The sequence below is a fragment of the Rhodococcus artemisiae genome (genome assembly GCF_036327795.1).
Classification (GTDB): Bacteria; Actinomycetota; Actinomycetes; order Mycobacteriales; family Mycobacteriaceae; genus Rhodococcus; species Rhodococcus artemisiae.
Map to the genome: position 1 here is coordinate 1 of NZ_JAUTXY010000004.1, position 115,343 is coordinate 115,343.

A 115,343-nucleotide genomic window follows, 5' to 3' on the forward strand; every position below is an offset into this window, starting at 1 on the left:
GGCCGCGGCCCACGCCTCTTCCGACGTGTCGCGACTGATCACATGGAGACGGATGCCGTAGTCGAGAGTGCGTCCCTGGACCTCGGCGAGGTCGCGGATCCAGGCGATCTTCGCGGCGACCGCGCTCGGCGGTTCACCCCACGTGAGGTAGGTATCGGCGAACTGCGAGGCGACGGTCCCCGCAGCCGGGGACGAGCCGCCGAAGAAGAGCGGGGGAACGGGGTCGGGGAGTCGCTGGAGCTGCGCATTCTCGACCTGCACGTATTCGCCGGAGAAGTCGACGGGTCCGTTGCCTGCCCACAGCCGGCGGAGAACATCGAGGTATTCGCCGCAGCGGGCGTAGCGCTGCTTCTTGTCGAGGACATCACCGTAGGTCCGCTGCTCGTGGTCCTCACCCCCGGTCACGACGTTGAGCAGCAGTCTGCCCTTCGACTGCCACTGGAAGGTCGCGGCCATCTGCGCTGCCAATGTGGGGCTGATCAGGCCGGGCCGGAGCGCCACGAGGAACTTCAGGGTCTCGGTGGTCTCGATCATCATCGCCGTGGTCAGCCACGCGTCCTCGCACCACGCACCGGTGGGCGTGAGCACGGATTCGAAACCGCCGGCCTCTGCCGCCGCGCCGATCTGGTTCAGGTAGCGCAGCGTCGCCGGCCGGTCTCCCGCCATGGAGGTTCCATGGCCCCCGGCCATGAGATTCCGGGAATCTCCGTAGGTGGGCAGGAACCAGTGCAGTTGCAGAGACACGCGCAAATCCTCGTATCGACGTCGTAGAACGAGCTTCCAGCTCACCTGCGTCGGGCCGTCGTCGCAAGGGTTCGGATCTACGTGATTCGAACCCGTGCCCACCGCGATGGTGGACGCTAGCTTCTCCGGGTTGCCACCAGTCACCCAACTTCGGATCGAGTCATGACCACCCTGCCGCACCCCAGCCCCGCGCCCCTCGGGCACTCGGCACAGCCCGAGTCCGATCTCGAACGGCGCAAGCGCCTGCGCACCGTCGTCGCGGCAAGCCTTCTGGGGACCACGGTCGAGTGGTACGACTTCTTCCTCTACGCAACCGCCGCATCGCTGGTTTTCAACCAGCTGTTCTTCCCCGATCAGAGTTCGTTCGTCGGCACCATGCTGGCGTTCGCCACCTTCGCGGTCGGGTTCCTGGTCCGTCCGATCGGCGGTGTCGTCTTCGGACATATCGGAGACCGCATCGGTCGCAAGAAGACGCTCGCACTCACGATGTTCATCATGGGCATCGCCACGGCCCTGATGGGTGTGCTCCCCACTCACGCGCAGATCGGCGTCGTCGCGCCCGTCCTTCTGCTTCTGCTTCGCATCCTGCAGGGTTTCGCGCTCGGTGGTGAGTGGGCCGGTGCTGTGCTGCTCGCCGTCGAGCACAGTCCGGAGAAGAAGCGGGGGCTGTTCGGAAGCATCCCCCAGATCGGGCTCGCGCTGGGACTCGCGCTCGGTACCGGCGTCTTCGCGGCATTGCAGTTGCTCTTCGACGACGCGCAGTTCCTGGCATACGGATGGCGGATCGCGTTCCTGCTGAGCCTGGTTCTCGTGGTGGTCGGCTTCGTCGTCCGTCTCAAAGTGGACGAAACACCCGCGTTCCAGGTGGTGCACGATCTCGAGACGAGGTCGTCGGCTCCGTTGAAGGACATTTTCCGTGGACGGGCAGCGCGCAGCACGGTGCTCGGCCTGTTGTCGAGGTGGGGCGAGGGCGCGGCGTTCAACACGTGGGGCGTGTTCGCGATCACGTACGCGACGAGCGAGCTCGCCTTCGAGAACGTGCCCGTGCTGCTGGTCGTGACGGTGTCCGCCCTCGTCATGGCCGCACTGCTCCCCGTCTCCGGGGTGCTTGCCGACCGATACGACCCGAAGACGATCTACACCGTGGGTATCGCCGCGTACGGGATCGCCGTGTTCCCCGCATTCGCTCTCTTCGGAACAAACCGGTTGATCTGGTTCGCCGTGGCGATGGTGGTGGTGTTCGGCATCATCCATGCGCTCTTCTACGGCGCGCAGGGCACGCTGTACGCGAGCCTGTACCCGACCGAGGTCCGCTACACCGGACTGTCGGTGGTCTACCAGTTCTCCGGCATCTACGCCTCCGGCATCACCCCGATGATCCTGACGGCACTCATCGCCGTCGGAGGGGGAAGTCCGTGGCTCGCATGCGGTTACCTCGTCGCGACAGCGGTCATCAGTGTGATCGCCACCTCCCTCGTCAAGAAGGACGACCTCTACCTCTGACAGGGCGCGCGCCTGAGCGGCACCGCGTCGGTACTAGGCTCCTCTCATGGGCAGACGCAGGACTGGCCGGGCCAAGCCGACTGTGTCGAGCCATGAACCGGTCGCAGGGTTGTACGACACCGATACGGGCACATGTGAACTGGTCAAGGACCCGTACCGCGACTCGGGATGGATTCTCGAGGTCAACGGAGTCCCGAGCTCCCACATCGATCCGGACGATCCGACGCTGCTCGAGTTCGAGTACATGCGCTGGATCACGATGCTGGTGCACAGCCACTTCTCCCGCGACACACGGCTGCGTGCCCTGCACCTCGGCGGCGGCGCGTGCACCATGGCGCGGTATCTCGCCGCGACCTATCCCGAAGCTCGGCAGGTCGTCGTCGAGATCGACGGTCGCCTCGCCGAACTGGTGCGCAAGTGGTTCGACCTACCGCGCGCACCGCTGCTGCGGATCCGGGTGGGTGAGGCGCGGTCGGTCCTCACTTCGCTCACCGACGCGACGCGGGACGTCATCATCCGCGACGTGTTCGCAATCGACAGGACACCGGTCGCGCTGACGACCGTCGAGTTCACGCGACATGCACGACGCGTCCTGGCGCCGGGTGGACTCTACGTCGTGAACTGCGGTGATACCCGCGATCTGACCACCGCCCGGCGTGAGGCCGCGACCATCGGCTCGGTGTTCGAGCACACCGCGATGGTCGCGGATCCGGCCATGCTCAAGGGTCGGCGCTACGGCAATCTCATCATCGCGGGCAGCGACCGGCCGCTCGGGGAATCCGACGCCCTGATCCGCGACCTGCTCGGTGGTGCGGTACCGGCGCAGATCAGGCACACCGGGGAAACCCGCACGTTCGCGGCAGGTGCGAAGGTTCTCGACGACAGCGAAGCGCCCCAGCGGAGCGCGGCACCGCAGCGGGGAACACCCGAACCCTCCTGATCGTTGAAGCTTGCATGACCTCGACATCATCGCCCGTCCTGCAGATCTTCGAGCTCGGCTCACCCTGGCAGACGATCGATCCGTTCCTCTTCGTCGCCCACCACGTCGACGCGTACCCCGCAGGCAATGCCGACCTCGGGCCGGACGCGTCACTCGACGGGCGTCCGCTGGGGCAGGACTTCGGCAATCCTTCGGGGTGGAACATGTACCACGGCACCACTGTCCCGGGATTCCCCGGCCATCCGCACCGCGGGTTCGAGACGGTGACGTTCGTGCGATCGGGCTTCATCGACCACTCCGATTCCGTCGGTGCGTCCGCCCGATTCGGCGGCGGCGACACGCAGTGGCTCACCGCCGGACACGGCGTCGTGCACAGCGAGATGTTTCCGTTGCTGAACCAAGAGGGCGACAATCCGCTCGAGCTGATCCAGATCTGGTTGAATCTGCCCGCCGAGTCGAAGACCGCCGATCCGCATTTCTCGATGCTGTGGAACGAGAACACACCGACGCTGACGTTCACCGACCACGCCGACCGGACCGTCTCCGTCCGGGTACTCGCCGGAATGCTGGACGACGCGACCGCACCGGCACCGCCGCCGCACTCGTGGGCGTCACGCTCCGACACCGACGTGGCGATCTGGAACATCGACCTGTCGGCCGGCGCACAGTGGACTCTACCCCCTGCTGCCGGATCCGAAACTCAGCGTGTTCTCTACGTCTACAACGGTTCTCCGGTGACAATCGGAGATCAGCAGGTGACTTCAGGGCACGGCGTCGTCGTCGATTCCTCCGCACCCATCACGCTCGGCGGAGGCAACGACACCACCCAGATCCTGATGCTGCAAGGACGCCCAATCGGCGAACCCGTCGCGCAGTACGGCCCGTTCGTACTCAACGACGAGGCCGGCATCCAGCAGGCGTTCGACGACTACCGCCGCACCGGTTTCGGTGGCTGGCCGTGGAAGAGCAACGACCCCGTCCACGCGGCCGATGCCGGGCGCTTCGCGAAATACCCCGACGGCAGCGTCGAGAAGCGGTAACACCGCCGGGTCGAGAAGCGGTAACACCGCCGGGTTCAGGCGAACTCCATCGATTCGTCGATCCGGCCCAATCGCATAGTGGGTAGATCGAGCAGATAGTTCTGTCGCATCAACCACGGGCTTCGTGAACCCTGTTTCGGAAGAATGCTTTCCGAACGGGCGACGTAGCCCGACGTCAAACCCAGCAGCGGCTGCGGTGAGGCATCGTGATGCGAGTCGGGACGGGCGACGCGATACCCGCCGGCACGCATGTGGTTGAGCAAACGGCACACGTACAGCGACGCCAGGTCGGCGCGCAGCGTCCACGACGCGTTCGTATAGCCGAGACACAGCGCGAGATTGGGTACGCCACTGAGCATCATCCCGCGGTAGGTGTAGTGCTCGGCGAGATCCACGGTCTCACCGTCGATCGTGAATTCGACGCCGCCCGCGGGTACGAGGCGCAGCCCGGTCGCGGTGACGAGAATGTCGGCATCGAGATGGTCGCCCGACTCCAGCTGCACACCCTTCTCGGTGACGGTGTCGATGTGGTCGGTCACGATATCCGCGGTACCCGCGTTGAGGGCCTTGAACAGGTCGGCGTCGGGCACCAGGCACATACGCTGATCCCAGGGCCGGTAACTCGGGGAGAAGTGCGGATCCACCGTCGATTCGTCGCGCAGGTGACGCTGCGCAAGCCGGCGCAGAACCGGTTTCGCCACCCCGGGAAGACGCTGACACAGTTGGTAGAAGCCGAGATTGGTCACCGTATTCTTCGCGCGGATCACCCGATGGGACACCTTGTCGGGCAGATACTTCCGGATGCGAGTCGCGATCGGATCGCGGGACGGCAACGACATCACATACGACGGTGAGCGCTGCAGCATCGTCACATGCTCGGCCTTCTCCGCAAGCGAGGGCACGAGGGTCACCGCGGTGGCGCCACTGCCGACCACCACGACCTTCCTGCCCTCGTAGTCGAGATCGTCGGGCCAGAACTGCGGATGCACGACGGTTCCGGCGAAATCGTCGAGGCCGGGAATGTCGGGCAGGTAACCGGATTCGTAGCTGTAGTACCCACTGCACAGATACAGGAAAGTGCAGCTGAGTTCGGTGTAATGCCCACCCGTGTCCTTCCCGCCCGAGTCCTTACCGCCCGAATCCACTCGGACAGTCCACCGCGCGTCGGCACTCGACCATGCCGCCGAGACGACGCGGTGCCCGAATCTGATCTTGGTATCGATACCGTACTCCGCGGCGGTGTCGCGCACATACTGCAGGATGCTCGCGCCGTCTGCGATCGACTTCTCCCCGCGCCACGGCCGGAACGGGAATCCGAGCGTGTACATGTCGCTGTCCGATCGAATTCCGGGGTAGCGGAACAGATCCCACGTACCGCCGATACTGTCGCGTGCCTCGAGTATCGCGTAGGTGCGGTCGGGACACTGAGTCTGCAGCCGGCATCCGGCACCGATGCCGGACAGTCCGGCACCGACGACCAGCACATCGAGATGTTCCACGCGCACTCCTACCGCCTCGTCCATGCCAACAGATCATCCATCGGCCAGGTATTGATCACCACGTCGGGTTCGACACCGCGCTCGGCCGCGCGTTCACACCCGAACCCGAGCCAATCGAGCTGCCCCGGGGCGTGGGCGTCGGTGTCGATAGAGAACAGGCACCCGATATCCAGTGCGAGATCGATCAGTCGCGACGGCGGATCGCGGCGCTCGGGGCGCGAGTTGATCTCGACCGCGGTGTCGTAGTCGCGGCACGCCGTGAACACCGCCTCGGCGTCGAACGTCGACTCGGGGCGCTGCCCGCGGCCGCCGGTGACGAGCCGCCCGGTGCAGTGCCCGAGGACGTCCACATTCGGATTCTCTACGGCCCGCAGCATCCGCTTCGTCATCGTCGACCGATCGTCCCGCAGTTTCGAGTGCACGCTCGCGACGACGATGTCGAGTTCGGCGAGGAGTCCGTCGTCCTGGTCCAGCGAGCCGTCGTCGAGGATGTCGACCTCGATACCAGTGAGGATCCTGGTGCCCTGCGCGCTCTCGTTGAGTTCGGCGACGACGGACAACTGCGTGTGCAGACGTTCGGCGCTGAGCCCGTTCGCGACCGTCAGACGGGGGGAGTGGTCGGTCAGGGCCAGGTACTCGTGGCCGATCATCGTCGTGGCGGTCCGTTGCATCTCGTCGATGGGGCTGCCGCCGTCCGACCAGTCGGAATGGGTATGCAGGTCGCCCTTCAGTGCCTCGAGGAGCTCTCGCCCGCCACGGCCGATCGGTTCGGCCTCCTCCCGCACACTCTGCAGGTACTCGGGAACTCCGTCGAAGGCCTCTCGGATCACCGTCGCGGTCTTGGGACCGACCCCGGTGAGTTCGGTCCAGTCGTCGGCGCGGCGGTGTTTCAGTCGAGCGATGTCGGACAGCCCCGCGACGACGTCGGCCGCGTTCCGGTACGCCTGCACGCGGTAGGTCGACGCGTGCTGACGCTCGAGCCAGAACGCGACCTCTCGAAGCGCAGACACCGGATCCATGCCCCCATTGTGGACGCGCCCGCATAGGTCGTGCTCCGTAATGTGGAATGCATGTCGAGACCTCGGATGGTGCTGCTCGCCGGATGCGTCGCGACCGGGTCGGCATTCGCATGGGTGTCTGCGCAGGTCGCGTCGTCTGCACAGGGCAGGATGTACAGTCTCGCCGACGCACCATCGGCTTCCGTAGTGATCGTGCCCGGGGCTCGGGTGCGAGGGGGAAAGCCCGGTGGATTCCTGCGTGGACGTCTCGACGTCGCGGTGTCGCTCTTTCAGGACGGACGTGCCCGGGCGGTCCTCGTCTCCGGTGACGCCGCAGGACGCTCCGGCAACGAGATCACCGCGATGATCGACTACCTCGTCGAGCACGGGGTGGATCGCGACCGTATCGTCGCCGACCCGTACGGTCTCGACACCTTCGACACCGCGCAGCGAGCGGTGCGCACATACGGGGTGCGAGAGGCCACTATCGCGACGCAGCGGTTCCATCTGGCGCGTGCGGTCGCGTTGTGCCTGCGCGCCGGGATCGATGCGACCGGTGTCGTGGCGGACGGACAGGCGCGACCCGTGTCGCAGGTCCGTAGCCACCTCCGCGAATGGGTGTTGTCGCGTCCGAAGGCGTTCCTGGAACTCCGCTTTCCCCGCGACCCGGCGGTGTCGACTCCTCCCGACGACACACTCGCCGAGATCCTCGCCGTCCGCTGACCACCGGGTCGGTTCGATCCCGCTGTGATCGTCCTAGTGTGATCGGATGCGACCTTCAGCTCTCATCACCGGAGCGAGCCGTGGCCTCGGCGCCGCGATCGCCCGCGAACTCGCCCCCACCCACGATCTCCTCCTCGGCGGCCGGCGATCCGACTCGCTCACCGCGATCACCGACGAACTCCCCGGCACCACCGGGTGGCCCGTCGACCTGCTCGATCACGACGCACTGAGCGCCGCGACGGCCGGCATCGAGCGGCTCGACGTCCTCGTTCACAACGCGGGCGCAGCCGAACTCGGCACCGTCGCCGACAGCGACGTCGAGCAGTGGCGACACATGATGGATGCGAATCTCCTGTCCGTCGTCGCGCTGACGCAGCTGCTGTTACCGGCATTGCGGTCCGCGAACGGACATGTCGTACTGATCAATTCCGGAGCCGGTATCCGCGCGAACCCCGGGTGGGGAGCCTATGCCGCGAGCAAGTTCGCGCTGCGCGCGTTCGGCGACGTCCTGCGTCTCGAAGAACCGGCGTTGCGGGTGACGTCGGTGCATCCCGGTCGGATCGACACCGACATGCAGCGCGCGATCGTCGAGACCGAGGGCGACGACTACGATCCCTCGCGGTTCCTGAAGGCGTCGACGGTGGCGCGTGCGGTCCGGAACGCCGTCGAGACACCCTCCGACGCGCATCCGGCCGAGATCATCCTGCGGCCGTGGTCGCCGCCCGGGTCCTGATCACGCACTCAGAACGGTAGGGGAATCACTACCGGAGGCCCACCCGGCACGTTGATCCGGATCTGCGGGGGCGGCGGTGGCGCCGGAGCAGGCGCGGGCGCGGGGGGAGGCGGCGGCGGTATCTGCGGTACCGGTTCGGGTTCCGGAGGTGGGGGAGGTGGCGGCTCAGGTGCCGGAGGGGGCGGAGGAGGCGGCTCGGGCGCCGGGGGCGGTGCCTGTACCTGGGGCTGCGGCGCTGGGGCAGGAGCGGGGGCCGGGTTCCGCTCGACCGCGTCGGGTGTCGCCGCGGACTCGGGGGGCTCGGACGGGCTCGGTGGCGGCGCAACCGGGGAGAGCGGGCCCGCACCGATCGGTACCGCGAGTAGGTCACCGGTCGTGATGTCGACGACCTTCAACTCGTTCACCGCATTGGCGGCAGCCTGCACGACGAACAGTCTTTCGGGATCGAATCCCGTCCATTCGGTGCCTTCGATGTCGGTGTCCCTCGCCAACACGGGTGGCGACAGGGGGTTGCCGCGCGCGCACCGCACACGCGGCATCCCGTGGTCGTCGACAAGCACCACGGTCCCCGCCTCGAGCACCGCCTGGACGGGTCGGGCCGCGCCGTCGATGTAGTCGTAGCGGGTGACGCGGGTATCCGCGCGGAGCAGAACCGGAGTGAGGGCATTCGTGTATTCGAGGATGTCGTCGGCGCCGACCTTGGCTTTCCAGGCCGCCGCCTTGGCTGCGTCGCTCGTGAGGGTCGCGACCAGTTCGTTCCGGTCGCACAGTTCCCGATCGAGGCTTCCCCCGTAGAGCGCGACACGGTCGCCCGTGACGGCGGGCGTCCCGTCCTGCGACAGCGGGTCTCCGGACTCTGCGAGGGCATCGCGGGGAGGCGGCGGGACCGCGACGGGAACCTGGGCCGGCAGCAGAAGTCCGGTCCAGGGGTGGTCGCTCTGCGCGGTCGCGATGTCCAGTCGCACGGGGTCCGGAGAACCGGAACCACCGGACGAACACGCACCTGCCACGAGCGCAGTCAGGGCGAGCACCATTCCGAATCCGCGTACTGCGGTGTCGGTGGCCACGATCGTCAGCCTAGGACGACAGGACCCGCCGCGACGGGTTATTCGGATCGTTTGCGGGGATTTACGTCCGCTACGAAGTCGAGAAGTAGGTCGTCGACCTCGCGTCGACGCTCCATTTGCACGAAATGCCCAGCTCCGTCGAGCAAATGGAGTCCCCGCAGATCGGGTACGGTCTGCCGCATCCGCTCGAGCGCATGCGGCCCGGACATCGTGATCACAGGGTCGGATGCGCCCGCGACGAACAATGTCGGCACTTCGACGGGCGCACCCTCGTAGCGCGCGGATGCCTCCCAGTTCGCGTCGTAGGCGCGGTACCACGAGAGGCCACCGCCGAATCCGGTGCGGGAGAATTCGTTCGCGTAGTGCTCGAGTTCCGCCGCGCTGAGCCAACCCCACGGAAGCTCCGGCGCTGCGGGCAGCACGTCGAGGTATCCGTGCCCCTCCGACGGATGGCTCCAGATGTCGAGGTATCGGTATTCGCCCGAAAGGGCGAAGAACACACGCGCAAGAAACTCTGCCGCGCGCGGATCGAGCTCGGCCTCGGCGACACCGGGCTGCTGGAAGTAGTGCAGGTGCAGGAAATGCTTGCGGGCCATCGCGGCGTACAACTCGGACGGTCGCGCAGGCAGCCGATCCGGCGCGTACGGCACCGCGAGAAGGACCAGGCCGGCCACTCGATCGGTATGCCGCAGGGCCATCGTCCACGCGACGGGGGCACCGAAGTCGTGTCCGACGAACACGGCCTGATGGATGCCGAGTGCGTCGAGAAGCCTCCTCAACCGATCCGCGACCGCGACATTGGTGTACTCCTCAACGGCCTTCGGACGATCGGTGCGTCCGTAGCCGGGCATGTCGGGAGCCACCGCGCGGTAGCCCGCCGCAGCGAGCGTCTCGACCTGGTGTCGGTAGCTGTAGCCGAGGCCGGGGAATCCGTGGCACATCACGACCGCGGGACCTACGCCCTCATCGTGAATGTTCCACGTGAAACCATCGACTTCGACCGACCGGACCGGCATCAGGTCGCGGGCACCGTCTGCATGTCGTCCTGACTCCAATACGCCCTCATGCTGGTGATCGTCGCGTCGTCATCGAAGGTCATGACATCGACGACCTCCATCACCATGTCCTGCTCGCCGAGGTGCGTGACCAGGCGGAACAGGAAGGCGGCATTGTTCTCGGCGATCTTGAGGGTGAGTACTTCGCCGACCTGGTCGAGCGGTTCGATCATGCTGTAGAACTCACGGATCTCGGCTTCCGTGGTGCGCGTGGGGGTGCCGACGGGATCTTCGACGGTCGCGCCCGGCGCGTAGAGCGCGAGGACGTCGTCGGTGGTGCCCTTCGCAACCGCGCGGACGTAGTTCTCGACGGTGTTGCGGATCGCGTCACGGGTCGGTGCCATGGTGCCCCCTTCAAGTCTTAGAACGTGTTCTATTTTGCAGAGTAGTGCACGATCCCGCCCTCGACCAGAGGGTGAACGTGCGATCCTGTGCGCACCATTCGTTCCCAGGACAGGAATGCAGTTGATGAGCGCTGACCCTGCTTTCACCGACAGTTCCGGCTCCACCGAGGACACCGCCTTCACCCTGGCCGGCCATTCGGTCATGCTCGCGGCACGGCGCTGGGAACCGGAGTCACCCCGCTATATCGCGCTGCTGTGCCACGGCTACGGGGAACACTCCGGGAGATACGGATACGTCGCGACCCGCCTGACCTCCGACGGCGCCGTCGTCTACGCGATCGACCACATCGGACACGGCCTCAGCGACGGGCAGCGGGTCCTCGTCGAGAACTTCGAGGACGTCGTCCACGACTTCCGGCTCCTCGACGTCACTGCGCGACGCGAACACCCCGGACTCCCCGTCGTGCTCATCGGCCATTCGATGGGCGGCATGATCGCGGCGCGCTATGCCCAGATCCACGGCGACGAACTCGCCGCCGTCGTCCTGTCCGGCCCGGTGCTCGGCAAGTGGGCCACCGTCGACGCACTCTTCGCCGCCGACGAGATCCCCGACACCCCGATCGATCCGTCGACGCTGTCGCGCGACCCGGAGGTGGGACGCGCCTACGTCGACGATCCGCTCGTGTGGCACGGACCGTTCAAGCGACCCACCGTCGAAGCACTGAAGGGCTGCCTCGACACCATCACCGCTGCCGGGACCGTCGACACCGTGCCCGCGCTCTGGCTGCACGGCAGCGACGACAGTCTCGTCCCCATCGACGGCACCACCACCGGCTGGGCGACATTCGCCGGTCGCGGTTCGTCGTCGAAGGTGTATCCCGGTGCGCGACACGAGATTTTCAACGAGACGAACCGCGATGAGGTGCTCGGCGACGTCCTCGACTTCGTGCACGAGCAGCTTCCGTAGCGGTATTCGCCGGACACCGCACACACTGTTACGATACGAAACGTGCCGTATCTTGATAAGGACCAGTTCGACGGGTGCCGGCCACGCACTCATCGCGTGGGCCGTCCGCGTGATGATCAACGAGAGAAGGAGATCCTCGCTGCCGTGCTCTTGCTCCTCTCCGAAGTCGGCTACGACAGAGTCACTTTCGAAGAGGTGGCCCGCCGGGCGAGCGCATCCAAAGCCACTCTCTACAGACGCTGGAAGTCCAAGAGAGACATGGTGGTTTCCGCTCTGAAAGCAGGTCCTTCACGCCGCGACGAGCCGGACGAAATCAACACCGGAAGTCTGCGCGGTGACCTGCTCGCCCTGTGTCGTCGCCTCGTGCAGTCCATGCGCTCTGCAGATGGCCAGACCGCGATGCTGCTGCTCCAAGCCGGCCTCGAAGATCCGGAACTCTGCGAGGAGATCGAACGATCCGTGGGGCCGACCGGGGCCCGGCTACCGAAGACCGTCGTTCAGGCGGCGGTCGGTCGTGGGGAGTTGCCGCACGAGGGCACCGACCCGTTCCCGTTCGAAGAGGTCGCCGGCGCCGTGATCCTGCTTCGGCGACTCAACGGATTGGAGATCGACGACCGCTACCTCGAAGCCCTCGTCGACACCGTTCTGATCCCTGCATTACGCGCCACACCCTCCGCGGAACATTCACTTCCCGCGGGCATCTTCTCGGGCCATCCGGCTGCCCAACCGGCCGACACCATTGCGAAGGACACCCTGTGAACCACTTGACCATCAATGGATTCCGCTACCGGACGCTACCCGGAGACGACGAAGTCGACCTCAACGTCGCCGTGGCCGGTACCGGACCTGCGATCGTCCTCCTCCATGGATTCCCGCAGACCCACTACATGTGGCGCCACGTCGCACACGACCTCGCTGAACAACACACGGTCATCATCCCCGACCTGCGAGGGTACGGCGAGAGCGCCAAACCGGCAGAACAGGGCCAGGAGACCTACTCGAAGAGGACGATGGCCCGAGACATCCTGCGCATAGCCGAAGCGCTCGGTCACGACCGTTTCGGCCTGGTCGGCCATGACCGAGGCGCTCTCGTCGGCGTCCGCGCCGGACTCGACCATCCGGAGTCGGTGCAGTTTCTCGGGATCCTCGACGTGCTGCCCACGTCGGACACCTGGGACGTCCTCCACGGCGTCGACGCCAAGGTCGCCTGGCACCTCTACCTCATGGCACAGCCCACAGGTCTCCCCGAGAAGATGATCCGCGCCGTCGGACCCGAGTTCTTCGGCTCATTCCTGGATGCCTGGGACGCCGATGGTTCGACGTTCCCGCCCGAAGCCCGCCGGCACTACATCGACAGCTCGGTGAATTCTGTGGACTCCATCGTCGCCGACTACCGCGCCACAGCGAGCATCGACCTCGACATGGACCGCGAGGACCGCGACGCAGGCAAGCAACTCACCATGCCCGTCGGAGTAATTTCCCAGGACTGGGGCTCCCAGCTGGGGTTCGACGCCGCGGCGCTCTGGCGGACATGGGCGCCCGACCTGACATATGAGCCCATCCAGGCCGGCCACTTCATGGCCGAAGAGAAGCCCGCCGCCATCGCCCGCTTCATCCGCGACCTCGCCGCCCGTTCCCACCCCGCCACTGTCGGATAGTCCGGGCCACCCATATCAGGCGGTCGGCTGTCCGCCCGAACCGTATGGCCGCGTGATGATTTCGAGGAAGTGACCGGACGGGTCGAGGAAGTAGGTTCCCCGCCCGCCGTCGTTTCGGTTGATCCCGTGCGCAGACTGCCGAGGGTCGGCCCAGTGCTCGAGCTTCTGCTCGAGGATGCGCCCGTAGATCGTGTCGAAGTCGTCCTCCGACACCAGGAACGCATAGTGCTGAGGTGAGACTTCGACGTGCGGCGGCGGCTCGGCGAAATCGAGGGTGACGCCGTTGGCGAGCTGGACGGCCAGGAAGTGCCCGGCCGGGACCGGATCGGGGAGGCCGAAGAGGGTTGTCAGGAAATACGCCGAATGCTGTTTGTCCTCGGCAGCGACGATGGTGTGGTTGAGCGAGATGGTCAAGAGGAATCCCTCAGGGTTCGACGCCTCCATGCCTGACGCAGTCCGTCATCGACACGCGACGCTGTTTCCAGAACTACCAGACTCGTGTGGAGTTGTCGAGACCCCTGCCCGTTCAGCGCTACTGCTCGTGCAGCACCACTCAGGCTCCTTCGATCTTACCGATCTGTTTTTCCGCCAGGTCGCTGACCAGCTGATCGTCGATCGGTCCCGTGGCGTTGATCTGGAAGTACACGCCGTCGACCGTTCCGGCGACAACCGTGGTGGACTCTGCTGCCCCGCCCTGGTCCGCCTCCGCGCGGGCAGCGATCAGACCGTCGGCTCCCTCCACGTCGAGGTCCAGTGGGGAGACCCGGTAGGTGACGGATGCTTCGGTGTCGCCGGACGAGCTCGTCCGGGTGAAACTCGTACACTCGTCGAGACTCTCGGGTACCCGCGGTCCGGTCTCGCTGGTGGTGGCCACGACGGTGATGGCACTGTCGGTTCCATCGGTGCCGTCGGAGGCGTACTCGGAGACGGCCGTGCCTGCCCGATCCTCGTTGAGTCGCAACACAGTGTCCACCGCGGTGGGTACGAGTGCGCCGCACACTTCGGGATCGGTGACGGTACTGTCGCTGATCTCGGTGAACATCGCGATCACCTCCTCGTTGCTCACCTCGCCGATATCCGAGTCGAGCGTGTCGGCCACATCGGCGTGGATGTAGCCCGCCGGGGCATCGACATCGGAAAGAACCACCTCCGACGGAACGACCGAAGCCGACGGCATAGGCGTCGCGTCGGTCTCGGCACTGTCGGAATCGGTGCCGCACGCGCTCAGCGCGCACACGGTGAGGCACGCAAGGCCGGCGACGAGTTGCTTGTTCACAGCGCGAAAGTCACTTCCTCCCAGTGGGGGATCGGGCGCTCGGCAGGAGCAGATCCATCGCCAAGCTATCAAACGCGAGAAGCAGCCCACCGCCAGACCGGCCCGATCGATCGAACAAATGTGTCAATATTCCTTGAATATCGGACACATGTTCTATGCAGTTCGATCATGGGTGGGGAACTCTGGAACTCAACGACACACAACTCATGGCCGAGACAGTCGCCGTCTCCGCCGAGATCCACACCGCGCAGGTACAGCGAGTGGATCTGATGATCGCGATGTTCGAACGCGACACCGCCGAAGAACACGGCTACCGCAGCCCCGCACACTGGCTCGCCGCCGCAACGAACCTGGAGATCGGTGGATGCCACCCACCGCATCGAGGCATTGGCTCGTCTGCTGCGGCTGGAACCGGAAGTCCGCAAAGCCTATTCATCCGGACTGTTGGATGTAGACAAAGCCCGCCAGATCGCGTACCTCTGCCAGCACTACCCCGCACTACGAATCCCTGCGAGTTCGAGAAAGCCCGCGACATCCTGATCGGGCATGCGTCCGACACCGTGTCGACGAAGGCCACCGTTACTGACCCACGCGTAGAGAGAACACAGTCATCGTTACCAGGGCACCCGTGTGCCCTGGTAACGGTGGCTGTGCGCGTTCCCCCGGGTACGTCCGAAAGCTACTTCACGATGTTGACCATCCTGCCAGGAACCACGATCACCTTGCGCGGCGAGGCACCGGCGAGCAGATCCAAGATCTTCGCATCGGCCAGCGCCGCGGCCTCGATCGCATCCGGCTTCGCGTCGGCCGGGACGGTGATGCGGCTACGGACCTTGCCGTTGACCTGGATCGGGTATTCGACGGTGTCCTCCACCAGCCACTTCTCGTCGGCGGTCGGGAAAGGCCCGTGCGCAAGCGGTTCGGAGTTCCCGAGCCGCGACCACAACTCCTCTGCGAGGTGCGGCGCGACCGGAGCCACCATGAGTACGAGCGGCTCGACCGCGGTACGCGGCGCACCCGACGGGTACCGCTTCGTCAGATGGTTCGTGTACTCGATCAGCTTCGCGATCGCGGTGTTGTCGCGCAGATGCGTGTAATCGTCGGTCACGCCGGCGACGGCCTTGTTCAGGGCGCGAAGGGTATCGTCGTCCGGCTCTGCGTCGGTGACGCGGACAGCACCGGTCTCCTCCTCGACCACCAGACGCCACGCGCGCTGCAGGAACCGCGACGCACCGACGACATCCTTGGTCGCCCACGGACGAGACTGATCGAGCGGGCCCATCGACATCTCGTAGACACGCAGGGTGTCGGCGCCGTAGTCGTTGCAGATCTCGTCGGGCGCAACGGAATTCTTGAGGGACTTACCCATCTTCCCGTATTCGCGGGCGACTTCCTGCTCACCGTCGGGACCCGTCCAGAAGAACTTGCCATCGCGTTCGACCACTTCGCCGGCGGGAACGTACACGCCACGCGAATCGGTGTACGCATAGGCCTGGATGTAGCCCTGGTTGAACAGGCGGCGGTACGGCTCGGACGACGTGACGTAGCCGAGGTCGAAGAGCACCTTGTGCCAGAAGCGAGCGTAGAGCAGGTGCAGCACCGCATGCTCGACACCGCCGACATACAGGTCGACGCCGCCCGGGTCGTTCGGGCCGTGGAGTTCGGGGCGCGGACCCGTCCAGTAGGCCTCGTTCTCCTTGGCACAGAACTCTTCCGAGTTCGTCGGGTCGATGTAGCGCAGCTGGTACCACGAACTGCCCGCCCACTGCGGCATCACATTGGTGTCGCGGGTGTAGTGCCGCAGCCCGTCGCCGAGATCGAGTTCGACGTTCACCCAGTCGGAGGCCTTCGCGAGCGGGGGCGACGGCTCGGAATCTGCATCGTCGGGGTCGAACGACACCGGCGCGTAGTCTTCGACCTCCGGAAGTTCCACCGGCAGCATCGAATCGGGCAGTGCGTGAGCTCCACCCTGCTCGTCGTACACGATCGGGAACGGCTCGCCCCAGTAACGCTGACGGGCGAACAGCCAGTCACGCAGCTTGTACTGGACGGTGCCGGTACCGGTGCCGTCTTCCTCGAGCTTCGCGATGACGGTCTTCTTCGCGTCGGCGATGTTCAGCCCGTCCAGCAGGCCGGAGTTCACGAGAGTGCCGTCGCCGGTGTACGCCTCGGTCGTGATGTCGCCACCGGAGATGACCTCGCGGATGGGCAGGCCGAACGCGGTCGCGAATTCCCAGTCGCGCTGGTCGTGGCCGGGAACGGCCATGATCGCGCCGGTGCCGTAGCCGGTGAGCACGTAGTCGGCGATGAAGATCGGGAGCTTCTCACCATTGACGGGGTTCACGGCGTACGCGCCGAGGAACACACCGGTCTTCTCCTTCGACTCCTGCCGCTCGAGGTCGGATTTTGCGCCGATCGCTGCGCGGTACGCGGCGACGGCCTCGGCGGGAGCAGCAGCGCCACCGGTCCACCGCGCGTCGACGTCGGCCGGCCACGCCGACGCGACGATCTCGTCGACGAGTTCATGCTCGGGAGCGAGGGTGACGTAGCTGGCACCGAAGAGAGTGTCGGGGCGGGTCGTGAAGACCTCGACCGCGGCATCCGCGCCGTCCACCGCGAACGCCACCTGAGCACCGTGCGAGCGGCCGATCCAGTTGCGCTGCATGGACTTGACCTTGTCGGGCCAGTCCAGGTATTCGAGGTCGTCGATGAGGCGATCGGAGTACGCGGTAATCCGCATCATCCACTGGCGCAGGTTCTTCCGGAACACCGGAAAGTTGCCGCGTTCGGAACGACCGTCGGCCGTGACCTCTTCGTTGGCCAGGACGGTGCCGAGCCCTGGGCACCAGTTGACGAGCGAATTCGACCGGTAGACGAGGCGGTACGAGTCGAGAACCGCGCCACGCTCGCTCGTCGACAGCGATGCCCAGTCGCGCCCGTCGTCGAGGGTGCGCGTGCCGTCGCCGAATTCGGCTTCGAGCTCGCTGATCCGACGAGCCTTACCGGCTGCGGTGTCGTACCACGCGTTGTAGATCGTGAGGAAGATCCACTGCGTCCAGTGATAGAAGTCGACATCGGTGGTCGCGACGGAGCGACGGTCGTCGTGGCCGAGCCCCAGACGTCCGAGTTGCCGCTTCATGTTCACGATGTTGGCTTCGGTGGTGGTGCGGGGGTGGGTGCCCGTCTGCACCGCGTACTGCTCTGCGGGCAGGCCGAACGCGTCGTAGCCGAGTGTGTGCAGCACGTTACGACCCTGCATCCGATGGAAGCGGGCGTAGACGTCGGTCGCGATGTATCCGAGGGGGTGCCCGACGTGCAGGCCGGAGCCCGACGGGTACGGGAACATGTCCTGCACGAACAACTTGTCGGCGGGTACCCCGCGTGCAGGATCACTGTCGGCGAGATCGCCCACCGGGTTGGGTGCGTGGAAGGTGCCGCGCTCGCGCCACAACTCCTGCCAGCGCTGCTCGATCTGCCCCGCGAGTTCCGCGGTGTAGCGGTGCTGCGGGGTTGCGTCGGACGACTGCTGCTGAGCAGCACCGTGCGGCTGTGTTGAGGGCTGAACGGGACGGGTCACGGTGATCGCTATCTACTCGGCCGGTGTTTGTGGGCTCCAACCAGGGTAGAACGTGCACATACCCGACGGGTGGGGCGGCCACACGCGGCGGTATCCTGATCGGGTGCTGATCGTCGCCATCCTGCTTTTCCTTATCGCCCTCGCCGTCGGCGCGGTCGGTGTCGCGGCGCTGACCGGCAAGCTCCCGCGCAACCGCTGGGCGGGTGTGCGCACGCCGGAGTCACTCCGCGACGACGCCACCTTCGCCATGTCCAACAAGATCGCTGCACCCAGCATGCTCGGCGCAGCTGCACTGTGCGTCTTCGGTGGCGTCGCAGCGCTGACCCTGCCGACGATCTGGGGTGTGGTCGCCGTGGTCGTCACCGTCGTGGCTGCTCTGCTCACCGCGGGCGCCGGTGGGTCCATCGCCGCGCGGGTCGCCGAAGCCACGAAGCCCGAGGAGGCCGGCTGCGGTACGTCGTGCGGGTCGTGCAGCCTGCGCGGAATGTGCGAACCGACCGCCTGAGCTTCGCTCCTGCGGCTGTCCCTACGATGTGGCCATGACCAGCCGCCGCACCATCGACCCCGCCGGCGCCGTGTTCGGTCTCGCGATCCCACTGCTGTGTGCACTCGCCGTTCTGATTCTCACCGCCGCATGGGAGCCGAGGCTGCCAGCTGAGGTGGCATCCCATTGGTCGGGCTCGACTCCCGACTCGTTCACGAACCCGATGACCGGCGCGTGGACGATGGCGTTACTGATAGCGCTGGTCGGGGGCGGATGCTGCGCGATCGCCGCACTCGCCCAGGCACAGCTGATGATGCGCCGGTACATGCTGGTGATCGGGCTTGCGGTGACCTTCCTGATGGCGACGCTGTACGTCGCGACACTGACCGTACAGCTCGACGTGTCCGACCCGTCGGACGCGCCGTTTCCCGCGTGGTCGCTCGGGCTGGGGATGTGTGTCGGCATCGCGGTCGGATGGCTCGGCGCGAGCCTGCTCCGTGATTACCGGGAGCGTCCGCCTGCGACGACCACGCCCGACCCGTCACTGCCACGCGGCTCCGTCGCGCTGCCCATCGTCGACCAGGTCGGTACCGGTCGGCCCACCACCGCGGTGCTCGCGCTTCTCGTGCTGGTCCCCGTGATCATCGTGTGTCTCTTGATGGGGAGCTGGTGGCCCATGGCCATCGCAATCCCGTCGTGTTTCCTGATCCTGAGCCTGCTCCGATTCACCGTGCGAGTGGACGAGCAGGGTGTGTCGGTGCGCAACCTCGGCGCATCCGCCCTCGACTACGACCTCGACGAGATCATCGGCGCGAAGGTCACCGAGACACGCCCGTTCCAGGACTGGGGCGGATGGGGTATGCGGATCAAGCGACCCAACCGGTACGGGCTTGTCACGAACACCGGTCCCGCGCTGGTGATCACCACCGAATCAGGTCACGAACTCACGATTACGACCGACCGTGCCGAGGAGATGGCAGGCGCCATCAACACCCTCGCCGATCGACGGGCATAATCCTTCTACTTCCACCCGGCCCCGCTACTTCCACCCGGCGTTTCCTCCTCGGATCTGGCAACATCGGGGCCATGGGCGGCAGGCGAGGTGAGAGCGGATCGTTTCGATCCGTCTCAGGGGAAACCCCTGGGTACAGTTCACAGTCGGTTCCTGCGTCCGACGCCGCACCGCACGCTGCGCGTGCCGAACGGCGCCGCGACCACGAGGTTCAGGTCACCTCGCGTGCCGTCCGTCCTGCGTGCCGTCCGGCCTGAACAGCACCGTTCCCCTCTCATGATCGAACCGTCACTTCCCGCCGACGAGGTTTCGGAGGCGGCAGCTGTGTTCTCACGGATCTACACCGCCTGGACATGGCCTGAAGTACTGCGGGCACTCGACTCCGTCCTGCCCGGGGAGATTGCCCCCGATGTCGCGCATCGCTTGTTCCATCTGGCACGGGCGGAGCCACGTCATCCCGCGGCCGCCCTGGCCGACGCACTCGCACCGTGGACGATTCCCAGGCCCGCAGTGCCTCGACGCATCGAATTGCATGAGCCGACGTCGACGGGGTCCGTGCTCGACGGTCTGCCCGATCTCTACTCCGTCGAGCAATGCGCGCACTGGCTCGGTCTCACCGTCCCCGAACTCGAGTGGTTCGCCGACCGCGGCAACTGGTTGCGCACCGCCGGACCACCGCTTCGGCATTACCGAATCTGGCACCGCACGAAACGCGATGGCGTCCGCGTCATCGAAGCGCCGAAACCCCGGATGCGCGAGACACAGCGACGTCTGCTCCACCGACTCGTCGGAAAGATTCCCGCGCATCCGGCCGCTCGCGGGTTCGTGCCGGGTTCGTCGCCTGCCGCGTTCGCCTGGCCGCACACCGACCGGTGCACGGTGCTGCGTATCGACCTGCGCCACTGCTTCGAGACGATCACCCTCCGTCGTGTCAGGGGAGTGTTCGACCGTGCCGGTTACCCACCGCGGATCGCTCGCCTGCTCGCCGAGTTGTGCACGACCACGACGCCGGTCGATGCGCTCGACGGTGTCGCCTCAGCGCACGCGGCTCTGCTGCGCGACAGGCATTTGCCGCAGGGCGCGCCGACATCACCTCACCTGGCGAACCTGGTGTTGCGGTCGCTGGACCGACGTCTCGACGGATATGCCCGGCGCAACGACCTGCGCTACACCCGATACGGCGACGACCTGGCATTGTCGGGGGACACGCTCGACGTCGACCGAACGCTGTGGATGGTGATTCGAGTGGTGTCCGCGGAAGGGTTCGTCGTACATCCCGACAAGCTTCGGATCATGCACCGGCATCAGCGGCAACGCCTCGCGGGCCTGGTGGTCAACGACCGGCCACAGGTCGCCCGCTCGGAGTACGACACTCTGCGCGCGCTGCTGCACAACGCGATCCGGGAGGGCGCAGCGTCTCAGAACCGGAGCGGCCATCGTGACTTCCGTGCCCACGTGTACGGGCTGGTCGCCTGGATCGGTGCCACCTCGCCGGCGCGCAGACAACGGCTGCTGCAGATGGCCGCGGCTGTCGACTGGGAATCCTGAGGGCCCCGCATGCGCCGGTGAGTCAGTTCCGTTCGACCTCGATCGGGTGGGTCGCCAGCAACGCGGTCGGGAGCGGCTGGCGGCGAAGCACAGCCGCCCACTGATCGATACCGGCCGGAGCCAGGATGTCGCGAGGTAGGGCGGAGACGACCATCCAATCGTCGTTGCCGAGTTCACCGTCGAGCTGACCGGCACTCCACCCCGCGTAGCCTGCGAAGATCCGCACTCCTTCGATGTGCTCGACGAGGGTCGCGGGGTCGGTGTCGAGGTCGATCAGCACGACCCGGCCCGCGATCCTGCGGACGCCCTTCATGTTGTCGACCTCGGCGCCCTGACGCGCGGTGCCGAGGCACAACGCAGAATTCCGGTGAACAGGCCCACCCACGTACAGCGCACCCGGCGACGCCGACAGCGGAGCCCAGCGGGGGAGCATCGCGCCGACGGCGGTGTCGCTGATCCGATTGAGTACGACGCCGAAGCTACCGGAATCGTTGTGTTCGATGACGTAGATCACGGTGCGGCGGAACGTGGCTTCGGAGAGGTCGGTGCCGGCGACGAGCAGATTCCCCGCACGGACCTTGGGGGTCGACGGTGCGGTGCGATCCTCGGGGTCGTCCTGGTGCTGCGCCACTCCGTCATTCTCTCACCGCGGCTGTGCGTTTGTGGTCACGAATCCTGCAGTGTCGGCGAGAACCGCAAGGTGATACTCGAACAGCGCCGACGCGTCGGTGAAGGTGTCGCGACCGTACTGACCGAAGACCTCGAAGCTCACCGCACCGAACAGCCCGGACCACACCAGGACCCCGCGGGCGAGGACCGTGTCGGGTAGCTCCCTGTCGAACTCACTCCTGATCCGCACGAGATCGTCCCCGAGCGAGTCGGGGACCTGAACGGTCTCGATCGACCGCAACGCACCGGAGGCATAGGCGTCCGCCAGGATCCCGACGAGACGAACGACGACCCGGGTTCCGGGTTCGGTCGTGCGTTCGGCGGGTGCCTGGTAGCCGGGGACGGGGCTTCCGAACAACAGCGCGTATCGCGCCGGCTCTCGCAGCCCCCATTCGCGGACTGCGCGGCCCAACGCACGGAACCGGTCGAAGGAGTCTTCCGCGTCGGCGATTGCGGCGTCGACAGCGTCTCCGAGTTCGTCGTACGCATCGATCACCAGAAGCGTGAGCAGCTCGTCGCGGCTCGCGACGTAGCGGTACACGGCGGACGACACCACTCCGAGGTCGCGAGCGACGGCTCGCAGCGACAGTGCGGCGGCGCCTTCGGTCGCCAGGTGGTCGCGGCCGATCCGGAGGATGTCGGCCATCGTGCGTGCGCGCGCCTTTGCGCGAGGTGTCGTCATGTCTTCAGCCTGACCATTACCGCGAGCACTGTCAACAAATGTGAGCACTGCTCTTGACATGCCTACGCTCAGCGGTGCAGTCTGAATCCAGAACAGAGAGCAGTGCTCACTTTTTACGAAAGGCGGACGCCATGTCGAAACTCCACGTAGTCGCGGGCGCCGGACCTGTCGGTACCACCGTCGCGGAACAACTCGCAGCACAGGGACACCGCGTCCGCGTCCTGACCCGTTCGGGGAGCGGACCCGACCACCCCCGCATCGAGCGCCTGCACATCGACGTCAACGATCCCCGCGCCCTCGACGACGCACTCACCGGGCCCGACGGAGACAGTGCCGTTGCGTTCTACATGTGCATCCACGGCTCGACCTACTCCGCCGAGGTGTGGGAGAAGGAACTGCCCGCCGCCGAGCAGGTCGTGCTCGATGCTGCGGGTCGCGTCGGCGCGGTCGTCGTGTTCCCCGAGAGCCTCTACTCCTACAGCTCCCCGCACGAGGTCATGACCGAGAACTCACCCCGAGGCGCGACCCGCGGCAAACTCGGTGTGCGCACTCGTCTGCTCGCAGCCCGCGACGCACACTCCACACCGACGGTCAGCGTCGTGGCATCGGATTTCTTCGGACCCCATGTCCTCAATGCCCATGCGGGCGAACGCATGGTCCCCGTTGTTCTCGCCGGGAAGACGTCACGAGTACTCGGATCGGCGGACACACCACATTCGTTCACCTACGTGCCCGATCTCGCAGCCGCGATGATCGCCGCCGCCGGCAACGACGAAGTATGGAACCGCGTCCTGCACGCACCCACCGCACCGGCGGTCACACAGCGCGAGATCGCAACCGCCTTCGCCACCGCCGCACGAATGCCCGCACCGAAGGTGGGGACCATCCCCACCTGGGTCCTGCGTGCCGGTGCGATCGTCAGCAGCGACATGCGTGAACTCGCGGAGACCGCCTACATGTTCACCGACCCGTTCGTCATGGACTCGAGCCGTACCGAGGCCGCCCTCGGGTTGTCGCCCACACCGATCTCGGAAGCCGCCGACACGACCGTCCGCTGGTGGCAGCACCGCGCCCGATAGGCCGCCTGCCACACCGCGCCCGATAGGCCGCCTGCCACACAGATAGTCTCGGAGATTGTGCAGGACTCGAAGCGGCAGGCGTGGCATTCGACGGTCTCCGCCCTCCGCGGATCACCGGGACTCGCTCGTCTGACGATCGTCCGCTTCGCGAGCCAGTTCGGCGACGGCATGTTCCAGGCCGCCCTCGGCGGAGCGATCCTGTTCAATCCCGAACGACACGCCGATCCCGTGGCCATCGCCGCGGGATTCGCCGTTCTCCTGCTCCCGTACTCGGTGATCGGCCCGTTCGCCGGTGCGCTCCTCGACCGCTGGGACCGCCGACTCGTTCTGGTATGGGCCAACGCGCTCCGCGGCGTGTTCATCCTTGCGGCCGCAACCGTGCTCGTCACCGGGGGGCCGCAGACCCCGTTGATGTTGCTCGCACTCGCCGCCGTCGGGGTGAGTCGCTTCGTTCTCGCCGGGGTGTCGGCATCGCTCCCACACGTCGTCGCCCAATCCTGGCTCGTCCCGGTCAATTCCGTTCTCGCGACGGTAGGTTCCGCCGTGTCGGCGGCGGGTGCCGGGGCCGCGGTCACGACGATCGCTTTCGTCGGTACCGGCGACCTCGGTTCAGGAATTGCCGTCGCGCTCGGAGCGTCCGGATCCGTGATCGGCGCAGTCGCGGCAGGAAGATTCGCACGCCAGGCGCTGGGGCCGGACGGCGCACGGCCCCGGGCGGTGGTGCGCACCATCGTCGCCGGGCTGCGCACCGGAGCAACAGCGGTCTGGGAAGCCCCCGGTGTCGCCGCCGCGATGATCGGCATCGGTGCACACCGCATCGTCTTCGGCATCGACACGCTGATCATGGTGCTCGTCCTCCGCGACACCGAACACGAGACGTCCTTGCCCGGCGGGTTCGCCGGATTCGGTGTGGCGGTCGCGGCCACCGCAATCGGCATGCTCATCGCAGCGATCGTCGCGCCGTTCCTCATCCCGCGACTCGGTCGGCCGCGCACCGTCACCGTCGGGTTGATCGGCGCGGCGGTGGTACAACTCCTGTTCGTCACAACCGTGACTCAGGGCCCGCTCCTCATCGCCGCGTTCCTGCTCGGCCTCGCGGGTCAGACGATCAAGCTCACCGGCGACGCCGCGATGCAGATAGACATCGACGACGCACGGCGCGGACAGGTCTTCGCACTGCAGGACACCGTCTTCAACATTGGGTTTCTCGCCGCACTCGCAGTCGCGGCATTCGTCGTCGCACCGGACGGCCGCTCGCCCGCGCTCGCTGTCGCCGGCGCAGCGGTCTACATCCTCGGTGTGATCGGGGTGCTCGCGATCAGACGTTACCGAATCGACCGTTACCGAATCGACCCCGGGCGCTGATCACGCAGCGCGGTGGATCCGGATCTCGGTCGCCTTGATCACGAACCACACCGTCGCACCCGGTTCGAGTGTCAGCTCGGCAGCCGCAGCCGTCGTGATCTCGGCTGTCAACCCGCCCGACGCACGCACCAGCACGGTCGCGCCTCGGGCCTCGAGCTCACCGATCTCGACACACAGCGCGTTCCGCGGACTTCCGTGTGGAGGCTCGGTGTAGACAGCCACCGCTGACGGCAGAAACACGGCGGCCGCTGCGGTACCGGCGGTGCAATCGTCGTCGACAAGTCCGTGCACGACACCGACTTCCGTAGCGAGACCATCGGCTTCGACGATCCCCCCGAGTAGGTTCGTTCCTGCGATCCGCGCGCCGAATGTACTGCGCGGGCGGGTCAGGACACGTCGCACGGGGCCGTCCTCGACAATCCGTCCGCCCTCGACGACGATCACACGATCGGCGAGCGCCAGAACATCGAGGGGGTCGTGGGTGACGATCAGCGCGGTACGACCGTCCTCACGAAGCACCCTGCGCAGCAGCGACCGTACGGCCGGTGCCGTGGCGACATCGAGTGCGGCCATCGGTTCGTCGAGCAGGAGTAGTTCCGGATCGGCCGCCAGTGCCCTCGCGACCGCGATGCGCTGAGCCTGCCCACCCGACAGTTGATGCGGTGTGCGGTCAGCGAATTCGACGGCGTCGACGGCCTTCAACCACCGCATCGCGGCCTCACGTGCAACACGACGCCGTTTCCCTGCGCTGCGGGGCGCGAACGCCACATTGTCCAGAGCGGTCAGGTGCGGAAACAGAAGCGCCTGCTGCGCAAGCAAGGCAACCGAGCGTTTGTGGGGTGGTACCGCGGCGCCCGATGCAGTGTCGGTGAGTACCCGGTCGCCCAATTCGACGCGGCCACGGTCGGGCCGGAGCAAGCCGGAGATCACACCGAGCAGCGTGGACTTTCCGGCTCCGTTCGGCCCCAGAACCGCGACGGTGCTGCCCTCGTCCACTTCGAGATCGACCATGAAGTCGCGCTCATCGACGCTCGCCTGCACCTGCAGCCGACTCACTGATCCGCTCCTTTCGGGCGTCGCGAGTGCACGGCGACGACGATCACCAGTGCAACAACGATGAGCAGCAGCGAGAGAGCCACCGCCGCATCGGGGTCGGTCTCGCGCCGCAGATAGATCTCGAGGGGGAGCGTGCGTGTGGTGCCCTGCAAGCTGCCCGCGAAGGTGAGAGTCGCGCCGAATTCTCCGAGCGCGCGGGCGAATGCGAGGACCGCGCCCGATGCGAGACCGGGCAGCACGAGCGGCAGGGTGACGCGACGGAATACGGTGGTGGGCCGGGCGCCGAGCGTCGCTGCGACGTTCTCATATCGGTGTCCCGCTGTGCGCAAGGCACCTTCGAGGCTCATCACGAGGAACGGCAATGCCACGAAGGTCTGCGCCACCACCACAGCGGTGGTGGAGAACGCGATGCTGATTCCGAGTACCTCGAGGTGCTCACCGAGCAGACCGCGTCGGCCGTAGGTGTAGAGCAGGGCGATACCCCCGACCACCGGCGGGAGGACGAGCGGAAGGAGCACCAGCGCGCGCACCACCTGCTGGCCTCGGAAACTACTGCGCGCCAGCACAAGAGCCATGGGTATCCCCAGAGTTGTGCACAGCAGTGTACTGAGGGACGCGGTCACCAGACTGAGTTCGAGTGCATCGAGCGAGGCTTCGGACGTGATCAGCTCTGGATAGTTCGCCCAGTCGACCGTGAGCAGCATCGCCACCAACGGGACTGCGATGAAGACGAATCCCACCGCGGCGGGCACGTACATCCACCGGGGAATCCGCGTCGATGTGCGCGCTACCCTCACGGTGCCACTATCGCCGCCGACGCAACCACGGCGGCCCGCATTCTCATGTGCGCTCCCCGGGGGTCTCGACGATGACATTGGTGGACTTGACGACGGCGACCGAGATGCTGCCCGGTACGAGGCCGAGTTCTTCGACGGCTTCGGTGCTCATCAGCGAGACGATCCGGTGGGGGCCGCACTGCATCTCCACCTGCGACATCACGGTGTCGGAGACGACCCGGGTGACCAGGCCGACGAGGCGATTTCGCGCCGAGCTGCCGACACCCAGAAGGTCGGGCGCCGCAGCGGCCTGCGCTCGGGCGAAGGCAGCAAGCTCGCTGCCTTCGATCACTTTGCGTCCCGCGTCGTCCTTGCCCGCCGACAGCGAACCCTGATCGACCCAGCGGCGGACCGTGTCATCGCTGACTCCTAGGAGCACTGCGGCGTCTTTGATCCGCACATTCGTCATGAAATGGACCATACTTCCGCATTTTCGGATGAACAAGATCCTACTGTCGGCCGTGACGCCTCAGGCCTGCCGCGCGACGTCGTTGCGGCCCCTCAGGAATGACCGTGACACGAACTGTCGTCCCGGACTCGCCCCGAGGTGCCGTATCCGGCGCGGCCGGTGGAGCCGGATCGGCGGGATTGCTGAGGTCCACCCACTGCGCGACCGCGGCTTCACGGCGAAGGTCCTCACGATTCGGGGCGAGCAGCAACGCGACGATGGGTAAGGCGATCACGAGGATGCCGAGAACGAAGGCCGGGAACAGCAGGGACAGAACGGTCAGTCCCTCGGGGTCGGCGGCGTTCGGATCGATCGTGGCCTTCACGCCCGCCATACCCGTGTAGTGCAGAGCAACCACAGCGCATCCCATGATCAGCGCCGCAGCAGCCCGGGCAGGAAGACGTTCCGCCACACCGGCCAGCCACAGCGCGGCTGTGGACGCGACGACGCCGATGACGATCGAGGCGATCACGAACGCCTGATCGTGCTCGATCGTGCCCTTGATCCTGATCGCGGCCATACCGCTGTAGTGCATGAGACTCACAGCCAGGCCCATCACCAGTCCACCGACGGCGAGCGGGACGCCACGAGGCACTCGCGTCTTCCACCCGGCACGCGAGTCCACGATCCAGAGACCGAACAGCGTCGCACCGATCGCAAGCACGACAGAGAAGAGCGTCGGCGCGAGGGCATACCTGATCGCCGAGCCGGGCACGGCAAATCCCATCATGCCGATGAAGTGCATCAACCAGATCCCGACCCCGCCGATGGCGAGCGACGCCGTGGCGAGCCATCGTATTCTGGCGTTCCGTCCGTCGTCCTTGAACGACTGCCGAACGCAGGACAGGCCCACATACGATCCGACGACCGAAGTCGCGTATGCCAGGAAGAAGACCCACAGACCCATCGTGAAATGGTGTAGTTCGTGCGACATCCATAACTCCGTACGGCACGCCTGGCTGTTGCCCCAGATCCGGATGGGACGTGCCGTACCGACCGATCGAGACCGCACCAAGTCCCCGACGCGGCGCAAGCGAGGTTACCTCATGTCACATTTCGATAACCCTCCGGAGTAGTCCCGGTCACAGAGGGGCTGGAGGCAACAGCCGCGCGGGTCGTCTATTCGGGGCTCGGGTCGGGAATCTCGTCCGGCTTGTAGGCAGGAAGCCGCGACGCCGGGAGGATCGCAACCGCACTGATCCCCGCGAGAATCAGCAATCCGGTCTTCAGGGCCCTCAATCGTGCATCGGTGTTGATCTGCACGGCCGCATCGACCACCGCCGGTGACGCACTCGTCGCGCTGAGCACCTCGCGGAGTTGATCGTTGCTCACGAAGTTGACGTCGTCGAGGTCGATCTCGGCGACGACGGACTCCGGAATCTCGACATCGTTGGCGACCGACTGAGCGACATTGAGCCCGAGGATCGTCACCAGCATCGCTCCCGCAACCGCGGTACCGACAGCAGAGGCCAAATTCTGGGTCGTGCCTCGAATCGAGCCCACATCCCCGGCCAGCTCCTTCGGCGCCGAGGTCACGAGCACGTTGAACACCAACGTGACCAATGCGCCCTGCCCCACCCCGAAGACGATCAGACCCGCGATCGTGGGGAGGGTCTCCCAGTCGTTCGTCACGACGAAGGCAAGCCAGACCAGGGCCGCCGTCGTCAGGACGAACGAGAACATCCCGATGACTCTGGGGCTGAACCGCTTGTAGAAACGAATGATCAGGGTGGCCGTGACGAACACCGTCAGATTGAACGGCATCATCGCCAGCGAGGTGTCGAACGGCGAGCGTCCCTGGACGATCTGGATGTACAGCGGCACGGTGAAGTTCAGCGCCGCTTCCAACGCGACCACCACGAACATTGCGTAGAGCGCTGCCCTCTCCCGGGACGAGCCGAGCACCGACAGACTGACCAGCGGAACCTTACCGACCTGCACCCTGCGCCTGGTCCAGACCAGGAAGGCCTGACCGAGAACGACACCGAGGACGATGAGGATCGGTGCCGGCGACAGGCCGACGACATCGAACGGCGCTCCGTCACGAGCGATGAGCAGACCCCACCCGTTGAGATTGTTGAAACCCAAGGTCAGCACCACGATCGCGACGCCGATCAGGGTCGCGGCAACCACATCGATCTCGACCGACGAGTTACCCCGGTCCGAGCGAAGAGTGAAACTGAAGACGAACACCGCAATTGCAACCACCAGCACGATCCCGAACACCGGACGCCACCCGACGGTCGAACCGAGCGCACCGCCGATGAGGAACGCGCTCATCCCGGAGAACGCGCGGGCCGACCCCAGCGAGCCGATGGCGGTCGCCTGCTGGGTTCCGTGATAGTTCTCCGCGATCAACGCCACCAGTGCCGGCACGATGATCGCCGCCGACACCCCGGCGAGAGTCTGAGCTGCAATGACGAACTCGACGGTGGGCGCGAAGATCATCATCAACGACGAACCCGCGAACACGACGACGACGATGCGGAACACGAGAACCCACCCGAACCGCTGGCCGAGTTTCGCACCGAGCATCACCAGCGCGGCCACGCCGATTCCGTACATGACGATGGCGGTGCTCACCGCGGTCGGCGGCGCACCGAAATCGTCGACCATGCCACCGATCGACACCGGCAATGCCGCCACGTTGAACGACATCAGAATCTGACCGAGGAACAACCCGATCATCGGAAGCCACGAGTTGCGCTGTTCGACCGTCGCGGTGTCTTTTCCTGTACTCATCAGAAGAGCCCCTTCTGTCGAGAATGCGCAGCGGAAGCGAAGATGTTCAGTCCGAGCACCCTCGACAGATAGGCTGTCGCAAGCTGTCCTCGAATGCTGTTTCCCGCGGAGTCCAGGAGCGGTGAGAACACCCCGATTCCGCACTTACCGGGCGCAATCGACACGATGCCACCCGAAACACCCGATTTGGCAGGCAATCCGATCTCGAACAGCCACTCACCGGAGCGTTCGTACAATCCCGTTGCAGACAGGACGGCCAGCGTGTCGCGGCATACTCCGGGTGGTACGACCCTCCGACCGGTCAGCGGGTTGATGCCCCCGTCCGCGAGAGTCGCACCCATGATCGCGAGGTCCCGTGCATCGACTTTCAGAGAACACTGCTTCGTGTACACATCGACGACCTCGTCGGGGTCGAGTTCGACGCGCCCATAGCTCGCGAGTAGCCGGGCGATGGCGCGGTTGCGCTGATTCGACTCGGATTCGGACCGGTATACGGCGTCGTCGAGTTCCAGCTGCCGCCCCGCGAACTCGGACAAACCCGCCAGGACGGCATCCCATCGCTCGTCTGCAGAGGCACCCGGCACGAGGGCCGTCGTCGCAATCGCCCCCGCATTGACCATGGGGTTCATCGGGTGTCCGTCGTTGAGTTCGATGGCAATGACCGAGTTGAAGGCAGCCCCGGAGTTGTTCACACCCACACGTTCACGGACCAGTTCGTGACCGAGTTCTTGGCATGCGAGGGCGTAGACGAATGCCTTGGAGATCGACTGGATCGAGAACTCGATCTGCGTGTCACCGGACGAATGAACACCGCCGTCCGTACCCACCACGCATACGCCGAACCGCTCCGGATCGGCCTCGGCAAGCGCCGGAATGTAATCGGCCACCGCGCCGTCGCCGACAGACCGATACCGTCGATACGCAGCCTCGACGAGCGCATCCACCTCGTTCCATTCGGGTAGGTCGCCGGTGGATACTTCCTGGGACACGTCCCCGAGCCGGAGCTCCACGACAAAACCTCCCCCCGACCATCCTGCGGCACAAGCGTTCCTGGGTGGACTGTAAACGAATCGAGTGCAACTCGGAGCAAATGCGTCGATCTTGGTCAGGAACTGGGGAGTTCAGTACACGTCACGTGCATAACGCTTCTGTGTGACCAGTTCGTCGACGTAGGCCGCGGCCTGATCCTGATCCAGTCGACCGTGGGCCTGCACGACTTCACGCAGGGCCAGGTCCACGTCCTTCGCCATCCTCGTTGCATCGCCGCACACGTAGAAGTGCGCCCCCTCCTCGAGCCAGCGCCACAGACGCGCGCCATGTTCGCGCATGCGGTCCTGCACGTAGATCTTCTGTCGCTGATCCCGGGAGAAGGCGAGGTCGAGTTCGGTGAGGAACCCGTCCGAGTGCATCGCCTCGATCTCGTCCCGGTACAGGTAATCGGTGTCGATTCGCTGATCGCCGAAGAACAACCAGTTGCGGCCCGTGTGTCCCGACTCCCGGCGATCGTGGAGGAACGCGCGGAACGGCGCGATTCCCGTACCCGGGCCCACCATGATCATCGGAGTGTCCGGCGACGACGGCGGCCGGAAATGGTTGCTGCGCTGCACGAAGATCGGAATGTCGGCGCCCTTGCTGTGGTCGGCGAGGAAACTCGAGCACACCCCGGCGCGGTCTCGACCGTCGTTGCTGTACCGCACCACCGACACAGTCAGCTGCACTTCCCGAGGATCGATCTTCGGGCTCGACGAAATCGAGTACATGCGCGGCTGGAGGCGTTCGAGCAGTGGCAACCATTCGTCCAGCGGTGCCTTGAACGGATATTCGGCAAGGATGTCCATGGCCTGCTTTCCCCACAGCCACCGCTGCAGCTCGAGCTTGTTGCCCGGCCGGAGGCGCTTTGCGAGCTCGGCACTGCCGGTCTGCTGCTGAACGAACTTCAGCAGGTCCGGTGTCACCCTGGTGATGTCGAGATGCCGTGTCGCGGCCTCGCGAAGCGGGATCGTCGGAAGACCCGGGATCTCGGTGGGTGCCTCCGCGTCGAGCACGGTCACCTGGAGCCACTCGTCCACGGTGTCCGGGCCGTTGGTGGGCACTACGCCGAGCGCATCACCTGCGCTGTATTCGAAGGACGGATCGAACAGCTCGAACCCGAACTGACGCACTTCCTTCGACGAACCCCCACCGCTGAGACACACGTTGCGGGTGAGCCGCGTGACCAGCGGGGACTTCCGCGAGTAGGACGGGACGACCGGCGCGGAGGCGACCGCGGGTCGCGCAGGTCCGGTGGCGCCACCGAAGTGCGACTCGATCTCGCCGAGCCACTGCCTCGACCGTTCCTCGAAGTCGGGTTCGCACTCCACGCGGGAGAACAGAGCGGTTGCGCCGAGCTCGGTCAGTCGCTCGTCGAGCTTTCTGCCGAAGCCGCAGAAGTCGTCGAAACTCGAATCACCCAATGCGAGAACCGCATATCGCAGCCCTGTGAGATCAGGAGCACTGTCTCCGGACAATGCAGTGAAGAAGGTGCCACCGTTGTCCGGGGCATCACCGTCGCCGAAGGTACTCGCAACGACAAGAAGATTCGTAGCAACGACCAGTCCCGCGACACCCAGCTCGTTCAACGACATCGACCGCACCGCACAGCCCACTGCTCGCAGCCGCTCGGCGCACTCTCCGGCAAGTTCCTCGGCGTTTCCGGTCTGGGACGCCCACGCGACGACCACCGGTGTGCCGTCGGATTCGACTGCAGAGTCCGCGGACTCGGGTCCTCGGGAGTAGACCCCCGCCAGCAGTCCCTCGATCCAGGCACGCTTCGGGGGCGAGAACGGTGCGGATGCCGGGAGCACCGGAACACCACCGAGATCGCTCGAACGGATCCCGGCGAGCATGCCGGACAGGTAGATTCGTTCGGTCTCGTCGAGCACAGGTGCCTCGATGTCGCCGAGACCGATCACCGACGCAACACGCCCGGCGGGGTCGTCGATCACCTGATCCGGTGTCTCCACCTTCATCAACGCGACCGCGCACACCTTGAACTCGGGTTGGTGCGACGCGGGATCGGTCGCGTCGTTGGTGACGGCGTTGATGGTGAGGTCTTCGCCGAACTTGTCGTTCCAGTGGAACGGCGCGAAGCAGTTGCCCGGGCTCACTCGGTCGGTGATCACCGCGGGGAGCACCGCACGACCGCGACGCGAGGTGATCTCGACGCGATCGCCGTCGGCGATCGCCAGTCGCTGTGCGTCGTCCGGGTTGACCTCGACGAACGGACCGGGCTCGAGCTTGTTGAGCTTGGCGACTCTACCGGTCTTGGTCAGGGTGTGCCATTGGTGCTGCACCCGTCCGGTGTTGAGGACCAGCGGGAAGTCGTCGTCGGGGAGTTCGGCGGCGGGCACGTGCGGGCGTGGGAAGAAACGGGCCCGTCCGTCGGGGGTTGCGAACACGAAACGCGGGGCAGTGCCGTCGTCACGGACCAGCCGTGGTCGGACAATGCCGTCGTTGAGATAACGGATGGGATTGCGGGCGCCCGATCCGGGCGGGCACGGCCATTGCACCGGCGTCTCACGCAACCGGTCGTAGGTCACTCCACGCAGGTCGTACCCGGTGTCCGGGTTCGCGAACCCGGTGATCTCCTCGAAGATCTCGTCGGCGCTCGAGTAGTCGAAGGCCCTGCCGAATCCCATCGCGGTGGCCACCCGGGCGATGATCTCCCAGTCTGGCATTGCGTCGCCGACCGGGTCGGCGGCCTGTCCGATGAGATTCAGGGTTCGATCGGAACCGATTGTCACGTACTCGGATTCGGACCACAATGCGCCGGGCAGGAGCACATCTGCGTGGTCGGCGGTCTCCGTCTCGGCGAAACTGTCCTGGACGATGACGAGTTCGGCCTTCCCGAGACCCTCGAGAACCGTCTTGCGGTTGGCGACGGTCGCGACGGGGTTGGTGCAGATGATCCAGCAGGCCTTGATCTCACCGGCGGCCATCTTCTCGAACATGTCGATCGTGCCGGTACCCACCTCGGTGCGCAGGGTGCCGCGCGGAACGCCCCACCGGTCTTCGACGAACACGCGATCCGCCTCCGACAACACACTGCGCTGCCCGGGCAGACCCGGTCCCATATAACCCATTTCGCGTCCGCCCATGGCATTGGGTTGGCCGGTGAGGGAGAACGGGCCGCTACCGGTCCGGCAGATCGCCCCGGTCGCGAGGTGGAGGTTGCAGATCGCGTTGGTGTTCCACGTGCCGTGGGTGCTCTGGTTGAGCCCCATGGTCCAGCAGCTCATCCAATTGCCGGCCTCGCCGATCCACTGCGCCGCGGTCCGGATGTCGCCTTCGTCGATTCCGGTGATCCGAGCGACCACGTCCGGTGGGTAGTCGGTGAGGAACTCCTCCATCGTCTCCCAGCCGTCCGTGTGCTCGTCGATGAAGTCGCGATCCACGTGACCGTTTTCGACGAGGAGATGCAGCAGACCGTTGAGGAGGGCGAGATCGGTTCCGGGGGAGATCCGCAGGAACAGGTCGGCCTTGTCGGCAGTCGCGGTGCGGCGGGGGTCGACGACGATCAGTTTCGCTCCGGCCTTGACTCGATCCATCATCCGCAGGAACAGGATCGGGTGGCAGTCTGCCATGTTGGAGCCGGTCACGAAGAACACGTCGGCGTGGTCGAAGTCCTCGTACGAGCCGGGCGGGCCGTCCGATCCCAACGACTGCTTGTATCCGGTGCCGGCGCCGGCCATGCACAACCGCGAGTTCGATTCGATCCCGTTGGTGCCGATGAACCCCTTCGCGAGTTTGTTGGCCAGGTACTGCGACTCGAGAGACATCTGGCCCGACACATAAAGTGCGACGGCGTCAGGACCGTGTTCGTCGATGATGGCGTTCAGGCGGCGCGCGGTGTCCGAGATCGCGGTCTCGAGAGCGACCGGGATCCGGTCGGCGCCGCGTTCGGTACGCACGCGCGCGGTCTCGAGTCGGCCACCCCCGGCGAGCATCGCGGCGCTCGTCGCGCCTTTCGTGCACAGACGCCCCCGGTTGGTGGGGTGCTCCTTGTCTCCGTATGCATCGAGGACACGGCGAGCTCCGGTGCTCGGGTCGACGCCGACCTCGAGGACCATCCCGCATCCCACGCCGCAATACGAGCAGGCGGTCCTCACCAACGCGCGCGAGTCCTGCATTCCCAGCTCCTGCCCGGGCCGTCTCGTGAATGGCCCGGCATCCATGCTGCGGACACGGTGTTGCGGCAGGATCAAACGCGGTGAGCAGCCTGTGACATCTGGCTCACGGAGCCTGGAGGACCGTGTGAGGAGACGGAAACACTCACTCCTTCGGCTGCTGATCCCACCATTTCAGGAGTTCGGCCTCGGCCTCGTCCCGCTCGAGCGGCCCGCGGTCGAGGCGTAGGTCCTTGAGGAACTTCCACGCCGTCCCGACCTGTGGGCCGGCGGGTATCCCGAGCAGTTCCATGATCGCGTTACCGTCGAGATCCGGACGAACCCGCGCGAGGTCTTCCTGTTCGGCGATCACGGCGATGCGATGCTCGAGATCGTCGTATGTGGCCTGCAACGCCGCAGCACGGCGCTTGTTGCGGGTGGTGCAGTCGGCGCGCACGAGCTTGTGGAGCTTGGGGAGGAGGTGTCCGGCGTCGTGAACGTAGCGCCGCACCGCCGAGTCCGTCCACTGTCCCTTGCCGTACCCGTGGAACCGCAGATGCAGGAATACCAGCTGACCAACGTCCTCGATCATCTGCTTGGAGTACTTCAATGCCCGCATCCGCTTGCGAACGAGCTTCGCACCGACCACCTCGTGGTGGTGGAAGCTCACGCCGCCTCCCGCCTCGTTGCGCTTGGTTCCCGGTTTGCCGATGTCGTGCAGGAGCGCTGCCCAGCGCAACACCGGATCGGGATCGCCGTCCTCGAGGTCGATCGCCTGTTTCAGGACGGTGAGCGAATGCCAGTACACGTCCTTGTGCTGGTGGTGTTCGTCGATCTCGAGCTTCATCGCCGGGATCTCGGGAAGCACTCGCTGCGCGAGTCCCGTTTCGACCATGACGTCGATGCCCTCGATGGGGTAGGTGCCGAGGATCAGTTTGTCGAGTTCGGCCTGGACGCGTTCGGCGCTGATCCGCAGGATTTCGTCGGCCATCTCGACGATCGCCGTGTGCACCCGCTCGGTGAGCGTGAACCCGAGCTGCGACACGAACCGCGCGCCGCGCAGCATCCGCAACGGGTCGTCGTGGAAGGAGTCCTCGGGCCGCGCCGGAGTGTCGAGAACTCCCGCGACCAGTGCGTCCATCCCACCGAGCGGGTCTACGAACTCACCGGCGCCGTCGGGGCCGATCCGGACGGCCATCGCGTTGACGGTGAAGTCACGGCGCACCAGGTCGTCCTCGAGCCGGGTGCCGTATTCGACGATGGGATGGCGGGTGACGCGGTCGTACGCGTCGCTGCGGAACGTGGTGATCTCGATCTGTTCGAGGCCCTTCGACGCGCTCACCGTGCCGAAGTCGATGCCGGTGTCCCACTGGTGGTCGACCCATCCGCGAAGAAGTTCCTGAACGAGCTCGGGGCGGGCGTCGGTCGTGAAGTCGAGGTCGGTGCCCAACCTCCCCAGCACGGCGTCGCGGACACTGCCACCCACCAGGTACAGCTCGTACCCCGCCTCGGCAAATCGCGCCCCGAGCGGGGCCAGGACATCCGAAAGTGCGCGCAGCGTCGAGTCGGCGCCGGCGAGCAATCGGGCGCGGCGATCGGCGTCCGTGGTGGGAGAGTTCACGCCTTCGAACTTTACCGAGCTGTCCGTGCTCGTGGTCGGACAGGCACCTACGTGTGGTTGAACCGGCACGGTGGCCGTTACAACTACTATCGATCAGGTGTCGCCCGCAGAACGTGCCAACCGCAACCGCCGCAATCCGCGGCGGCGCGGCTCGGGCGGCAAGTCACCCGTGCGCGGCGGGTCGGCCTCGTCGGCTGCGACCCCGCACGCCCGCATGCGCACCGTGCGCGAGACGTCCGCCGGCGGTCTCGTCGTCGACGGATTGGGCGGCCCACCCGACCAGCTGTGCGCCGCGCTGATCGGTCGCACCGACCGCCGCGGCCGACTGCTGTGGTCCCTCCCGAAGGGCCACATCGAAAAGGGTGAGACGGCAGAAGAGACCGCGATGCGCGAGGTCCACGAGGAAACCGGTGTGCGCAGCAGGGTGCTCGCCGAGCTCGGAAGCATCGACTACTGGTTCGTGACCGAGGGGCGCCGCGTCCACAAGACCGTCCACCACTATCTCCTCCGTTACCTCGGCGGTGAGCTCTCCGACGCCGACATCGAGGTCACCGAGGTGGCCTGGGTGCCGCTCACCGAGTTGCGGACACGTCTCGCCTACGCGGACGAACGCAAACTCGCCGACATCGCGGATCAGCTCATCGCCGACATCGACCCCGCTTGGCTGAAAGACGCCGACGATCCGGGGGCCGCGCTCGGATGACGGTGGTGCTCTCTCGGACCGGCGCCGCGGTCCTCGCTGTGTTCGCGCTGGTCCTCGTAGCTCTGGGCGGGCCGATTCCGGGTTCCGCAAGTGCACAGACGACCGACGAACCGCAGTTCCTCCAGCTCGACATCGACGAGGTCACCCCGTCGGCGGTGTCGCTGACCAGCGATCCGGTCGTCACTGTCACCGGCACTGTCACCAACATCGGCGATCGCGACGTCGAGGACGTGTGGGTGCGTCTGCAGCGTGCACAGGCCATCGCGGATTCTGCGACCCTCCGCAGTGCGTTGACCTTGGATCAGGCCGGATTCGACACGGTCGGGGAGTTCGAGGTGGTCAGCGATCGACTCGGCCAGGGGGAGAGGGAGAAATTCACTCTCGACCTGCCGCTGCGCTCCGATCTCGTCCCGTCGCTGAACATCACCGCGCCCGGTGTGTACCCGTTGCTCGTCAATGTCAACGGTGTCCCCGAGTACGGCGGACAGGCACGCCTCGACGACGCCCGGTTCCTCCTTCCCGTCCTCGGGGTGCCCGCCGCCGACGAGGTCAGCACCGACGAGAGCACCGACACGAGCGGACCGACCTCACTCGGGGAGACGTCCGCCGAGGCCGGGCGCAAGGATTTCCCCGCGGTACCGCCCGAAAGATCGACTCCCGTCCCGACGACCGTGCTGTGGCCGCTCGCCGATCGGCCGCGGATAGCTGCGGGAGTGCCCGGATCGGCGACCGAACCCGTCCGTCTCGTCGACGACGACCTTGCGACCTCCCTCGCCGAAGGTCGTCTCGACGGTCTGCTCCGTGTCGCGGAAGACGCGGTGGAGAACGAGGAGCAGGTCGCGAACGCGATGTGTCTCGCGATCGACCCGGATCTGCTGGTCACGGTCGCGAACATGACCCGCAACTATCTGGTGGTGGCCGATCCCGCCGATCCGACCGGCGACGCACACCCCGGCACGGGCACCGACGCGGCGATCGCGTGGCTCGAGCGGCTGCGGACCCTGTCCGCACAGATGTGCACGACCTCCGTTCCGTATGCGCAGGTAGATCTGACGGCGCTCGCCGAGACCGGCAGCGCATCACTGATCGAATCCGCACTCGACTCACCCACCGAGATCATCGATTCGACGCTGGGCATCTCCTCTGTGGCGTCGGTGATCTGGCCCGACTCCGGTGTGCTCACCGAGAAGGCCGGCGCGATGATCGCTGCGAACGGGCCGGCGACCGCGTTGCTCGCAGACGATGCCGTGCAGAAGGCGGATCCCAGCGCGGCGGTTGTCCGGATCAGCGGTGTGGACGGCCTGACAGCGGGCCTGTTCGACAGCGCCGCCGGTGCCGCGCTGGCCGCGATGGGGGACGAACCGCAGACCCCGTCGTACGTACCCGATTCGTCGCGCTACACCCTCACCGACGACTCGACGACCGCCCGGCTCCAGGACGCGCTCGGTGCCATCGCCTGGCCTGCCCTCAACTCGTCGTCGGAATCGGCGCCGTCCGCCGGACCGAATTCGGTGGTACTCGCGCCACCACAGGTGTGGTCGGCATCTGCCGACGATGCTGCTCGGACCCTGTCCATGGTGTCGACGCTGATGAGATCGGGACTCGCGACGGTGCAGCCGTTCCAGGAGATGGTCTCCGCCGCAGCGGCGACCGGCAGTGACCCGGTCGCGTCACTGCTGACGTATCCGGAGCAGGCGATCACCGACGGTGCGCCCGCGTCGGTGGTCCATGAGGCGTCGGCGCAGATGCCTCGTCTCGACGGACTCGAGGACGCCTTCGTCGAAGACCCGCAGGCCCAACTGACCCCGAGTGCGTACACCGCACCGCTGCGGAACGACATGCTGCGCTCGATGACGCTCGCCGGGCGACGCGGAACCGATCCGGACGCGGCGGCTGCAGAGGCCGAACAGCGAGCGACGCAAGCCCGTGAGGCCGTCGATCGGATGTTCGAGTCGGTCACGGTGCTCGCACCGGGCGGTGTCTTCACCCTCACGTCGGAACAGAGCCCGCTGCTGCTCGTGGCCCGCAACGATCTGCCCGTGGGTATCACCGTCCGGCTGCATGTCGACGTTCCCAGTGCAATGGACATCACCGACATCGGACCCACGCAGCTTCCGCCGAGGGGTAGCCGCACACTGACCGTGCCCGCCGAGATCAGCGACTCGAGGAAGATCGAGGTCGAGTTCGCGCTGACGACCGAGTCCGGTCTGCCACTCGGCAGCCCCACCCAGGTCACGGTACGTTCCAATGCATACGGCCAGGTTCTCGCCATCGTCACAGGCTGTGCGGGGGCACTTCTGTTGTTCCTGGCGGGGCGGCGACTTCTGCACCGTTTCCGGGGGGAGCCGGATCCGGCCGATGAAGGATATGGAGAGCAATGACCGGGAACCCCACCCGCACCGGTACCGGGGGCACCACCGGTCACAGTGAGTCTCAGGGACCGACGGGGCCTCAGGGTCCGACGACGTCGCCGGACATCACCGGATCGGCTCGGTCCGGCAAGGCCCAGAGCCTGCTCGCGGCGACCGGATCGATCGCGATCGCCACCTTGATCAGCCGCATCACGGGCTTCCTCAAGCAACTGCTCATCCTCACCCTGCTCGGCGCGGGGGTCGCGAGCTCGTTCACGGTTGCTCACCAGATCCCGAACATGATCTCCGAGCTCGTGCTCGGTGCCGTGCTCACCTCGATCGTGGTGCCGGTCCTCGTCCGCGCCGAACGGCAGGACCCCGACGGCGGTGAGGCCTTCATCCGGAGGCTGTTCACCGCGGCGCTCTTGCTTCTCGGCACCGCAACGGTGCTCGCCGTCGCAGCGGCCCCGCTCCTGACGACACACATCTTCCTCGACGACTCGGGTGAGGTCTCGACGTCGCTGACCACGGCGCTGTCGTATCTGCTGTTGCCTGCCATCGTCTTCTACGGCATGTCGGGCCTGTTCACGGGCATTCTCAACACCCGGCAGGTGTTCAAGCCCGGTGCGTGGGCGCCGGTGTGCAACAACGTTGTCGTGCTCTGTGTGCTGGTCCTGTACTACCTGATGCCCGGCGACATCACCCTCGACCCGGTGCGGATGAGCGACCCGAAACTGTTGGTCCTCGGCATCGGTGTGCTCCTCGGCGTGGTCACCCAGGCGCTGTGCCTCGTCCCCGCTCTACGGCGCGAAGGTATCAACCTCAAACCGCTGTGGGGACTCGACGACCGGCTCCGCCAATTCGGCGGTATGGCTGCGGCGATCATCATGTACGTGCTGATCAGCCAGGCCGGCATGGTCTTCGCGACCCGGGTGTCGTCGGGGGCCGACGAGGCCGGTCCGGCCATCTACAACAATGCGTGGCTGCTTCTGCAGCTGCCGTACGGCGTGCTGGGCGTCACCGTGCTCACCGCGATCATGCCGCGACTGAGCCGAAATGCCGCCGACGGCGACACGCCCGCCGTCGTCGACGATCTTTCCGTCGCGACCCGCCTGACGATGATCTCGCTGATCCCCATCGTCACCTTCCTCACGATCGCCGGTCCGCAGATCGGCGCCGCCCTGTACGGCTACGGCAACTTCGGCGGCGCGAACGCCGAGCTGCTCGGGCAGGCAGTGAGCTGGTCTGCGTTCACACTCATCCCCTATTCGCTCGTGCTGATCCACCTCCGGGTGTTCTACGCGAGAGAGCAGGCGTGGACGCCCACATGGATCATTCTGGGCATCACCGCTGTCAAGATCGGGTTGTCCGCGTTGGCGCCCCTCATCGCGAGCGACGGCAGCCAGGTCGTCGTGCTCCTCGGTGTCGCGACAGGTGTGGCGTTCACGGTCGGCGCGTTCATCGGTGGATTCCTGCTGCATCGCACCCTCGGCGACCTGCAGATGGCGAATGTCGGACGGACGGTCTGGCACGTGGTGTTCGCGTCGGCAACCGCCGCCGGAGTGGTGCTGATCGCCGACAGGTTGTTGCAGCTCGACGCGCTGAGTGAGCGATTCGGCGGTCTCGGTTCCTTCGTGCGGGTCGGGATCACCGGGGTCCTCATGATCCTGGTCGCCCTCGTCGGCATGTGGTTGCTGAAGGTTCCGGAGATCCTCTCGATCGAAGCCATGATCCGACGCAAGGTGAGTGCGCTGCGCGGTGTCGCACCGGACGACACGCCGGGATCCGCCGGTGCCGGCACCGATCCGAGGACACCGCCGCCGACCGGGCCGCTCCCCACCCCCCGACGCTACGACTACCCCGAAACCGACTTGGAGCGCACGGTTGTGCTCCCACGTATCGACTACGGGGAGTACGGAGTCGGGCCGTACGACGCCATCACAGAGGTCATTCCCGCAATTCGGGACTTGCCCCGTCCCGACGATCACCGGGCACAACTCCCGTACCCTGGTCAACAGATTCGACCCGGGCGGCGTGGACCGCGATACTTCGTGGCTCCCGGCGATCCCCGGCTCCGTACAGAGGGCGGACGAGTCGACAACGAAGGAGTAAGGGTGAGCGACGACCACGCTGCCGGCAAGTCCGCGCTCGATTCAGCGAATCGGAACAACGCCGGCCCCGCTGCCGAAGGCACGAAGGCCACCGCCGGCGAGGTGGGCGCAGCAAACCGTACCCCCGCACCCGGGGCAAAGAACCCCAATGCCGCTCCGCCGCCGCGCGATCCCCACACCGATACGGGCGTCATCCCGATCGGTTCGCCGCAGCTGCCGCCTGTTCGCGTGTCGGGCAGCGCTCCTCGTCGGCCGATGCGCGGACCCGACCTCATCGCGGGCGCGTCGGTCGCCGGAGGCCGCTATCGGCTGCTCGCGCCTCATGGAGGCGCGCGCGGACTGCGATTCTGGCAAGCGCTCGACGTCAAGCTCGACCGTGAAGTGGCTCTGACATTCGTCGACGCCGACCAGCGGGCCTCCGATGCCACCGGACCCGACTCTCCACAGGCCGTGCTGTCTCGCTCGCTGCGACTCGGACGCATCAACTCGCCGGGTCTCGCGCGTGTGCTCGACGTCGTGCGTGGAAGCTCGGGCGGCATCGTTGTCGCCGAGTGGACGCCGGGCCGGTCGCTCAAGGAGATGTCGACCACCGATCCATCACCGATCGGCGCGGCTCGTGCCGTGCGGGCGCTCGCCGCCGCCGCCGAGGCCACCCACCGAGGTGGAAGCGCGTTGTCGATCGACCACCCCGACCGGATCCGCATCAGTGTCGCGGGCGACGCAGTGCTCGCGTTCCCTGCCACCTTCTCGGACGCCGACGCCATCTCCGACGTCCACGGGCTCGGCGCAACACTGTACGGATTGATCACCGGTCGCTGGCCGCTCGACGAGCCCGGTATCCCGGGTGTCCCCAAGGCTCCGACCCGCGGTGGCGGCACTGTCGGTGGGATGCCGATCGCCGAGCGCGGTCCCGACGGTGTTCCCGTCGAGCCTCGTGCGATCCGTCCGGACGTTCCGTTCGAGATCTCTGCGGTCGCGGTACGTGCGTTGTCCACCGACGGCGGTATTCGGACGGCGGCGACGGTGCAGCACATCCTCGACCAGGCGTCGGTGGTCGATCAGAAGACCGACATGATGCCCGCGTTGCGGCTCGGACAGCGCACGGCAGCCTCCGAGACCCATGCGCTCGCAGACCCGGAAGCGCTCGCGCAGAAGAAGAAGCATTCCGAACGGATGCTCATGGCGCTCGTCGGCCTCGGCATCGTCACCGTGATCATCCTCGCGCTGATCGGCTGGTGGATCACCAATCTTCTTGCAGGAGATACCAGCGACGCGCCGTTGACCAGCCAGGATTTCGGGCTCACACCGACATCCGAAGCTCCGGTGACGCCGGGCGACGGCGAAGGGACCGACGGAGCCGGCGGGGCCGTGGCTCCAGTAGCGGCCGGACCCGTCGCCGCGACGGCGGTCGAGGTGTTCTCACCGCAGGGGACTCCCGATTCTCCTGCGACGGCGTCGCAGGCCATCGACGGCGATCCGAGCACCGAATGGAGCACGGACGCCTATTTCGATCCCTTCCCGTCGTTGAAGAACGGCGTGGGCCTGCTGGTCACGCTCGCCGACACATCCACGTTGTCGTCGGTGACCGTCACCACCGATTCGCCCGGCACGGTGCTCGAGGTGCGGAGTGCACCGTCGGCGCAGTCGTCTCTCGATCAGACCCAGGTGATCGGTTCTGCCACACTGGGTTCGGGGGAGACCGAGATTCCGGTCGAAGCGGATGGGGGCACGTCGCATGTGTTGCTGTGGATCACTGATCTGAGCACCAGCGGCGGCAGCCACAAGAGTTCGATCTCCGAGGTCACCTTCACCGCTGCGCAGTAGGACCCCGCACCGCGGGGAATCATCCGACAAATCGGATACCATCCGCGCGTGCGAATTTTCGGGGGGATCGCAAAAATCGCTGTGCCCGACATCGGAAAGATGTCGGACGCCGAGCTGCTGTCGGCGCATGTCGGAGGGGACCGGGATGCGTTCGGGACGCTGGTGTCGCGGCACCGTGACCATCTGTGGCAGGTGGCCAAGCGCACGAGCTATTCGGACGAGGACGCAGCCGACGCGTTGCAGGACGCAATGATCTCGGCCCACCGGAAGGCCTCCACGTATCGGAACGACGCCGCAGTGCTCAGCTGGCTGCACTCCATCGTCGTCAACGCGTGCCTGGATCGCATCCGCCGCAACCGAGTACGTCCGATCGCTGCCCGCTATCCCGATGACGTCGAACAGATCCGCGACGTTCGCGACCGGATTTCCGATCTCGAGTTCACCCTCGATGTCGAGGCTGCGTTGTTCGCGCTCCCACCCGATCAGCGCTCCGCCGTGGTGGCCGTCGATGTCGAAGGTTATTCGGTGAAGGAAGCGGCCCGCAGACTCGGCGTCCCCGAGGGCACGATCAAGAGCCGATGCGCACGCGGCCGTAAGAAACTTGCCTTCGTTCTCGCCGACCTTCGATTCAGGGGGAACCGATCGTGAGCCGCGTACGTCCTACTCTGGTGAGGGCACCCGAGTCGCCGAGGAGAACCGCGCATGAACGAGGACGAGTTTCCACGTCCGCCGTACTCCGACGATCTACTCGCTGATCTCCACGCAGGAGCGCTGGACGACGAGCTCGCCCAGCGCCTGTGGCCGCTGGTGCGGCAAGACCACCATGCCATGGCTGTGATAGACCGGCTCGACGCCGTGCAGGCACGACTACGCACGTGGGGTGAGGAGCCGGCTACCGAACCCATACCGCCCGATGTCGCAGCGCGTCTCGACGCGACGCTGCACGGTCTCGAGCACCACGGGGAATCACGCCGCAACAGACGACTCCTTGCGATCGCGGGTATCGGTGCCGCGGCGGCCCTCGCGGTCGTGTTCGCTCTCGTCCTCCGCGACATCGGTGTCGCCGACGACACCGTCGGACCGCCGCTCGCATCCGGCGTCCCACCCTCGCAGGATGGTTCCACTCCTGGACAGAACACGCTCACCCCAGCGTCCCTGCGAGAACTCGTCGGCTCCACCGGACTCGGCCCGCTGTCGGAAGAAGTGCGGTTGCGAGGGTGCCTGTCGGCGAACGGTTTCCACCCGGACAGCCCGGTTCTCGGGTCGCGGGAGATCCGGGTGGGCAACTCCGATGCCGTCGCGATCCTGCTCGGCGGGCCTCAGGCACCGCAGATCACGGCGCTCGTGGTGGGCACTCGGTGCGCAGCAGACGATCCAGCGACGATCCAGGTCGAGGTTCTGGGGTGATGCCGGTCGGTCAGGCTTCGGCCGCGGGGAGCAGCAACTCGAGGATTCTCGCGCGTAGCTCCGGGGTGTCGTCCTCTGCGGCGATCAGCCCCGCGAAGAGCGCCGAGCCGGCAGCCATCACCAGGATCGCGCGCGCATCGACTTCGGAATCGTGATCGGTCTCGCCGGCGAACAAGGCAGTGCTCGGTCCGCTGAACGTGCGCCACAGCGTGTTCCGGAGGTCGTCGTGGTCCCGCAGTGCGGTGAGCAGGCCCGGTAGGGCAGCACGCACCTCGGGGCGTGAGAAGAGTTCCACACTGCCGGTGACGACCCATTCGATCCAGCCGCGACGATCGATGCCCGTGTACGGCTCGAGATCGGGTGCGGATCCGAGCAACGCGTGGAGAACCAGGTGCGCCTTGGTAGGCCAGCGGCGCGTCAGGGTCGACCGGCCGACACCGGCACGCGCAGCGAGTGCACGCATACTCATTCCGTCCCAGCCGACCTCGATGAGCATCTCGCGGGCAGTGGCCAGCACTTCGGCATCGATTCGAGGGTCGCGGGGGCGCCCGGGAGCAGCATCGGACATACAGCCTGTATTTCTCTTCGGACGGATCATGGCGTCAGTGGTGCCACACACGCTATAGTCGGATCCTAATTATGGTACCGCTGGCATCGAAAGTAGGGGTATGACTTCGCCGCGACCCACAGTCTTCGAGCCTGCCCGGCTCGGACCGCTCACCCTTCGCAACCGAATCATCAAGGCCGCCACGTTCGAAGGCGTCATGCCTCGCGGAGCAGTCAGCAACGAACTCGTCGAATTCCACGCAGAAGTCGCGCGCGGCGGAACAGCGTTGACCACTGTCGCCTACTGCTCGGTGTCCGAAAGCGGTCGCGTCCACCGCGACACCCTCGTTCTCGACAGCGCATCCGTTCCCGGCCTGCGACGCCTCACCGATGCCGTGCACGCCGAAGGAGCACTCGCATCCGCGCAGATCGGCCACGCCGGCCTCGTCGCCAACCAGATCTCGAACGGCATGAGCACCATCGCTCCGTCGACACGCATCAGCGCACCCGCAATGGGCCTCGTTCGCGGCGCGTCGCTCCGACAACTCGACGACATCGTCGAGTCCTACGCATCCGCGGCCCGCAACGCGGTCGACGCCGGATTCGACGCCATCGAGGTCCACCTCGGACACAACTATCTCCTGAGCTCCTTCATGAGCCCGAACCTCAACAAGCGCAAGGACCATTACGGCGGCAGTATCACCAACCGCACCGCATATCCGCGCCGGGTGCTGGAGGCCGTGCGACGCGCAGTGGGGGACAAGACAGCCGTCATCGCGAAGTTCAACATGACCGACGGCGTCCCCCAGGGGTTGTGGCTCGACGAATCGCTGCCGATGGCACAGCTCATCGAAGCCGACGGCCACATCGACGCGATGCAGCTCACGGGCGGCAGCTCACTCCTGAACGGAATGTACTTCTTCCGCGGCGACGTTCCGATGAAGGAATTCGTCGCATCGCAGGCCAAGGTCGTCGGATGGGGACTGAAGTTCTACGGTCCGAGGATCTTTCCGAAGCTTCCATTCGAGGAGGCCTTCTTCCTGCCCATGGCCCGGCAATTCCGGACGGAACTGTCGCTGCCCCTGATCCTGCTCGGCGGGATCAACCGTCTCGACACGATGGAGACCGCGCTCGACGAAGGATTCGAGTTCGTCGCGATGGGCCGGGCACTGCTGCGCGACCCGGATGTCGTCAACAAGTTCCACAACGCCACCGCTCGCGAGGGTCTGTGCATCCACTGCAACAAGTGCATGCCGACCATCTACACCGGCACCCACTGCGTCATCCGCAGAACGTTGCAGGGCGTCCCGACAACCGTCTGACATCCAACCGATCCGCTCGAGCCTTCCAGGGGCACCTCGGGGGTCGTCCGCACCGACTGTGGCGTGAGGCACGGCGAGCAGGGAACAACACCGTTTACCCTGGTGTTGATACTTGAAGCTCGGCCGTGGCCTCACCTGCACGGACGACCGTGGGCGCTGACTGCGTCCCCACCCACAGCACACGACCCCGGAAGGCTCGCATGACGACTTCGCCCACGATCCACGACCTCATCATCGTCGGCTCGGGACCGGCCGGATACACCGCGTCGATCTACGCGGCGCGTGCCGAACTCTCCCCGCTCGTGTTCGAAGGAACCCAGTTCGGTGGCGAACTCATGACCACCACCGAGGTCGAGAACTTCCCGGGCTTCCGCGAGGGCATCATGGGCCCCGAGCTGATGGACCAGATGCGCGAACAGGCTCTGCGTTTCGGTGCCGACATCCGCACCGAGGACGTCGAGGAAATGAACCTGACGGACCCGATCAAGACCGTCGTCGCGAACGGCGAGACCTACAGCGCCCGCGCTGTCATCCTTGCGATGGGCGCCGAGCCGCGCTACCTCGGCGTGCCGGGGGAGGAGAAGCTCCTCGGCCGCGGTGTCTCCGCGTGTGCCACCTGCGACGGCTTCTTCTTCCGAGATCAGGACATCGCCGTCGTCGGTGGCGGCGACTCCGCGATGGAAGAGGCCACATTCCTCACCCGATTCGCGCGCAGCGTCACGCTCATCCACCGCCGCGAAGAATTCCGAGCTTCGAAGATCATGCTCGAGCGCGCACGCGCGAACGAGAAGATCCGATTCCTCACCAACGCGGCTGTCGCCGAGGTCAAAGGTGAGAACAGCGTCACCAACCTCGTCATCGAGGACACCGTGACGGGCGAGCGCAGCGATCTGGCCGTGACCGGTCTGTTCGTCGCCGTCGGTCACGATCCGCGGAGCTCGCTGGTCGCCGGTCAGGTCGATCTCGACGACGAGGGCTACGTGTCGGTCTCCGCACCCGGAACGGCGACATCCGTCCCCGGTGTCTTCGCTGCGGGAGACCTCGTCGACCACACCTACCGCCAGGCGATCACCGCCGCGGGTACGGGCTGCTCCGCCTCCATCGACGCTGAACGCTGGCTCGTCGCCAACCGCCAGATGTCCGAGCCGGTCGCTGTCGAAGCCTGATCGCCGCCGCCTGAGCGTCCCCCTCGATTCCCACCCCCATCACTGCGCAGGAGAACAACATGGCAAACACCGTCAACATCACCGACTCGTCGTTCGTCGAAGACGTACTGCAGGCAGACAGGCCTGTGCTCGTCGATTTCTGGGCGACGTGGTGCGGCCCCTGCAAGATGGTTGCCCCGGTTCTCGAGGAAATCGCGGGTGAGCACGGCGAGAAACTGACCATCGCCAAGCTCGATATCGACGCCAACCCGTCTGCGGCTCGCGACTACCAGGTGATGTCGATCCCCACCATGATCCTGTTCTCCGGTGGCAAGCCCGTGAAGACCATCGTCGGTGCGAAGGGAAAGGCGGCGTTGCTCCGGGAGCTCGACGAGGTCCTGTAGTAACGTCCCAGGATCGACCGTGCGCCCGTGAGCATCGATCTCGGGCGCATCTGAGACAATTCCGTTCGATGCTGCCCCGCGTGTGCTGGGCACTCCGGTCAGCACGGAAAGGCCCCCGACACATGCGCCCTCTTCGTCACGGCGACCACGGTCCTGCTGTCGCAGAGATCCGGAACACACTGGCCGGATTAGGGTTTCTCCACGGAGGATCAGAAGCCACCGACGAGTGGGTCGGCTCCGACGTCGTCTTCGACCACGAGCTCGACGGTGCCGTGCGCGCCTTCCAGCAACAGCGTGGTCTGCTCGTCGACGGCATCGTCGGTCCGGCAACGTATCGGTCGCTCAAGGAGGCGTCGTACCGTCTCGGTGCCCGCACCCTGATCTATCAGTTGTCCGCGCCCCTGTACGGGGACGATGTGGCGGCACTGCAGACCCGTCTGCAGGATCTCGGGTTCTATGTGGATCGGATCGACGGGTATTTCGGCCCCCGAACCCACGCCGGACTGAGCTCCTTCCAGAAGGAGATCGGCCTGGCCCCCGACGGAATCTGCGGACCAGAGACCCTGCGGGCACTCGAGCTGCTCGGCACTCGTGTCTCGGGTGGATCGCCGCATGCCATCAGTGAGGAAGAGATCGTCCGACGGTCAGGCCCTCAGCTCAGCGGCAAGCGGATCGTCATCGACCCGGGCCTCGGGGGCAATCACCACGGGATCGTTCTCCGCAGCCCGCACGGCACCATCTCCGAGGCCGACATCCTGTGGGATCTCGCCCGTCGGCTCGAGGGACGCATGGCGGCCACCGGAATGGAGACGTTCCTGTCGCGGCCGTACCACGCGAACCCCACCGACATCGAACGCGCCGGTACCTCCAACGCGTTCGGCGCCGACCTGATGATCTCGCTGCGCTGCGACGCGAGTTCGAATCCGGTGGCAAGCGGGATTGCCAGCTTCCACTACGGCAATTCGCACGGCTCGGAGTCGATGATCGGGCAGGTCCTCACCGGGTACATCCAGCGTGAGATCGTCGCGCGCACACCTCTCCAGGACTGCCGCAGTCACGGACGGACCTGGGATCTCCTGCGCCTGACGAACATGCCGACAATTCAGATCGATCTCGGCTACCTCACCAACGCACACGACGCCATGGTCCTTGCCGACCCGCGCCACCGCGATACGATCGCCGAGGCAGTACTCATTGCCGTCAAGCGTCTGTACCTGCTCGGACAGGACGACCAGCCGACCGGGACGTACACTTTCGCCGAGTTGCTCGCCGAAGAGCTGTCGATCACCGAGACGCGCTGAGACTCCGAGCTGAGTCTCACACCAATAGGAAGGGGCACCCTCGCCGAGGGTGCCCCTCCTTTCGATCCGGTGCGAAAAGCTACTGCACTCCCACTGTCGTCCGTCCGGCGAAATCCTCGACGGTGATGGACGCGGCCTCGATCAGTCGATCCAACGCGGCCTCGACCTCTTCCTTCCATCCGTGATCACGGTCGAGTTCGAGCCGCAGGCGCGGGAAGCGGTGGTGCGGCGCGACCACGTCGAACCCCATGTCCTCGAGGAAATCGGCGGAGATCATGCACTCGTGAGGGGAGCACGCGTTTGCCGCCGTCGCGGAGGGAGTATCACCGACTGCATCCGCCTCGGCATCCGCTCGGATCCCGAACGCTTCGAGCGCACGCACGTTCCGCCGGACGAGATCGTCCACGACGGCTCGAATGAGGTCGGTACCCACCTCGAACCCCTCGGCGTGCGGTTCGATCCGCATGGTCGTCAGGAGAATCGCGTCGGCACTCACCGGCGAGGTGGGGAACAGCAGCGCCCGGGGCACCATGTTGGGCGGGGCATAGAACGCGCATGCGGCAACCTTCTCGCCGACCGTCGCTATCTGCGCGCACGACCCCCACTGCAACATGACAGTCGACAACCACGCTTCCTTCTCGAACTCGGGGTCCGCGAACACACGCGCCTCGTCGACGGTGTCGGGGTCCATCTCCCAGAACACACACCGCCGGGAGTGCCGCGGCAACCGATCGATACCACTCAACAAGAGCGGCGTGACTCGTGTCGACACGAGATTCCTTCGCCTCCACCTCTGGTCTAGACAGTCGTCCTGCTCCGGTGGGGAGTCAAGAGGGGTTCTGCTGGGTGCCCGACTTCTGCGATTCCATGAGAGTCACGATGCGCTCGAGGTCGTCGACCGAGCCGAACTCCACCACGATCTTGCCTTTCCTCTTGCCGAGGCTGACGGTGACGCGGGTGTCGAACGACGACGACAGGCGTTCGGCGACGTCCTGCAAGCCCGGCATCCGAATCGGCTTCCGCCGCGCGGGAGCCGCTACATCGGGTGCGCCGGAACGATTCGCGAGGACGACGGCTTCTTCGGTGGCACGTACCGACATGCCTTCCGCCACGATTCGAGCCGCAAGCACCTCTTGGGCGTCCGCTCCGGCTTCGAGGGAGAGCAGCGCACGAGCATGGCCGGCGGAGAGCACACCCGCCGCGACACGACGCTGGACGGCGATCGGCAGTTTGAGGAGCCGGATCATGTTCGTGACCACCGGACGCGAGCGACCGATACGTGCGGCGAGTTCCTCGTGAGTGACTTCGAACTCCTCGAGCAACTGCTGATACGCGGCAGCTTCTTCGAGCGGGTTCAGTTGTACACGGTGAATGTTCTCGAGGAGCGCGTCGCGGAGGAGCGCGTGGTCCTCGGTGTCGCGGACGATCGCGGCGATTGTCGGCAGCTCGGCCTGCTGAGCGGCACGCCAACGCCGCTCGCCCATGATGAGCTGGAACCGATCGTCGTCGATCCGACGTACGACGATCGGCTGCATGAGCCCGAACTCGCGAATCGAGTGCACGAGCTCACCCAGTGCCTCTTCGTCGAAGACCTGCCTCGGCTGCTTCGGATTCCGCTCGATGCGGTCGATCGGGATCTCGAGGTACACCGCCCCGGTGGGGGAGGGGAGGGGTTCGGTCGTGTCCGACTCCTCCGACGGATTCGATTCCGGACCCGAGGTGGTCGATTCTGGGCCGGTCGAGCCAGGAGTGTCCGAGTCTGCACTTCCGTACGGGGCCGGCTTGCCGTCTCCGATGATCACATCGGCCGCTGCGGTCCCGAGACCCGACGGCGAGATCTTCATGCCGGAGGTTCCGCCCGGCCGCCGCGTGAGCGTCGTCTTGATCAGTGGCGGCTTCTTCGCGGCAGCGGGCGCAGCGCCCCCCTCGGCGTCGGGCTGCGTCGAAGTGTCCGTCTTGGTTGCAGCACCCGTAGCCGCTGCAGCGTCGTCGGGTGTCTCGACAGGCGGGCCCGTCGGGATCAATGCCGCCAAACCTCGCCCGAGTCCACCCTTACGTGTCGCACTCATCGGTTCCCCTGATTGTCCTGAAGCCCACGTGCCGCCAATTCACGCCCTGCGTCGAGATAACTCATTGCACCGCGCGAACCTGGATCGTAGTCGAGAACCGTCGTCCCGTACCCGGGAGCCTCGGAGACCTTCACGCTGCGTGGGATCACCGATCGAAGGACTGCGTCGCCGAAGTGCTGACGGACCTCTGCCGCGACCTGATCGGCGAGCTTGGTCCGTCCGTCGTACATCGTCAGTAGAACGGTCGACACATGCAGCGCAGGGTTGAGGTGCGACTGAACGAGCTCGATATTGCGGAGAAGCTGGCCGACACCCTCGAGTGCGTAGTACTCGCACTGGATGGGAATGAGGACTTCTTTCGCAGCTACGAGCGCGTTCACCGTGAGCAGTCCCAGCGACGGCGGGCAGTCGATGATGATGTAGTCGTACTCGCGGTCGCCCAGGGCTTCCTTGGTGACCGCATTTCGGAGCCTGTTCTCGCGGGCCACCATCGAGACGAGTTCGATCTCGGCACCTGCCAGATCGATCGTCGCCGGGATGCAGAAGAGTCGTTCACTGTGCGGGCTCTGCTGCACCGCCTCTGCGGCAGTCACCTCACCCAGCAGGATCTCGTAACTCGACGCGATTCCCGAGTGGTGCGGCACTCCCAATGCCGTACTCGCGTTGCCTTGGGGATCGAGATCGATGACGAGGACGGTGAGTCCTTGGACTGCGAGGGCAGCAGCGAGGTTGACGGCGGTAGTGGTCTTACCGACTCCGCCCTTCTGGTTCGCAATGGTGAGGACGCGACGTTCGCGTGGCTTGGGGAGCGCATTCGCCTCGCTGGGGTGCAGAACCTGACTCGCGCGATGAGCGGCCGCACCGATCGGAGTATCCATCGACGGGAAGCTGTCGACGGGGACCGGGAAGAAATCGTCGTCGTTGACGGCCTCGGTTTCACGTGAAACAGCGGATTCAGATCCACCCGACATAGAACGCTCCTTAAACGTAGACCCGCTCGGTTCGCACGCTACATCCTTCACGCGTCCGATACTCACTGTGCGCGGCGGTTTGCAGACGAAGACGTGGACTCGCAAGGGTGATGCTCGAGCTGGGATCCATGAACGTGCGTCCCTGACACGCTTCGCGTATCCACTTCTCCGCTCGCGATCAAGTATGTCAAAAGAATTCTCGGAGGTACCGTCGACACCTCATCGGGTCCACGTTTCACGTGAAACGTGGACCCGATTGTTTCACGTGAAACGTCGGGGAGGGCTACGGCGCACCCTTCGTTTCACGTGAAACATCACCCCGCGAGGCCCGGGTCGGGAGGAGGGTTCCAACCTTCGTTGCCATTCGACGGTCCCGCTGGATGAAACTTATTGCAATGCAATAAATTTGAGAATATCTTGTTCGAATTTGGCTACTCGGCAACGCATTTCATTGAATCACAGGAACTCGGCAAGAAGCGGGCGCAACAACTGTCACTGTGACGAAACTGCCTCGGGTATCTCATCACCCTCCCGCAAGGCCGATATTCTTCGAATTCGGACTCGAGTACCACCGAATTCGATATCCGGGATTCCTCTCCGACTCGAGAGCCAAGAAAACCCCTCCGCTCCAGCGGGGGAGGGGAGGGGCCCGGTCGCACGTTTCACGTGAAACGGCTCATCGCTTGCGGCGTCGCTGCGGCTTCGCAATCCGCTCTGCCTTCACCACGAGTGTTGCAACCTCGAGGAGATCGGCACCGCACTCGAGTACCTCGAGGTTTCCTGCGCCGAGCTTTGCAAGCTCGTCACGATCGCGATCGATTTCTTCGGCCGCGGAATTTCCCTTGAGTGCGAGCATTCTCCCACCCTCATGAATCAGCGGCAACGACCACTTGGCGAGTTTGGCGAGCGGAGCCACCGCCCGCGACGTCACTACGTCCGCGCCGCCCGCTTCCTGAACCACACCGGGCTGCTCGGCGCGGCCGCGCACCACGAGCACGTTCCCCAGTTCGTGTGTCTCGACGAACTCCGCGAGATACACCGAACGACGCAGCAACGGCTCGACAAGTGTCACTCGAAGATCGGGGCGGGCGATGGCAAGCGGGATCCCCGGAAGGCCTGCGCCACTTCCGACATCGACAACACTCTCGTCCTCTTCGATCAACTCACCGAGCACAGCGCAGTTGAGGATGTGTCGCTCCCACAACCGCGGTACCTCGCGCGGCCCGATGAGTCCGCGTTCGACGCCGTCCGTCGACAACGACTCATGGTAGCGCTGCGCGAGGTCGAATCGGTTGCCGAAGACACGGTGAGCAACTGCGAGAAGGTCGGACTCGTCGTGTTCCACGTGAAACATCCTCTCCCGTAGACGGGTAGTGCAACAAACGGTGGTCCAACCAACCCGTGGCGCCTACCGCTGAACAAGCCTATCGATGAAAAAGAGGAGCCCGGGCCGGCCCGGGCTCCTCTTCGATCAGCTGCTGATCAGTCTCGGATGATGACGACTCGCCGATTGGGCTCAGCGCCTTCACTCTCGCTGGACACGCCGTCGATCTGGGCAACGGCGTCGTGCACGATCTTGCGCTCGAACGGCGTCATGGGAGTCAGCTCCTCGCGCTCACCCGACTCGAGAACCCGCTTCGCTGCCGACGTTCCGAGAGCACTCAGTTCGGAGCGCTTACCCGCGCGCCAGCCGGCAACATCGAGCATCAGCTTGCTACGTTCACCGGTGGCCTGCTGGACTGCCAGTCGAGTGAGTTCCTGGAGCGCGTCCAGAACCTCGCCGCTCCGCCCAACCAGCTTGGACAAATCCTTGCCACCATCGATGCTGACCACCGCACGGTCACCCTCGACATCCAGGTCGATGTCGCCATCGAAGTCGAGTACGTCCAGCAACTGTTCGAGGTAGTCGCCGGCGATCTCGCCCTCTTCGATCAGATCATCGTCATCGTCCGCGTCGAGTTCTGCATCTCGCGGCTCGGTAATCACCTCGAGGTCCTCCTGTGCCTTGTCCAGGTCACTGGCCATATTCAGCTCTCTTCTACTTCGGTCAGCGCCGCTTGCGCTTGGAGTTCTTGGGACGACTGCCGGGCTTCGGTGTGCTCGGGCCGGAAGCCTTCCCGGTGCCCTGTGCATCCGGCTTCTTCAGCGACACGTCTCCGGCCTGTGCCGTGGTGTCATCATTCGAGGAATCCTCGGACGCAGGTTCGGCATCAGCGCCTGCAGCAGCTGCGGCGCCGCCCTTCTTCTTGTTCTTGGTCGGGCGTGCCCCCGGCTTGGGTGCGTTCTCGTTCCGGCGTGCGAGTGCCGCCTGACGCTTCTCTTCTTCCTCATGATCGATCTTGCGGAAGACGAGGTGCTGCTGACCATAGGTCCAGACGTTGTTGCTCACCCAGTAGAGGAGAATCGCGATGGGAAGGAACGGGCCGCCGACCATCACGCCGAGTGGGAACACATACAGCGCGAGTTTGTTCATGATTGCGGCCTGGGGAGCAGCCGCGGCCTGTGCGCTCTGCCGGGCCACCGATGCACGCGAGTTGAAGTGCGTGGCGATACCCGCGATCACCATGAGCGGGATGGCCACAACCGCGATATCCAACCGCGACGGCAGGGCACCACCGTCGACGGTGAAGGCCTGAAGCGATTCCATCGGCTGGGTGATCCACGACGAGATCGGCGCATTGAAGATACGGGCGCTGAGGAACGACTGGACGTCGTCCGGGCTGAAAGCGTAGTTGCCGAGCTGCGCGTTCTCTTCGGGTGTCAGGCCGAGCTGACCGAACCCTGTCCCCGTCCGGTTGAACGAGCGAAGCACGTGGAAGAGACCGATGAACACCGGTACCTGCAGCAACATCGGCAGGCAACCCATCAGCGGGTTGAAGCCGTGTTCCTTCTGCAGCTTCTGCATCTCGGTTGCTTGCCGCTGACGATCGTTCGAGTACTTCTTCTGCAGCGCCTTGATCTGCGGCTGCAGTTCCTGCATCTGACGCGTCGTGCGCACCTGCTTCACGAACGGCTTGTACAGGATGGCTCGGAGTGTGAAGACGAGGAACACCACGGACAGTGTCCACGTCAGACCACTGTCGGGCGCCAACACAAACGAGAAGGCTTTGTGCCAGACCCAGAGGATCCAGGACACGGGATAGTAGATGAAGTCGAGCACGGCTCTAGGTACTCCTCTGGTCGTCCATGATCGCCACGCAGCGGCGTCGGTCTCAGGTCTTGAAGTCGCCGCTCAGGTACCCGCTGGAGAATGTCGGTGTCGGCGCTCCGGCACCGGATCCCAACCACCAGGGTGCCAGGGTCCACATTTGAGCAGTCTCACAGCCGTCAGAACCGAACCCACGACGACACCCCGCGTCCGAAGCGCATCTACGGCATATTCGCTGCACGTCGGAAAGAATCGGCAGGTCGGCATCCGAGTAGGCGACACGTAGACGCGATAGAGCTCGATACAGAAGATCAATGCCCGAGCCGGCGCGGTGCGGACAGACCGCAGCGCAACACTCCACCCGGGTGAGTTCACTGCCGCTCCTCGCTCTCGAGAACCCCGAGCCGCGTCAATCCGGAGCGGACCTGCCGTTCGAGATCGCGGGATTCGGCGGTGGCTGCTCCCGGCAGCGCACGCAACACCACATCGGTGCCTTCAGGAATCGACTCGACGAGCTCGACGCAGATATGACGAAGCCGGCGCGCGACTCGATGTCGAATCACCGCCGGCCCGACAGCCTTGCTCACGACGAGTCCGAAACGAGGACCGTCGACACCACTCACCACGAAAACCGGCTGCTCCCGCTGCAAAGCGTGGACAACCAGATCTCGGCGCCCCTGACGACGACCACGACGCACGGCTTCGGAGAAGTCCGAACGGCGCCGCAATCGATACGGCTCAGGTAACACCCCGAGCTCCCGGTAACGGGATCAGGCGGTGAGGGAAGCGCGGCCCTTGCGGCGACGCGCTGTCACGATGGCGCGGCCCGCACGGGTCCGCATCCGGAGACGGAAGCCGTGAACGCGCGCGCGGCGTCGGTTGTTCGGCTGGAACGTCCGCTTGCCCTTGGCCACGGTCAACACTCCTCGATAATCTGCGGCACCAGGAGGCGCCATTGGTCCAACGTGTACGGAATTTCGCATGACCCGCGCGCTGTGACACAGCGCGGACCAGCCACTGCAGTACGAGTGACTGTTCGAGGCTACTCGGGTCCGGGCGCGAAATCAAACCGCGATGGCGTGGATCGCGCAACCCGACACGCCGATCCGAATTTCACCGATCCTCCCCGAGATTCCACGTGACTGCGGTCACTGTGCGGTACGCTTCCTCACATGGCGTCGAGGGGGTTCGCTGCCACCCGGCCATCGTGTGCCACGCTGGATACACGAGTGGCCACCGCAGCCGGTATTCGCCGATGACATATGCGGTTGCGCTCTGCACACAACTCGAGCATTCATCCCCAGCCCGACCGGGTGATTTCCCCTGGTTGTCCACACCTGTGGATAATCATGTGGAAATCCGGTCGACTCTGTGGGAGGAAGCTTCGTGAACGACGAGCCTAACGCGCTTGCCGATGTGTGGGCGGACGTCGTTTCCGAGCTCACCGTGGACAACGGTGGATTGTCGAAGAGCCAGAAAGCATGGCTCAACCTCGTCAAACCCATCACCTTGGCCCAGGGATTCGCACTGCTCTCGGTGCCGTCCACCCTGGCGCAGCAATCGATCGAGCGTGATCTGCGCGAGCCCATCCTTCGGGTACTCAACCGCAATCTCGGGCAGGGAGTGGAAGGGCTCGGCGTCCGCGTCGAACCCCGCGAACGAATCGACGACCCCGCCGAGGATCCCTACGCCGAACCCCGCGACACACTGCCTCTCGAGGGGCTTCCGACAGAACCCACCTCGCGTGAGGCCAAACACCGCGAAACCGCACGTCGCGAGACAGAACCGAGGGAACGGCGCACGCCCCGCGACGCAATGACTCCCGGAGACATCAGGGGTCCCTACCATCGCCGTTTCGGACCCGGATACGACCACGAGCCTCTCGAACCCGATCACGGGGATGTCGACGAGGTCGACGACGACCACGAGGCCCTCACCGCGGTGCGCGAGTCCTGGCCGTCGTACTTCACACAGCCGCCGCCGCCTGAAGCGCCGGCGATCGGTAGCAGCAGCCTCAACGCGAAGTACACGTTCGACACCTTCGTCATCGGTGCGTCGAACCGCTTTGCACACGCTGCCGCCGTGGCGATTGCAGAAGCGCCGGCCCGCGCCTACAACCCCCTCTTCATCTGGGGTGCGTCCGGCCTAGGCAAGACACATCTCCTGCACGCCGCGGGGCATTATGCACAGCGACTCTTCCCCGGGATGAGGGTGAAGTACGTCTCGACGGAAGAGTTCACGAACGATTTCATCAACAGCCTGCGCGACGACCGCAAGGTCGCGTTCAAACGTCGGTACCGCGAGACGGACATCCTCCTCGTCGACGACATCCAGTTCATCGAAGGCAAGGAAGGCATCCAGGAGGAGTTCTTCCACACCTTCAACACTCTCCACAATGCGAACAAGCAGATCGTCGTCTCCTCGGACCGTCCGCCCAAGCAGCTGGCCACGCTCGAGGAACGGCTGCGAACCCGGTTCGAGTGGGGCCTGATCACCGACGTCCAGCCGCCCGAACTCGAGACGCGCATCGCGATCCTCAGCAAGAAGGCGCGGATGGATGGGCTCAACGTGCCCCACGATGTGCTCGAGCTCATCGCCAGCCGGATCGAACGGAACATCCGCGAACTCGAGGGTGCACTCATCCGGGTCACGGCGTTCGCCTCCCTCAACAGGCAGCCCCTCGACCTGACCCTCGCCGAGGTGGTGCTGCGCGACCTGATGCCCGATTCGACGGCACTCGAGATCAACGCCTCGACGATCATGGCGGTGTGTGCCGAGTACTTCGGAATCTCGATCGACGACCTGTGCGGACCGGGCAAGGCACGCCCATTGGCCCAGGCCAGGCAGATCGCCATGTATCTGTGCCGTGAGCTCACCGACCTGTCGCTGCCGAAGATAGGCCAGACATTCGGACGCGACCACACAACAGTCATGTACGCGGACAAGAAGATTCGCAAGGAAATGGCCGAACGGCGCAAGATCTACGACCAGGTGCAGGAGCTCACGGCCCGCATCAAGCAGCGCTCGAAGCGGTAGCGAGGCACCCTGCAGGACCACTCACGAATCGGGAGCGTCGACACGACGCTCCCGATTTTTCTGTCCACAGACTGTGGGTAACCCATCGATTTCGTCCCGGATCTCGAGAAAGAAGGCACACTCACACTTGTGGACAACGGTGTGCAGAACGTGGAATCTCTGTGGACGAACGGTGGACAGAACTAGAACAGTCTCGAGGAGTCCACATTCATCCTCGAGAATTCCTCGAGTCCATCCTCGAGTCGGACCGCTCGAGAAGGCCGCGTCACCAGCCTAGACGGTTGTTCGTCCACAGATTCCACAGGACCTATTACTACTTCTGTGAATTCTTCTCAGAAATACTCTTTCAAAACAGGTGTGTGGATCCCTCGAGTCCACAGGCCCTCGAGAGTCGCGTCGTCACAACACGTCCGGCTTTCCAAGCAGGGCTCGAGCGCCTACCGTGGAGCCGCATCCCCGACGCCGAGCAGTGGAGTCGGGACCGTGTGTCAGACTCGTAAGACTTGTCGATGACCACGATCGAGAGAGGATCCCCCGGGGCGATGGAGCTTGGAACCATGAAGTTTCGTGTTGCTCGCGAGGACTTCGCCGACTCTGTCGCATGGGTGGCACGGAGCCTCCCGTCGCGCCCACCGGTTCCGGTGCTCGGTGGAGTCCTGCTCGGAGCCGATGAGCAAGGCCTGACCGTCTCGGGCTTCGACTACGAGGTCTCGGCGCAGGTGCACGTCCCGGCAGAAGTGATCACCCCGGGCAAGGTGCTCGTATCGGGCAAGCTGCTCGCCGACATCACCCGCTCACTCCCCAACAAGCCTGTGGATGTCGTCCTCGATGGCACCCGCGTACTCATCACCTGCGGAAGCGCGAAGTTCTCCCTGCCGACGATGCCGGTCGAGGACTACCCGCAGCTCCCCGAGCTTCCGCAGCAGACGGGTGCGCTGTCCGGCGATCTGTTCGCCGAGGCCATCGGCCAGGTTGCGGTCGCCGCCGGCAAGGACGACACCCTTCCGATGCTCACCGGCATCCGTGTCGAGATCGAGGGCACCGACATGGTGCTCGCCGCCACCGACCGTTTCCGGCTCGCAGTGCGCAAGCTCGAGTGGATGCCCACCGGCGACAGCACCAGCTCGGCTGTGCTGGTACCGGCCAAGACTCTCTCCGAAGCAGCGAAAACTGTTGGTGGAGCATCTAGTCCGGTGGTGCAGCTCGCACTCGGCAGTGGCTCGTCGGTCGGTGCCGACGGCCTGCTCGGCATCGTCGCGGACGGGCGTCGCACCACCACACGTCTCCTCGACGCCGAATTCCCCAAGTTCCGTCAGCTGCTCCCCAATGAGCACACCGCGATGGCCACGGTCGAGATCGCACCGCTGATCGAGGCGATCAAGCGTGTCGCTCTCGTCGCCGAACGCGGAGCTCAGGTCCGACTCGAGTTCAGCGAGGGCAGCGTGCTGCTCTCGGCCGGCGGCGACGACGCGGGACGCGCCGAAGAATCACATCCGGCCGAGTTCCACGGCGAACCGATGGTCATCGCCTTCAATCCGGGATACCTGCTCGACGGTCTGACGTCGCTGCACACCGACAAGGTGTCGTTCGGGTTCACCACCTCCAGCCGTCCGGCCGTGCTGCGGCCGGCTACCGACGAGGAGCCGGTGCCGGACGAGTCCGGCACGTTCGCTGCACCCGACAGCGCCTACACCTACCTCTTGATGCCGGTGCGCCTGCCGGGCTGACCGGCGAGCAGAAAGTGGACGGACCGTGTACGTTCGCACCTTCGCGCTGCGCGATTTCCGGTCATGGGAATCCGCGTCGGCCGATTTGACGCCGGGCCCAACGGTTTTCGTCGGGCCCAACGGACACGGCAAGACCAACCTCATCGAGGCGCTCGGATACCTGTCGGGTCTGTCGTCGCATCGCGTGTCGTCCGATTCTCCTCTCCTTCGCGCTGGGACCGCACGAGCGTTCGTCGGTGCGGTGGTCGTCAACGGCGGCCGTGAACTCGGAATCGACATCGAGATCAACGAGGGAAAGGTCAATCGGGCGCGGATCAACCAGTCGCCCGCCAGGCGACCGAGGGAGATCGCCGGGATCCTCCGGACGGTGTTGTTCGCGCCCGAGGATCTCTCGCTCGTCCGAGGCGACCCCGGGGATCGTCGGCGGTTCCTCGACGAACTGCTGACCACCCGTTTCCCCCGCCTCGGGGGTGTGCGCGCGGACTATGACAAGGTTCTGCGTCAGCGCTCGGCGTTGCTCAAAACGGCCGGCGGGGCATTGCGCCGGGGCGCACGCTCGAGTGATGGTGCGGGTGCGCTGGCGACACTCGAAGTGTGGGACGGACATCTCGCGGCACACGGATCGGAGTTGCTGGCCGCGCGGATCGCACTCCTGCACGACCTCGAGCCTCATGCGGTCGAGTCCTACCGGTCCATCGCACCGGAATCGCGCCCGGCGGTCCTGTGCTATCGGAGCAGTCTCGGCGATGCGCTTCCGGCAGAATTCGCCGATCCCTCGCGGGCACCACAACACGACGACCGCGAACTGATCGAGGCCGCGTTCCTGCAGAGGCTCTCGGAGATGCGTTCCAAGGAAATCGAACGGGGCGTGTGCCTGGTCGGGCCCCATCGCGACGACCTCGAATTGATCCTCGGTGATCAGCCCGCGAAAGGGTACGCGAGCCACGGGGAATCCTGGTCGTTTGCTCTGTCGCTGCGACTCGGTGCGTTCGCTCTGCTCCGGTCCGACGGTACGGATCCGGTGCTCATGCTCGACGACGTGTTCGCCGAGTTGGACCGTCGTCGCCGAGCGGCGCTCGCGTCGGTCGCGGCGACCGCGGAGCAGGTCCTCATCACCGCGGCGGTACCCGAGGACGTGCCTTCCGAGCTGACGGGTGCGCGGTTCCCGGTGCACGCCGAGGAGACCGAGCGTGGCCGTATCTCTGTGCTGGGCCCGGCAGTGCGAGGAGAATCGGTCGAGGAGGTATCCGATGACTGACGATGACACCGCCGGCTCGAAGGACAACGGAGCGGAACCGGAGCTTCGCGGAGTGGACCTGGCGCGTCGTGCGCTCGAGGAAGCTCGAGCTGCGGCGAAGGCCAGCGGTAAATCGGTCGGCCAGGGGCGCGCCTCGAGTGGCCGGGTGCGGCCACGTCGCCGGAGGAGGGGATGGTCGGGACCCGGACCCGACGACCGTGATCCTCAGCGGCTGGGCGCGTTGACCGGTGCGATCGCGAAGCAGCGTGGCTGGTCCGCACATGTGTCGGAAGGCACGGTACTGGGCAGTTGGGCGCGGGTCGTGGGCGAAGACATCGCTTCACATGCGCAGCCCACGACTCTTCGCGATGGGATCCTGCATGTCTCCGCGGAGTCCACCGCATGGGCAACACAGCTGCGGATGATCCAATCGCAGATTCTTGCGAAGGTCGCGGCGTCCGTGGGGCACGGTGTGGTCAAGGAACTGCGGATCACCGGTCCCACCGCGCCGAGCTGGCGTAAGGGTGAACGACACATCCGCGGTCGTGGCCCACGCGACACCTACGGCTAGACCCGGGCCCGATCCCCGTTCGAGCGTCGAAATCCGGCGATGTAGGAATTCACTTTCGCCGGTCCGCGCCGAGCCGACTGCGGGGACGTCAGCGGTGCGGCAACCGCGCTCTGTGTCGCCGGGGGCATATGGGCTCAGGCCAAGTAGAATGGACAGGAATGCGCCGCGCGCATGTGTGCGAGGCCGAGGCGGAAAAGGAGAGCTACCCACCCGTGGCTGCCGAGAAGTCGAACAAGAACAAAAGTGACTACGGTGCGTCTTCCATCACCGTCCTCGAGGGCCTCGAGGCGGTTCGTAAGCGTCCTGGTATGTACATCGGCTCTACGGGAGAGCGTGGTCTTCACCACCTCATCTGGGAGGTCGTCGACAACTCGGTCGACGAGGCGATGGCGGGGTACGCCACCAAGGTGGAGGTGACCCTGCTCGAGAACGGTGGGGTCGAGGTCGTCGACGACGGCCGTGGCATCCCGGTCGGTATGCACGCGTCGGGTGTTCCCACGGTCGAGGTCGTGCTCACTCAGCTCCACGCAGGCGGCAAGTTCGACTCCGACGCGTATGCGGTGTCCGGCGGCCTGCACGGTGTCGGTATTTCGGTCGTCAACGCCCTGTCCACCAAGCTCGAGGTGGAGATCGATGTCGACGGCCACCACTGGGAACAGACCTATACGAACTCAAAGCCAGGTGAGCTGGTCAAGGGCGAGGCAACCAAGCGCACCGGAACGACGGTGCGGTTCTTCGCCGACGACGACATCTTCGAAACCACGCAGTACAACTTCGAGACCGTAGCGCGGCGCCTGCAGGAGATGGCCTTCCTCAACAAGGGTCTGACCATCACCCTCACCGACGAGCGGGTTCTCCCCGAAGAGGTCACCGACGAGATCGTCGCGGATACTGCCGAAGCGCCGAAGACTGCCGAGGACGAGGCTGCCGAGGCCTCCGAACCGCCGGTGCACAAGATCAAGACTCGTGTCTACCACTACCCGGGTGGTCTCGAGGACTACGTCCGTCACATCAACCGCACCAAGACGCCGATCCACAACTCGGTGGTGGGGTTCACCGCCAAGGGCACCGGTCACGAGCTCGAGCTCGCGATGCAGTGGAACTCGGGTTACTCGGAGTCCGTCCACACCTTCGCCAACACCATCAACACCCACGAGGGCGGCACGCACGAGGAAGGTTTCCGTGCGGCGCTCACGAGCGTGGTCAACCGGTATGCGAAAGAGAAGAAGCTCCTCAAGGACAAGGATCCGAACCTCACCGGTGACGACATCCGCGAGGGTCTGGCCGCGATCATCTCGGTGAAGGTCGCCGAGCCGCAGTTCGAGGGGCAGACGAAGACGAAGCTCGGCAACACCGAGGTCAAGTCGTTCGTGCAGAAGGCGTGCAACGAGCACATCTCGCACTGGCTCGAGGCCAATCCGGCCGACGCGAAGACGATCGTGACCAAGGCCGTGTCGTCGGCGCAGGCCCGTGTCGCAGCGCGCAAGGCGCGCGAGTTGGTGCGCAGAAAGAGTGCTACCGACATCGGCGGCCTGCCGGGCAAGCTCGCGGACTGCCGGTCGAAGGACCCGAGCAAGTGCGAGATCTACATCGTGGAGGGCGACTCCGCCGGTGGTTCGGCGAAGTCGGGCCGCGACTCGATGTACCAGGCGATCCTCCCGCTGCGCGGAAAGATCATCAATGTCGAGAAGGCACGGATCGACCGCGTGCTGAAGAACGCCGAAGTCCAGTCGATCATCACGGCATTCGGCACAGGTATCCACGAAGAGTTCGACATCGCCAAGCTGCGCTACCACAAGATCGTGCTGATGGCCGACGCCGACGTCGACGGACAGCACATCGCGACGCTGCTGCTCACGCTGCTGTTCCGTTTCATGCGTCCACTCGTCGAGCACGGTCACGTGTACCTGGCACAGCCGCCGCTGTACAAGCTCAAGTGGCAGCGTGCAGAGGCCGAGTTCGCCTACTCGGACCGTGAGCGCGATGGGCTTCTCGAGGCCGGCCTTGCAGCAGGCAAGAAGATCAACAAGGACGACGGCATCCAGCGTTACAAGGGCCTCGGTGAGATGAACGCCAAGGAGTTGTGGGAGACCACGATGGATCCGAGCGTGCGCATCCTGCGTCAGGTCACCCTCGACGATGCCGCTGCGGCCGATGAGTTGTTCAGCGTGCTCATGGGTGAGGATGTCGAGGCTCGACGGAGCTTCATCACGCGCAATGCGAAGGATGTGCGCTTCCTCGACGTCTGATCTTCGAGATGTGTGACGGGGTGTCTTCTCCATCTCCGGCGTGTCGTCTCGGTAGGGCCTGCGATGTGTGATATGTCATGTCGCAGGCCCTATTGATACTCTCATTTTGGACAAATGCCGCTTACATTAGGCGGTTACTCGTGAGTACACTCCTTACGGCCATCCGTATGCGTGGCCGCCGAACAGGGCCATGAAGGGAATCATCGGGCGTATGTGGAAACCCGTCTTCCATATCCCCTGTATGTCCCGATATGGTGCCCTCACCCAGAAACGTCTCGTTCGACTGCATTCCAGCGAAAATCATGCTCACCGGTCGAGTGGGTTGGTCGTGAATGCTCGTCGCCCGGCGCGAACGGGTTGGAAGGAGAGCTGTAATCCATGAGTGACGAGTCACCGCGCCGGCAGCGGTGGTGGAACATCGAGGGGTGGGGTCTTCGCAGGAAGGTCACCGCTGTGCTCGCCGTTCCTGTAGTAGTGGCGATGGTCCTCGGCGGGCTTCGCGTCCAAGCGGAACTCAGCAACGCGATCCATTTTTCGTCCGCTGCAGATCAGGTCGTGGCTGTGCCCGACATCGTCGACTTCTCGACCGCATTCGCAACCTCGACCGCTATCAATGCGTCCGGCACGGCGACACCGGAAGACCTCGAGGTCCTCCGTGCATCGTTCGAGAAGATCAAGCCGCTCGCCGAGAACTCCGAGTTCGATCCCGCTATCACCTCCGACCTCACCCAGACGATCGCCGCCGCAGAGACCCTCTACGGGCAGATGCAGTCCGGGCCCGTGCCGGTTGCACAGATCGCCACGGTCTACAACGAGGTCCGCGACAGCCTCAACCGAATCGTCGAGGCGATTCTCGACCAGATCGACGACCCGGAGGTTCTCGACCACGGGACTCGCCTGATCAACGCGTGGTACTCGCAGCGTTACCTGTTCGGTCAGGTCCTCGGCATGATCGAGATCCTCGAGAACCCGGAGACTCCAGGCACGGCGCTCGTCACCGCGTCGGGTGGCGAGCTTGCGATGCTCGATCTCCTTGCTCGCTCGTACCCTCTTGCCGACTCGCAGATCGCCGACCTGCGCAGCGGTATCGAACAGCGCACCGCGATGGTGGAAGCTGCAGGCGAGGGTCCGCTCCCGCTGATGGACCTGCGCGCATCGATGCTCCACAGTGTCGACGTCTATTCCAATATCATCAACGAGGCTTCGCAGGCGATCAGTACGACGGTGATCGACCGCGCGTCGGAAACTCGTTCCGCTGCACTTCGAGACACCGCATTCGTGCTCGCGGCGCTGCTCGTCGCCCTCGTCCTCGCGTTGCTCGTGTCGCGGTCGCTTGTCGGCCCGATCCGTCGCCTGCGGTACGGCACTCTCAAGGTTGCGCGTCAGGAACTCCCCGAAGCCATCGACCGGATCAAGGTCGGCGACAGCATCGAGGACATCGAGTTCACCCGCGTTCCGGTGCACACGACCGAAGAGATCGGTCAGCTCGCCCGGGCCGTCGACGACATGCACGGACAGGCGCTGCGCCTCGCCGGCGAGCAGGCCCACCTCCGCTTGCAGATCAGCGACATGTTCGAGACGCTCGCACGTCGAAGCAAATCGCTCGTCGAGCAACAGCTCGGGCTCATCGAGCGACTCGAGTACGAAGAGAAGGATCCGTCCCGTCTCGAGAGCTTGTTCAAGCTCGATCACCTTGCAGCCCGTATGCGCCGTAACGGCGACAACCTCCTGATTCTCTCCGGTACGCGCATGCGCCGCGGCGAGTCTGCTCCGGTGCAGCTCGGCGACATCCTGCGTGCAGCGATGTCGGAGGTCGAGGATTACCAGCGAGTCGAAATCGGTTCCACTCCCGACGGTGCGCTCAGCGGTGCTGTCGCGACGGACATCGTCCACCTGCTCGCGGAGCTGGTCGACAACGCGCTGCGTGCTTCTCCACCGGACAGCACCGTCACGTTCAGTTTCGCGCGTGCCGTAGATGGTGGCCTGCTGGTCGAAATCGCCGACCGCGGGATCGGTATCCCGTCCGACGAACTCGAGTTGATCAACGACCGTCTCCGCCAGGGTGGCGAGGTGGGTCCGGACACGGCTCGTCATATGGGTCTGTTCGTGACCTCACGTCTTGCAGATCGGCATGGGCTCACCGTGCGTCTGCGGCCGACGTTCGACACTGCGCGTAATCCCGGTATCACCGCAAGCGTCCATATACCGGACGTTCTGCTCATGTCGCCGCTGGCGCTGTCCCAGCCGGGTCCCGTCGTCGTCGATGGTGAGGCGGAGGAGATTTCCGTCGCCCAGCAACAGGAACTTGCGCTGCCCGCGAGCGCGGGCAAGGAGACGGACCTCGAGCACTCGCAGCCGATTCCGGAGTACCTGCCGGTGCGGGCCGACTCGCGTCAGGAATCCCGCGTCGACGACCAGCTCACGGAGATCCGTCGTCCGGATACTGCCACTGCAGGGTTCCAGCAGTCGGAGCCGATCTATCGGGAACAGCAATCCGAGCCGGTGTACAGGGAACAGCCGCAGCTTCAGCCGCAGGCGTTCCATTCTGCTCCGGCCGCCCATTCTGCTCCGATCGCCCATTCTGCTCCGATCGCTCAGCCTCGACAGCAGCCGTCGCGCGAGCAGATGCCGACAGGTCTGCCTCAGCGTCAGCCGGGCTCTACGCCCGGTCTGCCCCAGCGTCAGCCGGGTTCGACCCCAGGATTGCCGCAGCGTAGCCCCGGCTCGACCGAGGGTCTGCCTCAGCCGGACGGACAGCAGGCTCCCCGCCGGATCCAGCCCGATGCCGCGGCAGCATTGGCCTCGGCACTTCCGTCGCGTGCCAACCGCACAGCTGTGGATCCGAATGCAGAGAACGGGCGTCGCGAGAACTTCGAGCGCGGGCACCAGGACCAGCCGGCGCAGGGCGCGTCGACGAAGTTCGGGGCACCGGAGCAGGAATCGCCGCGTCACGAGGCCCCGGTTCAGGAAGCTCAGAACCAGGATGAGCGGAACGGAGAATCGTCGCTCCACGCAGCTCACGCTCTGGCGACCCCACCGACTCGTCACTCGGGTCTGCCGCAGCGTCAGCCCATACAGGACCCCGCACCGGAGAACCGCCCTTCCGATCAGGGCCGGCCGGCCGCTTCGGGCCCCGGTCTGCCCCAGCGTCGTCCGGGTGCAACCCCTGGCGTTCCAGTGCGGGCAGTGAGGCCGCCTCAGGATGCGGATGCGCCCGAGTCGGGTCTGCCGCAGCGCAACCCCGGATCTACGCCGGGCCTGCCGCAGCGTCAGCCCGGTTCCACGCCGGGGCTGCCGCCGCAGAACCAGGGTGGGCAGGCAGAGCCGAGCGGTCGTGCTGCACAGCCGACCCGGAGCGAACCGCATGCGCAACCGGCACAGGCCACCTTGTCCGGTCTGCCGCAGCGTCAGCCCGGTGCAACACCGGGAGTGGCACCACTTCAGGCTGGTCCACCGCCCAGTAGCGAGAATCGCCGTGGTGGGGCCTTCGGTCTGCCGCGTCGGCAACCGGGTTCTTCGCCGCGGATCCCGCAATCCGCGGCCCGGCCGGCAAGTATCGCCGACGGTGGTTCGGTGTCGGAGAAATCCGATGCGCAGAATGCAGCGCGGCATCGCTACCGCACGAACTCCGCGAAGACCGCGTCGTTCTTCCAGCCCCGTCCTGATGTGGGTTCGCTGAAGCCGCACTCCGCAGCCGGCAACCCGATCTTCTCCGACATGATGTCGGACTGGCTCGTCGATCCGACGAACCTGCCCGAGGATCGGCGGAAGCGCGAGTGGCATTCGGCTGCCGACTCCGGATGGCAGGCCGCGCAGCGTGCAGCGGAAGTCCCGGTGGAGGAACACACCACCTCCGGTCTTCCCCGCCGGGCGCCGGGCGAACGTCTCGTCCCGGGTGCCGTGCGCCAACCTGTGACCGCAGAACAGCGCGCACTCCGACGTCGTGACCCGGAATCCATCCGGGCCAATCTCAGTCGCCACCAGCAGGGAGTCCGCAATGGGCGTGCTTCGGCGACGACAAGTAATCGCGAGAACAATGAACAGGGAGTTCGATGAACATTGATCATGGATCCGATGTAGCTCGTCCATTGGACTGGTTGGTTTCCAACTTTGCGCGCGAAGTCCCCGGTGTCTCGCATGCGGTGCTCGTGTCGGCCGACGGCCTCCTCATGGCTGCCAGCGCACATCTTCCGGTCGACCGTGCCGAGCAGCTCGCTGCGGTGACCTCCGGACTCGCGAGCCTCTCCAACGGGGTTTCGCAGTTGTTCGACGGTGGCGGAGTGTTGCAGTCCGTCGTCGAGATGCAGCATGGTTATCTGCTGCTCATGAGCGTCGGTGACGGTTCACATCTCGCTGCGCTCACTGCTTCGGAATGCGATATCGGACAGGTCGGCTACGAGATGGCACTCCTGGTCGACCGCGTGGGTGCGTCGGTCGAGGCGACGCCTCGGGTCGGCCAGAGGTCCTGACGTCGAGGTGGCCATGGAACCGCGCAAGCCTGAGTCGGTGCCGGACCAGCCGAGTCTGGTCCGGCCGTACTCGCTGACTTCGGGACGCACCAGTCCTGCGGTCGAATTGGCGTTGGAAGCATTGATCCAGGCAATTCCGGGGACCGACAGCCAGGCCCGGGATCTGGACAACATCAACGCCACGATCTTGGAACTGTGCAAGGAGTCCCCGTCGGTCGCCGAGATTGCGGCGAGGGTGGGTGTGCCGCTCGGAGTTGCACGCGTGCTCGTCGCCGACCTCGTCGAAGCCGGGCATGTACAGATCCTGGCCACGCTGAAAGACGATTCGAGCGACGCGGAGCGTCGTGAGCTGATTGAAAGGGTCCTCAGTGGACTTCGCGAACTCTAACGCTACGAAGCGCGTGACCTCGACCAAGATCGTGATCGCCGGCGGATTCGGTGTCGGCAAGACCACGCTGGTGGGGGCCGTGTCGGAGATCGTTCCCCTCCGCACGGAAGCGCTTGTCACGAACGCCAGCGATGGCGTCGACAACCTGGCGGCAACGCCGCAGAAGTCGACGACGACCGTGGCCATGGACTTCGGCCGAATCAGTTTGGCCGAGGATCTCGTGCTCTACCTCTTCGGCACGCCGGGGCAGCATCGGTTCTGGTTCATGTGGGACGACCTCATCCGAGGTGCCATCGGTGCGATCGTGCTGATCGATACCCGGCGACTGGACGAGAGCTTTGCCGCTGTCGATTTCTTCGAAGCGCGCAATCTTCCGTTCATCGTCGCGATCAACGAGTTCGACGATGCACCGCGGTACCCGCTCGAAGACATCCGGCAGGCCATGGCCATTTCTCCCGAGGTGCCGATCGTATCGATCGATGCTCGCTCGCGTGAATCGGCGAAACAGGCACTTGTCACCGTCACCGAATACGCACTTCGGAAGTTGCATCAGCCGGTGGCCCAGTAAGAGATCGGGCCCGTAGCCGTTCACCATGGGGAATCGGTGTCGGTCTGGGCTCCCATCACCTCGGCAAACGGGGCGTTCGTCGGAGTGGCGAGTGCGCGCACCGCGCGCACTGCGTCAACCGACGGAGTCCGTGTGTGATGGTCGATCACTGCCGCGCCGCGACCGCTGATCGGTAGGTCACACTGCCGGTAGCGGCGTCGGTTCGGTCTCTTGAAGGGGCTTCTCGTTCAGGAGATTTCGATGTTCGTGACATAGTGGTTCGTCGGCAACGGGGGTCTTGCCGACAATTCGATCCACGTCACACGATGGGGCGTGCTGGTGCTCCGGGGGGACCGTATGTCGCACGAACTTCACCACTTCTCCATGGGGATGTGGGTCTTCTTTCTGGCTTGGCTCACCTCGATCGTGGGGTGCTACATCGGCTTGACTTGCGCGCGCCGCGCGAGGCAGGCCACTGTGCGGCGGGAGAAGCGACGCTGGACCGCGCTGGGGAGCGTCGCAATCGGCGGGATCGGTGTCTGGCTGATGCACTTCATCGGCATGATCGGGTCCGATATTCCGGGTGCCATCGTCCGTTTCGACCTCTTGCCGACGTCCCTGTCGGTTGTGCTCGCGGTGGGTGCCACCTGGTTCGGCCTCTCCGTCGTCGATGCCGACGAACCCTGGATGCAGTGGGTGCCCGATGAGGTGAGGCTGCCTGTCGGCGGTGTGATCATGGGTCTCGGTGTGGGCGCGATGCATTACAGCGGGACTGCCGCGATTCGTGTCTCGGGAACGCTCGATCAGGCGCTGCCCCATGTACTCGCTTCGTTCGCGATCGGAATCGTGGCCGCCTTCACCGCTCTGTGGTTCAGCCTCGAGGTCGATCGGCGCGCGGTGCGCGTCCCCGCCGCTGCGCTGATGGGATGCGCGGTCGTCGCGCTGCATTACACGGGTATGGCGGGCATTTCCGTCGCCCTGGATCCGTTGGCGCAGTTGCCCGAGGGGATGACCGCGGTGGCGTTGCTGTTCCCGGGCTTCGTGGTCGGCGTCATCGCACTTGCGATCACGGTGGTGCTGTTGATGGCGGCGCCGAGCGACCAGGATCTCCAGCACGAGTACGAGATCGCAGACTGGATCGACGATGTTCGCTAGGACACCGGTTCGGGGAAAGTGCCTGTCCTTCGCGGCAGTAGCTGACCTGCACCTATAGACTCGGGTGGTTGCGAGACGTTCGTCGGGCCCCAGCTCGGATCGGACGTTCGAGCCGAGTAGAAGAAGGAGCTCATGACCGACACCACGTTGCCGCCGGAGGGTGCGGGGCACGACCGCATCGAGCCCGTCGACATCCAACAGGAGATGCAGAACAGTTACATCGATTACGCGATGAGCGTGATCGTGGGTCGAGCCCTCCCCGATGTGCGTGACGGTCTGAAGCCCGTGCACCGACGCGTGCTGTACGCGATGTTCGACAACGGTTTCCGCCCCGAGCGCGGCTATGTGAAGTCTGCGCGTGCGGTCGCAGAGACGATGGGCAACTACCACCCGCACGGCGACTCTTCGATCTACGACACACTGGTGCGTCTCGCCCAGCCGTGGTCGATGCGGTACCCGCTCGTCGACGGGCAGGGAAACTTCGGTTCCCGCGGAAACGACGGTGCTGCTGCCATGCGGTACACCGAGTGCCGGTTGACTCCGCTCGCCATGGAGATGCTGCGGGAAATCGACCACGAAACGGTCGATTTCCAGCCGAACTACGACGGTCGTACCCAGGAACCGACGGTTCTCCCCAGCCGTATCCCCAACCTGTTGATCAATGGTTCGGGCGGTATCGCGGTCGGTATGGCCACCAACATTCCGCCGCACAATCTCAATGAGGTTGCCGAGGCGGTCTACTGGGCGCTCGAGAACTTCGAGGCCGACGAGGAAGCCACGCTCGCGGCGGTCATGGAGCGCATCAAGGGCCCAGATTTCCCGACCTCAGGGCTGATCACCGGCTCGCAGGGCATCCACGATGCCTACACGACCGGGCGTGGTTCGGTGAAGATGCGCGGCGTCGTGGAGATCGAAGAGGACTCCAAGGGTCGGTCGTTCATCGTCATCACCGAGTTGCCGTACATGGTCAACCCGGACAACTTGATCACGTCGATCGCGGAGCAGGTGCGCGACGCGAAGATCGCGGGCATCTCCGATATCCACGACGAGTCGTCCGACCGCATCGGCATGCGCATCGTCGTCACGGTCCGTCGCGACGCTGTCGCCAAGGTCGTGCTGAACAACCTCTACAAGCACACGCAGCTGCAGACGAGCTTCGGGTGCAACATGCTGTCGATCGTCGACGGAGTGCCGCGCACGCTGCGCCTCGACCAGATGATCCGGCTGTACGTCACTCACCAGATCGAGGTCATCGTCCGCCGGACGCGGTACCTTCTGCGCAAGGCAGAAGAACGGGCCCATATCCTGCGCGGTCTGGTCAAGGCTCTCGACGCCCTCGACGAGGTCATCAGGTTGATCCGCGCGTCGCAGACCGTGGACATCGCCCGCGCAGGTCTCATGGAGTTGCTCGACGTCGACGAGATCCAGGCGGACGCCATCCTGGCGATGCAGTTGCGTCGGCTCGCGGCCCTGGAGCGCCAGAAGATCGTCGACGACCTCGCCGAGATCGAACGCGAGATCGAAGACTACAAGGACATCCTCGCCAAACCCGAGCGGCAGCGCATGATCGTCCGCGACGAACTGAAGGAGATCGTCGAGAAGTACGGCGATGAGCGTCGCACGCGCATCGTTCCCGCCGACGGCGACGTGACCGACGAGGATCTGATCGCCCGCGAGGATGTGGTGGTCACGATCACCGAGACCGGCTACGCCAAGCGGACCCGCACCGACCTGTACCGGTCGCAGAAGCGTGGTGGCAAGGGCGTCAAGGGTGCCGACCTCAAGCAGGACGACATCGTCAAGCACTTCTTCGTGACGTCGACGCACGACTGGCTGCTGTTCTTCACGACGAAGGGCCGCGTCTACCGCGCGAAGGCGTACGAGCTTCCCGAAGCGAACCGCACGGCTCGTGGCCAGCACGTCGCGAACCTGCTGGCGTTCCAGCCGGACGAGCGGATCCAGGGCGTCATCCGGCTCAAGACGTACGAGGACGCGCCCTACCTTGTGCTCGCCACCCGTAACGGCCTGGTGAAGAAGTCGCGTCTGTCGGACTTCGATTCCAACCGGTCGGGCGGCATCGTCGCGATCAACCTGCGTGACGAGGACGAGCTGGTCGGCGCCGTGCTGTGTTCCTCCGACGACGACCTGCTGCTCGTGTCGGAGCTGGGTCAGTCCATCCGTTTCTCGGCGACCGACGAGGCGTTGCGGCCGATGGGGCGCGCGACGTCCGGGGTCCAGGGCATGCGGTTCAACGGCGAGGACAAGTTGCTGTCGCTGAACGTGGTGAAGGAGGGTACGTACCTGCTGGTTGCGACGTCCGGTGGCTATGCGAAGCGCACGCCGATGGAGGACTATCCGGTTCAGGGTCGCGGCGGTAAGGGTGTTCTGACCATCCAGTACGACAAGCGACGTGGCACCCTGGTCGGTGCACTGATCGTCGAGGACGATGACGAGTTGTACGCGATCACGTCAGGCGGCGGTGTCATTCGTACTGCTGCCAAGCAGGTGCGCAAGGCAGGCCGACAGACCAAGGGTGTGCGTTTGATGAACCTGGGCGACGGCGACACGTTGCTTGCGATTGCACGCAACGCCGACGAGCCTGAGGAGATCGACGCATCCGAATCGAAGGAGTCGTAAGTGAGCACTCCCCAGGGGCCGAACGGATCCGACCAGGGAAAATCCGCCCGGAAGCCCGAGGATCGGAACGGACGCGAGGTGGAGACCGATCCGAGCGGCCCGGCCGCTGAGAAAAAGGCGCCCGAGCAGGAGAAACCTTCCGGTGATGCCACGAAGCCGGATGTTGCTCAGCCGGTGAAGCCTGCAGGGAAGCCTGCGGCAGATTCCAAGAACCAGCCGGCCCAGAGCGCGGCCGAGTCGACGGAGTCTGCTTCGAACCCGAGTAAGGGCGACCCCGCAGAGGGGCAGGCGACGCGGCCGGTGCAGCGTTCGAACCCGACGGCGCGCCCGTCGGGCCAGACACCGCCGTGGCAGCGTGGACAGCAACAACCGGCCGGCGACAAGCAGGGTGCTGCGCAGCAGAGCACCCCGCAGCAGAACACTCCGCAGACGAATCTCCCCGGAGTCGGACCTGGTCTGGGGAAGGCTGCGAATCGTCCGTCAGGAGCCGCTCAGCGTCCCGCAACGGGCCCCCAGCCTGCCGCGGGTAAACCTGCCGCGAAGAGCAGCTCCGCGCCGACACGCCCCGTCGTGACCGGTACAGCCGCCGCATCCATGACCGGAGGCGCGCAGGGATCCGACCGTGCCGCCGCGAAGTCGAAGTCTGCGGTCATCGACGGCCCGACCCGGCACATCGAGCGCAAGGACCTGGCGAAGGACCTGCCGGATCTGTCGACTGTCAAGCATCCGACTCCGGCGGCATCGGTCGCGGTGGAGACCCCGCATGCGAGCCCCGTGGCCGTGGCACCTACCGCAGGTGCCGCGCTCAGGGCGACTGTGCAGCTGCGCCGCATCGATCCGTGGTCGATGCTGAAGGTGTCCGCTCTGATTTCCCTGTCGCTGTTCTTCGTGTGGATGATCGCGGTGGGCCTGCTGTACGGCGTGCTCGCGGGCATGGGCGTGTGGGATCGGTTGAACAGCGCCTTCACCGACCTCGTCTCGGAGTCGGGTAGTGACGGACTCATCACTGTCGGTCAGGTGTTCGGCTACGCGACGGTGATCGGCCTCGCCAACATGGTGCTGATGACCGCCCTTGCGACGCTCGGTGCGTTCATCTACAACCTCTGCAGCGACCTCGTCGGCGGAGTCCAGGTCACCCTGGCGGATCCGGACTGATCTGCAGGAACGCTGCCCCATCGAGGCGATTTTGTTCTTCGAGTGTCGGTGGGGTAGTGTTCCATCTCGGTTCGAGGGCCTATAGCTCAGGCGGTTAGAGCGCTTCGCTGATAACGAAGAGGTCGGAGGTTCAAGTCCTCCTAGGCCCACTCCCCGTGCCGAAAGGGCAGCAGAATGAAGGTTCTCATTGCGGTGGGAACGGCAGTTCTGGTGGTCTTCGGACTCACCCGGATTCTCCGGAGTGAGGATGAGTGGCACGAGGTACCCAGCCGGTAATCCGGCAAACGGGGCCTTAGCTCAGTTGGTAGAGCGCTGCCTTTGCAAGGCAGATGTCAGGAGTTCGAATCTCCTAGGCTCCACAGTTGAAGGGCGCTTCCGATTCCTCGGAAGCGCCCTTCAGTCGTTCTGGGTTTCGGATCAGGAGCGCAGCAGCCGGGCGATGGCGTCCGTCGCTTCCTTGATCTTCGCGTCCGCTTCCGGTCCGCCGGCGACCGCGGCGTCGACCACACAGTGACTGATGTGGTCTTCGAGCAGACCCATCGCGACGGCCTGCAGAGCCTTGGTCATCGCCGAGACCTGCGTGAGGATGTCGATACAGTATTTCTCGTCTTCGACCATTCGCTGCAGCCCTCGGGCCTGGCCTTCGATGCGTTTGAGTCGCTTGAGATAGGCATCCTTCTCGGTGATGTATCCGTGTCCCGCGTGCTCATGGCAGTCGGCCGCGGGAACATCGGATGGTGTGGCCGCGGGGGTGGGGGTGGCCATGGTGTCCTCCTGGAATCCGGCTGTCATGTGGCGCATCGTCGATTATGCCTATCGTGCGGTGGAGCGGAATCGACGAAGCCGCAGACTGTTGCTGACCACGAACACCGACGAAAACGCCATCGCGGCGCCGGCGATCATGGGGTTGAGCAGACCCATCGCCGCGAGCGGCAGCGCGGCGACGTTGTAGGCGAAGGCCCAGAACAGGTTGCCCTTGATCGTGCCGAGGGTGCGACGGGAGAGTCTGATCGCATCCGCAGCGGCGCGCAGGTCACCTCGCACGAGTGTCAGATCGCTCGCTTCGATCGCGACATCGGTGCCGGTGCCCATCGCGAGCCCCAGGTCGGCCTGGGCGAGTGCGGCGGCGTCGTTGATCCCGTCACCGACCATGGCGACCACCTTGCCCTGGTCCTGCAGACGTTTGACCACGTCGACCTTCTCCGTGGGCAGAACCTCGGCGATCACCTCGTCGATCCCCACCTGACCTGCGATCGTCGTGGCGGCTGCGGTGTTGTCGCCGGTGAGCATGATCGGTGTCAGCCCGAGATCCCGTAGCTGGGTGATCGCCTCGGCTGAGGTGGATTTCACGGTGTCGGCAACCACCAGGACCGCACGTGCTGCACCGTCCCAGCCGACCGCGACAGCGGTCCTGCCCTCGGCTTCGGCGGCCTTCATGGCGTCGTCGAGTTCGGTGGGCAGGTGCTGGGAGAAGTCGGCGAGCAGCCGGGTGCGCCCTACGAGCACTGCATGATCGTCCACGGTGCCCTGCACGCCGAGTCCCGCGAGGTTCGCGAACTGTTCCACCGCAGGCAACTCGCCCACCTTGTCTCGTGCGCCCTTGGCGATCGCCTGTGCGATGGGGTGTTCGGACGAGTCCTCCAGAGCTCCTGCCAGACGCAGCACCTCGCCGGTGTCCTCGCCGTCGGCGACGATCACGTCGACCAGAGTCATCTTGCCGGCGGTGATGGTGCCGGTCTTGTCGAGGACGACGGCGTCGACGCGGCGGGTCGATTCGAGGACCTCGGGGCCCTTGATCAGGATGCCGAGCTGGGCCCCGCGACCGGTGCCGACCATCAGCGCGGTCGGTGTCGCCAGCCCGAGCGCACACGGGCAGGCGATGATGAGCACGGCGACGGCGGCGGTGAACGCGGCCGCGACCGAGCCGCCGGTACCGAGCCAGAATCCGAGGGTGCCGACCGACAGGGCGATCACGATCGGGACGAAGACTCCGGAGATCCTGTCGGCCAGACGTTGTGCCTGGGCCTTGCCGGTCTGGGCATCCTCGACGAGCTTGGCCATCTGCGCGAGCTGGGTGTCCGATCCGACGCGGTTGGCGCGCACGACGATGCGTCCTCCCACGTTGACGGTGGCGCCGATGACCTGGTCGTCCGGTCCGATCTCGACCGGCACCGATTCGCCGGTGACCATCGAGGCATCCACTGCGGAGGAGCCGTCGACGACGATGCCGTCGGTGGCGACCTTCTCGCCGGGGCGGACCACGAACTCGTCTCCGACAGCCAATTCCTCGACCGGTATCCGTTGCTCGGCTCCGTTGCGGAGCACCGAGACCTCCTTGGCGCCGAGCTCGAGCAGCGCACGCAGCGCGGCTCCGGCGCTGCGCTTGGATCGGGCCTCGAAGTATCGGCCCGCGAGGATGAAGGTCGTGACCCCGGCGGCGGCTTCGAGGTAGATGTTCCCCGAGCCGTCGGTGCGGGCGATGGTGAACTCGAACGGGTGCGTCATGCCGGTGATTCCGGCTGTGCCCCAGAACAGGGCGTAGATCGACCAGCCGAGTGCGGCAAGGGTGCCGACGGACACGAGGGTGTCCATGGTGGCGGCGCCGTGCCGGAGGTTTGTGAAGGCGGCCTTGTGGAACGGCCAGGCACCCCACACGACGACCGGAGCGGCGAGGGTCAGCGAGAGCCACTGCCAATTCGGGAACTGGAGGGCCGGAACCATGGCCATCGCGATCACCGGGATGCTGAGGACCAGTGAGATCAGCAGCCGCTGCCGCAAAGTGGCGGTCGGATCCGGTTCTGCGGCGGGCTCGGATCCGGCAGCAACGGGAGGCGCGGGAAGCGATGCGGTGTACCCGGCCTTCTCGACGGTGGCAACGAGCTCGGCAGGCGACACCTCGCCGACGTAGTCGACGCGTGCCTTCTCGGTGGCGTAGTTGACGGTCGCTGTGACACCGTCGAGTTTGTTGAGTTTGCGCTCGATCCGGTTGGCGCAGGACGCGCAGGTCATGCCACCGATGTCGAGTTCGATCCGACCGTCTGCCGGGTGGGTGATGGAGTTCATTCGGGTCCTCCCGTCGGGTGTGGTGGTCAGTGTCCGTGCCCGTCGGGCGCAGGAGTGGTGTCGGTACCGGTCGAGGGGGCAGGTCCGGCGGTCAGAGTGAATTCGGCGGTCCGCACTACTCCGTCGTGTCGGAAGTCCAGAAACAGCCGGTAGTCGTCGGCGCTGGGAGTTGTGACGGAGAAGTCGATTTCCGGTCCTGCGGGAGTGCCCCCGTCGCCGGGATGTCCGTTCGGGTGCACGTGAAGATAGCCCAGGTCGGTTGCTCTCAGCGCGACGAGATGTCCGTAGGCGCCGAGGTAGGGCTGCAGGTCGGTGACCGGGTGCTCGTCTCGCGATACCGTCGCGGTCATCGTCGAGGCCTGGCCGGGAACGAGAACTCCGTCGAGTGTGACCGTGTAGCCGTCGACCGTGGTGATCGCGGTCGGTGGGGGGAGTGGGCGGGGATCGAAGTGTCCGGCCACCTGAAGGTCGGCGCCCAGCGTCAGGGGCGTGCCGTCCTCGGGGGTGAAATCGGCGAAGAGTCGATACGTCCCTGCCTCGTCGAGGTCGAGCGGCACAGTCCAGGTTCCGGTGTCGTCGAGGATCGGGTGTACGTGCGCGTACTCGGTCAGGTCACGTCGTACCGCGATCAGGTGGAGTTGCTTGTCGTGACTTTCGATGTACCGGGTGACCGGCTGTCCGTCGGGGCCCTTGATGCGGAAGTGCAGCGGGACCTGTGTGCCCGCCTCGGTATCGGCCGTGTCGAGGGAGAAGGTGTAGCCGCCGTCGGTGGCTGTCAATCCTGCAGGGCTTCCTTCGACGACCGACGTCCCCACCTCGGGGGCGGCGTCGGCGCCGGGGGTATCGGTTGTGGTCTTCTCGGGGCCGACCAGAGCGCCGGCCCCGAGGGCCAGGGTGAAGACTGCGGCCAGGCCGAGAACGAATCCGGCGACCTTCGTCGATGTTTTCATCGGATGGGTCTCCTGTCCGAGTCCGAATGGGTGGATCAGTCGGCGATCTTGTAGCCGGCCTCGTCGACCGCTGTTGCTATCGCTGCACTGTCGATCTCGGTGTTCGACTCGATGTCGACGCGTCCGCTTTCGAGGTCGACGTTCACGCCGGTGACGCCGGGGATCTCGCTGATTTCTTCACGGACCGACGAGACGCAGTGCCCGCAGGTCATGCCGGTCACGGTGATGGTGGTGGTGCTCATGAGTTCCTCTTTCTCGATCGCTGCACGTCAGGTGTTCCGCCGATCAATATACCGATACCCCCCATAGGTATCAACCGTCTGTGAGGGAGTGGACCGGCCTGTGACCGCGTGGTATCTCGAGGGCGAAGATTTTCGAGAATTGTTGCCGGCGATGTCGAGACCGGCCGAACAGTTCCGTCCCAGGGGTGGATGCGGCCATACGGGCTGCACAGAACCGAGGAGATCACGATGGCGAAGTACCTGCTGCTCAAGCACTACCGAGGCGCACCCGAGTCCGTGAACAACGTCCCGATGGATCAGTGGACCCCACAAGAGGTGGACGACCACATGAAATACATGCAGGATTTCGCGGCAGAACTCGAGAAGACCGGCGAGTTCGTCGACGGCCAGGCGCTTGCCCCCGAGGGCACATTCGTCCGATACGACGGGGAAGGACGTCCACCGGTCACCGACGGGCCCTTCGCAGAGACGAAGGATCTCATCGCCGGGTGGATGGTGATCGACGTCGACTCCTACGAGCGCGCCGTCGCCCTCGCCGGTGAGTTGTCGGCGGCACCCGGCGCCGGAGGCAGGCCGATCCACGAGTGGCTCGAACTGCGCCCCTTCCTTACTGCGCCTCCGACGATCACCGAGTGACATGGACGAACTGCTGCTGAGGGAGCTGACTCCCGCGGTGATCGGCGTCCTCGTGCATCGCGGAGTCGACTTCGCGACAGCCGAGGACGCCGTGCAGGAGGCGCTCATCGAGGCGACCCGGACCTGGCCGGGACGCCCACCGGCGGACCCGAAAGCATGGCTGGTTGCGGTCTCGTGGCGCAAGTTCCTCGATGTATACCGCTCCGAGGTGGCGCGGAGGGATCGCGAGCAACGAGTTGTCGTCGAGCCGCCACCCGGTGAGACCGAGACCGCCGACGACACACTGCGCCTGTTCCTGCTGTGCGCTCATCCGTCTCTGACTCCGACGTCTGCGGTGGCGCTCACCCTGCGCGCCATCGGAGGTCTGACGACCAGGCAGATCGCGTCGGCCTATCTCGTCCCCGAGGCGACGATGGCGCAGCGGATCAGCCGCGCCAAGAAGACAGTCAGCGGTGTGCGGTTCGAGGAGCCGGGTGATCTCGCAACGGTGCGGCGCGTGCTCTACCTGGTCTTCAACGAGGGTTACACGGGAGACGTCGACCTCGCCGCCGAAGCGATCCGGCTCACCCGGCAGCTGGCGGGCATGAGCGATGAGGAGGAGACCGCCGGGCTACTGGCGTTGATGCTGCTGCACCACGCCCGGCGCTCCGCTCGCACGCGCGCCGATGGAACTCTGGTGCCGCTCGCGGAGCAGGACCGCTCCCGCTGGGATACTTCGCTCATCGCCGAAGGTGTGGGCATCCTTCAGGCCGCGTTGGCTCGGGACCGGCTGGGCGAGTTCCAGGCCCAGGCCGCCATCGCTGCCCTGCACGCCGACGCGGTGCGTGTCGAAGAAACCGATTGGGTGCAGATCGTCGGTTGGTACGACGAGCTCCTCCGGCTCACCGGAAGCCCGGTCGTGGCGCTCAACCGTGCCGTCGCAGTCGGTGAGGCCGACGGTCCGGCGGCAGGTCTCGCGGCCTTGGCTGCGGTGGATCCCGGCGTGCCACGCTACTGCGCGGCGGGAGCGCACCTCCACGAGAAGGCGGGTGATCTCGAGAATGCTGCACGGATGTATGCCGAAGCGGCTCGGTCGGCACCCAATCTGGCCGAGCGTCAGCATCTGGCGAGGCAGGCGGCAAGGGTGAGTCAACTGCTGCGGGGATGATGCATGTTTCACGTGAAACGGCGCCCCTGTACGACAATCCGTAGTACCGACGTACCCTGGGCCCATGTCCACCGAACGAAGGCTCGTGGCGCATCTGCGCGGCGGCTTCGTCGGGGGCACTTCCGGTGCGGTGAGCATCGCTGCACACGCGGCCGCCGGGGGAGCGATACCCGGTCAGAGTTCGGCGGTGCTTCTCTTTCTGGCGGCTGTCGCCGTCGGAGCGGTCGCGGCGGGAACTCGGCTTCCCGTGATCGCGGTCCTCGCCGCGGGTCAGATCCTCGGCCACATCGCACTCGCGCTCGAGTTCGAGCACATGCACGCGCCGACTCCCGCCATGGTCGCCGCGCACATTGCAGCGGTGGGCGTCGCCGCTCTGTTGATCACCGGCGCCGAGCGGGGCTGCCGCATCGCCGTGGCGGCGCTGCATCGCCTCGTCCCACGCGCTCACAACGCGCCGCCCGTACGTTCTCGCGTCACCCCGTGCGTCGCGCACCGTCCGCACGCACGTCGTGTGCTTCTCCCCGCTGCCGGGCTCGGCACGCGAGGTCCACCGGCCGTCGTGGCCTGATCTCGACCTCGTTACGAGTCCCCCCGGGATTGCCGCTGCGCGGCGATCGGCGCCGCCGCATGCCCGGAAACAGCATGGAGAACCACAGTGATCAAGACTTTCAGCGCACCGCTACTGCTCACCGCAGCCGCCGTTCTCGTCGCGGGATGCGGCACCGACAGCAACGACACCGCCGCCGCAGACTCGCTCGCCGTCTCGTCTTCCTGGGCGAAGGCAGCCGACTCCGGGATGACCGCCGCGTTCGCGGAACTCGAGAACACCGGCGACGAAGACCTGCGCATCGTGTCGGCGACCAGTCCCGGTGCGGGCAGCACCGAACTGCACGAGATGGTCGCCGGCGACGGCGGCACGATGGTGATGCGCGAATCCGAATCAGGGTTCGTCGTCGAGGCCGGCAGTGTGCACAGCCTCGCGCCCGGAGGTGACCACCTCATGCTCATGGACCTGACCGGACCGATCGTCCCCGGAGCAGATGTGAGCTTCACTCTCACCTTCGACGACGGTTCGACGAAGGACTTCACAGCGCAGGTCCGGGACTTCGCGGGTGCGCAGGAGGAATACGCCCCGGGGCACGGAGGTGAAGAAGGAGCCGACCATAGTGCCGGAGGCGGAGCCGACCATAGTGCCGGAGGCGGAGCCGACCATAATGGCTGACTTCAGTCGTCGGCGCCTGCTGGGCGGTGGTGCCGCGGTGCTCGGTGCGGTCGGTCTAGGTGCGGCGGGCGCGGGAGTTGCTGTTGCAACGCGGGTATCCGAGCGGATGGGCGCGAACACCGTCGAGCCCCACGGTGTGCACCAAGCGGGAATCGACACCGAGCCGCAGGCCTTCGCCACGTTCGTCGCACTCGACCTGAGACCGGATGTCGATCGAGCCGGTGTGATCGGTGTCATGAAGGTGTGGGCCGAGGACACGCGCCGACTCACCCAGGGAGTAGCTGCACTGGGCGACACCGAACCCGAGCTGGCGGTGGACCCCGCGCGGCTCACTGTCACGGTCGGCTACGGAAGTGCCGCGTTCGATGCCTCGGCCTCGGCAGCTGCGCGACCGACGTGGCTTCGGCCGCTGCCGTCGTTCGATATCGACAGGCTCGAGGACCGATGGTCAGGAGGTGATCTGCTGCTGCAGGTGTGCGCCGATGACCCGGTGACGGTGTCGCATGCGGTGCGCACGCTCACCAAGAGCGTGCGGTCGCGTGCGTCGGTGAGGTGGGTGCAGCGTGGCTTCCGGCACGCGGTGGGGACCCGGCCCGACGGACTGACGATGCGCAACCTCATGGGCCAGGTCGACGGCACTGTCAATCCGCAACCGGCGACCCCGGATTTCGATCGCCAGGTCTGGAATGCGGGCGAACCGGCGTGGCTGGCCGGCGGGACGTCGCTCGTACTGCGTCGCATCCGCATGGAGCTCGATACTTGGGATGAGCTCGACCGTCCCGCGAAGGATCTCGTGATGGGGCGCAGGCAATCGGATGGCGCACCGCTGACCGGCACCGCCGAGCACGACGACGCCGACTTCGAGATGGTCGACGACCACGGGATCCCGGTGATCCCACCGGAGTCGCATGTTGCTCGGGCCCGGCCGCGCAGCGCCGACGAACAGTTCCTCCGCCGCGCCTACAACTACGACGACGACGGCGCAGGTCTGTTGTTCGCCGCGTATCAGGGCGACGTGGATCGACAGTTCGTTCCCGTGCAGAAGCGGCTCGCGGAGCACGATGCACTCAACACCTGGACCACTCCGGTCGGATCGGCGGTCTTCCTCATACCGCCTGGATATGGGCCCGATGGGTATCCGGGGGATGCGCTCTTGGAGAACTGACCGAATGTGTGACTCCAGGCTTGCGCAGGGCTAGCCTGTTTGATGTGACGTGGATAACACAGGAACGTCAGGGGTTTGCGTCGCTGCGGGAAGGCGGCCTCAACTGGGACGCCTTCCCGCTTCGGCTCTTCTCGAAGGGCAACGCCAAGTTCTGGGATCCTCACGACCTCGACTTCTCCCGGGACGCCGTGGACTGGGCGGATCTGAACTCGGAGCAACAGCGCAGCTCGACTTTTCTCGTGGCGCAGTTCGTTGCCGGTGAGGAGGCCGTCACCCAGGACATCCAGCCGTTCCTGCGTGCGATGGCGGCCGAGGGCAGGATCGGCGACGAGATGTACCTGACGCAGTTCTGTTTCGAAGAAGCCAAACATATGCAGGTGTTCCGGCTGTGGATGGACGAAGTGGGCCTCACGTCGGATCTGCATCCGTATGTGGCGGACAACCCGTACTACCGCCAACTCTTCTACGAAGAACTACCGCACTCGCTCAAGGTGCTCGATTCCGATCCGTCGCCCGCGAACCAGGTGCGGGCGAGCGTCACCTACAACCATGTGATCGAAGGCAGTCTCGCCCTCACCGGTTATTACGCCTGGCAGAAGGTGTGCACGACACGGGGAATCCTGCCGGGCATGCAGGAATTGGTGCAGCGGATCGGGGACGACGAACGCCGTCACATGGCGTGGGGGACATTCACGTGCCGGCGACACGTCGCGGCCGACGATACGAACTGGAACGTCGTGCAGGAGCGGATGAACGAGCTGCTTCCCATGGCCCTCGGGATGATCGGGTGGGTCAACGACCAGTTCGACGAACAGCCCTACGGACTCGATCCCGAGGAGTTCGTCGCCTATGCGGCGGACAGGGCACAACGTCGTCTGGGGGCGATCGAATCCGCCCGGGGGCGGCCCGTCCAGGAGATCGATCTCGACTACACACCGGAGGTCCTCGAGGAGAAGTTCGGTGCCGAAGACGCAGCGGAACTCGCGTCGATCACCGGGCAGGACACGGCCGAGTAGTCGGAAACCAGGTGGTCAGAGCATGAATGCGAGCACGAGGATCACGACGATCAGCGCACCGATCCCGGCCAGCGCGTATGTGGCCGCCGAAACCTTCGGGCCGACGGGTGGCGCCGGGATGTTCGCGCCACTCAACGCTTCTTGAGCTTCGTCCACCATCTCGGGGACCGAGGAGCCTCCGGTCGAGGATTCTCCGTCCGGATGCGAATCGGTGGTGGCGGCAATTGCCACAGGTAGATCCTCCTCCGAATCGGACTCGCCTTCGCGCAGGCGCGCGAAGCCTCCGGTGAGGACGTCTGTTCTGTCGTACGACGGTGGTAGACCGATGCGTGCCTTCTTCTCTCGCGCGGGTGTGAAGCCGGTAGCCAGGATCGCGGCGCCGAGCGCAGCGGTCTGCTCGGGTCCGGGGCCGACCAGACTCCGAACCATCAGTTTGGTCGCGAGGCTGTTCGCGATGTCCTGAATGTGCGACCGGTCGCGCGCGATGAGCCCGTCGCCCATGACCACGACGGCATCGAGGTTGTGCGGCATCCACCCGAACGCCCCGAGCGCCGTCGCGAGTTGGGCCGCCGGGGAGGGCGCACCCTTGGCGGCGACACGGAAGGCTTTTCCTGCGGGCACACCGGAGCGAACCAGTGTGACGGTGGATCCGGCGTCGTCCACGTGATAGACACCGATGAGCAGACCTGGGGTTTCGGAGATTTCCGAGGCGTACCAGGTCGCGGCGCCCTGGGCGTCGGAGACGAGGTCGACGTGCCGCAATTCTGCGTAGTCGAGTGCGGCGCGGAGCACCGAAACCCTCGACGGATCCCAATGTGACGGGTAGGTGGCGGTGTAGCCGGGGTGGGTGTCGCGGTCCATGCCCCCGAAGGTGGGGAGTGGGTGACATTCGTTGAGGAGACAGTGAACCGCGGTCGCCATGGCGTCCTCGGCGCGGTAGACGCGGCCGTCGCTCGCGGCAATTCCTCCGGGATCTCCCACACGGGACAGGAACCCGGAAAGTGTGCGTGCTTCGTCGATCGTGCGTGTGGAACCGCCGAGTTGAGAGTTGCCGTCATGGTCGATGTGCAGGACCGTGTCGCGGGCGATGACAACGGGATCCGGGGTGCCGGGCTCGTTGGACGCCACCACGGCTGTGGAGACAATCCTGCCTATCCGAAGCCCTACCCCGATTGCCATTCGAACCCTCCCTGTAACGATTCGCTTACATCATGCCCCCAAACACTTCCGGGAGGGCGTGGCACGCCGTAGTGGGGATTACCGTAACCCGCGCCTGCTTCCTGTATCCGCTTACACTCCAGCAATGAGATCGCGCGATGGGGTATCTGCTGTCGGATCGTTCGGGGAGATGGTTCTTCGCCGCGCACCTCACCCCGTCGGACTTGCGGTCGCGCTGTTCTTCTTCGCCCAGTCGATGACGCCGTCGCTGCTGCCACGTGTGTGGTACCTGCAGGGCGTTGCCACGGGTATCTCGGTGGCCACAGGTTATGGGCTCGGATGCCTTGTTGCCTGGATTCTGCGTAGGTGCGGTGTGCAGCCACAGTGGTCCGCGACAACACGCCGATACGGATGGTGGGTGCTGGCTGCCGTCGCGGTCGTCGTGATTCCGACCTTCCTCGTTCTCGGCTCGTGGTGGCAGCAGATCGTTCGCGAATTGGTCGGCCTCGAACGACTCGAACGCCTTCTGTACCTGCCTGTTCTGCCCGTCGCTGTGTTGGTGGCACTTGTGTTGATCGCAATGGCACGCATTCTGCGGTTCGGGGTGGTGTGGCTGTCCGCGTTGTCCGCACGATTCATGCCCGACGGGGTAGCGAAGGTCGCCGCGATCGTCGTCGTGGTGGTGTTGCTCGTCGTGATCTTCGACCACGGTCTGTACCGAGGAATCCTCTCGGTGGCAGAGGGTTCCGCAGCTGCATCCGATCACGGGACGGCAGACGGAGTGAATCGACCGGCTGCGCCCGAGCGGTCGGGTTCACCGGACTCGTTCGAAGACTGGGACACGCTGGGGCGAGAGGGGCGAACTTTCGTCGCCGGCGGTCCCACTGCTGACGAGATCGCCGACGCCACCGGCGAACCGGCGCTCACACCGATCCGCGCGTATGTAGGTAAGGAATCCGCCGACACGGTCGCGGAAGGCGCCGAGAGAGTTGTCGCGGAGCTGGAACGCGCGGGTGCGTTCGAGCGGTCGGTGGTGGCAGTGGTGACCACGACCGGACGTGGCTGGGTCAACGAGAATGTCGCAGGCGCACTCGAATTCGTGAGCGGTGGTGATTCGGCGATCGCGGCCATGCAGTATTCGTTCCTGCCGAGCCCGCTGGCATTTCTTGCTGATCGGGAGACTCCGCAGGATGCCGGACGCGCGTTGTTCGACGCGGTGTACGAGCGGTGGGACGAACTGCCCGAGGACGCTCGTCCGAAGCTCGTCGTCTTCGGGGAAAGTCTCGGATCATACGGAGGTCAAGCAGCTTTCGCCTCCGGTGATTCGATCGTCGAACTCACCGACGGGGCGTTGCTCGTGGGCACCCCGAACTTCGCGGAGCCGTGGGGGAGGATCACCGAGGGGCGCGATGAAGGTTCCTTCGAGCGGCTGCCTGTCGTCGACGGTGGCCGGAACATCCGGTTCGCGTCCGTTCCGGACGATGCGGATCTTCCCGCCGAGTGGGAGCTTCCGCGGGTGGTGTTCTGGCAGCACGCGAGTGACCCGATCACGTGGTGGTCGTTCGATTTGATCCTGCACAAGCCGGACTGGTTGCGGGAACCGCTCGGCCCCGACGTGGACCCCGGGATGCGCTGGATTCCGTTCGTGACGTTCTGGCAGGTAACGCTCGACATGGTCTTCTCCGCGGAGGTGCCCGACGGACACGGTCATTCGTATGGTGTGGACGCAGTCGATCTGTGGGCGGACATTCTGCCTCCGTCAGGGTGGAGCAGTGACGACACCATACGGGTGCGGGAAGCTCTTTCCGGCAGGTCACAGAACGCGGAGCTGCAAGCTACTGCCGAGTAGATACATGTTACATTTCGTACCGCCGTGATGGGCGGCACACATTTGCGAGGCACGACTTGTCCGAGACACGAGCTTTTCGGGACACGGGCTTTTCGGGGCACGGACTTTTCGAGACACGGAGGAATTCATGGCGAGTCGCACCCGGCGATGGGGGATGACGGCGGGTTTGGCGTCCGCGACGCTGATGGCCGGATTGTTGGCCGGCCCGGCGACCGCGAATGCTGAAGGAGACTTCTACCAGCCGCCGGAGGTGCTCGGGGGAGCGCCGGGCGACCTCATTCGCACCGAATCATCCGATCTCGCGATCCGCGTACCCACTCCTGATGGCGTGTTCCCTGCGCAGGGGACGCGGCTGCTGTACCGCAGCAATGACGCCAACGGCGACGCGAACGCCGTGAGCGGCACTTACCTGGAACCGTCCATGGCGTGGAACGGGCCGGGTGAGCGACCTCTGATCGCGTTGGCTCCCGGGACGCAAGGCCAGGGCGACCAGTGTGCACCGTCCAAGGCCCTCAACCATGTCGTGCAGTACACGCCGCCGCTCGATCTCTTCACCGAATACGAACTGATCTCGATCAACGCCATGCTGTTGCAGGGCATCGCTGTGGTGATCACCGACTACGACGGTCTGGGAACCCCCGGGCACCACACATACGTCAACCGCGCCGCCGAAGCACACGCGTTACTCGACTCCGTCCGTGCCGCCCAGAACCTGCCCGAGACCTCCATCTCGGAAGACGGACCGGTCGGCCTCTTCGGCTACTCGCAGGGTGGCGGTGCTGTGGCGGCCGCGGCCGAACTTGCGCCCAGCTATGCCCCGGAACTCGATCTCGAGGGTGCCTACGCAGGTGCTCCGCCGGCAGATCTGGTCGCGACGCTCGATCAGATCGATGGCACCGCCCTCACCGGCGCCATCGGTTACACCATCAACGGTCTGGTGGAGGCATACCCACAGCTGGCGGACGTCATCGACGCCGAGATCAACGATCGTGGTCGCGAGATGCTCGCGGCGGTGGGGAATCAGTGCCTGCCCGAGACCCTGTTCCGTTTCGGTTTCCAGCAGACCAGCGATTACACGCGTACGGGCGAACCGCTTGGTGTGGTGATCGGGCGGATCCCCGAGGTCCAGGAGATCATCGCCGAACAGCGCATCGGACTGCGGGCGCCGCAGATTCCGGTGCTCGTGCAGCACGGCACTCAGGACGACACCGTGCCGTACGGCCAGGGTCGGCAGATGGCGTCGGATTGGTGCGCCCAGGGCGCCACGGTGCAGTTCTCCCCGAACAACACCCCGCCGATCCTTCCCGGATTCATCGTCAACCATGCACTACCCATGCTCGGGGGGATGCCCGAGGCCGTGGCGTACATGAATGATCGCTTCGCGAGCAAGCCCGCACCGTCCAATTGCGGCGCATTCTGATCCCGACACGACCGTAGGATTCGGCCCACACTCCGCGAGTGTGGGCCGAATTCTGTTTCGGCTACGCGGGATTCTGTGTCGGTTCGAAGCGGCGCGCCAGGTTCTCGTCCGACGACGGCCCCGGTGCCCATTCGGAGATCCACGGGCCCGTGCCCTCACTCTGATCGAGGACCCCGTTCTCGAGCCACGTGTACCGGCCCTCGAGCACGCCGTGAGTGAGTGCGTCGTCGGCGTCGTCGGTGTTGGTCCACAGCCCATCGAAGAGCGCCTCGACGCGAATGCGCGCCTGATCGCAGAACGTATCGGCCAGCACGAAGGCATCCTCGGCGCCGGGGTGTCCGTCGGCACGTTGCCGTTCGGCGCGGACGCAGCACGCCGCCATCGCGAACAGTTCGGCACCGATGTCGACTATGCGTCCCAAGAAGTTCTGTCGCTTCTCGAGCCCGGCCTGCCAGCGGGCCATCCCGTAGAACGTAGACCGGGCGAGCTTCCGAGAGGAGCATTCTACGTACCTGAGATGGGGAGCCAGAGCACCGAATTCGGCGTAGGACTTCGGGAGCTGGCCCTTGCCGGTCACCAGTTTGGGGAGCCACTTGGCGTAGAACCCACTCGCTTTCGCTGCGGCCTTCGCTTTCGCTTCGACGGAAGCCTTCGGATCGGCGAGATCACCCGCGGCCTTCAAGTGCGCGTCGACCGCCTCTCGTGCGACGAGCAGCCGCATGATCTCGCTCGACCCTTCGAAGATCCTGTTGATACGCAGATCGCGCACCAATTGCTCTGTCGGTACGGCACGTTCGCCGCGCGCCGCGAGCGACTGCGCGGTCTCGTAACCGCGACCGCCGCGGATCTGTACGAGCTCGTCGGCGATGATGCACGCCATTTCGCTGCACCACAGTTTCGCGAGCGCGGCCTCGATGCGGATATCGTTGCGCTTCTCGTCGCACATCTGTCCGGAGAGCTCCACGACGGACTCGAGCGCGTAGGTCGTGGCAGCGACGAACGAGATCTTCGATGCCACCGCGGCGTGTTCGCCGACGGGCCTTCCCCACTGGACCCTCGCCGACGACCATTCGCGCGCGATCTTCAGCGACCACTTTCCCGCCCCCGCACACATCGCGGGAATCGCGAGGCGACCGGCGTTGAGGGTGGTCAGCGCGATCTTGAGGCCGTCGCCTTCACGTCCGATGAGATTCCGGGCGGGAACACGCACCTTGTACATGCGTGTGACGCCGTTTTCGATGCCCTTCAACCCCATGAACGAGTTGCGTCGCTCCACCGTGATGCCCGGAGAATCTGCTTCGACGACGAACGCTGAAATCCCGCCCCGATGACCGTCGCTGCGGGGCACTCGGGCCATCACGACGAGCAGTTCGGCGACGACCCCGTTGGTGGTCCACAGTTTGACGCCGTCGAGTTCGTACGCATCGCCGTCGTCGATCGGGGTTGCTGTCGAGGCGAGTCGTGCGGGATCGGAGCCGACGTCGGGTTCGGTGAGCAGGAACGCGGAGATTGCGCCCTTCGCGCATCGCGGAAGGTATTCACGTTTCTGCTCGTCGGTACCGGCGAGCGCGAGAGGCTCGGGCACGCCGATCGACTGGTGGGCCGACAACAGCGCGCCGATACTCGGATGCACGCTCGCCACCAGCGTCAATGCGCGGTTGTAGGCCACCTGGGAGAGCCCGAGTCCGCCGTATTCGGGCGTGATCTTCATGCCGAAGCATCCGAGATCGGTGAGGCCGGCGACGTAGTCGTCGGGGATCTTCGCGTCGCGTTCGATGACGCCGCCGTCCATCGTCCGGCACAGGTTCCGAAGTTTCGTGAGGAACTCTTCGGTACGGGCGTCTTCGTCCGGAGTGGGTCGCGGGAACGGGTGGACGAGGTCGAGGGTGAGCCGTCCGAGGAACAACTCCTTCGCGAACGAGGGCTTGTCCCAGTCGGCTTCACGTGATTCTTCGGCGACTGCGCGTGCTTGTTCTTCGGTGACGTGCGCGGATCCGGTCATGATGCGCCTCCATCGGAGAGTGTCTACCAGCGAGTATCCACTCTTCTGTGGTAAGCGTCATACAGTTTGAGCGGATTCGATACCGACCGGTAACTCCGACGGTCCCGCGCGAGGGGGATGCCCGGGGTCCCCCTCCAGCGGGATGTGCAGCGACCAGGTCTTTCGTAGCGTCGAAGCCATGATCGATGTACAGAACCTGACGAAACGGTTCGGCGACACGACGGCGGTGGAGAACCTGTCATTCGAGGTCGGGCCTGGCCGCGTCACCGGCTTTCTGGGCCCGAACGGTGCCGGGAAGACGACCACGATGAGGATCGTGCTCGGTCTGGATTCCCCATCCTCGGGGGCGGCCACGGTCGCGGGCAGTGCCTACCGGGACCTCCACGATCCGATGCGCACGGTCGGAGCCCTGCTCGCCGCCGGACACGTCCATCCCGGACGCAGCGCACGCGACCATCTGCGGATGCTCGCCGCGGTCGGAGGGGTCGGTGACTCCCGCGTCGATGCCGTCCTCTCGACAGTCGGGCTCGCCGATGCCGCCTCACAGCGGACCGGTGCATTCTCGCTCGGCATGTTGCAGCGACTCGGTATCGCCGCCGCGCTGCTGGGCGACCCACCGATCCTGATCCTCGACGAACCTGTCAACGGCCTCGACACCGACGGCATCCGCTGGGTGCGGTCGCTGTTGAGGACATTCGCGGACGAGGGCCGCACGGTATTGCTGTCCTCCCACGTCATGAGCGAAATGGAACTCATTGCAGACCATCTCGTCGTCATCGGCGCCGGACGATTACTCGCCGACGAACCGCTGCGCGACTTCATCGATCGGCACAGCGGCCATTCGGTGCGGGTGGCGTCCGCCGCCGATGTGGCATTGGGTGCTCGGTTGCGTGAGCGGGGCGCCCACGTCGACGTCGACGGCGGGGGACTGCTCGTGCGCGGACTCGACGCGCGCACGATCGGTGGCATCAGCGTGAGTGCGGAAATACCGCTCACCGAACTGATTCCGATCCGAAAGACTCTCGAGGACGTCTACACCGGACTCGTCGAGGAGCACGGCCGTCACCGTGCGAAGACGGAGGTGTACTGATGTCGGAGCGCAACATGATCCGATCAGAGCTCATCAAGATCCGAACGGTTCGGAACCTGCGATGGCTGCCCATGGCCGCGACACTGCTCGTCCCGGTGATGGCGGTGTTCGTCGGACTCACAGGAAGCCTGAACGCCGACGACACGATCCTCGGTGGGGCACTCACCGGTGCGATCCTCGGGATGGCCGCGCTGGGCGTGTGGGGCGCGCTCGTGATCACGAGCGAATACTCGTCCGGCACGCTCACTCCGATCCTGATCGCGGCTCCCGTGCGGCACACGGTTCTTGCTGCGAAGGCCGTGGTCGTCGCGACGGTCGCGTTCGTGGCTGCGCTGCTCTCGTGCACGGTCGCTCTCGGTCTCGGCCTGCTCACATTGGACACGAACGTCTACGTTCTCGGCCAACCCATGCCGGCCTTGCTCGGCATCGCCGTGGCGTTCTCGGCCGTCGCGGTGCTCGGAACGGTGTGCGGCACGGTGGTTCGTTCCTCGGCCGGCGCGGTGGTGGTGGTCGTCGCGATCCTGATCCTGCCGGAACTGTTCGGGCCACTTCTCGGCGATCTGCAGCCCTGGGTGACGGGTGCGGCACCGTCCGCCGTACTGATCAAGCTGTCGCAGAGTGCCGACGCAGCACCGGAACTGATGGGATCGTTGGGAGGGTGGCCGTCCCTGCTGATCCTGCTCGGATACACAGCCGTGGCGTGCGTGGTCGCGGCGGTGCTGTTCGACAGGCGCGACACGTGATCGCCCGCGCGCGCTGGATGATCGTGGTGGTTCCGGCCGCCGCGATCTTCCTGTTCGTCGTGGTCCTCCACACCCTCACCTCGGATACGACGATGCCGGATCGGTCCGCGGCCGTCTTCGCCCTCCTGCAGGCGGCGGCGTTGGTGTCCACCGCGTTCCGTCCGTGGGTGGGGTGGGGTATGTCGTTCGCCGCGACACTCGGCGCGACGGTCGTCGTCGGTGACGGGTTGTGGGTCGACGCCATGATCAACAGTCACTTCGTTGTCCTCGCTGCCGTTGGGCTGAGGGTCCGTCCACGATCGGCCGTCGCGATGTGGTGTGTACTCGCTGCCGCGACCGTTGCACTCGCGGTGATCGGTGGTGCCGCAGGAGAAGCGGTCGAGACGCTGGTCCTCGCAGCCGTCGTTCTCGTCGCCGCAGGTGCAATCCGTGCCGCAGTGCACGCGCGCCGCACACTCGCCGTCGAACGCGATGCAGCCCAACATGATCGAGAGCGCGCTGCGGTATTGTCGGAACGCGCGCGGATCGCGCGGGAGTTACACGACGTGGTGGCCCACCACATGTCGGTCGTCGCTATCCAGGCGCAGGCCGCCCGATACCGGGTGACCGATCCACCACCCGAGCTGACCGACGGGCTCGACGCGATCCACTCGAGCGCAACCGAGGCGCTGACGGAGATGCGCCGGATCCTGGGGGTGCTGCGATCGGAAGCCGACGAGATGACACCGTCGCCGCGCCTCGCGGATCTGCCGCGGCTGCTCGATGGGGTCCGTGACGGCGGGGTCGACGTGCGCGACCGGGTCGACGGCGATGTCCGGGAACTCCCGGCCGGCGTCGAACTCTCCGCCTACCGGATCGTGCAGGAGGCGGTGAGCAACGCCGTTCGACACGCGCCGGGCGCCACGATCGACGTGCATCTCGCCTACGGATCCGATGACCTGCGTCTCCGGATCCGTAACGGACCGGCCCGCGAACCGGTTCGTGACCTTGCGGGGGCCGGGCAGGGAATGATCGGGATGCGTGAACGGGTCGCTGCACTCGGCGGACGGCTCGAGACCGGTCCCGAACCGGAGGGCGGGTTCGTCGTCGAGACCGTCCTGCCCGTGGCCGAAGGAGTGCGATGACCCGCAACACGACGACTGCGGTGCGCGTCGTGATCGCCGACGATCAGCGCATGGTCCGGGAAGGGCTGTCGGTCGTGCTCGGCGCGCAAGCAGGGATCGAGGTCGTCGGTGAGGCCGCGAACGGGGCCGAGGCCGTGGCCACGGCAGCGGCACTCGAGCCGGACGTCGTGCTGATGGATATCCGGATGCCGGAGATGGACGGTCTCGCCGCCACCCGTCGCGTGTGCGCCGACGTCCCCGCCACGAAAGTCCTCGTGCTGACCACATACGACCTGGACGAATACGTATATCAGGCGTTGCAGGCGGGAGCGAGCGGATTTCTGCTCAAAGACGCGTCTGCCGCGACACTCGCCGACGCGGTGCGCATCGTTGCAGCGGGCGACGCACTTCTGGCGCCGAGCGTCACCCGGCGTCTACTGGGCGAGTTCGCCCGACTACCCCGCGACACACCGCGCGTGCCCACCTCACCGGAACTGACGCCGCGCGAGAACGAGGTGCTCGTGTTGCTGTCGCGTGGACTGTCGAACGCCGAGATCGCCGCGGAGTTGTTCATCGGTGAGCAGACGGTCAAGACCCACGTGGGCCGCATCTTCGACAAGTTGGCACTGCGTGATCGAACGCAAGCGGTGATCTACGCGTACGAGAACGGAATCGTCGCGCCCGGCGACCGGTGACCGCGGCGGCCCCGCAGCAGTTCATGGGCAAGGGGGCGCGAGCGTCGCGGTCAGTCCGGCGAACAGGATGTCGAGCCCCCGCTCGAGTTCTGCCGCACCGTCGTACGAGGCAAGAACCGGTGCGAGACCACGTAACAGGGGGAAGTCGCCGATCGGAAGTCGGTGCAGCCCCAGGCGCAGCAGGTCGTCGGATTCTTCGGGTCGCTCGACCCGTTCTTGTAGTTCGTCGAGGACGTGACCGTGCAGGAAGCCGAACAGTGCTCGATAGACCTGCAGGGCGTCCGACGAGCCGAAACCCGCGCGGGTGAGCAGCCTCAGAATGTCCTCGAGCGGACGTAGTGTGCCCAGTGGACGCAGTCCGAGCGGCGTCGCCAAGGGCCGGGTGACCAACAGTGGCACCACGTGCGGATGGTCGAGCGCCAGCCGGCGGAAGTCGCGCGCGACCTCGCGGAGCTGTGTCACCCAATCACCGTCCGCGGAGCCGACAGTGAGCTGATCGAGGACGATTTCGGCGACTCCGTCCAGCACGGCGGCCTTGCTCGGTGCGTGCCGGTACAACGTCATCGGATCGCGACCCAGGACCTTTCCGAGACGTCGCATCGAGAACCCATCGATTCCGTCGTGATCGATGATTTCGAGTGCGCGCGAAAGGATCAGCTCTCTGGTGACCGGTCCGTTGTCCGGAAGGTCGTGGGGTTCGGCCGTGCGACGCGCGGGTGTATCCGCCATGACAGGCTCTCCCTTCGGCCTTCTCCTCACTGTAGACCCGAACCGTAGGTCTACACCGTTGACATGCGGTGGAATTCGGCGTTGACTGGTGTTACTACCGGCCGAACCGGACGCCCCGAACCACGCTTGCGTTGCGGGATACCGGATGTCCGAACCGGAAGCGATTGTCATGGCTATCACCGACATCGAGGAATACGCCCACCTCACGCGGGAGGATGTCGAGGCACTCAGCGACGAACTGGACCGCATCCGCCGCGCGGTCACTGTCTCACTCGGAGAAGCGGACAGTGCATATATTCGTCGCACCATCGCCTTTCAGAGAATTCTGGACATCTCGGCGCGGTTCGTGATCATCGGCAGCAGGTCCACGGCCGCATGGGCGCTCGGGACGACGGCCCTCGCGGTGGCCAAGAGCGTGGAGAACATGGAGATCGGGCACAACGTGTCCCACGGCCAGTGGGACTGGATGAACGACCCGGAGATCCACTCGGGTACCTGGGAGTGGGATCAGGTGGGGCCGTCCCTCCAGTGGAGGTACGCGCACAATTACCGCCACCACAAGTACACCAATGTGGTCGGTATGGACGAGGATGTCGGGTTCGGAGTCATGCGAGTGACCCGTGACCAGGAATGGCGGCCGATCCACCTGATCCAACCGCTGCAGAACCTCCTGCTCGCCGCAACCTTCGAGTGGGGGATCGCGCTACACGACCTTCAACCACCGGAGCAGGCCGACAGAGGCCGGCGGGGTCTGCGGCCTCCGGTCCGGGCGCTGCTCGGCAAGATCGGTCGTCAGGCAGGTAAGGATTATCTGCTCTTCCCTGCGTTGAGCGGACGCCGATGGCGTCGAACATTGAAGGCGAATCTCCTCGCCAATCTGCTGCGAAACGTGTGGGCGTACATGGTGATCTTCTGCGGCCACTTCCCCGACGGAGCCGAGAAGTTCACCCTCGAAGAACTCGAGAACGAGACCCGGGCGGAATGGTATCTGCGGCAGATGCTCGGAACTGCCAACTTTCGGGCAGGGAAGGTGATGGCATTTCTGTCCGGTAACCTCTGCTATCAGATCGAGCACCACCTGTTTCCCGATCTGCCCAGCAACCGGTACGCAGAGATTTCCACTCGCGTGCGGGAACTGTGCGCGAAGTACGAGTTGCCGTACACCACCGGTTCGCTTGCGCACCAATACTTCTTGTCGATGCGCACCATCCACAAACTCGCGCTGCCCGATCGTTTCCTGCTCGCGAACTCCGACGATGCGCCCGAGACATCCTCGGAGCGAAAGTTCCGCACGCCCGGCGCCGTGCGGATCACAGCGGCGGACTCCGACCGGACTATCGGCCTCGTCACCGCGCTACAGGCCCTGCGCACTTCCCGGCGCACCCGCCGGTGGAGCTTCGACATGGCCCGATCCGCCAGGATGTGACCGGCGAGACCCTCGTGGATCAGTTGCCGGTGGGCTCGTTGTCGGCGACGACCGGCTGCAACCGCGGCGGCTCCGCCGCGACGGGCGGGAAGGACGGGCGACGACTGCGGTAGAAGGCGACACCACCGAGGACGACGGCGCCGAGAACGCCGGTGATGAGTAGCGCCTTCCGTCCGCCGCGCGACTTCGGATCGGCCTTCTTCACGGTGCTTTTGTCGGCCAGGGCCTTCTCAGTGGCCGCCTTGATCAGCGGAGATGCCTCTTCCCGTGCGCGACGTGCGCGAGCAGCGAGTTCTTTGGATGCCTCGACACCCTTGCGAGCGACGACGAGGCCGGCGGCTGCCGACCCCTGGGCCAACGCCACAGCACCGTCGCCGGCGACCCGCAGTGCACCTCCGAGATTGGTCGTGTCGTCGATCGGACGTACGAGGTCGCGGACAGACTCGGGGAGGGCACTATCGGAAAGGGACTCGCTCACACTCGTCATGGCTCCACATTGCCACACCGGTTCATCCTGCCGGCAGAAGCTAGTCAGGCGTATCACAGTCGGAGGAGTGCCGCGCCCGACGACACAGGGATGGCAACATGGGGGTGTGACTTCACCCAACCAGACAGCAACCGCCACTCTTCACACCAACCGCGGAGACATCGTCATCTCCCTGTTCGGCAACCATGCGCCGAAGACGGTCGAGAACTTCGTCGGCCTGGCCGACGGCTCGAAGGAGTACAAGACCCAGAACGCGAAGGGCGAGGCCACCGGCCCGTTCTACGACGGTGCGATCTTCCACCGGATCATCGACGGCTTCATGATCCAGGGCGGCGACCCGACCGGCACCGGTCGCGGCGGCCCGGGCTACCAGTTCGGCGACGAGTTCCATCCCGAACTGCAGTTCGATCGTCCGTACCTCCTCGCCATGGCGAATGCGGGGCCGGGCACCAACGGTTCGCAGTTCTTCATCACGCTCGGCCCGACCCCGCACCTGAATCGTCGCCACACCATCTTCGGTGAGGTCGTCGATGCGGAGTCCAAGAAGGTCGTCGATGCCATCGGTGCCACCGCGACCGACCGCGGCGACCGCCCGACCGACGACGTCGTGATCAACAGCGTCACCCTCGCCTGAGTCAGAAACACAGTCTGATCAGAAACACAGTCTGAGAGAGAAATCATGACGAACCCCGGCTGGGGCCCGGCGGCCGAGGGGGGCGGCCCCGCGTCTCAGCCGCGGTGCGTCCGTCACCCCGACCGCCCCACACTGCTCGCGTGCACGCGGTGCGGACGACCGTTCTGCCCCGAGTGCCTGCGCCCCGCATCGGTGGGACATCAGTGCGTCGACTGTGTCGCCACTGCACAGCGCTCCACACCGCAGGCCCGGACGATCGCCGGTGCGCCCGTGCGCACCGACCGTCCGACTCCTCTGGTCACGTACATCCTCATCGCGCTCAACGTCGTGATCTTCGGGGTCACCGCCGCGCAGTCCGGCAGCGTGATGAACAACGAGCAGGCGTCGCGCCTGTTCTTCGACTGGGCGCTGTGGCCGCCCATGATCGCTGCCAACGGCGACTACATCCGTGTCGTCGGCAGCGGTTTCCTGCACTACGGCCTGATGCACCTGGCCGTCAACATGTTCGCGTTGTGGATCATCGGCCGCGACACCGAACTGGTGCTGGGCCGTGCCCGCTATCTCGCGGTGTATGCGGTGTCGATCATCGGTGGGTCCGCGGCAGTGATGTTCCTGCAGCCCGATGCGGTCACCGTCGGTGCGTCGGGCGCAGTGTTCGGCCTGCTCGGCGCCCAGGCCATCATCCTGCTGCGGTTGCGTCGTAGCCCCGCTCCGGTCCTCGCCGTGGTCGCGCTCAACATCTTCATCAGCATCACGATCCCCGGCATCTCCCTGTGGGGACACCTCGGCGGCCTGGTCGCGGGCGCCGCGTCGACGGCTGCCCTGCTTTACGCGCCGCAGTATCTCCGTGCCGGCACCGACCGGAACAAGATCGTCCGCACGGGATGGATCGCACTCGCTGCGGTGGCGGTGGTGTCGCTCGTGCTGGTAGTGCTCGCCGTGCTGCGTCTGCGCTCTCAGTTGGGGGTGTGATCGGGCGCAAGCCCGTGCACCGCAAGTGCGTCGTACACGTCGCGGGGGTCGGTGCCCAGATCCCATCGTCCGAAGATCATCAGCCGTTCGTCGCCGGTATCGGGGTCGAGCGTGTCGATTTCGAGCATCGGCACCCGCCGCCCGAGCCGTGGGTATTCGACGATGCGCACGCGGTGCAACTGCGAGCGCGGGAATTCGCGACGACCGGTCAGTCGGGTGGTCGCGATTCCCGACGCCGGTCCGTCGGCGCCACCGAGCACCTGGAGCCGGGGGCGTTGACGGACCGCCGAGAGCGCCATCGAAAGCACGAGTAGCGCAGCGAATCCGATCAGAAGCCGGCCCACCGCGTCGGGAACCGCGAACACCGCGGCCACCGCGAGGACGACTCCACCGACAGCGAGAGCCGCGACGGCGACGGGCGGCGTCGCCCATTCGAGTGGGGATCGAGCGGTCATGCCGCTGCTTCCGCACAGTTGTGCACAGGTTTCTCCACAGGTGGGGATGAATCACACGTGTGTAATCCGGCGGCGTCGGCGGTCGTCAACGCCACTTCATCGTCATGATCAGACCCGCCACCATGAAGCCGAATCCGATGAGGAAGTTGTATGCACCCAGGCTGTTCATGAAGGGAATGTGTTCTGCGGCGAGGTAGTACACGATCAGCCACAGCAGTCCGATGATCATGAGGCCGAGCATCACCGAGACGTAGATGCTGCTCGACGGTGCAGCCTTCACCTTCACCGGTGTCCGGCTGACCGACCTTCCGACCGCGTCGTCCTTCTTCTTTCTGACCTTCGACTTGGGCATGGTGTCCTCGCTGGTACGACTCCGCCTCCTGCAGGTCGGCAGAGTAGGTTGGGCATCTACCTGTGATGTACACGCTAACGCAGTAGCCGAAACGGAGGTTCGACGTGTCGAACGGTCGGCTCCCCCCTCTGGCCTGGGGATCCGCGACACTCGTCGTGTGCCTGGTCGCAGGGCTGCTGCTGGGCACCACGCGCGGTGTGTCCGACGGTAGCGAACTGCGCGCGAGCGACTCGCCGCGCCTGTCCGACCTCGTGCGCGTAGCGCAGTCCGAGTCGGACGATCTCGCCGCGACCCGCGACGCGCTGACCATGCAGGTGGCGCAGCTCCAGAGCGGTGCGGCCACCGACGACGACAAGGTCGCCGCCGTGCTCGACCAGCTCACCGCACTCGAGGATCCGGCGGGACTGACCGAACGACAGGGCGCCGGCGTCACCGTTACGCTGACCGATGCACCGCGCGATGACGATGGCCGCTATCCGGCAGACGCCTCGCCCGACGACCTCGTCGTGCACCAGCAGGACGTGCAGAGCGTGCTCAATGCGATGTGGGCGGGCGGAGCCGAAGCCATCTCGATGCAGGATCAGCGGATCGTCGCGACGTCGGCGCCCCGTTGCATCGGCAACACCCTCCTGCTGCACGGACGCACCTATTCGCCGCCGTACGTCATCACGGCACTGGGCGATCCCGCGAAGATCGCGGAGTCACTCGACGCCGAACCCGGAGTGCGCGTCTACAAGCAGTACTCCACGCGCTACGGCCTGGGTTTCCTGCAGCAGGCCGGTTCCGATCTCACCGTCCCTGCCTACACCGGCGGAGCCGCAGCGCGATAACTCGGTGAGTACTCTTCTCACCATGCGCATTCTCGTCGTCGACAACTACGACAGCTTCGTGTTCAACCTCGTGCAGTACCTCGGTCAGCTCGGGACACGGGTGGAAGTGTGGCGCAACGACGACGAGAGGCTGACCGCGCCCGGTGCACTCGAACAGGTCGTCGATGAGTTCGACGGCATCCTGCTCAGCCCCGGCCCCGGTACCCCCGAACGCGCCGGTGTCAGCATCGACCTCGTCAAGGCCTGCGCCGCCGCACGCACGCCGCTGCTCGGCGTGTGCCTCGGCCACCAGTCGATCGGTGTCGCATTCGGCGGAACCGTCGACCGTGCCCCTGAACTCCTGCACGGAAAGACCAGCCTCGTGCACCACGACGGCACCGGCGTCCTGGCCGGTCTGCCCCGCCCGTTCACCGCAACCCGTTACCACTCGCTGACCGTGCTCCCAGAAACGATGCCCGACGAACTCGTCGCCACCGGGCAGACCGACAGCGGTGTGATCATGGCGCTGCGGCACGCGGAACTACCCATCCACGGTGTGCAGTTCCATCCCGAATCGGTGCTCACCCAAGGTGGTCATCGCATGCTGGCGAACTGGCTCGCGGTGTGCGGCCGGGCGCCGGAGGAAACGCTGGTCGCGAAGCTCGAGGGCGAAATGGCTCGGGCGCTCGACGGCGGTGCCGCCTGACACCCGGGCCACCGCAGGGGCACCTGAGCACGCCGCTCACGCACCGCGACGGCCCCTCCGATGGAGTGAGGCCGCCGCGGCTGTGACTTCGGGAGCGCTGTGTCAGCGGATGCCGAGTACCCCCACGCCGACACTCACGGTGTCGGTCTTGGAGATCTCCGAACCGGGCGGCTGCTGCTGAGTGATGATCGTGCCCACGAGACCGGCGTCGAGAGTGGCCTCACGTGTCTGCACGAGCTGCGCGGCCGAGCCGGTCCAGCCGGCCGCACGGAGCGCCGACAAAGCCTGTGACACAGAGCGGTTGGTCAGCACAGGCATCTCGATCCGGTCGCCGTTGGAAACCTGGATCGTGACGGTGCCTCCCCGATCGGTGGTAGCGCCGCCGGAAGGGCTGGTCGACACCACGGTGCCGGCCTCCTCGCCCGATTCGACCTGCTCGACGACGACCTCGAATCCGGCGCCCTCGATGTTGCCGCGCGCGACCTCTTCTGCCTGGCCCACGACGTTCGGGACACGGACCTGTTCGGGTCCGGAGCCGAGCGTGATGGTCACCGTGGACGCACGATCGATGTTTGCGCCGGCCGACGGGTTCTGCTCGACGACGGTGTCGATCTCGTCCTCGTCGGACGGTGCTCGCAGCATGTTCGGGTCGAGACGCAGGCCGACCGAGTCGAGTTGCTGGGCGGCCCTCTCCTGCGAGAGCCCGTCGAGCCGCGGGATCTGCACCTGTTCGGGTCCACTCGAGACCTCGATGGTGACCGTCGAGCCCTCGTCCGCCTGGCTACCCGGCACCGGTCGTGTGTTCACGACGTTGCCCTCGGCCACCACCGAGTCGGGCTTCTCCTGCAGGGCCACCCGGAAGCCGCTGTCCTGGAGCTGACTCTCGGCCTCGCTCGCCGCGAGATTACGGACGTCGGGGATCGCGACCTGGGCCGCGGTGGACCCCGGGCCCAACGACCACAGGAACACACCGACGATGCCCACGACGATCACGGCCGCGACACCGAGCAGGATCTTGCGGAGTGCCGAACCGCCGTCGCCTCCGGAATCGTCGCCGGCGGCGACGCCCCCCGCAGCGCCGGCTGCGGCAGCGGGACGGTAGTGCCGGCCGGTGTTCTGCTCGACCGAGTCGATCAGAGTGGTGCGGTCTTCGTCGGTCATGACCATCGGTGCGCTGGGCCGCTGGCCGCTGAGCACCCGGATCAGGTCGCTGCGCATCTCTGCCGCGGACTGGTAGCGATTGGCGGGGTTCTTCGCCATCGCCTTGAGGATCACCGAATCCAGCTCGGGGGGTACCTGCCGGTTCACCGACGACGGCAGTGGCGGATCCTCACGAACATGCTGGTAGGCGACCGCGACGGGAGAATCACCTTTGAACGGGGGCTCTCCGGTCATGATCTCGAACAGCACGCAGCCCACCGAGTAGACGTCGGAGCGCGCATCGACCTGCTCGCCCCGCGCCTGCTCGGGCGACAGGTACTGAGCAGTGCCGATCACTGCGGCGGTCTGCGTCATCGGGCTCGACGCGTCGGAGATCGCGCGGGCGATGCCGAAGTCCATGACCTTGACCGCGCCGGCCTTGTTGATCATGACGTTGGCGGGTTTGACGTCGCGGTGCACGATCCCGTTGCGGTGACTGAAGTCGAGCGCCGCGCACACGTCGGCGATCACCTCCATAGCCCGCTTCGGCGCCATCGGTCCCTCGCCGCGCACGATGTCGCGCAACGTGTCGCCCTCGACGAATTCCATGACGATGTACGGGATCGGGCCGGCTTCCGTTTCGGCTTCACCTGTGTCGTACACGGCGACGATCGCCGGGTGGTTCAGTGCTGCCGCGTTCTGGGCCTCGCGGCGGAACCGCAGGTAGAACGTAGGGTCGCGCGCGAGATCGGCGCGCAGAACCTTGATCGCCACGTCACGGCCGAGCCGTAGATCCCGTGCCAGATGCACCTCGGACATGCCACCGAAGCCGAGAATCTCACCCAGCTCATAGCGTGAGGAGAGCTTGCGCGGTGTGGTCATGACGTTCCTTGGGTGTCCGGCGGTCCGTTGTTCGTACCGTTGCTGGCTGCGGGTTGGTCGCCTCCCGTACCGCCGTCGCCGGTTCCCTCACCCGAAGCGTCGCCCGGAGGCGCCTCTCCTTCTTCGACGGGTTGCGTCGTGGTGGCGGTCGTGGTTGTCGGTGTCGCGGTGGTTGTGGTGGGCGCGGGTGTCGTGGTGGTCGGAACCTCCACGGTGGTGGTCGGTTCGACCGTGGTCGGAACCTCGACCGTGGTGGTCGGTTCGAATGTGGGCGGCTCTGTCGGGACCGGTAGCGGAGCGGTCCACTCCGACGTCGTGGTCTGCGGGGGACGTGTCGTGGTGGGCTGCTGCGTCGTCGTGGTGATCTGTGTGGTCGGCGACGGTCCGGTATCGGGTTCGTCCTCACCGTTGGTGAGCAGGACGACGCCCAGTGTGACGAGTGCCAGCACGATCGCCACACCCGCAGCCCATGCGAGTGCGGTGGGGCTCGGGCCCTTCCGGTCGTCACCTCCACCTTGCGCCGCAGCCGCACCGCTGTAGGGCGGGCCGGTCGTCGGTGGTTGCGAAGATCCGGTGTACGGCGCCTGTGTGTAGGCGGTGGGTGCGTACTGCTGCGTCTGTTGGGACTGCGTCTGTTGCGACGACTGCATCGGCACCGTCGTCGTCGCCCCGGGGACACCCGGAGGCAGCACCCGGTTCGCACTCGTCACCGGCGGCACGTTCCCCGGGGGCGGCGCGGGCCGGCCCGACCGCACGGCCGACACGGCATCGGCGAACTCGCCACCGCTCGAGTACCTGTATTTCGGATCCTTCGTCATCGCGATGTCGATGAGGTCGTGGACCTCGTGCGGGAGGTCGGCGGGTAGCGGCGCAGGAGTTTCCTGCACGTGCTTCATCGCGACCGTGACGACGCTCTCCCCGAGGAAGGGGCGCCGACCGGACAACACCTCGTAGCCGACGGCACCGAGCGAATACACATCGCTCGCCGACGTCGCCTCCTGGCCGAGGGCCTGCTCCGGCGCGATGTACTGCGCGGTCCCCATGACCATCCCGGTGCGCGTGACAGGCGACGCGTCGACGGCTTTCGCGATACCGAAGTCGGTGATCTTCACCTGTCCGGTCGGGGTGATCATGATGTTGCCGGGTTTGACGTCGCGATGCACGACACCCGCGTTGTGCGCGGCCTGAAGCGCCCGGCCGGTCTGCTCGAGCATGTCGAGGGCCTGTGGCAACGACAAACGGCCGACACGCGAGAGGACTGCGTTGAGAGGCTCGCCGTGTACCAGTTCCATCACCAGGTAGGCGACGGACTGCCCTTCCTCGTCTGTCGTCTCGCCGTAGTCGAACACACCGGCGATACCCGGGTGGTTGAGTTGCGCCGTGGTGCGCGCCTCGAACCGGAACCGGGTCAGGAAGTCCTGGTCGTGGGACAACTCTGCCTTGAGGACCTTCACCGCGACACGACGGTCGAGCCGTGTGTCCAGGCCTTCCCAGACCTGTCCCATACCGCCCGTGGCGATGAGTCGCGTGAGGCGATATCGGTCGGCGACCATGGCGCCGCTGTACAAAGCCATGTCAGCCTCCCTGCATTCCGGCCGAAATCACGGCCCGTCCGATAGGCGCAGCCACTGAGCCGCCGGTCGCGGCAAGGGCACGGTCGCCACCGTCCTCGACGATCACGGCCACCGCCACTGTGGGCTGCTGAGCGGGTGCGAACCCGATATACAGCGTGTGGGGCGGAGTGTTACGTGGGTCGCTGCCGTGCTCGGCGGTGCCGGTCTTCGACGCGATCTGAACACCGGGAATTGCACCCTGTCCACCCGACCATTCTTCGGAGCCGATCATCAGATCGGTCAGTGTTGCCGCGACCGAGGGGTCGATGGCCTGCCCGAGGGATTCGGGCTTCGTTTCCGCGAGGAGTGCGAGATCGGGCCCCTCCAGACGTTCGACGAGATACGGCTTCATACGCACACCGCCGTTGGCGACGGTCGCGGCGATGACCGCGTTCTGCAGTGGAGTCAATGCGACGTCACGCTGGCCGATGGTGGACTGTCCGAGCGCTGCACCGTCCGAGATCGGCCCGAGGGTGCTCTCCGCGACCGGCAGCGGAATGTCGATGGTCTCGCCGATACCCAGAGCTTCCGCCTGGTCGACGAGGGCCTCGCGACCGGTGTTGATGCCCATCTCGACGAACGCGGTGTTGCACGAGCGTGCGAACGCTTCGCGCAGTGACACGGTGGGGGCGTCGCCGCAGGCCGCGCCGCCGTAGTTCTCGAGGGTTGTCGTGCTGTCGGGGAGTGTGATGTTCGGGGCCGCAGTGAGCTGATCGTCCGGGGTGACGCCCGAGTCGAGAGCAGCGGCCGTCGTGACCACCTTGAACGTCGAACCCGGCGGGTAGGTCTGGGAGATCGCGCGGTTGAGCATCGGCTTGTCGGGGTCGGAGTTGAGTTCGTCCCACGCCGCCGACGTCGCAGCACCGTCGTGGCCGGACAACCGGTTCGGGTCGTAGCTCGGCGTGCTCGCCATCGCGAGGATCTTGCCGGTCGAAGGCTCGATGGCCACCACCGACCCGGTGTATCCCTTGGAGGTCAGTTCGTCGTACGCGACCTGCTGCATGGCCGGATCGATCGTCGAAACCACATTGCCGCCGCGCGGGTTGCGTCCCGAGACGAGATCGAACAGCCGACGTCCGAACAGCAGGTTGTCGGAGCCGTTGAGCAGCTCGTCCTCGCTGCGCTCGAGGCCCGTGCTGCCGTACTGCATCGAATAGAACCCGGTGACCGGCGCGTAGGCGAGTGGACTCATCGGCTGCGCGGGTGTCGACGGGTATTCCCGCAGGTACTTGTAGCGGCTGTCGGTCGGGATCGACACGGCCAGTGCCTGCCCGGCAGCGGAGATCTGGCCGCGCTGTCGCGAGTACTCGTCGAGCAGCACCCGCGAGTTACGCGGGTCGGTGCGCAGGTTGTCTGCCTTGATGACCTGCACGTAGGTGGCGTTGGCGAGCAGCGCGACGACCATGAACATCACGGCCATCGCGACCTTGCGGAGCGGCGTGTTCATTCGCGCCCCATCATTTCCGTCTGAGCTTCCGCGATGGGTGTCACCGGTTTCTTACGCGGTTGGACGGGTTCGCGTGCGGAGTGCGAGATCTTCATGAGCAGAGCGAGCAGTAAGTAGTTCGCGAGCAGCGACGACCCGCCGTACGAGACGAACGGCGTGGTCAGGCCCGTGAGGGGGATCAGTTTGGTGACTCCGCCGACCACAACGAACAACTGGACGGCGAGGGTGAACGACAGACCGGCGGCGAGCAGTTTGCCGAAACTGTCGCGCACTGCGAGGGCAGTGCGCAAACCACGGATGACCAGGATGAGGAACAGCAGCAGGATCGCGGCGAGCCCGATCAGGCCCAGCTCCTCACCGATCGCGGCGATGATGAAGTCGGTCTTTGCGAACGGCACCTGAGCGGGCCGTCCGCTGCCGAGACCTGTGCCGGCGACACCGCCGGTGGCGAGGCCGAACAGCGACTGCGAAATCTGGTAGCCCGTGTTGCTGTAGTCGGCGAGCGGGTCGGCCCACGTCTGGACACGAACCCGGACGTGGCCGAACATCTGGTACGCGAAGACGAAGCCGATCGCGAGTAGCGAGAACCCGATGATCAGCCAGCCCACGCGTTCCGTCGCGATGTAGAGCATCACGAGAACGGTGGTGAACAGCAGCAGGGACGTGCCGAGGTCCTTCTCGAACACCATGACGCCGATGGAGATGATCCACGCGGCGAGGATCGGGCCGAGGTCGCGTGCGCGGGGGAAATCCATGCCGAGGAAATGCTTGCCGGCCGTGGTGAACAGATCACGTTTCGCCACGAGCACGGACGCGAAGAAGATGATGAGCAGGATCTTGGCGAATTCCCCCGGCTGGATGCTGAATCCGGGGAGCCTGATCCAGATTTTGGCGCCGTTGACCTCGGAGAACTGCGACGGCAGCAACGCCGGGATCGCGAGGGCGACCAGCCCGATCAACCCGAGGGTGTAGCTGAAGCGGGCAAGCAGCCGATAGTCGTGGAGGAACACGAGAACAGCGATGAACAGGGCTATGCCGATCGCAGTCCACAACACCTGCTGGTTCGCGTCGGGCGACGGCATCGACAGGCCCATGTAGCGCGCGTTTTCCTGGTCGGCGAGGTCGAGCCGATGGATCAGCACGAGGCCGAGGCCGTTGAGCAACGCGACGATCGGCAACAGCAGCGGATCTGCGTACTTGGCGTACCGCCTCACCGCCAGGTGCGCGAGGAGGAACAACCCGGCGTACGTGAGACCGTACTTCGCGAGGTCGAACGTGAGCGCCTGCTCGAGAGAGGCCTCGACGAGCATCATCGACACCGTCGTGATGGCGATCGCGACGAGCAGCAGTCCCAGTTCGGTGTTGCGCTTCGTGGATTGGGGAGGGGCCGGAGCGAAACCACCGGGGGGGCTCGGAAAAGCCCCCGCGCCATGGGTCACCGACATCAGGCGCCCACCCTGCAGTTCTGGCCGGGGACCTGGGGTGCGGGCGCCGGTTCCGGTGCCGCCATCGATTCGGTTCCACCATTTCCGGGTGCCGGCTCGCCAGGTGCGGGCGCTGCCTCGCTCGGGACGGGTTCGGCGGGTGCCGATTCTGCTGTCGGAGCCGGTGTCTCACCGGGTGCGGGCGCGGGGGTCGGGGCAGGCTCGGGCTCCTCGACCTTGCACACCGGAAGCAGGTCCTGTTCGGCGAGTCGCGCCATCTGGACGTTCGCCTCGTCGAGTGTGCCGGAGGGAAGTCCGGCACGAACCTGTTCGCGCGCAGCGGGCTGAAGGTCGTCGACCATCATCACGCGGCACTGGGCGTCGCCCGGATCGACGAGGGTCAGCTCTCCGTCGTCGGTGACGCATCCGATGCGTGCCGGTTCCTGCAGCGAGTAACCGAACACGTTGCCGGGAAGTCCGCGCAGCACGGTGACACGGGCATCGTCGGCGCTGACGTAGTAGTTGTTCCGGATCATCTGCCGACCGAAGAAGCCGCCGGCGGCGATCAGGCCGAGTACCACGAGCGCGATGAGCGGAGCCCACCAGCGGCTACGACGCTTCTTCGGCTCTTCGGGAGCCTTGTTGATGACGCGCTTGGGTGTGGCGCGCGGCGGCCGCATCGCGGCAGCGCGACCGGCGGCAGTGTTCGGGCGGGGAGCTTCGTCCTCGTCCTCACCCGACGCTGCTCCGGCGACGATGGGGTTGCTCTGCCCGTAGTCGAGGTCGATGACGTCGGCGACGACCACGGTGATGTTGTCGGGTCCGCCGCTGCGCAACGCAAGCTCGATGAGCCGGTCGGCGCACTCGTCGTGGCTGCCCTCGCCCAGGGTGTTGGCAATCGTCTCGTCGCTCACCACATCGGAAAGACCGTCGGAACAGATCAGGTAGCGATCGCCGGCACGCGCTTCGCGCACGGTCAGCGTCGGCTCCACCTCTGCGCCGGTGAGAGCGCGCATGATCAGCGAACGCTGCGGGTGCGTGTGCGCCTGTTCCGCGGTGATGCGGCCCTCGTCGACGAGCGACTGCACGAACGTGTCGTCGCGGGTGATCTGGGTGAGCTGGTTGTCGCGCAGCAGGTAGGCGCGGGAGTCGCCGATATGGGCCAGGCCCAGTTTGCTGCCGGCGAAGAGTATGGCGGTCAGCGTAGTGCCCATACCGTCGAGTTCGGGTTCTTCCTCGACCTGATCGGCGATCGCTGCGTTGCCTTCCCGCACCGCGTCGTCGAGCTTGCCGAGGAGATCTCCACCCGGCTCGTCGTCGTCGAGATGCGCGAGCGCGGCGATCATCAGTTGTGAGGCAACCTCGCCGGCGGCGTGGCCACCCATTCCGTCGGCCAGCGCCAGCAGTCGCGCGCCGGCGTAGACGGAGTCTTCGTTGTTGGAGCGAACGAGGCCTCGGTCGCTGCGGGCAGCGTAGCGCAGTACAAGTGTCACGGGCGGAGCTCGATCACAGTCTTACCCACGCGCACAGGGGTGCCCAGGGGTACGCGGACAGCAGTGGTGACTTTCGCTCGGTCCAAGTACGTTCCGTTCGTCGAGCCGAGGTCTTCGACATACCAGTCGGAGCCCCGCGGAGAGAGTCGCGCATGTCGAGTGGACGCGTAGTCGTCGGTCAGTACGAGTGTCGAATCGTCGGCGCGACCGATCATCACCGGTTGGGTACTGAGCGTGATCCGGGTACCTGCGAGTGCACCCTGTGTAACGACCAGATACTTGGCGGTCTTGTTGCGGCCGAGCGACGGCAACACCGACTGCTTGGGGGAGTAGCGCGGTAGTGGTCGCGCAGAACCGGCGTAGATGTCCGAACGCAATGCACGCAGCACTGCCCACACGAACAGCCACAGCAGCAGAAGGAAACCTGCCCGGCTCAGCTGCAGAATCAGCCCCTGCACGGCATGTCCTCCTTCGGCATGTGCGACCGGTGCGCGGTCGTCCGGTTCGGTGCGGTCACTCACAATACGGACATCGACCGACTCCATGCAGAGTCAGATCCGCAGCTCGCGCTTCGGACGAGTTCTGCGGATCCGGTGAGCCGGTTTTCCCGCTGGTCAGAGGATGCGGACCAGGATTTCCGAGTGGCCTGCGCGGATCACATCGCCGTCGGCGAGCTGCCAGTCCTGAACCGAAGCACTGTTCACGGTAGTGCCGTTGGTCGAACCGAGATCGGAGAGCATCGCGACCTGTCCGTCCCAGCGGATGTCGATGTGGCGGCGTGACACACCCGTGTCGGGGAGGCGGAACTGAGCGTCCTGACCGCGACCGATGATGTTGCTGCCCTCGCGGAGCTGGTAGTAGCGGCCGCTGCCGTCCTCGAGCTGGAGAGTCGCCGTCAGAACACGTCCGGTCGCGGCCGGGGGCTGCTGGTAGCCGCCACCCGCATACGCCTGCTGCTGGTAACCCTGATCGGCCTGCTGGTAGCCGGGGTCTGCATAACCCTGATCCGCGTAACCCTGCTGGCCGTACGCCTGCTGTTGGTAGCCGGGGTCTGCATAACCCTGATCTGCGTAACCCTGGTCGTAGCCGGCACCTGCCGCGCCCGCTGCGTACCCCTGCTGCTGGTAGCCGGGATCTGCGTAGCCTTGGTCGGCGTAGCCCTGCTGGCCGTAGTCCTGGCTGTAGGCCTGCTGGCCGTACGCCTGATCGGCCGGCTGTCCGTATGCCTGGTCCTGGCCGTACGCCTGATCCTGCGGGTAGCCGCCCTGGTCCTGCTGGTAGCCCTGGGCTCCGTAACCCTGCTGGTCGTATCCCTGCTGCTGGTAGGCCTGCTGGTCATACGCCTGCTGGTCGTAACCCTGGGCGCCGTATGCCTGCTGGTCGTAACCGGCCTGATCGTCGTACCCGCCCTGGGGGGCGTAACCACCGTTGTAGCCCTGTGCGTAGCGCTGATCCTGGCCGCCGTGCGCGTGACCGTTTCGTGCGTACTGTGCTTCCGCCTCGGCGGGGTCACGGCTTGGTTCGTAGCCGGGGTTCTGCGTCATGGAGCCAACTCCTGGTTCGGGGGTCACTGTTGGACGGTTCTGCGGGGTCCGCTGTGACGGGGCGTGCGTCTGTGGACGCCCTGCCTCAGGGTCGACAGAGCCGTGTGTTCGGAACTGCCCGGTGTGCAATGCCGAAGACGACTCGAATACAACCTGGATCTCACCGTATGTCTGCCATCCCTGTTCGCGAATGAAGTCCTCAAGGTGACGCGCGAACGCCTTCACAGTCAAGTCCCGATCCGCCGCCAAGGCCTCATGATCGGAGTCACTGATGGTGATGACGTACTTGTTCGGGGCCAATATGTGGCCGCGAGCAAGGTGTTGGACGCCGTCGGTTGCCTCCTGCTGGAGTGCAGCTTCGACTTCCTGGGGGACGACACCGCCACCGAAGACGCGGGCGAACGCGTCGCCGATTGCAGCCTGGAGCTTTCGCTCGAAGCGTTGGGCGATACCCATGACGACCCCCTTTCCGGTCACAGCGTGTCGTGGGTGCAGATCTCGCTACTGCATGGTATCTACTTTTGCTCGGATTCGACCGGGCGGATTACCGCGCGTGTTCAACTTGACATGTTCTAGGCCTCGATCGGTCCTGGAAAACCTCCCTGACCTGGTGAATCGGTGATCGGGTATGCCTTGTGTTACTGTTTTCTGCGTTGCTCGGGCGAGTGGCGGAATGGCAGACGCGCTGGCTTCAGGTGCCAGTGTCCTTCGGGACGTGGGGGTTCAAGTCCCCCTTCGCCCACAGTATGCAATTCGATGAGTTGCAATAGACGAGGTCACGAACTCGAAAGAGTGCGTGACCTCGTTTTTTCGGCCGAGTGTCGTTTCTATCGCGAAGCGCACCCTCCAGACAGATACAACTGTTGTGTGAGCGTTGTATCTGTCCGGAAGTGCAGCGAAAGTCCGACTGTTCTCACATTGCGTCAGGCCAGTGCCAGGAACAGTTTCTCGAGTTCGGCTTCGGTCATCGGTTCGCCCGACTCGGTCGATTCGCCGGTGAGGCATTCACGCAATCCGGTCGCGACAATCTTGAAGCCGGCGCGGTCGAGTGCTCGTGAGACGGCGGCGAGTTGGGTGACGACCTCTTTGCAGTCCCGTCCGTCCTCGATCATCGTGATCACACCCGCCAGCTGACCCTGGGCGCGCTTGAGCCTGTTGAGTACGGTCTTGATGGCTTCGTCGTCTCCGACCATGATGATGCCTTTCTCGATGGTTGCTCCACCGTACCCCTGGGGGTATGTGGGCGTGCGTGGTGGACTTATCGCGGAGTGCGATGTGCCGACGCCGACCGAGTTGGTGAAGTGGGCAATGCTCGATGCGGTTGCACCGGTAGGGGTTCGATACCCGTGATCGTCGCCCGGAGTTCTATACCCCCAGGGGTACTTGCATACCCTAGGGGGTATATGACACCCTGTCCGTATACCGAGGTGATCCCCTCTGAATCAAGCCTCATGGAGGAGCACATGATTCTCGAGCAGTACTACATCGAATGCCTGTCCCACGCGTCATACCTGGTCGGTGACGAGACCACGGGAAGGGCGATCGTGATCGACCCACGCCGGGATATCGACGAATATCTTTCCGACGCAGTAAAATACGGGATGACAATCGAGGGTGTGATCAATACCCACTTCCACGCCGACTTCGTCTCGGGCCATCTCGAACTCGTCGATGCGACCGGCGCATGGATCGGCTTCGGAGAACCGGCAGAGACCGACTATCCGATCCGCCGCTTGTCGGACGGGGAGCGGATCTCGCTCGGCACCGTCGAACTCGAGATCCTGGCTACCCCGGGCCATACCTGGGAGTCGATCTCGGTGCTGGTGAGAGAACATCCCACCGCGATCCCGGCTGCGGTCCTCACCGGTGACTCATTGTTCATCGGTGATGTCGGTCGCCCTGACCTGGTCGGCATCGGCGATTCGTCGGCCGAAGACCTGGCCGGGGCGATGTACCGCACCGTGCACGAGAAGTTGCTGACGCTTGCCGACGAGGTGGTGGTCATGCCCGCCCACGGTGCCGGTTCGTCGTGTGGGAAGAACCTCTCGTCCGAGCTCACCTCGACGATCGGGGAGCAGCGCGCCACCAACCCCGCGGTGCAGCCGATGAGCAAGGAAGCGTTCGTCGCGTTGATCACCGCCGGGCAACCTGCTGCACCCTCCTACTTTGCGGTCGATGCTGCGATGAACAAGGGCGTCCACCCACTACTTCCCCGGGGCCGGGCCGTCCGTGAGCTGAGTCCGACGCAGGTGCGTGCCGAATCGGATGCCGGCACCAGGGTGCTCGATGCTCGCAGCGTCGACGACTTCGCCACCGGACACCTGCGAGGTTCGATCAACGTCGGCTTCGACGGACGCTTCGCCGAAACCGGAGGCATGGTCGCCGATGTGGGGGAGAGGATCGTGCTGGTCACCTACCCCGGAGAAGGCCGGGACGCCGCAATGCGCCTCGCACGGATCGGCTCCGACAACGCGATCGGTTACCTCACCGTCGACCACGACAGCGCGTTCCCGACGGAACTGGCAGCGCTGGTTCAGGCCGCTCCGCGGACGACCGTCGAGAGGCTCGATGCGCTCATGACCGCAGATGCAGTCACCGTCATCGACATCCGCAACACCGGGGAACTCGAGGTCGGGACGATCCCGGGCTCGATATCGATCCCGTTGGCACAGTTGCGAGTTCGACTTGATGAAGTATCCGACGACAAGCCGGTCGTCGTTCACTGCGCGGGTGGGTGGCGCTCGAGTGTTGCGGCATCGTTGTTGCGCGCGCAGGGCTTCGAGAACGTGTCGGACCTCCTCGGCGGATACAACGCCTGGGCCGCCGCGCGAATCCCTGCCTGATCACCACACACCGGTCACCGAATCCCCGACCATTCACCACCTGAGGAGAAACTCACAGTGTGCTATCCCGTCGCCTGCTCGAACTGTGGAAAGACCGGCTGGGACGGCTGCGGACAACACGTCGACGCGGTCATGCGTTCCGTGCCCGTTGCCGACCGTTGCACGTGCAGCACCGAAAGTACTCGGACTGCAGAGCGTCCCCGGACGTGGCGGCGGATCCTCGGCCGTTGACCAGGTCATACATGAATGAGGCACGGCGCGACGAAGAACAACTCCAGCGACTGCTCATCCTGCGCGCTCCGCGAGATTCAGTCCCACGATGAGCACCACCGCTATCGTCGTGGCACCGAGTAGCGGCCACACCCACATCATCACCCGACGTCGCGCAGCAGTGACGACTCCCACGACGGTGCCGGCGACCGCGACGGCGATGCCACCCCATGTGACTGCGGACGCAGCGGTGAGATAGCCCTCCTGGCAACCGTCCGGGCCGCACGAATCCATCCCCATCGGGAAGAGCAAGGACACGAAGAACGCAACAGCGGCGAAAACGATCGTCACGATGATGAACAGAGCGGTCACGACGGCATCGATCGTGCGTCGGGTGGACCGTTGTAGGCCTTCGTCGGCACGGTCGTGGCTCATCGAGGTCATGGGTTGATCGTTGCCGATGGCAGCATGATCATGTCGAATGAAGGGACAGGACCACCGTGAACGACGTGGATCTCGAGCACCTGTATCGGTGCATCGAGCTCGCTGAGGAAGCGCTGCTCGCAGGCGACGAGCCATTCGGATCGGTACTCGTCGATGCGGACGGCCGAGTCCTGGCGGAGGATCGCAACCGAATCTCCGACGGTGACCGCACTCGTCACCCCGAATTCGCACTGGCCAGGTGGGCGGCCGAGAACATGACGCCCGACAACCGCGCGGGCGCAACCGTCTACACCTCGGGAGAGCACTGCCCCATGTGTGCAGCTGCGCACGGATGGGTCGGTCTCGGCAGAATCGTCTACGCCGCTTCCTCTCAGCAGCTCACCGGATGGCTCGACGAAATGGGAGTGCCGGCGGGGCCGGTGCGGCCTCTTTCCGTCCAAGAGGTTGCTCCCGGAGTCGTAGTGGCAGGTCCGGCGCCAGAACTGGAGCACGCGATCCGTCGGTTGCATCGCCGATGCCACCTCGGTGAGTGACAGCGCGGCGTCGCAGTTGTACTCGAGACGAGTGAAACTGTTTCGATACACGCTCGGAAAGTGCAGGATGGCGGGTGCCCTCGTCTTTCGAACGGTGGCATCCGAAGCATTGGAAGGTGACTATGTCGATCGTCGTCGTGGCGGGCAATCCCAAGCCCGGCTCCCGAACTCTCGACGCCGGAACCCGGCTCGCGACCGCGTTGACCGGTCGGGAACCCGACCACGTGATCGATGTGATCGACCTCGGCGCAGGTCTGCTCGGGTGGGGTGACGAGGACGTTGCAGCCGCGGTGTCGACCGTCGCCGAGGCCGATCTGGTGGTGTTCGCCAGCCCGACGTTCAAAGCCACTTACACCGGCGTGCTGAAACTGTTCCTCGATCAATTCGCCACCGGCGACGGACTGCGCGACGTGGTC

102 protein-coding genes and 3 tRNA genes (1 of these 105 running past the window's edge) are annotated in these 115,343 nt (G+C 65.5%); 57 read left to right on the forward strand and 48 right to left on the reverse strand.

The features are described 5' to 3' along the window. On the reverse strand, positions 1–744 hold a 744-nt coding region (locus Q7514_RS10010; RefSeq protein WP_330133110.1), incomplete at its 3' end, for an LLM class flavin-dependent oxidoreductase. 162 nt (positions 745–906) lie between these two features. On the opposite strand from Q7514_RS10010, the gene Q7514_RS10015 reads away from it, so the two are divergent. Genes Q7514_RS10015 through Q7514_RS10025 form a run of 3 tightly spaced genes read left to right on the forward strand, consistent with a single transcriptional unit; the run spans position 907 to position 4,227 of the window. Next, complete coding sequence (locus tag Q7514_RS10015) at positions 907–2,247, forward strand: MFS transporter (RefSeq protein WP_330133111.1); 1,341 nt, start codon at positions 907–909, stop codon at positions 2,245–2,247. Positions 2,248–2,293: 46 nt separating this feature from the next. Then, positions 2,294–3,187 (forward strand): spermidine synthase, encoded by an 894-nt coding sequence (locus Q7514_RS10020; protein WP_330133112.1) that lies wholly within the window; start codon positions 2,294–2,296, stop codon positions 3,185–3,187. 14 nt (positions 3,188–3,201) lie between these two features. Continuing rightward, positions 3,202–4,227: a pirin family protein gene (locus Q7514_RS10025; RefSeq protein ID WP_330133113.1), complete on the forward strand. Its 1,026-nt coding sequence runs from the start codon at positions 3,202–3,204 to the stop codon at positions 4,225–4,227. A 35-nt stretch (positions 4,228–4,262) separates the two neighbouring features. Here the strand turns inward: Q7514_RS10025 and Q7514_RS10030 are convergent, their stop codons facing one another. Both Q7514_RS10030 and Q7514_RS10035 read right to left on the reverse strand, forming a co-directional pair. Continuing rightward, a complete protein-coding gene (locus Q7514_RS10030) occupies positions 4,263–5,732 on the reverse strand; it encodes a flavin-containing monooxygenase (RefSeq protein ID WP_330133539.1) in 1,470 nt (489 codons plus the stop codon). Between the two features lie 2 nt (positions 5,733–5,734). After that, the gene (locus Q7514_RS10035) at positions 5,735–6,745 is read right to left on the reverse strand and encodes a PHP domain-containing protein (RefSeq protein WP_330133114.1); all 1,011 of its coding nucleotides are present in this window, start codon (positions 6,743–6,745) and stop codon (positions 5,735–5,737) included. Between the two features lie 51 nt (positions 6,746–6,796). Here Q7514_RS10035 and Q7514_RS10040 point away from each other — a divergent pair, with 51 nt between their 5' ends. After that, positions 6,797–7,447 (forward strand): SanA/YdcF family protein, encoded by a 651-nt coding sequence (locus Q7514_RS10040; RefSeq protein WP_408016069.1) that lies wholly within the window; start codon positions 6,797–6,799, stop codon positions 7,445–7,447. Positions 7,448–7,493: 46 nt separating this feature from the next. Then, complete coding sequence (locus tag Q7514_RS10045) at positions 7,494–8,180, forward strand: SDR family oxidoreductase (RefSeq protein WP_330133115.1); 687 nt, start codon at positions 7,494–7,496, stop codon at positions 8,178–8,180. Positions 8,181–8,188: 8 nt separating this feature from the next. On the opposite strand, the gene Q7514_RS10050 is transcribed toward Q7514_RS10045, so the two are convergent. The 3 genes from Q7514_RS10050 to Q7514_RS10060 are packed head-to-tail and all read right to left on the reverse strand — an operon-like array spanning position 8,189 to position 10,646. Then, positions 8,189–9,247 (reverse strand): DUF6777 domain-containing protein, encoded by a 1,059-nt coding sequence (locus Q7514_RS10050; protein WP_330133116.1) that lies wholly within the window; start codon positions 9,245–9,247, stop codon positions 8,189–8,191. A gap of 38 nt (positions 9,248–9,285) precedes the next feature. Then, positions 9,286–10,263, reverse strand: a complete 978-nt coding sequence (locus tag Q7514_RS10055) for an alpha/beta fold hydrolase (protein ID WP_330133541.1) — start codon at positions 10,261–10,263, stop codon at positions 9,286–9,288. Continuing rightward, positions 10,263–10,646 (reverse strand): nuclear transport factor 2 family protein, encoded by a 384-nt coding sequence (locus Q7514_RS10060; protein WP_330133117.1) that lies wholly within the window; start codon positions 10,644–10,646, stop codon positions 10,263–10,265. Before Q7514_RS10060 ends, Q7514_RS10055 begins: the two co-directional genes overlap by 1 nt. Before the next feature lie 124 nt (positions 10,647–10,770). On the opposite strand from Q7514_RS10060, the gene Q7514_RS10065 reads away from it, so the two are divergent. Genes Q7514_RS10065 through Q7514_RS10075 form a run of 3 tightly spaced genes read left to right on the forward strand, consistent with a single transcriptional unit; the run spans position 10,771 to position 13,271 of the window. Next, complete coding sequence (locus Q7514_RS10065) at positions 10,771–11,613, forward strand: alpha/beta hydrolase (RefSeq protein WP_330133118.1); 843 nt, start codon at positions 10,771–10,773, stop codon at positions 11,611–11,613. 42 nt (positions 11,614–11,655) lie between these two features. Further along, entirely contained in the window at positions 11,656–12,372 is a 717-nt protein-coding gene (locus Q7514_RS10070; protein WP_330133119.1) for a TetR/AcrR family transcriptional regulator, read from the forward strand. A gap of 5 nt (positions 12,373–12,377) precedes the next feature. After that, on the forward strand, positions 12,378–13,271 hold the full coding sequence (locus Q7514_RS10075; RefSeq protein ID WP_408016073.1) for an alpha/beta fold hydrolase: 894 nt from the start codon (positions 12,378–12,380) through the stop codon (positions 13,269–13,271). A gap of 15 nt (positions 13,272–13,286) precedes the next feature. On the opposite strand, the gene Q7514_RS10080 is transcribed toward Q7514_RS10075, so the two are convergent. From Q7514_RS10080 to leuS, 3 genes are all read right to left on the reverse strand, one after another. After that, the gene (locus Q7514_RS10080) at positions 13,287–13,715 is read right to left on the reverse strand and encodes a VOC family protein (protein WP_330133121.1); all 429 of its coding nucleotides are present in this window, start codon (positions 13,713–13,715) and stop codon (positions 13,287–13,289) included. Positions 13,716–13,824: 109 nt separating this feature from the next. Next, the gene (locus Q7514_RS10085) at positions 13,825–14,547 is read right to left on the reverse strand and encodes a hypothetical protein (protein ID WP_330133122.1); all 723 of its coding nucleotides are present in this window, start codon (positions 14,545–14,547) and stop codon (positions 13,825–13,827) included. A 679-nt stretch (positions 14,548–15,226) separates the two neighbouring features. Next, positions 15,227–18,124 carry a leucine--tRNA ligase gene (gene leuS / locus Q7514_RS10090; protein WP_330133123.1) on the reverse strand — a complete coding sequence of 966 codons (2,898 nt, stop codon included), beginning with the start codon at positions 18,122–18,124 and terminating at the stop codon, positions 15,227–15,229. Between the two features lie 103 nt (positions 18,125–18,227). On the opposite strand from leuS, the gene Q7514_RS10095 reads away from it, so the two are divergent. From Q7514_RS10095 to Q7514_RS10105, 3 genes are all read left to right on the forward strand, one after another. Beyond that, complete coding sequence (locus tag Q7514_RS10095; protein ID WP_132475883.1) at positions 18,228–18,629, forward strand: SdpI family protein; 402 nt, start codon at positions 18,228–18,230, stop codon at positions 18,627–18,629. A 34-nt stretch (positions 18,630–18,663) separates the two neighbouring features. Then, complete coding sequence (locus Q7514_RS10100; RefSeq protein ID WP_330133124.1) at positions 18,664–19,623, forward strand: DUF1648 domain-containing protein; 960 nt, start codon at positions 18,664–18,666, stop codon at positions 19,621–19,623. Between the two features lie 273 nt (positions 19,624–19,896). Then, positions 19,897–21,168: a reverse transcriptase family protein gene (locus tag Q7514_RS10105; RefSeq protein WP_330133125.1), complete on the forward strand. Its 1,272-nt coding sequence runs from the start codon at positions 19,897–19,899 to the stop codon at positions 21,166–21,168. A 22-nt stretch (positions 21,169–21,190) separates the two neighbouring features. On the opposite strand, the gene Q7514_RS10110 is transcribed toward Q7514_RS10105, so the two are convergent. Both Q7514_RS10110 and Q7514_RS10115 read right to left on the reverse strand, forming a co-directional pair. Then, positions 21,191–21,799, reverse strand: a complete 609-nt coding sequence (locus tag Q7514_RS10110; RefSeq protein WP_330133126.1) for a YqgE/AlgH family protein — start codon at positions 21,797–21,799, stop codon at positions 21,191–21,193. A gap of 12 nt (positions 21,800–21,811) precedes the next feature. Further along, a complete protein-coding gene (locus tag Q7514_RS10115; RefSeq protein ID WP_330133127.1) occupies positions 21,812–22,519 on the reverse strand; it encodes a TetR/AcrR family transcriptional regulator in 708 nt (235 codons plus the stop codon). Positions 22,520–22,650: 131 nt separating this feature from the next. Between Q7514_RS10115 and Q7514_RS10120 the strand changes: the two genes are divergently transcribed. Continuing rightward, positions 22,651–23,598: an NAD-dependent epimerase/dehydratase family protein gene (locus tag Q7514_RS10120; protein WP_330133128.1), complete on the forward strand. Its 948-nt coding sequence runs from the start codon at positions 22,651–22,653 to the stop codon at positions 23,596–23,598. A gap of 57 nt (positions 23,599–23,655) precedes the next feature. Further along, positions 23,656–24,963, forward strand: a complete 1,308-nt coding sequence (locus Q7514_RS10125; RefSeq protein WP_330133129.1) for an MFS transporter — start codon at positions 23,656–23,658, stop codon at positions 24,961–24,963. Here the strand turns inward: Q7514_RS10125 and Q7514_RS10130 are convergent, their stop codons facing one another. From Q7514_RS10130 to Q7514_RS10165, 8 genes are all read right to left on the reverse strand, one after another. After that, on the reverse strand, positions 24,964–26,019 hold the full coding sequence (locus Q7514_RS10130; protein WP_330133130.1) for a sulfate/molybdate ABC transporter ATP-binding protein: 1,056 nt from the start codon (positions 26,017–26,019) through the stop codon (positions 24,964–24,966). Then, a complete protein-coding gene (locus Q7514_RS10135; RefSeq protein WP_330133542.1) occupies positions 26,016–26,777 on the reverse strand; it encodes an ABC transporter permease in 762 nt (253 codons plus the stop codon). The genes Q7514_RS10130 and Q7514_RS10135 overlap by 4 nt, the downstream gene beginning before the upstream one ends. An 82-nt stretch (positions 26,778–26,859) precedes the next feature. Next, positions 26,860–27,264 carry a TOBE domain-containing protein gene (locus tag Q7514_RS10140; protein WP_330133131.1) on the reverse strand — a complete coding sequence of 135 codons (405 nt, stop codon included), beginning with the start codon at positions 27,262–27,264 and terminating at the stop codon, positions 26,860–26,862. 40 nt (positions 27,265–27,304) lie between these two features. Continuing rightward, positions 27,305–28,237 carry an MHYT domain-containing protein gene (locus Q7514_RS10145; protein WP_330133132.1) on the reverse strand — a complete coding sequence of 311 codons (933 nt, stop codon included), beginning with the start codon at positions 28,235–28,237 and terminating at the stop codon, positions 27,305–27,307. 185 nt (positions 28,238–28,422) lie between these two features. Next, complete coding sequence (locus Q7514_RS10150) at positions 28,423–30,045, reverse strand: MFS transporter (protein WP_330133133.1); 1,623 nt, start codon at positions 30,043–30,045, stop codon at positions 28,423–28,425. Beyond that, positions 30,045–31,055 (reverse strand): glutaminase A, encoded by a 1,011-nt coding sequence (gene glsA / locus Q7514_RS10155; RefSeq protein ID WP_330133134.1) that lies wholly within the window; start codon positions 31,053–31,055, stop codon positions 30,045–30,047. The genes Q7514_RS10150 and glsA overlap by 1 nt, the downstream gene beginning before the upstream one ends. A gap of 111 nt (positions 31,056–31,166) precedes the next feature. Then, complete coding sequence (locus tag Q7514_RS10160) at positions 31,167–35,213, reverse strand: bifunctional nitrate reductase/sulfite reductase flavoprotein subunit alpha (RefSeq protein ID WP_330133135.1); 4,047 nt, start codon at positions 35,211–35,213, stop codon at positions 31,167–31,169. A 142-nt stretch (positions 35,214–35,355) separates the two neighbouring features. Further along, positions 35,356–36,810 carry a CCA tRNA nucleotidyltransferase gene (locus Q7514_RS10165; RefSeq protein WP_330133136.1) on the reverse strand — a complete coding sequence of 485 codons (1,455 nt, stop codon included), beginning with the start codon at positions 36,808–36,810 and terminating at the stop codon, positions 35,356–35,358. Between the two features lie 97 nt (positions 36,811–36,907). Between Q7514_RS10165 and Q7514_RS10170 the strand changes: the two genes are divergently transcribed. The 5 genes from Q7514_RS10170 (at position 36,908) to Q7514_RS10190 (ending at position 45,206) form a co-directional block, all read left to right on the forward strand. Beyond that, positions 36,908–37,513 (forward strand): NUDIX hydrolase, encoded by a 606-nt coding sequence (locus Q7514_RS10170; protein WP_330133137.1) that lies wholly within the window; start codon positions 36,908–36,910, stop codon positions 37,511–37,513. Continuing rightward, entirely contained in the window at positions 37,510–39,894 is a 2,385-nt protein-coding gene (locus tag Q7514_RS10175; RefSeq protein ID WP_330133543.1) for a glycoprotein, read from the forward strand. The genes Q7514_RS10170 and Q7514_RS10175 overlap by 4 nt, the downstream gene beginning before the upstream one ends. Beyond that, positions 39,891–43,799, forward strand: coding sequence for a murein biosynthesis integral membrane protein MurJ (gene murJ / locus Q7514_RS10180; RefSeq protein WP_330133138.1), 3,909 nt, complete (start codon positions 39,891–39,893; stop codon positions 43,797–43,799). Before Q7514_RS10175 ends, murJ begins: the two co-directional genes overlap by 4 nt. A 99-nt stretch (positions 43,800–43,898) precedes the next feature. Beyond that, complete coding sequence (sigM, locus tag Q7514_RS10185) at positions 43,899–44,447, forward strand: RNA polymerase sigma factor SigM (protein WP_330133544.1); 549 nt, start codon at positions 43,899–43,901, stop codon at positions 44,445–44,447. Positions 44,448–44,501: 54 nt separating this feature from the next. Continuing rightward, the gene (locus Q7514_RS10190) at positions 44,502–45,206 is read left to right on the forward strand and encodes a hypothetical protein (protein ID WP_330133139.1); all 705 of its coding nucleotides are present in this window, start codon (positions 44,502–44,504) and stop codon (positions 45,204–45,206) included. Between the two features lie 10 nt (positions 45,207–45,216). Here Q7514_RS10190 and Q7514_RS10195 read toward each other — a convergent pair whose 3' ends face one another. Beyond that, on the reverse strand, positions 45,217–45,774 hold the full coding sequence (locus Q7514_RS10195; RefSeq protein ID WP_330133140.1) for a TetR/AcrR family transcriptional regulator: 558 nt from the start codon (positions 45,772–45,774) through the stop codon (positions 45,217–45,219). A gap of 100 nt (positions 45,775–45,874) precedes the next feature. Between Q7514_RS10195 and Q7514_RS10200 the strand changes: the two genes are divergently transcribed. The 4 genes from Q7514_RS10200 (at position 45,875) to Q7514_RS10215 (ending at position 49,924) form a co-directional block, all read left to right on the forward strand. Further along, positions 45,875–47,074, forward strand: coding sequence for an NADH:flavin oxidoreductase (locus tag Q7514_RS10200; protein ID WP_330133141.1), 1,200 nt, complete (start codon positions 45,875–45,877; stop codon positions 47,072–47,074). Positions 47,075–47,274: 200 nt separating this feature from the next. Next, complete coding sequence (trxB, locus tag Q7514_RS10205; RefSeq protein ID WP_330133142.1) at positions 47,275–48,240, forward strand: thioredoxin-disulfide reductase; 966 nt, start codon at positions 47,275–47,277, stop codon at positions 48,238–48,240. A 59-nt stretch (positions 48,241–48,299) separates the two neighbouring features. Then, positions 48,300–48,623, forward strand: coding sequence for a thioredoxin (trxA, locus tag Q7514_RS10210; RefSeq protein ID WP_330133143.1), 324 nt, complete (start codon positions 48,300–48,302; stop codon positions 48,621–48,623). A 122-nt stretch (positions 48,624–48,745) separates the two neighbouring features. Beyond that, entirely contained in the window at positions 48,746–49,924 is a 1,179-nt protein-coding gene (locus Q7514_RS10215) for an N-acetylmuramoyl-L-alanine amidase (protein ID WP_330133145.1), read from the forward strand. Between the two features lie 79 nt (positions 49,925–50,003). Here Q7514_RS10215 and Q7514_RS10220 read toward each other — a convergent pair whose 3' ends face one another. The 9 genes from Q7514_RS10220 to rpmH all read right to left on the reverse strand — a co-directional run bounded on the left by Q7514_RS10220 (position 50,004) and on the right by rpmH (position 57,026). Beyond that, a complete protein-coding gene (locus Q7514_RS10220; RefSeq protein WP_330133146.1) occupies positions 50,004–50,696 on the reverse strand; it encodes a GNAT family N-acetyltransferase in 693 nt (230 codons plus the stop codon). A gap of 55 nt (positions 50,697–50,751) precedes the next feature. Further along, positions 50,752–51,993, reverse strand: coding sequence for a ParB/RepB/Spo0J family partition protein (locus Q7514_RS10225; protein ID WP_330133147.1), 1,242 nt, complete (start codon positions 51,991–51,993; stop codon positions 50,752–50,754). Next, positions 51,990–52,964 (reverse strand): ParA family protein, encoded by a 975-nt coding sequence (locus tag Q7514_RS10230; protein ID WP_330133148.1) that lies wholly within the window; start codon positions 52,962–52,964, stop codon positions 51,990–51,992. The genes Q7514_RS10225 and Q7514_RS10230 overlap by 4 nt, the downstream gene beginning before the upstream one ends. 676 nt (positions 52,965–53,640) lie before the next feature. Continuing rightward, positions 53,641–54,318, reverse strand: a complete 678-nt coding sequence (gene rsmG / locus Q7514_RS10235) for a 16S rRNA (guanine(527)-N(7))-methyltransferase RsmG (protein WP_330133149.1) — start codon at positions 54,316–54,318, stop codon at positions 53,641–53,643. 128 nt (positions 54,319–54,446) lie between these two features. Continuing rightward, complete coding sequence (locus Q7514_RS10240; RefSeq protein WP_330133150.1) at positions 54,447–54,989, reverse strand: Jag family protein; 543 nt, start codon at positions 54,987–54,989, stop codon at positions 54,447–54,449. Positions 54,990–55,011: 22 nt separating this feature from the next. Then, entirely contained in the window at positions 55,012–56,124 is a 1,113-nt protein-coding gene (yidC, locus tag Q7514_RS10245) for a membrane protein insertase YidC (protein WP_330133151.1), read from the reverse strand. A 72-nt stretch (positions 56,125–56,196) separates the two neighbouring features. Further along, a complete protein-coding gene (gene yidD, locus Q7514_RS10250) occupies positions 56,197–56,487 on the reverse strand; it encodes a membrane protein insertion efficiency factor YidD (protein WP_330133152.1) in 291 nt (96 codons plus the stop codon). Then, on the reverse strand, positions 56,484–56,861 hold the full coding sequence (rnpA, locus tag Q7514_RS10255; protein ID WP_330133153.1) for a ribonuclease P protein component: 378 nt from the start codon (positions 56,859–56,861) through the stop codon (positions 56,484–56,486). The genes yidD and rnpA overlap by 4 nt, the downstream gene beginning before the upstream one ends. 21 nt (positions 56,862–56,882) lie before the next feature. Continuing rightward, positions 56,883–57,026, reverse strand: a complete 144-nt coding sequence (gene rpmH, locus Q7514_RS10260) for a 50S ribosomal protein L34 (RefSeq protein ID WP_040744549.1) — start codon at positions 57,024–57,026, stop codon at positions 56,883–56,885. Between the two features lie 472 nt (positions 57,027–57,498). On the opposite strand from rpmH, the gene dnaA reads away from it, so the two are divergent. The 14 genes from dnaA to Q7514_RS10330 all read left to right on the forward strand — a co-directional run bounded on the left by dnaA (position 57,499) and on the right by Q7514_RS10330 (position 75,642). Further along, positions 57,499–59,148 carry a chromosomal replication initiator protein DnaA gene (dnaA, locus tag Q7514_RS10265; protein WP_330133154.1) on the forward strand — a complete coding sequence of 550 codons (1,650 nt, stop codon included), beginning with the start codon at positions 57,499–57,501 and terminating at the stop codon, positions 59,146–59,148. A gap of 542 nt (positions 59,149–59,690) precedes the next feature. Further along, complete coding sequence (gene dnaN, locus Q7514_RS10270; RefSeq protein ID WP_330133155.1) at positions 59,691–60,875, forward strand: DNA polymerase III subunit beta; 1,185 nt, start codon at positions 59,691–59,693, stop codon at positions 60,873–60,875. A 25-nt stretch (positions 60,876–60,900) separates the two neighbouring features. Then, positions 60,901–62,133, forward strand: coding sequence for a DNA replication/repair protein RecF (recF, locus tag Q7514_RS10275; RefSeq protein WP_330133156.1), 1,233 nt, complete (start codon positions 60,901–60,903; stop codon positions 62,131–62,133). Further along, a complete protein-coding gene (locus Q7514_RS10280; protein ID WP_330133157.1) occupies positions 62,126–62,683 on the forward strand; it encodes a DUF721 family protein in 558 nt (185 codons plus the stop codon). The genes recF and Q7514_RS10280 overlap by 8 nt, the downstream gene beginning before the upstream one ends. A 212-nt stretch (positions 62,684–62,895) precedes the next feature. Continuing rightward, positions 62,896–64,932, forward strand: a complete 2,037-nt coding sequence (gene gyrB / locus Q7514_RS10285) for a DNA topoisomerase (ATP-hydrolyzing) subunit B (protein ID WP_330133545.1) — start codon at positions 62,896–62,898, stop codon at positions 64,930–64,932. A 378-nt stretch (positions 64,933–65,310) separates the two neighbouring features. After that, the gene (locus tag Q7514_RS10290; RefSeq protein ID WP_330133158.1) at positions 65,311–68,988 is read left to right on the forward strand and encodes a HAMP domain-containing sensor histidine kinase; all 3,678 of its coding nucleotides are present in this window, start codon (positions 65,311–65,313) and stop codon (positions 68,986–68,988) included. Further along, entirely contained in the window at positions 68,985–69,401 is a 417-nt protein-coding gene (locus Q7514_RS10295) for a roadblock/LC7 domain-containing protein (RefSeq protein WP_132475123.1), read from the forward strand. The genes Q7514_RS10290 and Q7514_RS10295 overlap by 4 nt, the downstream gene beginning before the upstream one ends. A gap of 13 nt (positions 69,402–69,414) precedes the next feature. Continuing rightward, positions 69,415–69,789: a DUF742 domain-containing protein gene (locus Q7514_RS10300; protein WP_330133159.1), complete on the forward strand. Its 375-nt coding sequence runs from the start codon at positions 69,415–69,417 to the stop codon at positions 69,787–69,789. A 13-nt stretch (positions 69,790–69,802) separates the two neighbouring features. After that, entirely contained in the window at positions 69,803–70,357 is a 555-nt protein-coding gene (locus Q7514_RS10305; protein WP_054715879.1) for a GTP-binding protein, read from the forward strand. 336 nt (positions 70,358–70,693) lie between these two features. Next, a complete protein-coding gene (locus Q7514_RS10310; protein ID WP_330133160.1) occupies positions 70,694–71,491 on the forward strand; it encodes an MHYT domain-containing protein in 798 nt (265 codons plus the stop codon). A gap of 132 nt (positions 71,492–71,623) precedes the next feature. Further along, on the forward strand, positions 71,624–74,128 hold the full coding sequence (gene gyrA / locus Q7514_RS10315) for a DNA gyrase subunit A (protein WP_330133161.1): 2,505 nt from the start codon (positions 71,624–71,626) through the stop codon (positions 74,126–74,128). Beyond that, positions 74,129–75,283, forward strand: coding sequence for a DUF3566 domain-containing protein (locus Q7514_RS10320; RefSeq protein ID WP_330133162.1), 1,155 nt, complete (start codon positions 74,129–74,131; stop codon positions 75,281–75,283). It begins immediately after the preceding gene. 75 nt (positions 75,284–75,358) lie between these two features. Further along, a tRNA-Ile gene (locus Q7514_RS10325) sits at positions 75,359–75,432 on the forward strand. 137 nt (positions 75,433–75,569) lie between these two features. Further along, positions 75,570–75,642: transfer RNA gene (locus Q7514_RS10330), tRNA-Ala, on the forward strand. A 58-nt stretch (positions 75,643–75,700) separates the two neighbouring features. Here Q7514_RS10330 and Q7514_RS10335 read toward each other — a convergent pair. From Q7514_RS10335 to Q7514_RS10350, 4 genes are read right to left on the reverse strand one after another with little or no spacing between them, the layout of a single operon-like run. Next, positions 75,701–76,048: a metal-sensitive transcriptional regulator gene (locus tag Q7514_RS10335; protein WP_169689089.1), complete on the reverse strand. Its 348-nt coding sequence runs from the start codon at positions 76,046–76,048 to the stop codon at positions 75,701–75,703. 48 nt (positions 76,049–76,096) lie between these two features. Next, the gene (locus tag Q7514_RS10340) at positions 76,097–78,346 is read right to left on the reverse strand and encodes a heavy metal translocating P-type ATPase (RefSeq protein ID WP_330133163.1); all 2,250 of its coding nucleotides are present in this window, start codon (positions 78,344–78,346) and stop codon (positions 76,097–76,099) included. 26 nt (positions 78,347–78,372) lie between these two features. Further along, positions 78,373–79,296 (reverse strand): hypothetical protein, encoded by a 924-nt coding sequence (locus Q7514_RS10345; protein WP_330133164.1) that lies wholly within the window; start codon positions 79,294–79,296, stop codon positions 78,373–78,375. 35 nt (positions 79,297–79,331) lie between these two features. Continuing rightward, positions 79,332–79,538, reverse strand: a complete 207-nt coding sequence (locus tag Q7514_RS10350) for a heavy-metal-associated domain-containing protein (protein ID WP_330133165.1) — start codon at positions 79,536–79,538, stop codon at positions 79,332–79,334. 228 nt (positions 79,539–79,766) lie between these two features. Between Q7514_RS10350 and Q7514_RS10355 the strand changes: the two genes are divergently transcribed. The 6 genes from Q7514_RS10355 to Q7514_RS10380 all read left to right on the forward strand — a co-directional run bounded on the left by Q7514_RS10355 (position 79,767) and on the right by Q7514_RS10380 (position 84,724). Next, positions 79,767–80,174 carry a YciI family protein gene (locus Q7514_RS10355; RefSeq protein ID WP_330133166.1) on the forward strand — a complete coding sequence of 136 codons (408 nt, stop codon included), beginning with the start codon at positions 79,767–79,769 and terminating at the stop codon, positions 80,172–80,174. A gap of 1 nt (position 80,175) precedes the next feature. Beyond that, positions 80,176–81,321 (forward strand): RNA polymerase sigma factor, encoded by a 1,146-nt coding sequence (locus Q7514_RS10360; protein WP_330133167.1) that lies wholly within the window; start codon positions 80,176–80,178, stop codon positions 81,319–81,321. Between the two features lie 64 nt (positions 81,322–81,385). Next, on the forward strand, positions 81,386–81,889 hold the full coding sequence (locus tag Q7514_RS10365) for a hypothetical protein (RefSeq protein WP_330133168.1): 504 nt from the start codon (positions 81,386–81,388) through the stop codon (positions 81,887–81,889). Positions 81,890–81,979: 90 nt separating this feature from the next. Further along, positions 81,980–82,543, forward strand: coding sequence for a copper chaperone PCu(A)C (locus Q7514_RS10370; protein ID WP_408016074.1), 564 nt, complete (start codon positions 81,980–81,982; stop codon positions 82,541–82,543). After that, on the forward strand, positions 82,536–83,708 hold the full coding sequence (locus Q7514_RS10375) for a Dyp-type peroxidase (RefSeq protein ID WP_330133170.1): 1,173 nt from the start codon (positions 82,536–82,538) through the stop codon (positions 83,706–83,708). The genes Q7514_RS10370 and Q7514_RS10375 overlap by 8 nt, the downstream gene beginning before the upstream one ends. A 44-nt stretch (positions 83,709–83,752) precedes the next feature. Beyond that, on the forward strand, positions 83,753–84,724 hold the full coding sequence (locus Q7514_RS10380; RefSeq protein ID WP_330133171.1) for a R2-like ligand-binding oxidase: 972 nt from the start codon (positions 83,753–83,755) through the stop codon (positions 84,722–84,724). Positions 84,725–84,739: 15 nt separating this feature from the next. Here Q7514_RS10380 and Q7514_RS10385 read toward each other — a convergent pair whose 3' ends face one another. After that, entirely contained in the window at positions 84,740–85,903 is a 1,164-nt protein-coding gene (locus Q7514_RS10385) for a hypothetical protein (protein ID WP_330133172.1), read from the reverse strand. A 169-nt stretch (positions 85,904–86,072) separates the two neighbouring features. Here Q7514_RS10385 and Q7514_RS10390 point away from each other — a divergent pair, with 169 nt between their 5' ends. Together Q7514_RS10390 and Q7514_RS10395 are read left to right on the forward strand one after the other, a co-directional pair. Further along, positions 86,073–87,731 (forward strand): alpha/beta hydrolase, encoded by a 1,659-nt coding sequence (locus tag Q7514_RS10390; protein ID WP_330133546.1) that lies wholly within the window; start codon positions 86,073–86,075, stop codon positions 87,729–87,731. 127 nt (positions 87,732–87,858) lie between these two features. Continuing rightward, a complete protein-coding gene (locus Q7514_RS10395) occupies positions 87,859–89,151 on the forward strand; it encodes a lipase family protein (RefSeq protein ID WP_330133173.1) in 1,293 nt (430 codons plus the stop codon). Between the two features lie 61 nt (positions 89,152–89,212). On the opposite strand, the gene Q7514_RS10400 is transcribed toward Q7514_RS10395, so the two are convergent. Continuing rightward, positions 89,213–91,153: an acyl-CoA dehydrogenase family protein gene (locus tag Q7514_RS10400; RefSeq protein WP_330133174.1), complete on the reverse strand. Its 1,941-nt coding sequence runs from the start codon at positions 91,151–91,153 to the stop codon at positions 89,213–89,215. A gap of 178 nt (positions 91,154–91,331) precedes the next feature. Between Q7514_RS10400 and Q7514_RS10405 the strand changes: the two genes are divergently transcribed. From Q7514_RS10405 to Q7514_RS10420, 4 genes are read left to right on the forward strand one after another with little or no spacing between them, the layout of a single operon-like run. Beyond that, positions 91,332–92,243 (forward strand): ATP-binding cassette domain-containing protein, encoded by a 912-nt coding sequence (locus Q7514_RS10405; protein ID WP_330133175.1) that lies wholly within the window; start codon positions 91,332–91,334, stop codon positions 92,241–92,243. Continuing rightward, positions 92,243–92,986 carry an ABC transporter permease subunit gene (locus Q7514_RS10410; protein ID WP_330133176.1) on the forward strand — a complete coding sequence of 248 codons (744 nt, stop codon included), beginning with the start codon at positions 92,243–92,245 and terminating at the stop codon, positions 92,984–92,986. Before Q7514_RS10405 ends, Q7514_RS10410 begins: the two co-directional genes overlap by 1 nt. Next, on the forward strand, positions 92,983–94,110 hold the full coding sequence (locus Q7514_RS10415) for a sensor histidine kinase (protein ID WP_330133177.1): 1,128 nt from the start codon (positions 92,983–92,985) through the stop codon (positions 94,108–94,110). The genes Q7514_RS10410 and Q7514_RS10415 overlap by 4 nt, the downstream gene beginning before the upstream one ends. Beyond that, a complete protein-coding gene (locus Q7514_RS10420) occupies positions 94,107–94,784 on the forward strand; it encodes a response regulator transcription factor (protein WP_330133178.1) in 678 nt (225 codons plus the stop codon). The genes Q7514_RS10415 and Q7514_RS10420 overlap by 4 nt, the downstream gene beginning before the upstream one ends. A gap of 21 nt (positions 94,785–94,805) precedes the next feature. Here the strand turns inward: Q7514_RS10420 and Q7514_RS10425 are convergent, their stop codons facing one another. After that, the gene (locus Q7514_RS10425; RefSeq protein ID WP_330133179.1) at positions 94,806–95,513 is read right to left on the reverse strand and encodes a TetR/AcrR family transcriptional regulator C-terminal domain-containing protein; all 708 of its coding nucleotides are present in this window, start codon (positions 95,511–95,513) and stop codon (positions 94,806–94,808) included. Between the two features lie 169 nt (positions 95,514–95,682). Here Q7514_RS10425 and Q7514_RS10430 point away from each other — a divergent pair, with 169 nt between their 5' ends. Then, the gene (locus Q7514_RS10430) at positions 95,683–96,939 is read left to right on the forward strand and encodes a fatty acid desaturase family protein (RefSeq protein WP_330133547.1); all 1,257 of its coding nucleotides are present in this window, start codon (positions 95,683–95,685) and stop codon (positions 96,937–96,939) included. Positions 96,940–96,958: 19 nt separating this feature from the next. Here Q7514_RS10430 and Q7514_RS10435 read toward each other — a convergent pair whose 3' ends face one another. After that, the gene (locus tag Q7514_RS10435) at positions 96,959–97,426 is read right to left on the reverse strand and encodes a hypothetical protein (protein ID WP_330133180.1); all 468 of its coding nucleotides are present in this window, start codon (positions 97,424–97,426) and stop codon (positions 96,959–96,961) included. Between the two features lie 106 nt (positions 97,427–97,532). Between Q7514_RS10435 and Q7514_RS10440 the strand changes: the two genes are divergently transcribed. Both Q7514_RS10440 and Q7514_RS10445 read left to right on the forward strand, forming a co-directional pair. After that, on the forward strand, positions 97,533–98,060 hold the full coding sequence (locus tag Q7514_RS10440) for a peptidylprolyl isomerase (RefSeq protein ID WP_330133181.1): 528 nt from the start codon (positions 97,533–97,535) through the stop codon (positions 98,058–98,060). Positions 98,061–98,105: 45 nt separating this feature from the next. Further along, a complete protein-coding gene (locus Q7514_RS10445; RefSeq protein ID WP_330133182.1) occupies positions 98,106–99,032 on the forward strand; it encodes a rhomboid family intramembrane serine protease in 927 nt (308 codons plus the stop codon). On the opposite strand, the gene Q7514_RS10450 is transcribed toward Q7514_RS10445, so the two are convergent. Both Q7514_RS10450 and crgA read right to left on the reverse strand, forming a co-directional pair. After that, on the reverse strand, positions 99,017–99,487 hold the full coding sequence (locus Q7514_RS10450) for a PH domain-containing protein (protein WP_330133183.1): 471 nt from the start codon (positions 99,485–99,487) through the stop codon (positions 99,017–99,019). The genes Q7514_RS10445 and Q7514_RS10450 overlap by 16 nt on opposite strands. Positions 99,488–99,572: 85 nt before the next feature. Beyond that, positions 99,573–99,839 (reverse strand): cell division protein CrgA, encoded by a 267-nt coding sequence (crgA, locus tag Q7514_RS10455; protein ID WP_054717134.1) that lies wholly within the window; start codon positions 99,837–99,839, stop codon positions 99,573–99,575. Between the two features lie 104 nt (positions 99,840–99,943). Here crgA and Q7514_RS10460 point away from each other — a divergent pair, with 104 nt between their 5' ends. Both Q7514_RS10460 and Q7514_RS10465 read left to right on the forward strand, forming a co-directional pair. Continuing rightward, positions 99,944–100,669, forward strand: a complete 726-nt coding sequence (locus tag Q7514_RS10460) for a DUF881 domain-containing protein (RefSeq protein ID WP_330133184.1) — start codon at positions 99,944–99,946, stop codon at positions 100,667–100,669. Between the two features lie 22 nt (positions 100,670–100,691). Next, the gene (locus Q7514_RS10465) at positions 100,692–101,354 is read left to right on the forward strand and encodes an aminodeoxychorismate/anthranilate synthase component II (protein WP_330133185.1); all 663 of its coding nucleotides are present in this window, start codon (positions 100,692–100,694) and stop codon (positions 101,352–101,354) included. Between the two features lie 102 nt (positions 101,355–101,456). Here the strand turns inward: Q7514_RS10465 and pknB are convergent, their stop codons facing one another. The 7 genes from pknB to Q7514_RS10500 all read right to left on the reverse strand — a co-directional run bounded on the left by pknB (position 101,457) and on the right by Q7514_RS10500 (position 111,353). Then, a complete protein-coding gene (gene pknB / locus Q7514_RS10470; protein WP_330133186.1) occupies positions 101,457–103,376 on the reverse strand; it encodes a Stk1 family PASTA domain-containing Ser/Thr kinase in 1,920 nt (639 codons plus the stop codon). Then, complete coding sequence (locus tag Q7514_RS10475) at positions 103,373–104,950, reverse strand: serine/threonine-protein kinase (RefSeq protein WP_330133187.1); 1,578 nt, start codon at positions 104,948–104,950, stop codon at positions 103,373–103,375. Before Q7514_RS10475 ends, pknB begins: the two co-directional genes overlap by 4 nt. Position 104,951: 1 nt before the next feature. Next, complete coding sequence (locus Q7514_RS10480; protein WP_330133188.1) at positions 104,952–106,436, reverse strand: peptidoglycan D,D-transpeptidase FtsI family protein; 1,485 nt, start codon at positions 106,434–106,436, stop codon at positions 104,952–104,954. Then, a complete protein-coding gene (locus Q7514_RS10485) occupies positions 106,433–107,881 on the reverse strand; it encodes an FtsW/RodA/SpoVE family cell cycle protein (RefSeq protein WP_330133189.1) in 1,449 nt (482 codons plus the stop codon). The genes Q7514_RS10480 and Q7514_RS10485 overlap by 4 nt, the downstream gene beginning before the upstream one ends. Next, a complete protein-coding gene (locus Q7514_RS10490) occupies positions 107,881–109,353 on the reverse strand; it encodes a PP2C family protein-serine/threonine phosphatase (RefSeq protein ID WP_330133190.1) in 1,473 nt (490 codons plus the stop codon). The genes Q7514_RS10485 and Q7514_RS10490 overlap by 1 nt, the downstream gene beginning before the upstream one ends. Then, complete coding sequence (locus Q7514_RS10495) at positions 109,350–109,811, reverse strand: FHA domain-containing protein FhaB/FipA (RefSeq protein ID WP_054713680.1); 462 nt, start codon at positions 109,809–109,811, stop codon at positions 109,350–109,352. Before Q7514_RS10495 ends, Q7514_RS10490 begins: the two co-directional genes overlap by 4 nt. Before the next feature lie 156 nt (positions 109,812–109,967). After that, the gene (locus Q7514_RS10500; RefSeq protein ID WP_330133191.1) at positions 109,968–111,353 is read right to left on the reverse strand and encodes a DUF3662 and FHA domain-containing protein; all 1,386 of its coding nucleotides are present in this window, start codon (positions 111,351–111,353) and stop codon (positions 109,968–109,970) included. Positions 111,354–111,556: 203 nt separating this feature from the next. Here Q7514_RS10500 and Q7514_RS10505 point away from each other — a divergent pair. Next, a tRNA-Leu gene (locus Q7514_RS10505) sits at positions 111,557–111,639 on the forward strand. 181 nt (positions 111,640–111,820) lie between these two features. On the opposite strand, the gene Q7514_RS10510 is transcribed toward Q7514_RS10505, so the two are convergent. Continuing rightward, positions 111,821–112,090: a metal-sensitive transcriptional regulator gene (locus tag Q7514_RS10510; protein ID WP_330133192.1), complete on the reverse strand. Its 270-nt coding sequence runs from the start codon at positions 112,088–112,090 to the stop codon at positions 111,821–111,823. Between the two features lie 270 nt (positions 112,091–112,360). Here Q7514_RS10510 and Q7514_RS10515 point away from each other — a divergent pair, with 270 nt between their 5' ends. Beyond that, entirely contained in the window at positions 112,361–113,740 is a 1,380-nt protein-coding gene (locus tag Q7514_RS10515; RefSeq protein WP_330133193.1) for an MBL fold metallo-hydrolase, read from the forward strand. Positions 113,741–114,025: 285 nt separating this feature from the next. Here Q7514_RS10515 and Q7514_RS10520 read toward each other — a convergent pair whose 3' ends face one another. Further along, positions 114,026–114,394, reverse strand: coding sequence for a hypothetical protein (locus Q7514_RS10520; protein ID WP_330133194.1), 369 nt, complete (start codon positions 114,392–114,394; stop codon positions 114,026–114,028). Positions 114,395–114,450: 56 nt separating this feature from the next. Between Q7514_RS10520 and Q7514_RS10525 the strand changes: the two genes are divergently transcribed. Continuing rightward, complete coding sequence (locus Q7514_RS10525) at positions 114,451–114,927, forward strand: nucleoside deaminase (RefSeq protein WP_330133195.1); 477 nt, start codon at positions 114,451–114,453, stop codon at positions 114,925–114,927. Between the two features lie 122 nt (positions 114,928–115,049). Then, positions 115,050–115,343 carry the 5' portion of an NADPH-dependent FMN reductase gene (locus Q7514_RS10530; RefSeq protein ID WP_330133548.1) on the forward strand. The gene runs 210 nt beyond the window's last position, so 294 of the gene's 504 nt are visible here — the first part of the coding sequence; the start codon lies at positions 115,050–115,052; its stop codon lies off the right edge, out of view.

Coding starts and splice junctions, on each gene's coding strand:
- Q7514_RS10015 (WP_330133111.1), top strand. CDS start 907: ATGACCACCCTGCCGCACCCCAGCCCCGCGCCCCTCGGGCACTCGGCA.
- Q7514_RS10020 (WP_330133112.1), top strand. CDS start 2,294: ATGGGCAGACGCAGGACTGGCCGGGCCAAGCCGACTGTGTCGAGCCAT.
- Q7514_RS10025 (WP_330133113.1), top strand. CDS start 3,202: ATGACCTCGACATCATCGCCCGTCCTGCAGATCTTCGAGCTCGGCTCA.
- Q7514_RS10035 (WP_330133114.1), bottom strand. CDS start 6,745: ATGGATCCGGTGTCTGCGCTTCGAGAGGTCGCGTTCTGGCTCGAGCGT.
- Q7514_RS10040 (WP_408016069.1), top strand. CDS start 6,797: ATGTCGAGACCTCGGATGGTGCTGCTCGCCGGATGCGTCGCGACCGGG.
- Q7514_RS10045 (WP_330133115.1), top strand. CDS start 7,494: ATGCGACCTTCAGCTCTCATCACCGGAGCGAGCCGTGGCCTCGGCGCC.
- Q7514_RS10055 (WP_330133541.1), bottom strand. CDS start 10,263: ATGCCGGTCCGGTCGGTCGAAGTCGATGGTTTCACGTGGAACATTCAC.
- Q7514_RS10060 (WP_330133117.1), bottom strand. CDS start 10,646: ATGGCACCGACCCGTGACGCGATCCGCAACACCGTCGAGAACTACGTC.
- Q7514_RS10065 (WP_330133118.1), top strand. CDS start 10,771: ATGAGCGCTGACCCTGCTTTCACCGACAGTTCCGGCTCCACCGAGGAC.
- Q7514_RS10080 (WP_330133121.1), bottom strand. CDS start 13,715: ATGGAGGCGTCGAACCCTGAGGGATTCCTCTTGACCATCTCGCTCAAC.
- Q7514_RS10100 (WP_330133124.1), top strand. CDS start 18,664: ATGACCAGCCGCCGCACCATCGACCCCGCCGGCGCCGTGTTCGGTCTC.
- Q7514_RS10105 (WP_330133125.1), top strand. CDS start 19,897: ATGATCGAACCGTCACTTCCCGCCGACGAGGTTTCGGAGGCGGCAGCT.
- Q7514_RS10115 (WP_330133127.1), bottom strand. CDS start 22,519: ATGACGACACCTCGCGCAAAGGCGCGCGCACGCACGATGGCCGACATC.
- Q7514_RS10120 (WP_330133128.1), top strand. CDS start 22,651: ATGTCGAAACTCCACGTAGTCGCGGGCGCCGGACCTGTCGGTACCACC.
- Q7514_RS10135 (WP_330133542.1), bottom strand. CDS start 26,777: ATGTACGTGCCCGCCGCGGTGGGATTCGTCTTCATCGCAGTCCCGTTG.
- Q7514_RS10140 (WP_330133131.1), bottom strand. CDS start 27,264: ATGACGAATGTGCGGATCAAAGACGCCGCAGTGCTCCTAGGAGTCAGC.
- Q7514_RS10145 (WP_330133132.1), bottom strand. CDS start 28,237: ATGTCGCACGAACTACACCATTTCACGATGGGTCTGTGGGTCTTCTTC.
- Q7514_RS10150 (WP_330133133.1), bottom strand. CDS start 30,045: ATGAGTACAGGAAAAGACACCGCGACGGTCGAACAGCGCAACTCGTGG.
- Q7514_RS10160 (WP_330133135.1), bottom strand. CDS start 35,213: ATGCAGGACTCGCGCGCGTTGGTGAGGACCGCCTGCTCGTATTGCGGC.
- Q7514_RS10175 (WP_330133543.1), top strand. CDS start 37,510: ATGACGGTGGTGCTCTCTCGGACCGGCGCCGCGGTCCTCGCTGTGTTC.
- murJ (WP_330133138.1), top strand. CDS start 39,891: ATGACCGGGAACCCCACCCGCACCGGTACCGGGGGCACCACCGGTCAC.
- sigM (WP_330133544.1), top strand. CDS start 43,899: ATGTCGGACGCCGAGCTGCTGTCGGCGCATGTCGGAGGGGACCGGGAT.
- Q7514_RS10190 (WP_330133139.1), top strand. CDS start 44,502: ATGAACGAGGACGAGTTTCCACGTCCGCCGTACTCCGACGATCTACTC.
- Q7514_RS10195 (WP_330133140.1), bottom strand. CDS start 45,774: ATGTCCGATGCTGCTCCCGGGCGCCCCCGCGACCCTCGAATCGATGCC.
- Q7514_RS10200 (WP_330133141.1), top strand. CDS start 45,875: ATGACTTCGCCGCGACCCACAGTCTTCGAGCCTGCCCGGCTCGGACCG.
- trxB (WP_330133142.1), top strand. CDS start 47,275: ATGACGACTTCGCCCACGATCCACGACCTCATCATCGTCGGCTCGGGA.
- trxA (WP_330133143.1), top strand. CDS start 48,300: ATGGCAAACACCGTCAACATCACCGACTCGTCGTTCGTCGAAGACGTA.
- Q7514_RS10215 (WP_330133145.1), top strand. CDS start 48,746: ATGCGCCCTCTTCGTCACGGCGACCACGGTCCTGCTGTCGCAGAGATC.
- Q7514_RS10225 (WP_330133147.1), bottom strand. CDS start 51,993: ATGAGTGCGACACGTAAGGGTGGACTCGGGCGAGGTTTGGCGGCATTG.
- Q7514_RS10230 (WP_330133148.1), bottom strand. CDS start 52,964: ATGTCGGGTGGATCTGAATCCGCTGTTTCACGTGAAACCGAGGCCGTC.
- rsmG (WP_330133149.1), bottom strand. CDS start 54,318: ATGTTTCACGTGGAACACGACGAGTCCGACCTTCTCGCAGTTGCTCAC.
- Q7514_RS10240 (WP_330133150.1), bottom strand. CDS start 54,989: ATGGCCAGTGACCTGGACAAGGCACAGGAGGACCTCGAGGTGATTACC.
- dnaN (WP_330133155.1), top strand. CDS start 59,691: ATGGAGCTTGGAACCATGAAGTTTCGTGTTGCTCGCGAGGACTTCGCC.
- Q7514_RS10280 (WP_330133157.1), top strand. CDS start 62,126: ATGACTGACGATGACACCGCCGGCTCGAAGGACAACGGAGCGGAACCG.
- Q7514_RS10290 (WP_330133158.1), top strand. CDS start 65,311: ATGAGTGACGAGTCACCGCGCCGGCAGCGGTGGTGGAACATCGAGGGG.
- Q7514_RS10295 (WP_132475123.1), top strand. CDS start 68,985: ATGAACATTGATCATGGATCCGATGTAGCTCGTCCATTGGACTGGTTG.
- Q7514_RS10300 (WP_330133159.1), top strand. CDS start 69,415: ATGGAACCGCGCAAGCCTGAGTCGGTGCCGGACCAGCCGAGTCTGGTC.
- Q7514_RS10310 (WP_330133160.1), top strand. CDS start 70,694: ATGTCGCACGAACTTCACCACTTCTCCATGGGGATGTGGGTCTTCTTT.
- gyrA (WP_330133161.1), top strand. CDS start 71,624: ATGACCGACACCACGTTGCCGCCGGAGGGTGCGGGGCACGACCGCATC.
- Q7514_RS10335 (WP_169689089.1), bottom strand. CDS start 76,048: ATGGCCACCCCCACCCCCGCGGCCACACCATCCGATGTTCCCGCGGCC.
- Q7514_RS10340 (WP_330133163.1), bottom strand. CDS start 78,346: ATGAACTCCATCACCCACCCGGCAGACGGTCGGATCGAACTCGACATC.
- Q7514_RS10345 (WP_330133164.1), bottom strand. CDS start 79,296: ATGAAAACATCGACGAAGGTCGCCGGATTCGTTCTCGGCCTGGCCGCA.
- Q7514_RS10350 (WP_330133165.1), bottom strand. CDS start 79,538: ATGAGCACCACCACCATCACCGTGACCGGCATGACCTGCGGGCACTGC.
- Q7514_RS10355 (WP_330133166.1), top strand. CDS start 79,767: ATGGCGAAGTACCTGCTGCTCAAGCACTACCGAGGCGCACCCGAGTCC.
- Q7514_RS10360 (WP_330133167.1), top strand. CDS start 80,176: ATGGACGAACTGCTGCTGAGGGAGCTGACTCCCGCGGTGATCGGCGTC.
- Q7514_RS10365 (WP_330133168.1), top strand. CDS start 81,386: ATGTCCACCGAACGAAGGCTCGTGGCGCATCTGCGCGGCGGCTTCGTC.
- Q7514_RS10375 (WP_330133170.1), top strand. CDS start 82,536: ATGGCTGACTTCAGTCGTCGGCGCCTGCTGGGCGGTGGTGCCGCGGTG.
- Q7514_RS10385 (WP_330133172.1), bottom strand. CDS start 85,903: ATGGCAATCGGGGTAGGGCTTCGGATAGGCAGGATTGTCTCCACAGCC.
- Q7514_RS10390 (WP_330133546.1), top strand. CDS start 86,073: ATGGTTCTTCGCCGCGCACCTCACCCCGTCGGACTTGCGGTCGCGCTG.
- Q7514_RS10395 (WP_330133173.1), top strand. CDS start 87,859: ATGGCGAGTCGCACCCGGCGATGGGGGATGACGGCGGGTTTGGCGTCC.
- Q7514_RS10400 (WP_330133174.1), bottom strand. CDS start 91,153: ATGACCGGATCCGCGCACGTCACCGAAGAACAAGCACGCGCAGTCGCC.
- Q7514_RS10405 (WP_330133175.1), top strand. CDS start 91,332: ATGATCGATGTACAGAACCTGACGAAACGGTTCGGCGACACGACGGCG.
- Q7514_RS10410 (WP_330133176.1), top strand. CDS start 92,243: ATGTCGGAGCGCAACATGATCCGATCAGAGCTCATCAAGATCCGAACG.
- Q7514_RS10420 (WP_330133178.1), top strand. CDS start 94,107: ATGACCCGCAACACGACGACTGCGGTGCGCGTCGTGATCGCCGACGAT.
- Q7514_RS10425 (WP_330133179.1), bottom strand. CDS start 95,513: ATGGCGGATACACCCGCGCGTCGCACGGCCGAACCCCACGACCTTCCG.
- Q7514_RS10430 (WP_330133547.1), top strand. CDS start 95,683: ATGGCTATCACCGACATCGAGGAATACGCCCACCTCACGCGGGAGGAT.
- Q7514_RS10435 (WP_330133180.1), bottom strand. CDS start 97,426: ATGACGAGTGTGAGCGAGTCCCTTTCCGATAGTGCCCTCCCCGAGTCT.
- Q7514_RS10445 (WP_330133182.1), top strand. CDS start 98,106: ATGACGAACCCCGGCTGGGGCCCGGCGGCCGAGGGGGGCGGCCCCGCG.
- Q7514_RS10450 (WP_330133183.1), bottom strand. CDS start 99,487: ATGACCGCTCGATCCCCACTCGAATGGGCGACGCCGCCCGTCGCCGTC.
- crgA (WP_054717134.1), bottom strand. CDS start 99,839: ATGCCCAAGTCGAAGGTCAGAAAGAAGAAGGACGACGCGGTCGGAAGG.
- Q7514_RS10465 (WP_330133185.1), top strand. CDS start 100,692: ATGCGCATTCTCGTCGTCGACAACTACGACAGCTTCGTGTTCAACCTC.
- pknB (WP_330133186.1), bottom strand. CDS start 103,376: ATGACCACACCGCGCAAGCTCTCCTCACGCTATGAGCTGGGTGAGATT.
- Q7514_RS10475 (WP_330133187.1), bottom strand. CDS start 104,950: ATGGCTTTGTACAGCGGCGCCATGGTCGCCGACCGATATCGCCTCACG.
- Q7514_RS10480 (WP_330133188.1), bottom strand. CDS start 106,436: ATGAACACGCCGCTCCGCAAGGTCGCGATGGCCGTGATGTTCATGGTC.
- Q7514_RS10485 (WP_330133189.1), bottom strand. CDS start 107,881: ATGTCGGTGACCCATGGCGCGGGGGCTTTTCCGAGCCCCCCCGGTGGT.
- Q7514_RS10500 (WP_330133191.1), bottom strand. CDS start 111,353: ATGGGTATCGCCCAACGCTTCGAGCGAAAGCTCCAGGCTGCAATCGGC.
- Q7514_RS10510 (WP_330133192.1), bottom strand. CDS start 112,090: ATGGTCGGAGACGACGAAGCCATCAAGACCGTACTCAACAGGCTCAAG.
- Q7514_RS10515 (WP_330133193.1), top strand. CDS start 112,361: ATGATTCTCGAGCAGTACTACATCGAATGCCTGTCCCACGCGTCATAC.
- Q7514_RS10520 (WP_330133194.1), bottom strand. CDS start 114,394: ATGACCTCGATGAGCCACGACCGTGCCGACGAAGGCCTACAACGGTCC.